The organism is Citrobacter sp. H12-3-2, assembly GCF_009649895.1.
GTDB classification, from domain to species: Bacteria; Pseudomonadota; Gammaproteobacteria; order Enterobacterales; family Enterobacteriaceae; genus Citrobacter; species Citrobacter portucalensis.
Genome location: NZ_CP045837.1, coordinates 3338649 through 3453991, shown reverse-complemented (window position 1 = coordinate 3453991; position 115343 = coordinate 3338649). Strand labels below are relative to the sequence as shown.

General features: G+C 51.7%; 108 protein-coding genes, 13 tRNA genes and 2 pseudogenes (2 of these 123 cut by a window edge). 54 read left to right on the top strand and 69 right to left on the bottom strand.

All coding sequences use genetic code 11. From position 1 onward, the window contains the following. Both pagP and cspE read left to right on the top strand, forming a co-directional pair. Window positions 1-111, top strand: partial view of a lipid IV(A) palmitoyltransferase PagP gene (gene pagP, locus GHC22_RS16670; RefSeq protein ID WP_003831280.1) — the 3' end only. It extends 453 nt beyond the left edge of the window; 111 of the gene's 564 nt are visible here — the last part of the coding sequence; the start codon falls outside the window, past its left edge; the stop codon is at window positions 109-111. Between the two features lie 189 nt (window positions 112-300). Then, entirely contained in the window at window positions 301-510 is a 210-nt protein-coding gene (cspE, locus tag GHC22_RS16665; RefSeq protein ID WP_000034825.1) for a transcription antiterminator/RNA stability regulator CspE, read from the top strand. 52 nt (window positions 511-562) lie between these two features. Here the strand turns inward: cspE and crcB are convergent, their stop codons facing one another. Then, window positions 563-946, bottom strand: a complete 384-nt coding sequence (crcB, locus tag GHC22_RS16660; RefSeq protein WP_003831281.1) for a fluoride efflux transporter CrcB — start codon at window positions 944-946, stop codon at window positions 563-565. 90 nt (window positions 947-1036) lie between these two features. On the opposite strand from crcB, the gene GHC22_RS16655 reads away from it, so the two are divergent. After that, window positions 1037-1825, top strand: a complete 789-nt coding sequence (locus GHC22_RS16655) for a deaminated glutathione amidase (protein ID WP_153753556.1) — start codon at window positions 1037-1039, stop codon at window positions 1823-1825. Window positions 1826-1953: 128 nt separating this feature from the next. Continuing rightward, the gene (tatE, locus tag GHC22_RS16650) at window positions 1954-2157 is read left to right on the top strand and encodes a twin-arginine translocase subunit TatE (protein WP_003022699.1); all 204 of its coding nucleotides are present in this window, start codon (window positions 1954-1956) and stop codon (window positions 2155-2157) included. A gap of 98 nt (window positions 2158-2255) precedes the next feature. Here the strand turns inward: tatE and lipA are convergent, their stop codons facing one another. From lipA to GHC22_RS16600, 10 genes are all read right to left on the bottom strand, one after another. Then, a complete protein-coding gene (lipA, locus tag GHC22_RS16645; RefSeq protein ID WP_153753554.1) occupies window positions 2256-3221 on the bottom strand; it encodes a lipoyl synthase in 966 nt (321 codons plus the stop codon). Window positions 3222-3427: 206 nt separating this feature from the next. After that, window positions 3428-4069, bottom strand: a complete 642-nt coding sequence (lipB, locus tag GHC22_RS16640; RefSeq protein WP_153753552.1) for a lipoyl(octanoyl) transferase LipB — start codon at window positions 4067-4069, stop codon at window positions 3428-3430. Between the two features lie 114 nt (window positions 4070-4183). After that, window positions 4184-4447, bottom strand: a complete 264-nt coding sequence (ybeD, locus tag GHC22_RS16635) for a DUF493 family protein YbeD (RefSeq protein WP_003022706.1) — start codon at window positions 4445-4447, stop codon at window positions 4184-4186. A gap of 106 nt (window positions 4448-4553) precedes the next feature. Beyond that, the gene (dacA, locus tag GHC22_RS16630) at window positions 4554-5765 is read right to left on the bottom strand and encodes a D-alanyl-D-alanine carboxypeptidase DacA (protein ID WP_003022711.1); all 1212 of its coding nucleotides are present in this window, start codon (window positions 5763-5765) and stop codon (window positions 4554-4556) included. Between the two features lie 142 nt (window positions 5766-5907). Continuing rightward, a complete protein-coding gene (gene rlpA / locus GHC22_RS16625; RefSeq protein WP_153753551.1) occupies window positions 5908-7017 on the bottom strand; it encodes an endolytic peptidoglycan transglycosylase RlpA in 1110 nt (369 codons plus the stop codon). A 10-nt stretch (window positions 7018-7027) separates the two neighbouring features. Next, window positions 7028-8140: a peptidoglycan glycosyltransferase MrdB gene (mrdB, locus tag GHC22_RS16620; RefSeq protein WP_003022718.1), complete on the bottom strand. Its 1113-nt coding sequence runs from the start codon at window positions 8138-8140 to the stop codon at window positions 7028-7030. Between the two features lie 2 nt (window positions 8141-8142). Beyond that, window positions 8143-10044: a peptidoglycan DD-transpeptidase MrdA gene (gene mrdA / locus GHC22_RS16615; protein WP_003831292.1), complete on the bottom strand. Its 1902-nt coding sequence runs from the start codon at window positions 10042-10044 to the stop codon at window positions 8143-8145. 30 nt (window positions 10045-10074) lie between these two features. Next, window positions 10075-10542, bottom strand: a complete 468-nt coding sequence (rlmH, locus tag GHC22_RS16610) for a 23S rRNA (pseudouridine(1915)-N(3))-methyltransferase RlmH (protein ID WP_003022725.1) — start codon at window positions 10540-10542, stop codon at window positions 10075-10077. Window positions 10543-10545: 3 nt separating this feature from the next. After that, the gene (gene rsfS / locus GHC22_RS16605) at window positions 10546-10863 is read right to left on the bottom strand and encodes a ribosome silencing factor (RefSeq protein WP_003022728.1); all 318 of its coding nucleotides are present in this window, start codon (window positions 10861-10863) and stop codon (window positions 10546-10548) included. 254 nt (window positions 10864-11117) lie between these two features. Continuing rightward, window positions 11118-11729, bottom strand: a complete 612-nt coding sequence (locus GHC22_RS16600) for an adenosylcobalamin/alpha-ribazole phosphatase (protein WP_008784086.1) — start codon at window positions 11727-11729, stop codon at window positions 11118-11120. 96 nt (window positions 11730-11825) lie between these two features. Here GHC22_RS16600 and cobD point away from each other — a divergent pair, with 96 nt between their 5' ends. Next, window positions 11826-12920, top strand: a complete 1095-nt coding sequence (cobD, locus tag GHC22_RS16595; protein ID WP_153753548.1) for a threonine-phosphate decarboxylase CobD — start codon at window positions 11826-11828, stop codon at window positions 12918-12920. Here cobD and nadD read toward each other — a convergent pair. The 4 genes from nadD to leuS are packed head-to-tail and all read right to left on the bottom strand — an operon-like array spanning window position 12895 to window position 17765. After that, on the bottom strand, window positions 12895-13536 hold the full coding sequence (gene nadD, locus GHC22_RS16590; protein ID WP_122973951.1) for a nicotinate-nucleotide adenylyltransferase: 642 nt from the start codon (window positions 13534-13536) through the stop codon (window positions 12895-12897). The two genes, cobD and nadD, sit on opposite strands and share 26 nt — an antisense overlap. A gap of 1 nt (window position 13537) precedes the next feature. Beyond that, window positions 13538-14569, bottom strand: coding sequence for a DNA polymerase III subunit delta (holA, locus tag GHC22_RS16585; RefSeq protein WP_032942687.1), 1032 nt, complete (start codon window positions 14567-14569; stop codon window positions 13538-13540). Further along, window positions 14569-15168, bottom strand: coding sequence for an LPS assembly lipoprotein LptE (gene lptE / locus GHC22_RS16580; RefSeq protein ID WP_103284875.1), 600 nt, complete (start codon window positions 15166-15168; stop codon window positions 14569-14571). The genes holA and lptE overlap by 1 nt, the downstream gene beginning before the upstream one ends. Window positions 15169-15182: 14 nt before the next feature. Next, on the bottom strand, window positions 15183-17765 hold the full coding sequence (gene leuS, locus GHC22_RS16575) for a leucine--tRNA ligase (RefSeq protein WP_095533124.1): 2583 nt from the start codon (window positions 17763-17765) through the stop codon (window positions 15183-15185). Between the two features lie 235 nt (window positions 17766-18000). Here leuS and GHC22_RS16570 point away from each other — a divergent pair, with 235 nt between their 5' ends. Further along, complete coding sequence (locus GHC22_RS16570) at window positions 18001-18483, top strand: zinc ribbon-containing protein (RefSeq protein ID WP_003022748.1); 483 nt, start codon at window positions 18001-18003, stop codon at window positions 18481-18483. 106 nt (window positions 18484-18589) lie between these two features. Here the strand turns inward: GHC22_RS16570 and rihA are convergent, their stop codons facing one another. From rihA to miaB, 10 genes are all read right to left on the bottom strand, one after another. Beyond that, a complete protein-coding gene (gene rihA / locus GHC22_RS16565) occupies window positions 18590-19525 on the bottom strand; it encodes a pyrimidine-specific ribonucleoside hydrolase RihA (protein ID WP_153753546.1) in 936 nt (311 codons plus the stop codon). 116 nt (window positions 19526-19641) lie between these two features. Continuing rightward, window positions 19642-20367 carry a glutamate/aspartate ABC transporter ATP-binding protein GltL gene (gltL, locus tag GHC22_RS16560; RefSeq protein WP_003022754.1) on the bottom strand — a complete coding sequence of 242 codons (726 nt, stop codon included), beginning with the start codon at window positions 20365-20367 and terminating at the stop codon, window positions 19642-19644. Then, window positions 20367-21041 carry a glutamate/aspartate ABC transporter permease GltK gene (gene gltK / locus GHC22_RS16555; protein WP_003831315.1) on the bottom strand — a complete coding sequence of 225 codons (675 nt, stop codon included), beginning with the start codon at window positions 21039-21041 and terminating at the stop codon, window positions 20367-20369. Before gltK ends, gltL begins: the two co-directional genes overlap by 1 nt. Then, the gene (gene gltJ, locus GHC22_RS16550) at window positions 21041-21781 is read right to left on the bottom strand and encodes a glutamate/aspartate ABC transporter permease GltJ (protein ID WP_003831316.1); all 741 of its coding nucleotides are present in this window, start codon (window positions 21779-21781) and stop codon (window positions 21041-21043) included. Before gltJ ends, gltK begins: the two co-directional genes overlap by 1 nt. A 159-nt stretch (window positions 21782-21940) precedes the next feature. Next, complete coding sequence (gltI, locus tag GHC22_RS16545) at window positions 21941-22849, bottom strand: glutamate/aspartate ABC transporter substrate-binding protein GltI (protein ID WP_003022762.1); 909 nt, start codon at window positions 22847-22849, stop codon at window positions 21941-21943. 412 nt (window positions 22850-23261) lie between these two features. Continuing rightward, complete coding sequence (gene lnt, locus GHC22_RS16540; protein ID WP_071445754.1) at window positions 23262-24800, bottom strand: apolipoprotein N-acyltransferase; 1539 nt, start codon at window positions 24798-24800, stop codon at window positions 23262-23264. Window positions 24801-24824: 24 nt separating this feature from the next. After that, entirely contained in the window at window positions 24825-25703 is an 879-nt protein-coding gene (corC, locus tag GHC22_RS16535) for a CNNM family magnesium/cobalt transport protein CorC (protein ID WP_003022770.1), read from the bottom strand. 129 nt (window positions 25704-25832) lie between these two features. Beyond that, entirely contained in the window at window positions 25833-26300 is a 468-nt protein-coding gene (ybeY, locus tag GHC22_RS16530; protein ID WP_003831323.1) for an rRNA maturation RNase YbeY, read from the bottom strand. Then, the gene (locus tag GHC22_RS16525) at window positions 26297-27343 is read right to left on the bottom strand and encodes a PhoH family protein (protein ID WP_003022776.1); all 1047 of its coding nucleotides are present in this window, start codon (window positions 27341-27343) and stop codon (window positions 26297-26299) included. Before GHC22_RS16525 ends, ybeY begins: the two co-directional genes overlap by 4 nt. A gap of 206 nt (window positions 27344-27549) precedes the next feature. Further along, the gene (gene miaB / locus GHC22_RS16520) at window positions 27550-28980 is read right to left on the bottom strand and encodes a tRNA (N6-isopentenyl adenosine(37)-C2)-methylthiotransferase MiaB (RefSeq protein WP_126955852.1); all 1431 of its coding nucleotides are present in this window, start codon (window positions 28978-28980) and stop codon (window positions 27550-27552) included. A 145-nt stretch (window positions 28981-29125) separates the two neighbouring features. On the opposite strand from miaB, the gene ubiF reads away from it, so the two are divergent. Continuing rightward, the gene (gene ubiF / locus GHC22_RS16515) at window positions 29126-30301 is read left to right on the top strand and encodes a 3-demethoxyubiquinol 3-hydroxylase (protein ID WP_153753544.1); all 1176 of its coding nucleotides are present in this window, start codon (window positions 29126-29128) and stop codon (window positions 30299-30301) included. Between the two features lie 120 nt (window positions 30302-30421). Here ubiF and GHC22_RS16510 read toward each other — a convergent pair. The 12 genes from GHC22_RS16510 to nagB all read right to left on the bottom strand — a co-directional run bounded on the left by GHC22_RS16510 (window position 30422) and on the right by nagB (window position 37426). Next, window positions 30422-30496: transfer RNA gene (locus GHC22_RS16510), tRNA-Gln, on the bottom strand. 36 nt (window positions 30497-30532) lie between these two features. Next, window positions 30533-30607, bottom strand: a tRNA-Gln gene (locus tag GHC22_RS16505). 43 nt (window positions 30608-30650) lie between these two features. Next, window positions 30651-30727 (bottom strand) — tRNA-Met (locus GHC22_RS16500). A 21-nt stretch (window positions 30728-30748) separates the two neighbouring features. Continuing rightward, window positions 30749-30823: transfer RNA gene (locus GHC22_RS16495), tRNA-Gln, on the bottom strand. 37 nt (window positions 30824-30860) lie between these two features. After that, a tRNA-Gln gene (locus GHC22_RS16490) sits at window positions 30861-30935 on the bottom strand. Between the two features lie 23 nt (window positions 30936-30958). Next, a tRNA-Leu gene (locus tag GHC22_RS16485) sits at window positions 30959-31043 on the bottom strand. Between the two features lie 8 nt (window positions 31044-31051). Further along, window positions 31052-31128: transfer RNA gene (locus tag GHC22_RS16480), tRNA-Met, on the bottom strand. A 223-nt stretch (window positions 31129-31351) separates the two neighbouring features. Next, entirely contained in the window at window positions 31352-33016 is a 1665-nt protein-coding gene (asnB, locus tag GHC22_RS16475) for an asparagine synthase B (RefSeq protein ID WP_008784099.1), read from the bottom strand. Window positions 33017-33267: 251 nt separating this feature from the next. Then, window positions 33268-34020: a ribonucleotide monophosphatase NagD gene (gene nagD / locus GHC22_RS16470; RefSeq protein WP_003022792.1), complete on the bottom strand. Its 753-nt coding sequence runs from the start codon at window positions 34018-34020 to the stop codon at window positions 33268-33270. A 166-nt stretch (window positions 34021-34186) separates the two neighbouring features. Next, window positions 34187-35407, bottom strand: coding sequence for an N-acetylglucosamine repressor (locus GHC22_RS16465; RefSeq protein ID WP_153753542.1), 1221 nt, complete (start codon window positions 35405-35407; stop codon window positions 34187-34189). 8 nt (window positions 35408-35415) lie between these two features. After that, window positions 35416-36564 carry an N-acetylglucosamine-6-phosphate deacetylase gene (gene nagA, locus GHC22_RS16460; protein ID WP_003831339.1) on the bottom strand — a complete coding sequence of 383 codons (1149 nt, stop codon included), beginning with the start codon at window positions 36562-36564 and terminating at the stop codon, window positions 35416-35418. 61 nt (window positions 36565-36625) lie between these two features. Next, a complete protein-coding gene (nagB, locus tag GHC22_RS16455; protein WP_003022803.1) occupies window positions 36626-37426 on the bottom strand; it encodes a glucosamine-6-phosphate deaminase in 801 nt (266 codons plus the stop codon). Window positions 37427-37768: 342 nt separating this feature from the next. Between nagB and nagE the strand changes: the two genes are divergently transcribed. The 4 genes from nagE (at window position 37769) to chiQ (ending at window position 43798) form a co-directional block, all read left to right on the top strand. Beyond that, window positions 37769-39718 (top strand): PTS N-acetyl glucosamine transporter subunit IIABC, encoded by a 1950-nt coding sequence (gene nagE, locus GHC22_RS16450; RefSeq protein ID WP_048235881.1) that lies wholly within the window; start codon window positions 37769-37771, stop codon window positions 39716-39718. 187 nt (window positions 39719-39905) lie between these two features. Beyond that, on the top strand, window positions 39906-41573 hold the full coding sequence (glnS, locus tag GHC22_RS16445; RefSeq protein WP_048226099.1) for a glutamine--tRNA ligase: 1668 nt from the start codon (window positions 39906-39908) through the stop codon (window positions 41571-41573). 436 nt (window positions 41574-42009) lie between these two features. Continuing rightward, window positions 42010-43416: a chitoporin gene (gene chiP / locus GHC22_RS16440; RefSeq protein ID WP_008784105.1), complete on the top strand. Its 1407-nt coding sequence runs from the start codon at window positions 42010-42012 to the stop codon at window positions 43414-43416. A gap of 49 nt (window positions 43417-43465) precedes the next feature. Next, entirely contained in the window at window positions 43466-43798 is a 333-nt protein-coding gene (gene chiQ / locus GHC22_RS16435) for a ChiQ/YbfN family lipoprotein (protein ID WP_153753540.1), read from the top strand. A gap of 61 nt (window positions 43799-43859) precedes the next feature. Here chiQ and GHC22_RS16430 read toward each other — a convergent pair whose 3' ends face one another. From GHC22_RS16430 to ybfF, 11 genes are all read right to left on the bottom strand, one after another. Then, a complete protein-coding gene (locus GHC22_RS16430) occupies window positions 43860-44678 on the bottom strand; it encodes a PTS system mannose/fructose/sorbose family transporter subunit IID (RefSeq protein WP_048235879.1) in 819 nt (272 codons plus the stop codon). Further along, on the bottom strand, window positions 44662-45423 hold the full coding sequence (locus GHC22_RS16425) for a PTS sugar transporter subunit IIC (RefSeq protein ID WP_048235878.1): 762 nt from the start codon (window positions 45421-45423) through the stop codon (window positions 44662-44664). The genes GHC22_RS16430 and GHC22_RS16425 overlap by 17 nt, the downstream gene beginning before the upstream one ends. A gap of 10 nt (window positions 45424-45433) precedes the next feature. Then, window positions 45434-45907, bottom strand: coding sequence for a PTS sugar transporter subunit IIB (locus GHC22_RS16420; protein WP_048235877.1), 474 nt, complete (start codon window positions 45905-45907; stop codon window positions 45434-45436). Continuing rightward, window positions 45904-46632, bottom strand: a complete 729-nt coding sequence (locus GHC22_RS16415; RefSeq protein WP_153753538.1) for a BtpA/SgcQ family protein — start codon at window positions 46630-46632, stop codon at window positions 45904-45906. Before GHC22_RS16415 ends, GHC22_RS16420 begins: the two co-directional genes overlap by 4 nt. A gap of 14 nt (window positions 46633-46646) precedes the next feature. Continuing rightward, window positions 46647-47069, bottom strand: coding sequence for a PTS sugar transporter subunit IIA (locus GHC22_RS16410; protein ID WP_048235875.1), 423 nt, complete (start codon window positions 47067-47069; stop codon window positions 46647-46649). Window positions 47070-47219: 150 nt separating this feature from the next. Continuing rightward, window positions 47220-50030, bottom strand: a complete 2811-nt coding sequence (locus GHC22_RS16405) for a sigma 54-interacting transcriptional regulator (protein WP_153753536.1) — start codon at window positions 50028-50030, stop codon at window positions 47220-47222. A gap of 189 nt (window positions 50031-50219) precedes the next feature. Beyond that, window positions 50220-50672, bottom strand: coding sequence for a ferric iron uptake transcriptional regulator (gene fur / locus GHC22_RS16400; protein WP_153753534.1), 453 nt, complete (start codon window positions 50670-50672; stop codon window positions 50220-50222). Beyond that, on the bottom strand, window positions 50665-50751 hold the full coding sequence (locus GHC22_RS16395; RefSeq protein ID WP_100247215.1) for a ryhB-regulated fur leader peptide: 87 nt from the start codon (window positions 50749-50751) through the stop codon (window positions 50665-50667). Before GHC22_RS16395 ends, fur begins: the two co-directional genes overlap by 8 nt. 210 nt (window positions 50752-50961) lie before the next feature. Then, window positions 50962-51492, bottom strand: a complete 531-nt coding sequence (gene fldA, locus GHC22_RS16390) for a flavodoxin FldA (RefSeq protein WP_003022839.1) — start codon at window positions 51490-51492, stop codon at window positions 50962-50964. A 155-nt stretch (window positions 51493-51647) separates the two neighbouring features. Beyond that, the gene (gene ybfE / locus GHC22_RS16385) at window positions 51648-51935 is read right to left on the bottom strand and encodes a LexA regulated protein (RefSeq protein ID WP_003831362.1); all 288 of its coding nucleotides are present in this window, start codon (window positions 51933-51935) and stop codon (window positions 51648-51650) included. Window positions 51936-52063: 128 nt separating this feature from the next. After that, window positions 52064-52837, bottom strand: a complete 774-nt coding sequence (gene ybfF, locus GHC22_RS16380; protein ID WP_048216341.1) for an esterase — start codon at window positions 52835-52837, stop codon at window positions 52064-52066. Between the two features lie 194 nt (window positions 52838-53031). On the opposite strand from ybfF, the gene seqA reads away from it, so the two are divergent. Together seqA and pgm are read left to right on the top strand one after the other, a co-directional pair. Next, window positions 53032-53574: a replication initiation negative regulator SeqA gene (gene seqA, locus GHC22_RS16375; RefSeq protein WP_003022848.1), complete on the top strand. Its 543-nt coding sequence runs from the start codon at window positions 53032-53034 to the stop codon at window positions 53572-53574. A 24-nt stretch (window positions 53575-53598) separates the two neighbouring features. Beyond that, window positions 53599-55239 carry a phosphoglucomutase (alpha-D-glucose-1,6-bisphosphate-dependent) gene (gene pgm, locus GHC22_RS16370; RefSeq protein ID WP_008784117.1) on the top strand — a complete coding sequence of 547 codons (1641 nt, stop codon included), beginning with the start codon at window positions 53599-53601 and terminating at the stop codon, window positions 55237-55239. Window positions 55240-55334: 95 nt separating this feature from the next. On the opposite strand, the gene kdpE is transcribed toward pgm, so the two are convergent. The 6 genes from kdpE to kdpF are packed head-to-tail and all read right to left on the bottom strand — an operon-like array spanning window position 55335 to window position 63116. Next, window positions 55335-56012 carry a two-component system response regulator KdpE gene (gene kdpE / locus GHC22_RS16365; protein WP_153753532.1) on the bottom strand — a complete coding sequence of 226 codons (678 nt, stop codon included), beginning with the start codon at window positions 56010-56012 and terminating at the stop codon, window positions 55335-55337. Beyond that, complete coding sequence (kdpD, locus tag GHC22_RS16360; protein WP_032942706.1) at window positions 56009-58693, bottom strand: two-component system sensor histidine kinase KdpD; 2685 nt, start codon at window positions 58691-58693, stop codon at window positions 56009-56011. The genes kdpE and kdpD overlap by 4 nt, the downstream gene beginning before the upstream one ends. Before the next feature lie 10 nt (window positions 58694-58703). After that, window positions 58704-59270, bottom strand: a complete 567-nt coding sequence (kdpC, locus tag GHC22_RS16355; RefSeq protein WP_153753530.1) for a potassium-transporting ATPase subunit KdpC — start codon at window positions 59268-59270, stop codon at window positions 58704-58706. Window positions 59271-59278: 8 nt separating this feature from the next. Beyond that, entirely contained in the window at window positions 59279-61327 is a 2049-nt protein-coding gene (kdpB, locus tag GHC22_RS16350; protein WP_153753528.1) for a potassium-transporting ATPase subunit KdpB, read from the bottom strand. Between the two features lie 20 nt (window positions 61328-61347). Beyond that, window positions 61348-63027, bottom strand: coding sequence for a potassium-transporting ATPase subunit KdpA (kdpA, locus tag GHC22_RS16345; RefSeq protein ID WP_032942710.1), 1680 nt, complete (start codon window positions 63025-63027; stop codon window positions 61348-61350). Further along, window positions 63027-63116 carry a K(+)-transporting ATPase subunit F gene (kdpF, locus tag GHC22_RS16340; RefSeq protein ID WP_001670793.1) on the bottom strand — a complete coding sequence of 30 codons (90 nt, stop codon included), beginning with the start codon at window positions 63114-63116 and terminating at the stop codon, window positions 63027-63029. The genes kdpA and kdpF overlap by 1 nt, the downstream gene beginning before the upstream one ends. 308 nt (window positions 63117-63424) lie before the next feature. On the opposite strand from kdpF, the gene GHC22_RS16335 reads away from it, so the two are divergent. The 4 genes from GHC22_RS16335 to GHC22_RS16320 all read left to right on the top strand — a co-directional run bounded on the left by GHC22_RS16335 (window position 63425) and on the right by GHC22_RS16320 (window position 66797). Continuing rightward, window positions 63425-63631 carry a YbfA family protein gene (locus GHC22_RS16335; RefSeq protein WP_003022870.1) on the top strand — a complete coding sequence of 69 codons (207 nt, stop codon included), beginning with the start codon at window positions 63425-63427 and terminating at the stop codon, window positions 63629-63631. A gap of 97 nt (window positions 63632-63728) precedes the next feature. Beyond that, a complete protein-coding gene (locus tag GHC22_RS16330) occupies window positions 63729-64283 on the top strand; it encodes a DUF1722 domain-containing protein (RefSeq protein ID WP_003831377.1) in 555 nt (184 codons plus the stop codon). A gap of 18 nt (window positions 64284-64301) precedes the next feature. After that, entirely contained in the window at window positions 64302-65720 is a 1419-nt protein-coding gene (gene phrB / locus GHC22_RS16325) for a deoxyribodipyrimidine photo-lyase (RefSeq protein WP_153753526.1), read from the top strand. Between the two features lie 162 nt (window positions 65721-65882). Further along, complete coding sequence (locus tag GHC22_RS16320) at window positions 65883-66797, top strand: Rpn family recombination-promoting nuclease/putative transposase (protein ID WP_032942713.1); 915 nt, start codon at window positions 65883-65885, stop codon at window positions 66795-66797. A 46-nt stretch (window positions 66798-66843) separates the two neighbouring features. On the opposite strand, the gene dtpD is transcribed toward GHC22_RS16320, so the two are convergent. Then, window positions 66844-68325, bottom strand: a complete 1482-nt coding sequence (dtpD, locus tag GHC22_RS16315; protein WP_153753524.1) for a dipeptide permease DtpD — start codon at window positions 68323-68325, stop codon at window positions 66844-66846. A 289-nt stretch (window positions 68326-68614) separates the two neighbouring features. Here dtpD and ybgI point away from each other — a divergent pair, with 289 nt between their 5' ends. The 8 genes from ybgI to nei are packed head-to-tail and all read left to right on the top strand — an operon-like array spanning window position 68615 to window position 74910. Continuing rightward, window positions 68615-69358, top strand: coding sequence for a radiation resistance protein YbgI (gene ybgI / locus GHC22_RS16310; RefSeq protein WP_003831390.1), 744 nt, complete (start codon window positions 68615-68617; stop codon window positions 69356-69358). A 15-nt stretch (window positions 69359-69373) separates the two neighbouring features. Next, on the top strand, window positions 69374-70030 hold the full coding sequence (pxpB, locus tag GHC22_RS16305) for a 5-oxoprolinase subunit PxpB (protein ID WP_079934677.1): 657 nt from the start codon (window positions 69374-69376) through the stop codon (window positions 70028-70030). Then, a complete protein-coding gene (pxpC, locus tag GHC22_RS16300) occupies window positions 70024-70956 on the top strand; it encodes a 5-oxoprolinase subunit PxpC (protein ID WP_048214672.1) in 933 nt (310 codons plus the stop codon). The genes pxpB and pxpC overlap by 7 nt, the downstream gene beginning before the upstream one ends. After that, entirely contained in the window at window positions 70946-71680 is a 735-nt protein-coding gene (gene pxpA / locus GHC22_RS16295) for a 5-oxoprolinase subunit PxpA (protein ID WP_125362512.1), read from the top strand. The genes pxpC and pxpA overlap by 11 nt, the downstream gene beginning before the upstream one ends. Before the next feature lie 55 nt (window positions 71681-71735). Further along, window positions 71736-72458: a DUF969 domain-containing protein gene (locus tag GHC22_RS16290; protein ID WP_003831395.1), complete on the top strand. Its 723-nt coding sequence runs from the start codon at window positions 71736-71738 to the stop codon at window positions 72456-72458. Then, the gene (locus GHC22_RS16285) at window positions 72455-73450 is read left to right on the top strand and encodes a DUF979 domain-containing protein (RefSeq protein WP_032942722.1); all 996 of its coding nucleotides are present in this window, start codon (window positions 72455-72457) and stop codon (window positions 73448-73450) included. The genes GHC22_RS16290 and GHC22_RS16285 overlap by 4 nt, the downstream gene beginning before the upstream one ends. 9 nt (window positions 73451-73459) lie before the next feature. Continuing rightward, a complete protein-coding gene (gene pcp, locus GHC22_RS16280) occupies window positions 73460-74104 on the top strand; it encodes a pyroglutamyl-peptidase I (RefSeq protein ID WP_003831398.1) in 645 nt (214 codons plus the stop codon). Window positions 74105-74118: 14 nt separating this feature from the next. Then, complete coding sequence (gene nei, locus GHC22_RS16275) at window positions 74119-74910, top strand: endonuclease VIII (protein ID WP_153753522.1); 792 nt, start codon at window positions 74119-74121, stop codon at window positions 74908-74910. Here nei and GHC22_RS16270 read toward each other — a convergent pair. The 3 genes and pseudogenes from GHC22_RS16270 to GHC22_RS24590 all read right to left on the bottom strand — a co-directional run bounded on the left by GHC22_RS16270 (window position 74907) and on the right by GHC22_RS24590 (window position 77726). After that, window positions 74907-75953, bottom strand: a complete 1047-nt coding sequence (locus GHC22_RS16270; RefSeq protein WP_008784134.1) for an AbrB family transcriptional regulator — start codon at window positions 75951-75953, stop codon at window positions 74907-74909. The two genes, nei and GHC22_RS16270, sit on opposite strands and share 4 nt — an antisense overlap. A 175-nt stretch (window positions 75954-76128) precedes the next feature. After that, window positions 76129-77412 carry a citrate synthase gene (locus tag GHC22_RS16265; RefSeq protein WP_003831404.1) on the bottom strand — a complete coding sequence of 428 codons (1284 nt, stop codon included), beginning with the start codon at window positions 77410-77412 and terminating at the stop codon, window positions 76129-76131. A gap of 203 nt (window positions 77413-77615) precedes the next feature. Beyond that, window positions 77616-77726: pseudogene (locus tag GHC22_RS24590) on the bottom strand (hypothetical protein). A gap of 383 nt (window positions 77727-78109) precedes the next feature. On the opposite strand from GHC22_RS24590, the gene sdhC reads away from it, so the two are divergent. The 9 genes from sdhC to GHC22_RS16220 all read left to right on the top strand — a co-directional run bounded on the left by sdhC (window position 78110) and on the right by GHC22_RS16220 (window position 89073). Continuing rightward, a complete protein-coding gene (sdhC, locus tag GHC22_RS16260) occupies window positions 78110-78514 on the top strand; it encodes a succinate dehydrogenase cytochrome b556 subunit (RefSeq protein WP_194841947.1) in 405 nt (134 codons plus the stop codon). Continuing rightward, window positions 78508-78855 (top strand): succinate dehydrogenase membrane anchor subunit, encoded by a 348-nt coding sequence (gene sdhD / locus GHC22_RS16255; protein WP_153753519.1) that lies wholly within the window; start codon window positions 78508-78510, stop codon window positions 78853-78855. Before sdhC ends, sdhD begins: the two co-directional genes overlap by 7 nt. Further along, window positions 78855-80621 carry a succinate dehydrogenase flavoprotein subunit gene (gene sdhA / locus GHC22_RS16250; protein ID WP_003831409.1) on the top strand — a complete coding sequence of 589 codons (1767 nt, stop codon included), beginning with the start codon at window positions 78855-78857 and terminating at the stop codon, window positions 80619-80621. Before sdhD ends, sdhA begins: the two co-directional genes overlap by 1 nt. Before the next feature lie 15 nt (window positions 80622-80636). Beyond that, window positions 80637-81353, top strand: coding sequence for a succinate dehydrogenase iron-sulfur subunit SdhB (gene sdhB, locus GHC22_RS16245; protein WP_003022921.1), 717 nt, complete (start codon window positions 80637-80639; stop codon window positions 81351-81353). A 349-nt stretch (window positions 81354-81702) separates the two neighbouring features. Beyond that, entirely contained in the window at window positions 81703-84504 is a 2802-nt protein-coding gene (sucA, locus tag GHC22_RS16240) for a 2-oxoglutarate dehydrogenase E1 component (protein ID WP_003831411.1), read from the top strand. Between the two features lie 14 nt (window positions 84505-84518). Further along, window positions 84519-85742, top strand: a complete 1224-nt coding sequence (odhB, locus tag GHC22_RS16235) for a 2-oxoglutarate dehydrogenase complex dihydrolipoyllysine-residue succinyltransferase (RefSeq protein ID WP_003022925.1) — start codon at window positions 84519-84521, stop codon at window positions 85740-85742. A gap of 90 nt (window positions 85743-85832) precedes the next feature. Beyond that, the gene (sucC, locus tag GHC22_RS16230; RefSeq protein WP_003022927.1) at window positions 85833-86999 is read left to right on the top strand and encodes an ADP-forming succinate--CoA ligase subunit beta; all 1167 of its coding nucleotides are present in this window, start codon (window positions 85833-85835) and stop codon (window positions 86997-86999) included. After that, a complete protein-coding gene (sucD, locus tag GHC22_RS16225) occupies window positions 86999-87868 on the top strand; it encodes a succinate--CoA ligase subunit alpha (RefSeq protein ID WP_003022929.1) in 870 nt (289 codons plus the stop codon). Before sucC ends, sucD begins: the two co-directional genes overlap by 1 nt. Window positions 87869-88179: 311 nt before the next feature. After that, complete coding sequence (locus tag GHC22_RS16220; RefSeq protein WP_153753517.1) at window positions 88180-89073, top strand: PocR ligand-binding domain-containing protein; 894 nt, start codon at window positions 88180-88182, stop codon at window positions 89071-89073. Here the strand turns inward: GHC22_RS16220 and cobA are convergent. Further along, window positions 89052-89840 (bottom strand): uroporphyrinogen-III C-methyltransferase, encoded by a 789-nt coding sequence (cobA, locus tag GHC22_RS16215; protein WP_003831416.1) that lies wholly within the window; start codon window positions 89838-89840, stop codon window positions 89052-89054. The two genes, GHC22_RS16220 and cobA, sit on opposite strands and share 22 nt — an antisense overlap. 405 nt (window positions 89841-90245) lie before the next feature. On the opposite strand from cobA, the gene GHC22_RS16210 reads away from it, so the two are divergent. Next, the gene (locus GHC22_RS16210) at window positions 90246-91148 is read left to right on the top strand and encodes a LysR substrate-binding domain-containing protein (RefSeq protein WP_003022936.1); all 903 of its coding nucleotides are present in this window, start codon (window positions 90246-90248) and stop codon (window positions 91146-91148) included. A gap of 82 nt (window positions 91149-91230) precedes the next feature. On the opposite strand, the gene cobO is transcribed toward GHC22_RS16210, so the two are convergent. From cobO to glmS, 10 genes and pseudogenes are all read right to left on the bottom strand, one after another. Beyond that, window positions 91231-91833, bottom strand: a complete 603-nt coding sequence (gene cobO, locus GHC22_RS16205) for a cob(I)yrinic acid a,c-diamide adenosyltransferase (protein ID WP_153753515.1) — start codon at window positions 91831-91833, stop codon at window positions 91231-91233. Window positions 91834-91842: 9 nt separating this feature from the next. Continuing rightward, the gene (locus GHC22_RS16200; protein WP_153753513.1) at window positions 91843-93495 is read right to left on the bottom strand and encodes a class I fumarate hydratase; all 1653 of its coding nucleotides are present in this window, start codon (window positions 93493-93495) and stop codon (window positions 91843-91845) included. Between the two features lie 109 nt (window positions 93496-93604). Then, window positions 93605-94606, bottom strand: a complete 1002-nt coding sequence (gene glsA, locus GHC22_RS16195; RefSeq protein WP_008784152.1) for a glutaminase A — start codon at window positions 94604-94606, stop codon at window positions 93605-93607. A gap of 151 nt (window positions 94607-94757) precedes the next feature. Beyond that, window positions 94758-96039 (bottom strand): annotated as a pseudogene (locus GHC22_RS16190) (dicarboxylate/amino acid:cation symporter); the annotation flags it as partial. 169 nt (window positions 96040-96208) lie between these two features. Then, the gene (locus GHC22_RS16185; protein ID WP_003831425.1) at window positions 96209-96526 is read right to left on the bottom strand and encodes a DUF4387 domain-containing protein; all 318 of its coding nucleotides are present in this window, start codon (window positions 96524-96526) and stop codon (window positions 96209-96211) included. Then, complete coding sequence (locus tag GHC22_RS16180; RefSeq protein ID WP_003022951.1) at window positions 96523-97893, bottom strand: acyclic terpene utilization AtuA family protein; 1371 nt, start codon at window positions 97891-97893, stop codon at window positions 96523-96525. Before GHC22_RS16180 ends, GHC22_RS16185 begins: the two co-directional genes overlap by 4 nt. A gap of 3 nt (window positions 97894-97896) precedes the next feature. Beyond that, window positions 97897-99138: a methylaspartate ammonia-lyase gene (locus GHC22_RS16175; RefSeq protein ID WP_008784155.1), complete on the bottom strand. Its 1242-nt coding sequence runs from the start codon at window positions 99136-99138 to the stop codon at window positions 97897-97899. Further along, window positions 99138-100583 carry a methylaspartate mutase subunit E gene (locus GHC22_RS16170; protein WP_003831428.1) on the bottom strand — a complete coding sequence of 482 codons (1446 nt, stop codon included), beginning with the start codon at window positions 100581-100583 and terminating at the stop codon, window positions 99138-99140. Before GHC22_RS16170 ends, GHC22_RS16175 begins: the two co-directional genes overlap by 1 nt. 18 nt (window positions 100584-100601) lie before the next feature. Beyond that, window positions 100602-101990 (bottom strand): methylaspartate mutase accessory protein GlmL, encoded by a 1389-nt coding sequence (gene glmL / locus GHC22_RS16165; RefSeq protein ID WP_032942739.1) that lies wholly within the window; start codon window positions 101988-101990, stop codon window positions 100602-100604. Further along, window positions 101990-102439: a methylaspartate mutase subunit S gene (gene glmS / locus GHC22_RS16160; protein WP_003022963.1), complete on the bottom strand. Its 450-nt coding sequence runs from the start codon at window positions 102437-102439 to the stop codon at window positions 101990-101992. Before glmS ends, glmL begins: the two co-directional genes overlap by 1 nt. 1217 nt (window positions 102440-103656) lie before the next feature. Between glmS and cydA the strand changes: the two genes are divergently transcribed. The 19 genes from cydA to pnuC form a co-directional block, all read left to right on the top strand. Then, window positions 103657-105225 carry a cytochrome ubiquinol oxidase subunit I gene (cydA, locus tag GHC22_RS16155; RefSeq protein ID WP_008784156.1) on the top strand — a complete coding sequence of 523 codons (1569 nt, stop codon included), beginning with the start codon at window positions 103657-103659 and terminating at the stop codon, window positions 105223-105225. Between the two features lie 15 nt (window positions 105226-105240). Continuing rightward, a complete protein-coding gene (gene cydB, locus GHC22_RS16150; protein ID WP_003831431.1) occupies window positions 105241-106380 on the top strand; it encodes a cytochrome d ubiquinol oxidase subunit II in 1140 nt (379 codons plus the stop codon). Between the two features lie 14 nt (window positions 106381-106394). Continuing rightward, window positions 106395-106508 carry a cytochrome bd-I oxidase subunit CydX gene (cydX, locus tag GHC22_RS16145; RefSeq protein WP_003022970.1) on the top strand — a complete coding sequence of 38 codons (114 nt, stop codon included), beginning with the start codon at window positions 106395-106397 and terminating at the stop codon, window positions 106506-106508. Continuing rightward, entirely contained in the window at window positions 106508-106801 is a 294-nt protein-coding gene (gene ybgE / locus GHC22_RS16140; RefSeq protein ID WP_003831434.1) for a cyd operon protein YbgE, read from the top strand. The genes cydX and ybgE overlap by 1 nt, the downstream gene beginning before the upstream one ends. 275 nt (window positions 106802-107076) lie before the next feature. After that, window positions 107077-107481, top strand: a complete 405-nt coding sequence (ybgC, locus tag GHC22_RS16135) for a tol-pal system-associated acyl-CoA thioesterase (RefSeq protein WP_003831439.1) — start codon at window positions 107077-107079, stop codon at window positions 107479-107481. After that, window positions 107478-108170, top strand: a complete 693-nt coding sequence (gene tolQ / locus GHC22_RS16130) for a Tol-Pal system protein TolQ (protein ID WP_003022976.1) — start codon at window positions 107478-107480, stop codon at window positions 108168-108170. Before ybgC ends, tolQ begins: the two co-directional genes overlap by 4 nt. Window positions 108171-108173: 3 nt before the next feature. Further along, window positions 108174-108602: a colicin uptake protein TolR gene (tolR, locus tag GHC22_RS16125; RefSeq protein ID WP_003022978.1), complete on the top strand. Its 429-nt coding sequence runs from the start codon at window positions 108174-108176 to the stop codon at window positions 108600-108602. Between the two features lie 64 nt (window positions 108603-108666). Then, window positions 108667-109923 (top strand): cell envelope integrity protein TolA, encoded by a 1257-nt coding sequence (gene tolA, locus GHC22_RS16120; RefSeq protein WP_008784157.1) that lies wholly within the window; start codon window positions 108667-108669, stop codon window positions 109921-109923. A 128-nt stretch (window positions 109924-110051) separates the two neighbouring features. Continuing rightward, window positions 110052-111344 (top strand): Tol-Pal system beta propeller repeat protein TolB, encoded by a 1293-nt coding sequence (gene tolB / locus GHC22_RS16115; protein ID WP_003022981.1) that lies wholly within the window; start codon window positions 110052-110054, stop codon window positions 111342-111344. A gap of 34 nt (window positions 111345-111378) precedes the next feature. After that, the gene (gene pal / locus GHC22_RS16110) at window positions 111379-111897 is read left to right on the top strand and encodes a peptidoglycan-associated lipoprotein Pal (RefSeq protein ID WP_003022983.1); all 519 of its coding nucleotides are present in this window, start codon (window positions 111379-111381) and stop codon (window positions 111895-111897) included. Between the two features lie 9 nt (window positions 111898-111906). Then, window positions 111907-112698: a cell division protein CpoB gene (gene cpoB / locus GHC22_RS16105; protein WP_153753511.1), complete on the top strand. Its 792-nt coding sequence runs from the start codon at window positions 111907-111909 to the stop codon at window positions 112696-112698. Window positions 112699-112863: 165 nt separating this feature from the next. Next, window positions 112864-112939: transfer RNA gene (locus GHC22_RS16100), tRNA-Lys, on the top strand. A 36-nt stretch (window positions 112940-112975) separates the two neighbouring features. Next, window positions 112976-113051: transfer RNA gene (locus GHC22_RS16095), tRNA-Val, on the top strand. A 3-nt stretch (window positions 113052-113054) separates the two neighbouring features. Next, a tRNA-Lys gene (locus tag GHC22_RS16090) sits at window positions 113055-113130 on the top strand. A 45-nt stretch (window positions 113131-113175) separates the two neighbouring features. After that, window positions 113176-113251, top strand: a tRNA-Lys gene (locus GHC22_RS16085). A gap of 45 nt (window positions 113252-113296) precedes the next feature. After that, window positions 113297-113372: transfer RNA gene (locus tag GHC22_RS16080), tRNA-Lys, on the top strand. A 32-nt stretch (window positions 113373-113404) separates the two neighbouring features. Next, a tRNA-Lys gene (locus tag GHC22_RS16075) sits at window positions 113405-113480 on the top strand. Between the two features lie 281 nt (window positions 113481-113761). Continuing rightward, on the top strand, window positions 113762-114805 hold the full coding sequence (gene nadA, locus GHC22_RS16070; RefSeq protein ID WP_048214654.1) for a quinolinate synthase NadA: 1044 nt from the start codon (window positions 113762-113764) through the stop codon (window positions 114803-114805). 26 nt (window positions 114806-114831) lie between these two features. Further along, on the top strand, window positions 114832-115343 hold the 5' portion of the coding sequence (gene pnuC / locus GHC22_RS16065) for a nicotinamide riboside transporter PnuC (protein ID WP_003831446.1). Its footprint extends 208 nt past the window's final position; only the first 512 of its 720 coding nucleotides appear in the window; it begins with the start codon at window positions 114832-114834; its stop codon lies off the right edge, out of view.

Below are 115343 nucleotides of genomic sequence, written 5' to 3'. Positions count from 1 at the left end.
TTACCGCTGGCATCAATAGGGTATGGTCCGGCAACGTTCCAGATGACCTACATTCCGGGAACGTACAACAACGGTAACGTCTACTTTGCATGGATGCGTTTCCAGTTTTGATGGACTACCTGTATTGTCAGGTGGATTATTAAAAAGTCTTTTAAAAACAGTGCCATATTAACTTTAACTGAAAAATAACGCGACATTTATCACTTTTTGATAAAATTCGACTGGACAAAGTCCACCACAATTGTTGTACTGATACCCGACACAGCATTTGTGTCTATTTTTCATGTAAAGGTAATTTTGATGTCTAAGATTAAAGGTAACGTTAAGTGGTTTAATGAGTCCAAAGGATTCGGTTTCATTACTCCGGAAGATGGCAGCAAAGACGTGTTCGTACACTTCTCTGCAATCCAGACCAATGGTTTTAAAACTCTGGCTGAAGGTCAGCGTGTAGAGTTCGAAATCACTAACGGTGCCAAAGGCCCTTCTGCTGCAAACGTAATCGCTCTGTAAGCATACGACAGCAAGCATTCAAAACCCGCTTAATTGCGGGTTTTTTTTCGCTTCAGTGCGCGGGAGAGGCCGAAACCAGCCAGAATGCCAGGGCGGTCATCGCAAATGATCCCAACAGATTAACCAGTACATTCACCATAGCCCAACCAAAGCGTCCTTCCTGTAGCAAAAACACCACCTCAGCTGAGAAAGTGGAAAACGTTGTTAGTCCCCCGCAAAAGCCAGTGGTAATCAGTACCTTCCACATTGGATCAATGTTAGTCATGCGATTAAACCACGCCAGACCCATACCAATGATAAATGCGCCAAGTAAGTTTGCAGCCAGCGTACCGAATGGGATGGCCTGATGTAGCGGGTTAAACCTCATGCTCAACATCCATCTTGCTACACTACCTGTACCACCACCGATAAAAACCGCTAAAAGGAGTTGTAACACTGCATAATCCTGCTATTTGATTGTATATAGGATGAGTGTAACGCTGAATAATCGTGGTTGGCGAGCCTAACAACGTTTTCTGGAGGGAATATGTTTGTTGCAGCAGGGCAATTTGCCGTGGGACCTTCATGGGAAAAAAATGCAGAAACCTGCGTCTTTTTGATGTCTCAGGCTGCAGGAGAGGGGGCGTCGCTGCTGGTATTACCGGAGGCGCTTCTGGCCCGTGACGATCTGGACCCAGACCTGTCAGTGAAATCAGCTCAACTGCTGGAGGGCGGATTTTTGACGCGCTTGCTGCGAGAAAGCGCGCAAAACGAGATGACGACAATCCTGACGATTCATGTTCCTTCTGTGCCAGGCCGGGCGTTTAACATGCTGGTGGCGCTACGGGCAGGTCAGGTCGTGGCCCATTACGCTAAATTACATCTCTATGATGCCTTTTCGATTCAGGAGTCACGAAATGTGGATGCAGGGGACGCCATAGCGCCGCTGCTGGACGTAGACGGGTTAAAAGTAGGGTTAATGACCTGTTATGATCTGCGCTTTCCTGAGCTGGCGCTGGTGCACGCATTGCAGGGAGCGGAAATTCTTGTCTTACCCGCAGCCTGGGTTCGGGGATCGCTTAAAGAGCATCACTGGGCTACGCTTTTGGCGGCAAGAGCGTTAGATGCGACGTGTTACTTGATTGCGGCGGGAGAGTGCGGTAACAAGAATATCGGCCAAAGCAGGGTCATCGACCCCTTTGGTGTGACCATTGCTGCTGCGGCAGAAACGCCCGCGCTAATTATGGCCGAGGTTTCCGCCGAGCGGGTGAGGCAGGTTAGGGCACAACTCCCGGTGTTAAGTAACCGACGCTTTGCGCCACCGCAATTATTATGACGTTTTTTTAAACAAGGCTTGATTCACCTTGTTACAGATTGCTATTGTGTGCGCGCGTCGAAAGGCCGTTAATATTCTCAGGTTAATATGGCGCTTTATGCAGCCTGGTTTAAGTCAAGAAGGTATCTATGGGTGAGATTAGTATTACCAAACTGCTGGTGGTTGCCGCACTGGTTGTTCTGCTGTTTGGTACCAAGAAGTTACGTACACTGGGTGGAGACCTGGGAACGGCAATCAAGGGCTTCAAGAAAGCAATGAACGACGATAATGCCGATGCTAAGAAAGATGCTGATGGTAGCGTTCAGGCTGAGAAGCTTTCTCATAAAGAGTAATGTCAGGAGCATGATGCTCATACTGCATACTCTGCATGAAAAAAAACCGGCAATTTGCCGGTTTTTTTATTGCTGATATGTAAGTGAGTATTACACGATTACTTCACTTCCAGCCCTTTGGCCTGCATGTCAGCATGGTAAGAAGAGCGAACGAATGGACCGCAGGCTGCATGGGTAAAGCCCATTGCCATAGCTTCGGCTTTCATCTCATCGAACTCATCCGGGCTCACATAGCGTTGAACCGGCAGGTGATGGCGGCTTGGCTGTAAATACTGCCCCAGCGTCAACATGGTTACACCATGACTGCGCAGGTCACGCATGACCTCAATGATTTCCGCATTGGTTTCGCCCAGACCGACCATCAGACCTGATTTAGTCGGAATCTCCGGGTGCGCTTCCTTGAAACGTTCCAGAAGCTTCAGTGACCAGTTGTAGTCAGCACCTGGACGAACATTGCGATAAATACGTGGTACGTTTTCGAGGTTGTGGTTAAACACATTCGGCGGGGTGGCCGTGAGGATATCCAGCGCACGATCCATACGACCACGGAAGTCAGGCACCAGCGTTTCGATTTTAATCGACGGGCTTTTCTCACGAATAGCGGTGATGCAGTCAGCAAAGTGCTGAGCGCCGCCGTCACGCAGATCGTCGCGGTCAACGGAGGTAATGACGACATAGCGCAGCGCCATGTCAGCAATCGTCTGAGCAAGTTTTAACGGCTCGTTAGCATCAGGAGCAACCGGACGGCCATGGGCAACGTCACAGAATGGGCAACGGCGGGTACAGATTGCGCCGAGGATCATAAAGGTTGCAGTTCCGTGATTGAAACATTCAGCCAGGTTAGGGCAGGAAGCTTCTTCGCAGACAGAGTGCAGGCCATTTTTGCGCATTGCCGCTTTGATGCCCTGGATGCGAGTGGAGTCCGCTGGCAGTTTTATTTTCATCCATTCCGGTTTACGCAGCAGGGCTTCACGCTCTGTTGCCACATTTTTTACCGGGATAAGAGCCATCTTATCGGCATCGCGGTATTTAACACCGCGTTCCATCACAATGGGTTTACTCATAGCTTGCGTGTTCCAGTTGCGAATTACGAAGGAAAGCGTTTCAATTCAAGGGAATGTTGCATTTATCAACTATTTTTGAATTAGTGATACGCAGTATATCATTGAAACGGGCCAGAAAGCAGCCTGACAGGCTGGCAAAATGTAAAATAGTTGTTGTTTTGTGCCATTTGCCACAACATATGCCGTGGCAAAGTATGCGCGTATTTTCAGTCCGCAATGTACTCGTGCGGTGGGTTACCCAACAGCGCCAGAATGTTGGCCAGCAGCCGGGGGCGAACGCTCTCGGTCGTGGCGGTGCTATCCCACTGCGATACCTTCGCCATTTCCATTCCGGCATAACCACAAGGATTGATACGCAGGAAAGGCGACAAGTCCATATCCACATTGAGCGCTAAGCCGTGAAATGAACAACCTTTACGAATACGTAACCCCAAAGAGCAGATTTTCTTCTCTCCAACGTATACGCCAGGCGCATCGGCTCGCGGGTGGGCGTCAATACCGATTTCCGCAAGGGTATTCACAACGGTTTGCTCCAGCAGCGTAACCAGTTCGCGAACGCCAAGTTTACGACGCTTCAGGTTCAACAGCACATACATGACCTGCTGGCCCGTCCCGTGATAAGTCACCTGACCGCCACGATCGCTCTGGATCACCGGAATATCTCCTGGCATCAGTACGTGCTCTGCTTTACCTGCCTGACCCTGGGTAAAAACAGGATAATGCTCTACCAGCCAGATTTCGTCATAACTGTTTTCATCGCGGGTATCGGTGAATTCGTGCATGGCCAGAGAAACTGGCTCGTAAGGTTGAAGACCGAGCTGGCGGACAAGAATTTTATCCTGATACAAAACGGCATCTCCGTAGATACTCACATAGAGTAGAGAATATAAAAGAGGGGGAAAAGTATATCACAGGAGGGAGGGGTTACCCGAGCGGGGATGCAGCGGGTAACCAACAGGTTTTTACAGTACCATGCGTACGATATCGATATTGCCTAATTCTTCGTACAGCGTTTCAACCTGCTCAATGTGTGTAGCAGTAATAGTGATTGAGACCGAGTGGTAGTTGCCTTTGCTGCTCGGTTTTACCGTCGGAGAGTAATCACCTGGCGCATGGCGCTGTACCACTTCAACCACCTGATCAACCAGCTCAGGCAACGCCTGCCCCATTACTTTGTAAGTAAATGGAGTAGGGAATTCAAGCAGTTCGTTAAGTTTGGTTTTCATGTCAGCTCCGGCGTTACATCAATAAATAATAACTCCCACAGCGCGTGGGAGTTATCTGGATACCTAGTATATGGGGACGTAAATCACACTTTCAAGTGTTCAATTTTTAGCCAAACCAGTGATGGAACATTAATTTAATGTAATCAATGATTTTCCCAAAGAAGTTGCCTTCAGGGATTTCCTGCAGGACTACCAGCGGGCGCTGCTCAATGGTTTTGCCATCCAACTGGAAGTTGATGGTGCCGACAACCTGGTTTTTCTGCAGCGGTGCGTGCAGTTCTGTGGTGTTCAGCACATAGCTTGCTTTCAGATCTTTCATGCGGCCGCGCGGAATAGTCAGGTAGACATCTTTATCTACGCCTAACGATGCACGATCGGTATTACCAAACCAGGCGGGCTCTGAAGCAAACTCTTTACCGACTTTCAGTGGGTTCACGGTTTCAAAGAAACGGAAGCCCCAGGTCAGCAATTTTTTACTTTCGGTTTCACGACCTTTATAGGTGCGGCCACCCATGACGGCGGAGATCAGACGCATCTGACCTTCGGTTGCGGATGCAACGAGGTTATAGCCAGCCTTGTCGGTATGACCGGTTTTGATACCGTCGACATTCAGGCTGTTATCCCACAGCAGGCCGTTACGGTTTAACTGACGGATGCCGTTAAAGGTGAACTCTTTTTCTTTATAGATAGAGTATTCGTTAGGCACGTCGCGAATCAGCGCCTGACCAATCATCGCCATGTCGCGAGCCGAGCTGTATTGACCGTCAGCATCGAGACCATGAACGGTCTGGAAGTGGGTGTTTTTCAGGCCCAGCGCGTTCACATAGCTGTTCATCAGACCGACGAAAGCATCCTGGCTACCGGCGGCGAAGTCCGCCATTGCCACGCACGCGTCATTCCCGGATTGCAGGTTGATACCACGGATAAGCTGAGAAACAGGAACCTGCATTCCTGGCTTCAGGAACATCAACGATGAACCTTTAAAGACCGGGTTACCTGTAGCCCAGGCGTCATTGCCGACGGTGACCAGATCGGTTTCTTTGAATTTCCCGGCTTTCATCGCCTGGCCGATGACGTAGCTGGTCATCATTTTGGTCAGACTGGCGGGGTCGCGGCGAGTGTCAGCGTTCTGTTCTGCCAGAACTTTGCCTGAATTGTAATCAATCAGGATATATGACTCCGCATCGATCTGCGGAACACCCGGGATCATGGTTTTAATATTCAGGTCATCGGCATGGGCAGCAGAGAGAGAAGCTGCGCAGAGAGCCGCGGTGAGCGCCATACGCTGCACGAAACGAGCGGAAAAAGTGGTCTTCATGGTCTGAACTACGACGTCCGTGATGAAATTAAAAAAAGTGCCCTACTATAGCAAATGCAAAACGGGCAGGCATCTGACTTTCCGCGTGACTTTGTTAATGTCATTTACAGAAACTGACAGTTCAGATACCTGATTTACGTTATTACACGCCGGTGATGAAGGACTGTAATTGCGCCTCGGCTTGAAGACGCTGCTGCAATGTGGAGGCTTCAGCTTTGCTGGCGAACGGCCCCATCTGGATACGCCAGACTGCGCCGTTTTGTACCACCCGACCTGGGACGCCAAATTGCTGGCTTAAACGTTTTTGATACTGCTGCGCACGCGACTGCTCGCTGACTGCGCCAACCTGAACCACGTAGCGTCCGTTGGCTACTGCCGCTGGCGCAGGTGCAGCGACGGCGGCTGGTGTTGCTGCTGGTGCGGTTGGCGTTACCGGTGCGGTGGTGGTCGGTTGCGGAGCCGGAGTCGGCTCGCTACCTTCCAGCACGCCTGCTGCGAGCGTGGTCGGCGCACCGAGGAATCCACTGCTGTTCACTGGCGCACCGGTTGTATCATCGCTTTTCAACGTGGAATTGCTGATCGGACGAATATCGCCTTGCGGCTGACCTGCATCCGATGGCGCAGGCATGCTGCCCATACTGCCACCGCCGCTTAAATCAGGACGCGCGGGCAGGGCATAGGTTTGTTTCGCTACCGTGGTACAAGCCATTCCCGGCCCGGACAAGGAACCATCCTGGGCGACGATGATCGGGTCGATACGTACTTTGGTATTGTTGGAGGTATTCAGACGGTCGGCTGCTGCACGTGAAAGTGAAATCACGCGATCGTTGCCATAAGGGCCGCGATCGTTAATGCGCACGACAATCATCCTGCCGTTTGCCAGGTTAGTTATTCTGGCATAGCTTGGGACTGGCAGCGTCGGATGCGCTGCGGTTAACTGCATCGGGTCGAACGCTTCACCAGACGCGGTTAAGTTGCTTCCGGGTTCCGCATCATAAATAGCGGCAAGCCCTGCCTGGCTAAAGCGGGAAGGGTCCTGGACGATTTTGTAGCTCTTACCATCACGCTGATAGTCCTGATTCGCCGTTGGGTTCAGGGGTTCAAAGCGCGGATCGGCCCCGCTGATTTCAACAATCGGACCATTACACACCGCAGGCTGCGGCGCGACAGCACCCTGTTGCTGACCATCATCACTCGAACACGCCGCGAGCATTCCTGCTGCGATGCAGATACCAAGCCACTGCTTACGCATTGCGTACCCCTTACACGCTTTTCGACAACATTTTTCTATGGGTATGGATCGACATAACAATCCCGAACCCAGCCATCAGCACGATAAGTGCCGAGCCTCCGTAACTAACCAGTGGGAGAGGAACGCCAACCACGGGCAGAATACCGCTCACCATACCAATATTTACGAAGACATAAACGAATAATATCAACATTAAACCACCCGCCATGACGCGACCAAAGGTGGTTTGCGCGTGGGCAGCGATCCATAACCCGCGCATAATCAGCAAAATGTACAGCGCCAGCAGAATTAAGATCCCTACCAGACCCAGTTCTTCCGCTAATACCGCGAAGATAAAATCTGTATGACGTTCGGGTAAAAACTCAAGCTGTGACTGCGTACCGTGTAGCCAGCCCTTACCACGTAGACCGCCGGAGCCAATAGCAATTTTAGACTGAATGATGTGATAACCCGCACCCAGCGGATCGGTTTCCGGATCGAGTAACATCATGACGCGCTGACGTTGATAATCATGCATCAGGAAGAACCACAGTATCGGGATAAACGCCGCAACCAGGACTACCGCAACACCGATTAAACGCCAGCTCAAACCAGAAAGGAACAGAACAAACAGACCGGAAAGAGCGACCAGTATTGAAGTTCCGAGGTCTGGCTGGGCGGCCACCAGCAGGGTGGGCATAAATATCAGCACCAACGCAATGGCGGTATTTTTTAGCGATGGCGGGCAAACATCACGGTTGATGAAGCGCGCGACCATCAGCGGCACGGCAATCTTGGCGATTTCGGATGGCTGAAAACGCACAATCCCCAAATCCAGCCAGCGCTGCGCACCTTTGGAGATAGCGCCGAAGGCATCTACTGCCACCAACAAAATGATGCAAAAGATGTAGAGATAGGGAGCCCAGCCTTCATAAACTCGGGGCGGGATTTGCGCCATCACCACCATGATGACCAGGCCCATTGCGATCTGACCGACCTTGCGCTCCATCATGCCAATATCCTGGCCGCTGGCGCTCCAGATGACCAGCGAGCTGTAAACCAGCAGCGCCAGCAAAATAAGCAACATCGTGGGATCGATGTGGATTTTGTCCCAGAATGTTTTTTTGTTCGGATTATCCGTCACGATTATTGGTCCTCCGCTGCTGCAACCGCGGGGTTTTCTGCAGGCAGATTGGTGTTATTGTCGCCCAACATAATGTGGTCAAGGATCTGGCGCATAATGGTACCCACAGCCGGGCCCGCGCCACCGTTCTCAAGAATTATGGCGACAGCAACCTGGGGCTTATCATAGGGTGCGAAGGCCGTCATCAGCTTGTGGTCACGTAAGCGCTCGGCGATCTTATGTGCGTTATAGGTTTCATTGGCTTTCAGGCCAAAGACCTGTGCAGTACCGGATTTCGCCGCAATTTTGTAAGGTGCGCCAGCGAAATATTTGTGTGCAGTACCGTTAGGACGGTTGGCTACACCGTACATGCCGTCTTTTGCGATTTCCCAATAACCGGAATGAATGTCACCAACGGGTGGTTCGTGCGGCTGAATCCACGGCACTTGCTTGCCGTTTTCTGCCGTACTCATCAGCAGATGCGGAACTTTTACCAAACCGTCGTTGATAAGGATCATCAGCGCTTTACTCATCTGGATAGGGGTTGCTGTCCAGTAACCCTGACCGATGCCGACCGGAATGGTATCACCCTGGTACCATGGCTTTTTGAACCGTTTTTGCTTCCACTCGCGGGTTGGCATGTTTCCGGCGCGCTCTTCGGCAAGATCGATACCCGTATATTGACCGTAGCCAAACTTGCTCATCCACTCTGAAAGGCGGTCTATCCCCATATCATAGGCGATTTGATAGAAAAACGTATCCGCCGACTCTTCCAGAGAACGGGTGATGTTCAGATGGCCGTGCCCCCATTTTTTCCAGTCGCGGTAACGTTTTTCAGAGCCCGGTAATTGCCACCAACCCGGATCGAACAGACCAGTATTGCGGGTGATGACGCCTGCACTTAATGCAGAAACCGCGACGTAAGGTTTAACCGTCGAAGCAGGAGGGTAGACACCCTGAGTTGCGCGGTTAACCAATGGGGTATTCGGGTCATTGAGCAACCCGGAGTAATCTTTACTCGAGATACCATCGACAAACAGGTTCGGGTCGTAGCTCGGCATGGACACCAGTGCGAGAACGCCACCGGTACGCGGGTCGGTGACTACCACCGCGGCACGACTGCCAGCCAGCAGCGTTTCGATGTACTGCTGGAGTTTCAGGTCAAGGGTGAGATAGATATCGTGCCCGGCCTGCGGCGCCACTTCTTTCAGTTGGCGAATGACGCGGCCACGGTTGTTCACTTCAACTTCTTCATAACCCGTCTGGCCGTGAAGTACGTCTTCATAGTAGCGTTCAATACCCAATTTACCGATGTCGTGCGTCGCCGCGTAGTTGGCCAGCTTGCCGTCTTTGTCCAGGCGGTCCACGTCTTTATCGTTGATCTTCGATACGTAGCCAATGACGTGGGTCAGCGCAGAGCCGTAGGGGTAATAGCGGCGTTTATAGCCTTTAACTTCGACGCCGGGAAAGCGATATTGATTAACGGCGAACCGTGCCACCTGCACTTCACTGAGGTTAGTTTTTACCGGAATGGAGGTGAAGCGGTGTGAACGGGCGCGCTCTTTTTTAAAGGCGGCAATGTCGTCGTCCGTCAGGTCTACGACGTTACGCAGCGCGTCGAGGGTATCCTGAACGTTGTCGACCTTTTCCGGCATCATTTCTATCTGATAAATGGTGCGGTTAAGGGCGAGTGGAATTCCGTTACGGTCATAAATGATGCCGCGACTGGGGGCGATAGGCACCAGTTTGATGCGGTTTTCGTTCGAGCGAGTCTGATAATCAGTAAAGCGAACGATTTGCAGATTATAAAGGTTCGCGATCAGCACGCCGGTGAGCAGCAAAATCCCCAAAAAAGCGACCAGCGCCCGGCGCACAAACAGCGCGGACTCAGCCGAATAGTCGCGAAAAGAATTCTGTAGTTTCATCCGCTGCTTAATCTACTCAAGAATCAATGATCACTCACGGTGATAAGGATGGTTGGTGGTGATGCTCCACGCCCTGTACAGACTCTCCGCGACCAGAACCCGAACAAGAGGGTGAGGAAGGGTTAACGCAGAGAGTGACCAGCTTTGTTCCGCTGCCGCTTTACAGGCAGGGGAGAGACCTTCCGGCCCGCCAATCAACAGACTGACGTCACGACCGTCCAGTTTCCAGCGTTCCAGTTCAGTCGCCAGCTGCGGCGTGTCCCAGGGTTTACCAGGGATATCAAGGGTGACGATGCGGTTTTTGCCTGCGGCAGCCAGCATCTGCTCACCCTCTTTGTCGAGAATGCGTTTAATATCCGCGTTCTTGCCGCGTTTTCCTGCCGGGATTTCGATCAGCTCAAAGGGCATATCTTTCGGAAACCGACGGAGATACTCCGTAAACCCGGTTTGCACCCAGTCAGGCATTTTCGTACCCACAGCGACAAGTTGCAGCTTCACGCATTAACTCCAGAGTTTTTCCAGTTCATACAGGCGACGGCTTTCTTCCTGCATCACGTGGACAATCACATCACCGAGGTCAACGACGATCCAGTCTGCAACGTTCTCGCCTTCTACGCCGAGCGGCAGCAGACCAGCAGTGCGGGACTCCTGAACAACGTGGTCTGCGATAGACATTACATGACGGCTGGACGTGCCGGTGCAGATAATCATGCAATCAGTGATGCTGGATTTGCCCTGAACGTCTAAGGCGATGATGTCTTGACCTTTCAGGTCATCAATTTTGTCGATTACAAAATCCTGAAGTGCTTTACCCTGCAAGTGTTCCCCCTGGGTGAAAAGAGTTAAAAACGTCTGTTAGTATACCTGAACCAGAGGCGATATCGGGACAAATGTCTCCGAAAGCGCTTTTGAAGTGCGCTATCATCCCACCCCACGCCGCAGAATGCATCGCCATTTTTGTAAAACAATTTCTGCAAAGCTCTGAAGGGCGGGAAAAGTCAGGTTGCGGAGAATAACAGCCTGTCATGGGGTGTCAATGGGAGAGAAGCCCTTCGGCAGAAAAAACAGGGCTTTCACTCCCCGTCGTGCCATACAGCCCGGCTGTTGAGCACTTTCAGAACCGCAAAATCGTCGCAAAAATCAATTGCGCTCCAGCAACCTTGTTCGACGCGAAAATGCCACATTGCTGCAGCCGGCATGGACAGCAGACGGGCGATCAACACGCTCAGAACACCCTGATGGCTCACCACCAGCAGGTTTTGACACGTTTTGTAATCAGCGAGCTGAGCAATAAAGCGTTCCACACGCTGGGAAAATGCCTGAAAACCTTCACCATTGGTTGGCGTCGCATTCTGCCAGTCGTTACACCACACGGCGTAGTTTTCGGCGTCTTCTCGCGCCAGATCGCGATGATGGCGCATTTCCCAGTCACCAAAAAACATCTCATTGAGCTCAGGCATGTTGCGCACAGGGACTTCACGATCGCCTAAGATCAACTGCGTTGTATGGCGGGCACGTTCCAACTCGCTGCACAGAACGTTGTCGACAGGCACATTGCGTAACAGCGTACCCAGTGTTTGCGCCTGAGCGATACCCCGTTCCGTTAGCGGAGTGGGGGCGTGGCCGCTGTATAAACCAGCGACATTGGCTTCAGTTTCTCCATGACGTACTAACCAGAGTCTCATTTTTTCCTCTTGAGGTTATTCGCACAAAACATGATGTTTGCCCTGATTGCGCAGAGTTTTTTCACTAAAATACCTTTTTTTGCGTGGAGCGGCACGATGTCTTTATTGAAGAGCGCGCATGGTGGCAATACCCGAGAAGCCGCCGAACTGTTGGGCATCTCGCCTGAACAATTGTTGGATTTTAGCGCGAATATTAATCCGCTGGGTATGCCGGCAAGTTTAAAACGCGCGATCGTCGACAACCTGGACTGCGCGGAGCGTTACCCGGATGTTGATTACGCTAAACTGCATGCGGCGCTGGCGGAGCATCATCAGATTCCTGCCTCATGGATACTTGCCGGAAACGGCGAGACTGAGTCGATTTTCACTTTGGTGCAAGGACTTAAACCACGCCATGCGATGATCGTGACGCCCGGGTTTGCTGAATATCGTCGGGCGCTGCACTGGGGAGACTGCACGATCCATGAGTTTGCGCTACGCGAAGACGATGGCTGGCAGCTTACCGATGCAATCCTCGATACGTTAACCTCAGAGCTGGACTGCCTGTTTCTCTGTACGCCCAACAATCCCACTGGCTTGCTGCCCGATAACCGCCTGCTGCGCGAAATAGCCGCGCGTTGTGAGTTGCTTGGGATCAATCTGATCCTTGATGAAGCGTTTATCGATTTTATTGCCGGGGAGCAGGGGTTTATTCCGCTGCTTCGGGATAACCCGCATATTTGGGTGCTGCGCTCGCTAACCAAGTTCTATGCGATACCGGGGCTGCGGTTGGGGTATCTGGTCAACAGTAATGAACAGGCTGTTGCACAGATGCGCCGTCGACAAATGCCGTGGTCAATTAACGCATTTGCTGCACTGGCAGGCGAGATTATTTTACACGACAGCGCATATCAGCAGGCAACGTGGAAGTGGCTGGAGCAAGAGGGCGCGAGGTTTGATCGGCAGTTGAAAGAACTGCCCGGCCTGACGGTGTATCCTGGCAGGGCAAATTATCGCTTATTGCGCTGCGAGCGGGCGGATTTTGATCTGCAACGCGCAATGCTGGAACAACATGTCTTGATTCGCAGTTGTGCTAATTATCCGGGGCTGGATGCGCGCTATTATCGGGTAGCCGTTCGCAGCCAGGAAGAGAATAACCGCCTGTTGGCGGCTCTACGCAAGGTGCTTAGCGGTACAACCCCTGCTGATTGATATAGTCAAGCACTGCAGCTGGCATCAGATCGTCGCACGGCTCGCCTTTTTCCAGACGCTCACGGATGAGCGTGGCGGAGATGTTAAACCACGGCGTTTCAGCCAGATAAATTTTCCCGCAAGGCAAGTTGTGCAGGTCATCTGGCGAATGGGTCAGATGATCCTCCAGCCACTGCTGGTGCTTTTCCTGCGCCATTTCGAGCGGATAGCCCGGACGTCGGCAGACAATGAGGTGGGTGTTACCCAGAATCGTGTCGTAGTCATGCCAGGACGGAAAGGTAAGCAGTGAGTCCTGGCCAATAATAAACGCTAACGGTACTTCCGGGCCTTGCTCCTCGCGCCACTCTTTGAGCGTTTGCGCGGTGTAGGAGGCGGTATCGCGTTTCAGTTCGCGTTCATCGAGGGAGAACAACGGCTTATCGGCAATGGCCAGTTCAACCATGCGCTGACGTTGTTCGCCGGACGCTTCGGGTTGCGCACGATGCGGCGGCACATTATTGGGCATGATAATAACCCGGGAAAGGCCAATCAGATTCGCCAGAATTTCAACCGGTTTAAGATGACCATAATGCACCGGATCAAAGGTGCCACCGAACAGAGCCTGCAATGATTTCATATCAACCATCAATAAAAACATCGGCCAGCGATTTATGGCAGAGCAACAGGGAAAGCCCCTCAAGTTCCGCCCACACTGACTGACCATAGTCTTGTTTAAGCGTAATTTCAGTACGCGTTAACAGTGTTACCGCCTGACGCAACTGCGCAGGGTTCAGCCGGTTTAGCGCGTCACCCATCATACCCCGGCGATTTTGCCACACCCGGTGTTTATCAAACAACGTGCGCAAAGGCGTATGGGCTGACTGCCGTTTTAAGTTGACCAACAGCAGTAATTCACGCTGTATCGTGCGCAGCAAAATAACCGGCTCACTGCCTTCCAGGCGTAACTGTTGCAGAATGTGCAGCGCGCGTTTGCTTTTGCCCATCAGCAGCGCATCCACCCAATGGAACGGGGTAAAGTGCGCGGCATCGTTAACGGCTTTCTCCACGCGAGGCAGCGTTAGTTTGCCATCAGGCCAAAGCAATGCTAGCCGTTCCAGCGCTTGCGCCAGCGCTAACAGATTACCTTCATAGCAATAGCACAACAGCTGATTGGCTGCGTCATCCAGTTGTAGATTGTTAAGCTTCGCTCTGGCGGCGACCCAACGAGGAAGCTGTGCTTGCTCCGGCGTCTGGCAGCTTACCTGCACCGCATTATTGGCAAGTCCGGTATACCATGCGGCGTTTTCCTGCGCTTTAGTCAGTTTGTTGCCGCGAACGATCAGCAGCAGGTCGTCATGTAGCAGTGTGACGAGTGAAGCGAGCTGTTCGTTAATGGCGGCATTGGGGCCATTTTCAGGCAACTGCAAAAGTAGGGTTTGACGGCTGGCAAACAGGCTCATCGCCTGGCAGAGTGAAAAAATCTCTCCCCAGTCGGTGCTATTGTCCAGGGTGAAAGCGTGGTGTTCTTCGAACCCTTGTGTGGCGGCAGCCTGACGGATAGCGTCCTGGCTTTCCTGCAACAAGAGAGGATCGTTACCTAAGAGCAAATACGCCGCGCGCAGCCCCTCATTGAGCTGTGCGCGGAGTTGTTCAGGGTACAACTTGAGCATCAGTTACCCAGCGTGGTGGAAACACGCGCCGGAGATGACGCAGGCTCTGCGGCTTTTGTCGCCGCTGGCTTAGCATCATCATCAGCATTGGATGACAGAGTATCGGCCAGATGTACGCTTGGCAGCTTACGAATTAACTGTTCAGCCGCTTTGTCATACATCTCTTTAACGATCATCTCTTGCTCGTTATCCTTCGCCAGTGCAGCCTGTGGGTTGTCAAAGAACGAACGATAAACTTTGGCGCTGATTGGATAAATATCATGACCTGGAATCAGCACAGTAGCACTTACGGACATCACCATCTGGTATTCAGCCGTTTGACCGTTCTGGAATACCGACGCCGTATCCTGCGAAATGCTGACCGCGCCAAGACGTAAGGACGTCACATCTTTACGCATTGAGCCGTCTTCAAGCAGCGTAACGCCGTTCAGACGCAGCTGATTACGAACCGCGCGGCTTAATGGGCCGTTTGGATCCCCAGAGTCCAGAATCATGGTTTTCATTGAGGGTGGTACCTGCGTAGTATTACGCAGATGCCATCCACATCCGGCGGTGACAAGCACCGCCAGAGATAACAACAATGTTGTCAGAAGTCGCACGCTTCCTCCCGCGCTTAGCCAACGACCAGATTGAGGAGTTTACCTGGTACATAAATCACTTTACGTACGGTAACGCCATCAAGATATTTTGCCACCAGATGCTCCTGGCCAGCACGTTCACGAACCTGTTCTTCTGTCGCATTTACCGGAACGGTAATTTTGCCACGGACCTTACCGTTCACCTGAACTACAACCAGCGTCGAGTCTTCAACCATTGCGGCTTCGTCCGCCACCGGCCACGGTGCGTTGTCGATATCGCCTTCGCCTTTCAGTGCTTCCCACATCGTGAAACAAACATGTGGGGTGAACGGGTTCAGCATGCGAACGACGGCCAGTAACGCTTCCTGCATCAGGGCTCTGTCTTGTTCGTCTTCCTGCGGTGCTTTCGCCAGCTTGTTCATCAGCTCCATAATCGCCGCAATTGCGGTGTTAAAGGTCTGACGACGACCGATATCATCGGTAACTTTAGCAATGGTTTTATGTACGTCGCGACGCAGCGCTTTTTGGTCTTCGCTCAACGCATCAACATTCAGGGCAGCTACATCGCCTTTGGAAGTATGTTCGTAAACCAGCTTCCATACACGTTTCAGGAAGCGGTTCGCCCCTTCAACGCCGGATTCCTGCCATTCCAGCGTCATATCAGCCGGAGATGCGAACATCATGAACAGACGTACCGTGTCAGCGCCGTAACGCTCAACCATCACCTGCGGGTCGATACCGTTATTTTTCGACTTGGACATTTTGCTCATGCCGGTATAGACCAGTTCATGGCCTTCTGCGTCCTGAGCTTTGACGATACGACCTTTTTCGTCGCGCTCAACGATGGCATCAACCGGAGAAACCCAGTTACGCTCGCCGTTTGCACCAACGTAATAGAACGCATCAGCCAGCACCATACCCTGGCACAGCAGCTGTTTGGCCGGTTCGTCAGAGTTGACCATGCCCGCATCGCGCATCAGCTTGTGGAAGAAGCGGAAGTAGAGCAGGTGCATGATGGCGTGTTCAATACCACCAATGTAGATATCAACTGGCAGCCAGTAGTTTGCGGCTTCTGGATCCAGCATCCCTTCGTTGTACTGCGGGCAGGTGTAGCGCGCGTAGTACCAGGAGGATTCCATAAAGGTATCGAAGGTGTCGGTTTCGCGCAGCGCAGGCATGCCGTTAACGGTGGTTTTTGCCCACTCCGGATCGGCTTTGATTGGGCTGGTGATGCCGTCCATAACCACGTCTTCCGGCAGAATAACCGGCAACTGATCTTCTGGCGTCGGCAGTACGGTACCGTCTTCCAACGTCACCATCGGAATTGGCGCACCCCAGTAACGCTGACGGGAAACACCCCAGTCACGCAGACGGTAGTTCACTTTACGCTCACCCACGCCTTTCGCTACCAGCTTGTCAGCAATGGCGTTGAAGGCAGCTTCGAAGTCGAGACCGTCAAACTCGCCGGAGTTAAACAGCACGCCTTTTTCGGTCAGAGCTTGTTCGGACAGATCCGGCTCTGCGCCTTCAGCGGTCAGAATTACTGGCTTGATGGTCAGGCCATATTTTGTCGCAAACTCGTAATCGCGCTGATCGTGGCCCGGAACGGCCATGACTGCGCCCGTACCGTATTCCATCAGGACGAAGTTTGCTGCCCAAACGGGGATTTCTTCGCCAGTCAGCGGGTGAACAGCTTTAAAGCCCGTGTCGACGCCTTTCTTCTCCATGGTTGCCATTTCGGCTTCAGCAACCTTGGTGTTGCGGCATTCGTCAATGAAGGCGGCCAGTTCTGGGTTATTTGCAGCAGCTTTCTGCGCCAGCGGGTGACCTGCGGCAACGGCCAGATAGGTCGCACCCATAAAGGTGTCCGGGCGGGTGGTGTAAACGGTTAGCGTGTTGTCGTAACCGTTCACATCGAAGGTGATTTCCACGCCTTCAGAACGGCCAATCCAGTTGCGCTGCATCGTTTTCACGGTGTCAGGCCAGTGATCCAGGTTATCCAGGTCACGCAGCAGTTCGTCAGCGTAAGCGGTAATTTTGATGAACCACTGTGGGATCTCTTTACGCTCGACTTTGGTATCGCAACGCCAGCAGCAGCCGTCGATAACCTGTTCGTTCGCCAGTACGGTCTGGTCGTTCGGGCACCAGTTGACCGCAGACGTTTTCTTGTACACCAGGCCTTTTTTGTACAGCTCGGTGAAGAATTTCTGTTCCCAACGGTAGTATTCCGGGGTGCAGGTCGCCAGCTCACGGCTCCAGTCGTAACCGAAACCCAGCATTTTGAGCTGGTTTTTCATGTATGCGATGTTGTCGTACGTCCACGGTGCTGGCGCGGTATTGTTTTTAACCGCAGCGCCTTCTGCAGGCAGACCGAACGCATCCCAGCCAATTGGCTGCAGTACGTTTTTGCCCAGCATGCGCTGGTAGCGGGCGATCACGTCACCGATGGTGTAGTTACGTACGTGGCCCATGTGTAGTCGACCAGAAGGATAGGGAAGCATAGACAGGCAGTAATACTTCTCTTTGCTCTCGTCTTCGGTAACTTCAAATGTGCGCTTCTCATCCCAGTGAAGCTGTACTTTGGATTCTATCTCTTCCGGGCGGTATTGCTCTTGCATGGCAGCCAGTGGTCCTGTTTTCAATACAGCTACAAACGTAGCTTTAGATGTGGTGTTTCAGATCCGCATAGCATAGCCCAAACGCCCGCGCCAAAACAGCCTTTCGCGCATTCAGCGTTGAATTCCCGCAAGGATAATTCTTGCACGAATTTACACACTCTGTGGACAGTCTTGCAAAGCGTAGCGTAAATAACGTCTATTATTATAGACAGTTAACGACCCAGGAGGCGAAGCGATGAACAAGGTTGCTCAATATTACCGTGAACTGGTGGCTTCACTGAGCGAACGTCTGCGTAATGGCGAACGCGATATTGATGCGTTGGTGGAGCAGGCGCGTCAACGAGTTATGCAGACCGGGGAGTTAACGCGAACCGAGGTAGAAGAGCTCACCCGGGCCGTCAGACGTGACCTGGAAGAGTTTGCTCTGAGCTATGAAGAAAGTCTTGATGAGGAGACAGACAGCGTCTTTATGCGGGTTATCAAGGAGAGTATCTGGCAGGAACTGGCCGATATTACAGATAAAACGCAGCTCGAATGGCGCGAGGTGTTCCAGGATCTCAGTCATCACGGGGTTTATCACAGCGGTGAGGTGGTCGGATTAGGTAATCTGGTCTGTGAGAAGTGCCACTTCCATTTAGCGGTTTACACCCCGGATGTGCTGCCGCTGTGTCCGAAATGCGGACACGATCAGTTCCAGCGCCGACCGTTTGAGCCGTGATGATTAGGCGTGCCAGAAGTTATTTGTAGGCCTGATAAGATGCGCCAGCATCGCCATCAGGCAATATGCCGGATGGTGGCGCAAGCGCCTTATCCGGCCTACAGTTTTACGCGTAATATCTTAAACGTTCTGCCAGCAAATCGACAAACCCTTGACGATCCACGTCTACCATTACGGTGGCGTTTGGCTTATTGCCGCTCAGGAAGTAGTAATCCACCACGGTCATTCCCTGGGTATATTTACCCTGAGTTTCCACGCCGACCCAGCGTTCAACGGTGGTAAACAGTTCAGGTTTCAGCAGCCAGGCAATGGTGCATGGATCATGCAGTGGTGCGCCGATGAATCCCCATTTTTCATCTTTGTGATATTCAAAGAAGAAGTCGAGTAGTTCAGCTACGATCGTCGAAATGGGATTGCCGATAGCGCGGAACCGCTCGGTATCTTCGCGATGTATTTGCGCTTTATGCGTGACGTCCAGACCAGCCATCACCACTGGAATGCCAGACTGGAATACGATTTCAGCGGCTTCAGGATCCACGAAAATATTGAACTCGGCGGCGGGCGTCCAGTTTCCGAGGCCCATCGCACCACCCATAATTACGATACGGGCGATTTTGGCGTGCAGCTCAGGATGGCTATTCAGGAGCAATGCGACGTTAGTTTGCGGCCCGGTGGAGACAATCGTCACCGGTTCCGGGCTTTCACGCAGGGTTTTCGCCATCAGTTCCACGGCGGTACAGTCTTGTGGCGCAAAAGCGGGTTCCGGCAGCGCCGGGCCATCCAGCCCACTCTCGCCGTGAACGTTATCGGCGATAATCAGATCGCGCATCAGTGGTTTCACTGCGCCACCAGCTACTGGTATATCCGTACGGTTGAGCAACGTTAACATGCGCAACACGTTACGCAGCGTTTTGTCAGGTGTCTGGTTACCGGCTGATGAGGTTATCGCTTTCACATCCAGTTCTGGTGAGGCGAGGGCGAGCACAATTGCGATAGCGTCGTCATGACCCGGATCGCAATCAAACAGGATAGGAAGTGCCATTGTTGCTCCTTGTAAGTGGGACTTTGTGACAAGGTTAACGCTGGGCTGTATGTGTTTCGAGAGGCGAAGGGATGAAGCGTGAAGTGGCGCGCACATGGAGATGCGCGCCAGCAAGATTAGTGCAGTATTTTCGCGAGGAAGTCTTTGGCACGGTCCGATTTCGGATTAGCGAAGAACTCTTCTTTCGGTGAGTCTTCAACAATTTTCCCTTCATCCATGAAGATCACCCGGTTCGCCACTTTACGCGCAAAGCCCATTTCGTGGGTTACCACCATCATGGTCATCCCTTCATTGGCCAGTTCAACCATAACGTCCAGTACTTCGTTGATCATTTCAGGATCAAGCGCCGACGTTGGTTCGTCAAACAGCATGGCGATAGGATCCATGCACAGCGCCCGGGCGATAGCGACACGCTGTTGCTGGCCCCCTGAGAGCTGAGCTGGAAACTTCTCCGCATGTGCTGATAGACCAACGCGTTCCAGTAACTTTTGCGCTTTGTCGCGGGCCGGCTTTTTATCGCGCTTGAGCACTTTTACCTGCGCCAGAGTCAGGTTCTCAATGATCGACAGGTGAGGGAACAGTTCAAAGTGCTGGAACACCATACCAACGCGAGAGCGCAGTTTGGCCAGATCGGTTTTTTTATCATTCACCACGGTACCATCAACGGTGATGACGCCTTGTTGTACCGGCTCCAGCCCGTTCACCGTTTTGATAAGCGTTGATTTACCTGAACCTGACGGGCCGCAGACCACCACCACTTCCCCTTTTTTCACTTCCGTGGAGCAGTCGGTCAGCACCTGAAAGTGACCATACCATTTAGAAACATTTTTCAGGGTAATCATTAAACTGTCCTTTTCTTCAAATAGCTGACCAACAACGATGCGCTCAGACTGAATACAAAATAAACGGCGCCAGCAAACAGGATCATTTCAACCTGTGTGCCGTCACGCTCGCCAATGGTGGAGGCGGTACGGAAGAAGTCTGCCAGACTTAATACATAGACCAGCGAGGTATCCTGGAAGAGTACGATGCCCTGGGTTAGCAGCAGCGGTACCATCGCGCGGAATGCCTGCGGCAGAATAATGAGCTTCATCGACTGCCAGTGGGTCATCCCTAGCGCCAGCGCGGCGCTGGATTGCCCACGAGAAATACTCTGGATACCGGCACGGATAATCTCGGAATAGTACGCGGCTTCAAACATCGAAAACGCGACCATTGCTGAGATCAGGCGAATATCGGTTTTTGGCGACAGACCCAGTACGTTTTGCAGGAAGCCGGGCACAATCAGGTAGAACCACAGCAGCACCATGACCAGCGGAATAGAACGAAATACGTTGACGTAGCCTTTCGCAAACCAGGCAATCGGCGCGAAGCTGGACAGACGCATTACTGCAAGGATGGTTCCCCAGACAATACCAATGACTACCGCCGTAACGGTGATTTTCAGCGTGATGATTAACCCATCCAGCAGATACGGCAGGGAAGGGATGATAGAACTCCAGTCAAATTCGTACATTATTTGCCTCCCAAATTGCCAGGCAGGCGGATTTTACGTTCAACAAGATTCATCACCAGCATGATGACGGCGTTAATCAGGACGTAGGCCAGAGTGATAGCGGTAAACGATTCCCATGCGTGGGCGGAGTAATCCAGCAATTTGCCCGCCTGTGCCGCCATATCGACCAGGCCGATGGTGGAGGCGATCGCGGAGTTCTTCACCAGGTTCATCATCTCTGAGGTCATTGGCGGAACAATCACGCGGTAAGCGTTTGGCAGCAGCACATAGCGGTAGGCCTGCGGTAGCGTTAGCCCCATCGCCAGTGCGGCGTTTTTCTGCCCACGAGGCAGAGACTGAATTGCGGCGCGAACCTGTTCGCAGACGCGCGCGGCGGTAAACAGCCCCAGACAAAGCATTGATGAGAGGAAGAACTGGATGTTGGGATCCAACTCAGCCTTGAACCACATCCCAATGTTTTCCGGCAGCAGTTCAGGAATAACCAGATACCAGGTAAAAAACTGGACGATGAGCGGAACGTTACGAAACAGCTCAACGTACAGCGTGCCGATCCCAGAAAGGAAACGATTTGGAACGGTACGTAAGATGCCGAATAAAGAGCCTATGAGGAAAGCGATAATCCATGCGGTGATGGATAACGCGACAGTGACCTGGAAACCACTCCAGAGCCAGCCGAGATAGGTGGTGTTGCCGAACGGGGCTTGTTGTAAAAAAATACCCCAGTTCCAGTCTATAGACATAAATCTACTCCAGAAAAAAAAGGGTAGCAGCGCTACCCTCGAAGATTGTTATTCGGCGTTTTGCGGTTTTCAGGCCTGATGGGGAACGACCATCAGGCTTATAGTCTGTCCGTGCCGAGTAACAATCGAGAGGGAGGGGAAGCCTCCCATTTATTTTAGTTAGTTAAGCGCTTTATCATTTGGTTCTTTGAACAGAGCTTTCATCTCGTCTGACAGTTCGAAATTCATGTTCAGGTTCTTCGGCGGAATTGGGTTTTTAAACCACTTATCAAACCATTTCTCAGCTTCGCCTGAGGTTTGCGCCTTGGCGATAGTGTCGTCCATCAGCTTTTTGAACTCAGGATCATCTTTGCGCAACATACAGCCGTAGGCTTCCTGAGACTGTGGCTTGCCGACGATCTCCCAGTTGTCTGGTTTCTTCGCTTTCGCGCGCTCGCCAGCCAGCAGGGCGTCATCCATCATAAAGGCAACGGCACGACCGCTTTCCAGAGTACGGAAAGAGTCACCGTGGTCTTTCGCGCTGATGATGCGCATATCCATTTTTTGTTCTTCATTCAGCTTGTGCAGCAGAACTTCGGAGGTGGTACCTGAAGTCACGACTACGGCTTTACCTTTCAGATCGGCGAAATCTTTAACGTCGCCGCCTTTTTTCGCCAGCAGACGGGTGCCGACAACGAAAATGGTGTCAGAGAAAGCGGCTTGTTTTTGGCGCTCGACGTTGTTGGTGGTGGATCCACATTCAAAATCGAAGGTGCCGTTTTGCAGCAGCGGGATACGGTTTTGTGAAGTAATCGGGATCAGTTTCACCTGCAGATCTGGCTTGTTCAGCTTTTTCTTCACGGCTTCAACGATCGCGTTGGAGTAATCCTGTGAATAACCGACCACTTTTTGCTGATTATCGTAGTAAGAAAACGGTACTGATGATTCACGGTGGCCGACAACGATCACGCCATTTTTGGCGATCTTATCCAGCGTGCTGCCTGCCGCTGGTGCTGCGTCTTCTGCGTGCGCCAGACCGGCGGACATTCCCATGACCAGCATGGCAGTGGCGAGCTTACGTAATTGCATATCCAACTCCTTTATCGTCTGCGCCAGGGACGCATTGATACCCATTGTGATGTTGTTATTGTTTGCTACTAAAACGTGCAGTCTTGTATGTGTTTGTTAACATTTAGTTTGGATGAATGTAAAGAATTTGCTGTGTTATTGTTTATTTTTGCGAAGTGCGCCGCACCATTTGGGGGCAAAAATATCTTGTTGCACTTTTCAGGTGCTACCGGCGCTCAACTTTGGTGCGACCAGGTTGCACATTCAGCCAAAACAGCGTTTGCCTTGTAGAACAAAGCAATAGACGTGCCAGAATGGTCTTTTAGAGGGGGGAAGTAGGCCTGATAAGCGTAGCTCCATCAGGCACGATGCTGCACAACTGCCGGATGGCGGCGTACCGCCTTATCCGGCCTGCATTTGATGGGGCGCTGTTTTACTTACGACGTTGGCGCAGACTCATTACCACTGCGCCAAAGCCAAACAGCGCGGTTAGCAGCCAGAGCGGCCAGTTTCCGGTACGGGCATAAGGGGTTAAGCCCGTCGTTGGCGTCACGCTGGTGGTCAGCACCTGACGGGTAAACTGCGGGATCATCGCCTGAACTTCGCCCTGCGGACCAATCACCGCCGTAATACCGTTGTTGGTGCTACGCAGCAGAGGTCGCGCCAGCTCCAGGGAACGCATACGCGCCATCTGGAAGTGCTGCCACGGGCCAATAGATTTACCAAACCATGCATCGTTAGAGATAGTCAGCAGGTAGTCCGTATCCGGGCGGAAGTTATCCCGGACCTGTTCGCCAAGAATGATTTCGTAGCAGATGGCAGCGGTCAGCTTAAAGCCGTGTGCATGCAACTGTGGCTGTACATAAGGACCGCGGCTGAACGAAGACATTGGCAGGTCAAAGAATGGCGCTAGCGGGCGCAGAATAGATTCCAGCGGGACAAATTCGCCAAACGGTACCAGATGGTTTTTGTTGTAGCGGTTGCTGGAGTCGTAGCTGTATGGGCTGTCTTTACCCAGTGTGATGATGGTGTTGTAGGTGTCGTAACGATTCTGCTTGTTCAGACGCGCGTCTACAATACCGGTAATCAGCGTGCTATTTTTCGATTTCAGCAGGTCATCCATCATGCTCAGAAAACGCTGCTGGTTAATTTCCAGGTCCGGAATAGCGGATTCTGGCCAGATGATGAGCTGTGATTTGCCCATCTCAGGCTGGGTGGCGTCGAGATAAATCTTCAGGGTGTTGAGTAACTGGCCTTCATCCCATTTGAGCGACTGCGGGATGTCACCCTGCACCATCGAGACCTGGGTGGTTTTTTCTGGCTCCAGCGTGTACCACTGAATATAACGTAGCGGGAAGGGCAGAGCGAAAAGCACCACGGCGGCAGCCAGCGGCTTCCAGTTACGCGTTACCAGTGCAAGTGCCAGCAGGCCGCTAACCATCATCAGCAGGAAGTTTATCGCCTCAACGCCCATTACCGGCGCCAGTCCTTTTAACGGGCCATCGATCTGGCTGTAACCGAACTGCAGCCACGGGAAACCGGTCAGTACCCAGCCGCGCAGAAATTCAGTGATTTGCCAGACTACCGGCGCGGCAATCGCTACGCGTATCCAGGTGGTTTTCGGCCACAGACGCGCCAAAACGCCGGCAAACAGGCCAGTGTAGAGGGAAAGGTAAGCAGCAAGCAGAACCACGAGGAAGACGTTAACGGGGCCCGGCATACCGCCAAACTGTGCGATACTGACGTAAACCCAGTTGATGCCTGAGCCAAACAGTCCCAGTCCCCAGAAATAGCCGATAGCGGCAGACTGGAGAGGACGACGGTTGAAGGTGAGAGCCTGCAGGCCCATCAGCGAAACAATCGCAGCGGGCCAGATGTCATACGGTGAGAAAGCCAGTGTCCCGCAGGCACCGAATAATAACGCCAGAAGCAGGCGAATGCGCTGGCGTTCAATTAAAGGGGCAAATGCCATGTAGTCTTAGATCCAGTTTCGGGTTTATTCGTCCAGTTTGGGCTGGGGTGAGTCGTCCGGAATTCTGACATGAACCTGAATAATACGACGGCTGTCGGCCATTGCCACTTTGAACTGGTAACCATCAATGTCGATGGTCTCTCCACGCGCGGGCAGATGACCGAAGGCCTGCATGACCAACCCGCCAATGGTATCTACTTCTTCATCGCTGAAATGCGTGCCGAAAGCTTCATTGAAGTCTTCAATCGGCGCCAGCGCACGAATAGTCCAGGTGTGGCGACTGAGCTGACGGAAATCAATATCGTCTTCTTCGTCGTACTCATCTTCAATTTCACCGACAATCAGTTCAAGGATGTCCTCAATGGTCACCAGACCTGAGACACCGCCAAACTCGTCGATGACGATAGCCATATGATAACGCTGGGAGCGGAACTCTTTCAGCATGCGGTCAACCCGCTTGCTTTCAGGGACGACAACCGCCTGGCGTAACACTTTCTCCATGCTGAAGGCTTCGGCATCGCTACGCATAAACGGCAGCAGATCTTTGGCCATCAGAATCCCTTCAATGTGATCCTTGTCTTCGCTAATTACCGGGAAACGCGAGTGGGCAGACTCGATAATGACATCGAGGCATTCGTCCAGAGTTTGGTTGCGTTTCAGGGTAATCATCTGGGAGCGAGGGATCATGATGTCGCGAACACGCTGGTCCGCAATATCCATTACCCCTTCGAGCATATCGCGCGTATCTTCATCAATAAGGTCGTTTTGCCCGGAATCACGGATCAGCTCCAACAGTTCGTCGCGGTTTTTCGGTTCACCGTGGAAAAGTTGGCTCAGTAACAGGGAAAAAAATCCCTTTTTGCTGTTTAAGGTGTCACTACTGTGTGAATTGTCGTCGCTCATGGCGTCGTATGGGTTCTCATGTTAGTTAATACAAAGCGCGTCATGCGTTTACTCAGCTGTTGACGGCATATCTCTTCATTGTACTTCAAACCTTGTAGGCCTTATCAGGCCTACAAGATGTCGAAATGCTTACTCTTTCTCGGCAATGTACGGATCCTCATAGCCCAGAGCAAGCATAATCTCTGTTTCGAGGGATTCCATTTCTTCCGCTTCATCGTCTTCAATATGGTCGTAGCCGAGTAAATGCAGGCTACCGTGCACCACCATGTGCGCCCAGTGGGCCTCAAGCGGTTTGCCTTGCTCCTGCGCTTCTTTCTCAACCACCTGACGGCAGATGATCAAATCGCCCAGCAGCGGCATCTCAATGCCCGGCGGAGCCTCAAACGGGAAAGAGAGCACGTTGGTGGATTTGTCTTTCCCGCGATAGGTCAGGTTCAGGTCGTGGCTTTCCGCGTCATCGACCAGACGAATCGTCACTTCAGACTCTTCCTGAAACTGCGGGATCACCGCATCCAGCCAGCCCTGAAACTGACTTTCTGTTGGTAGACCGGATTCGTCTTCACATGCCAGCTGTAAATCGAGGATAACCTGACTCATTTTTGTTCCTGCTCCTGAGCTTCGCGCTTGCGTTCTGCAGCCTGCTCGGCTTTGCGTTTCTGTTCTGCTTCTTCCCAGGCTTCATACGCCGTGACGATACGGGCAACCACTGGGTGGCGCACCACGTCTTCGCTATGGAAGAAATTAAAACTAATTTCGTCGACTTCAGCCAACACTTCAATGGCATGACGCAGACCGGATTTGGTGCTACGCGGCAGGTCAATCTGGGTGATATCGCCAGTGATGACCGCTTTGGAGTTAAAGCCGATACGGGTCAGGAACATTTTCATCTGTTCGATGGTGGTGTTCTGGCTTTCATCAAGAATGATGAAAGCATCGTTCAACGTACGACCGCGCATATAGGCCAGTGGCGCAACTTCAATGACGTTACGCTCAATCAGCTTTTCAACCTTTTCAAAGCCGAGCATTTCGAAAAGCGCGTCATACAGCGGTCGTAAATACGGATCGACTTTCTGGCTGAGATCTCCTGGCAGGAATCCCAGTTTTTCGCCCGCTTCCACTGCCGGACGGGTCAGCAGAATGCGACGGATCTCCTGACGCTCAAGCGCATCAACCGCAGCGGCAACCGCGAGATACGTTTTACCCGTACCCGCAGGGCCAACGCCAAATGTGATGTCGTGGTCGAGGATATTCGCAATGTACTGTGCCTGGTTCGGCGTGCGCGGCTTAATTACTCCACGCTTGGTTTTGATGTTCACCGCTTTGCCAAATTCAGGCACGCTGTCTGCGCTTTGCTCAAGTACTCGCGCTTCTTTGATCGCCAGATGAATTTGTTCAGGCTCGATGTCCTGCGTCTGACCGCGCATTGGGGCGGTATCGACGTACAGGCTACGTAAAATATCTGCCGCAGCGGTGACGCAAATTGGACGACCGGTCAGTTTAAAGTGGTTATCACGGCGGTTAATTTCGATGCCGAGGCGACGTTCCAGCTGTTTGATGTTGTCATCAAATGGGCCGCAAAGGCTCAACAGGCGGGCGTTGTCTGCGGGTTCAAGGGTGATTTCGCGAGTGTCTATGTTCAAACTGTTCCTCTTATGCATGTCTCGCCGGACGCTGAACATTTACCGGCATCTAAGGAAATTATTCACGCCATGGGGGAAAGGCGCAAGCATTGCAGCAAATATGGGGATGATAGGGCAGATTACAAGACCCGCCGGGACAGCGAGCCCTGGATTGTAGGCCCGATAAGTGTAGCGGTATCGGGCCTTTTTTACGTTTTTCAGCAGGATTAAGGCTGATAAATACTGACGCCCAGATCGTTTTCTTTGCGGGTACGCGCAATGACCGATTCAGGGGATTCTGCGATACGCAGACCCATTTCGTCCTCGGTACGCACCACTTTACCGCGCAGGGAGTTAGTCCAGACATCGGTAATTTCTACGTCTACGAACTTACCGACCATATCCGGGTTGCCTTCAAAGTTCACCACACGGTTATTTTCGGTACGGCCTGACAGTTCCATAATGCTCTTACGCGATGTGCCTTCAACCAGAATGCGCTGGGTCGTGCCGACCATACGGCGGCTCCAGGCCATAGCTTGCTGGTTGATACGCTCCTGTAGAATGTACAGACGCTGTTTCTTCTCTTCTTCCGGTACGTCGTCAACCATATCGGCGGCAGGGGTGCCAGGACGCGCAGAGAAAATAAAGCTGTAGCTCATGTCAAAATTGACGTCAGCAATCAGCTTCATGGTCTGCTCGAAATCCTGCGTGGTCTCACCCGGGAAGCCAACGATGAAGTCGGAGCTAATCTGGATATCCGGACGCGCAGCGCGCAGTTTGCGGATGATCGCTTTGTATTCCAGCGCGGTATGGGTACGCCCCATCAGGTTCAGTACGCGGTCTGAACCGCTCTGTACCGGCAGATGCAGGAAGCTCACCAACTCTGGCGTATCGCGATAAACTTCAACGATATCATCGGTGAATTCGATCGGATGGCTGGTGGTGAAGCGGATACGATCAATACCGTCGATCGCTGCGACCAGACGTAACAGATCGGCAAAAGATCCGATCGTGCCGTCGTAGTTCTCACCACGCCAGGCGTTCACGTTTTGCCCCAGCAGGTTCACTTCACGCACGCCTTGGGCTGCAAGCTGGGCGATTTCAAACAGAATATCATCCGCCGGACGGCTGACTTCCTCACCGCGGGTGTAGGGCACCACGCAGTAAGTACAATATTTATTACAACCTTCCATGATGGACACAAACGCGCTTGGACCTTCAGCACGCGGTTCCGGCAGGCGGTCGAACTTTTCGATCTCCGGGAAACTGATATCAACCACCGGGCTACGGGTCGTGCTTCCACGCACTTTGTTGATCATTTCCGGCAGGCGGTGCAGCGTTTGCGGCCCAAAAATAATATCGACGTAATGCGCGCGCTGGCGAATATGATCGCCTTCCTGAGACGCAACACAGCCACCGACCCCAATGATGAGCTTGGGGTTTTTCTCTTTTAACAGTTTCCAGCGGCCCAGTTGATGGAACACTTTTTCCTGAGCCTTCTCACGGATTGAGCAGGTATTCAGCAGCAGCACATCCGCTTCTTCCGCCACGTCAGTCAGTTGATACCCATGAGTGGCATCCAGCAGATCGGCCATCTTCGATGAATCGTATTCGTTCATCTGACAGCCCCAGGTTTTAATATGGAGTTTTTTGGTCATCGACTTGCTCTTGCGAAATTGTGGCTGAAATGCAGGGCGCATAGTGTACTGCTTTGGCGCGGTTGTGACCAGTATGACGGATGTCAGCCTCAAGGGGTAAAAAATCCTGTAAACTTACACAATACATGTAACTGGATAATTGACCATGACAAATCAACCAACGGAAATTGCCATTGTCGGCGGGGGGATGGTCGGCGGCGCGCTGGCGCTTGGACTGGCGCAGCATGGATTTACGGTAACGGTCATTGAGCATGCCGTTCCCGCGCCGTTTGTGGCTGACGGACAGCCTGATGTCAGAATTTCTGCCATTAGTTCCGCATCGGTGTCGTTGCTAAAAGGGCTGGGCGTCTGGGATTCGGTGCAGGGGATGCGCAGCCATCCTTATCGTCGACTGGAAACGTGGGAGTGGGAAAATGCCCATGTGATGTTTGATGCCGCCGAGCTAAAGCTGCCTCTGTTGGGCTATATGGTGGAAAACACGGTCCTGCAACAGGCGCTCTGGCAGGCGCTGCAAGCTAACCCTAAAGTCACGCTGCGCGTACCGGCGTCCCTGATTTCTTTGCATCAACATAACGATCGACATGAGCTTGAGCTGGCAGGCGGCGAAACCATCAGCGCGAAGCTGGTCATCGGCGCCGATGGTGCCAACTCTCAGGTGCGAAAAATGGCCGGGATTGGTATCCATGCCTGGCAGTACGCGCAGTCCTGTATGTTGATAACCGTGCAATGCGAAAATTCACCGGGAGATAGCACATGGCAGCAATTTACGCCTGACGGCCCGCGCGCGTTTTTACCGCTGTTTGATAACTGGGCCTCGTTGGTGTGGTACGACTCACCGGCTCGCATCCGCCAATTGCAAGCGCTGAATATGCCGCAATTGCAGACGGAGATTGCTAAACATTTTCCATCGCGACTCGGTAAGGTGATGCCAGTGGCTGCGGGGGCGTTCCCGCTTACGCGTCGTCATGCGCTGCAATATGTGCAACCGGGGCTGGCGCTGGTAGGTGATGCCGCGCATACCATTCATCCGCTGGCGGGGCAGGGCGTTAATCTGGGCTTTCGTGATGTCGATGCGTTGATTGATGTGCTGGTGAACGCGCGCAGCTACGGTGAATCCTGGGCCAGTCAGCCGGTGCTCAAGCGCTATCAGAATCGCCGTATGACTGACAATTTCATCATGCAAAGCGGTATGGATCTGTTCTATGCCGGATTCAGCAATAACCTGCAGCCGCTGCGCATCATGCGTAATCTCGGGCTCATGGCCGCAGAGCGCGCTGGCGTACTGAAACGTCAGGCACTGAAGTATGCGTTAGGGTTGTAGCTCGAGTGGTGCCTGATGGCGCTACGTTTATCAGGCCTACAAGTCATGTAGGCCGGGTAAGGCTTTCCGTCACCCAACGTTAGAAAAGCAAAAAGCTCGCCGAGGCGAGCTTTTTTAATATGGCTGGGGTACGAGGATTCGAACCTCGGAATGCTGGTATCAGAAACCAGAGCCTTACCGCTTGGCGATACCCCAACGGGTGCACCCACAGAGTGGACGACTTTTTGAAATTGGCTGGGGTACGAGGATTCGAACCTCGGAATGCTGGTATCAGAAACCAGAGCCTTACCGCTTGGCGATACCCCAACAATTTTTTGGATTTACCGAACGAGTCGATACGTCCTTAATATGGTGGCTACGACGGGATTCGAACCTGTGACCCCATCATTATGAGTGATGTGCTCTAACCAGCTGAGCTACGTAGCCAAATACTAACATTTTCTTCGATGGCTGGGGTACCTGGATTCGAACCAGGGAATGCCGGTATCAAAAACCGGTGCCTTACCGCTTGGCGATACCCCAATGACCGTTGCGGTGAACCGCTATATCGAAGAAAAAATGGCTGGGGTACCTGGATTCGAACCAGGGAATGCCGGTATCAAAAACCGGTGCCTTACCGCTTGGCGATACCCCATCCGTGCAACGCTTACGGGTGAATGGTGCGGGAGGCGAGACTTGAACTCGCACACCTTGCGGCGCCAGAACCTAAATCTGGTGCGTCTACCAATTTCGCCACTCCCGCAAAAAAGATGGTGGCTACGACGGGATTCGAACCTGTGACCCCATCATTATGAGTGATGTGCTCTAACCAGCTGAGCTACGTAGCCATCTTTTTTTCGCGTAACCTTATCGGCGTTGCGGGGCGCATTATGCGTATTGAGCCTTGAAGCGTCAACCCCTTTTTCATTGAAAATAGCTGGAATGTGACTGTTTGGTTAGGTTGCGAACAGCATGACGCAATATTCGGCAATTATTAGTTATTAATTGTTTTTTTGCACAGAAAACAAACATAAAAAAAGAGCCCCGCAGGGCTCTTATCTAAGGATTAACTTATTTATAAGCGGACTGGTGTACGCCAACGGCACGGCCAGATGGATCGTTCATGGTTTTAAACGCCTCATCCCATTCGATCGCCTTGGCAGAAGAACAGGCAACCGACGGCCCGCCAGGCACGCATTCGGCAGCGCTTGCTACCGGGAACAACTCTTCGAAAATCTCACGGTACAAATACGCTTCTTTTGACGATGGCGTGTTGTACGGGAAACGGAAGCTGGCGGTTTCCAGTTGTTGGTCTGAAACTTGTTCTGCAGCCACCTCTTTCAGCGTGTCAATCCAGCTGTAACCGACACCGTCAGAGAACTGCTCTTTCTGACGCCATGCGACGCTTGCCGGCAGGTAGGACTCAAAACATTCGCGCAGAACGTGTTTTTCCATTTTGCCGTTGCCGCACATTTTGTCCTGCGGGTTGATGCGCATCGCCACATCAAGGAATTTCTTATCCAGGAAGGGCACGCGAGCTTCTACACCCCAGGCCGACATGGCTTTGTTGGCACGGGCACAGTCGAACATATGCAGCGCTTGCAGCTTGCGCACGGTTTCTTCGTGCAGTTCTTTTGCATCTGGCGCTTTGTGGAAATAGAGATAGCCGCCAAACACCTCGTCCGAACCTTCACCCGACAACACCATTTTAATACCCATCGCTTTAATTTTACGCGACATTAAGTACATTGGCGTCGAGGCGCGAATCGTCGTGACATCGTAAGTTTCGATGTGGTAAATCACGTCGCGGATCGCATCCAGACCTTCCTGCACGGTGAAGTGGATCTCATGGTGCACGGTCCCCAGATGGTTCGCCACCTCTTGCGCAGCTTTCAGATCCGGAGCGCCTTCCAGGCCGACGGCGAAGGAGTGCAGCTGTGGCCACCAGGCTTCGCTACGTTCCTGATCTTCAACACGGCGTGCCGCGTATTTTTTAGTTATCGCGGAAATTACGGATGAATCCAGACCGCCGGACAGCAGTACTCCATAAGGAACATCTGACATCAGGTGGCTTTTCACCGCATCTTCCAGCGCCTGGCGAAGCTCGTTTTTATCGGTAACGTTGTCTTTGACGGCATCGTATTCAAACCAGTCGCGCTGGTAGTACTGACGAATTTCACCGTCTTTACTCCACAAATAGCTACCGGCCGGGAATTCTTTGATTGTGCGGCAGACAGGAACCAGCGCTTTCATCTCAGACGCAACGTAGAAGTTACCGTGCTCGTCGTAACCCATATAGAGCGGGATGATCCCGATATGATCGCGACCGATCAGGTAGGCGTCCTGCTCGCTGTCGTACAGGGCAAAAGCGAACATCCCTTGCAGGTCATCGAGGAACGCGGGTCCTTTTTCCTGATACAGGGCGAGGATAACTTCGCAGTCGGAACCGGTCTGGAACTGGTAGCGATCGCCGTATTCAGCACGCAGTGTCTGGTGGTTATAAATTTCACCGTTAACCGCCAGGATATGTGTCTTCTTCACGTTGTACAGCGGCTGAGCACCGGCATTGACGTCGACGATGGACAGACGTTCGTGCGCCAGAATGGCGTTATCACAGGCGTAAATACCTGACCAGTCCGGGCCGCGGTGGCGCATCAGACGAGACAGTTCCAGGGCTTTTTTACGCAGTTCAACTGCGTCAGTTTTAATATCGAATACGCCAAAAATAGAACACATAACCTTCTCCGTTAACCTGTTGCGTGATGCTTTTTATGTTTGCTTGATAAAGAAAATGCCGCAAAGCTGGAGAGGGCGCAAGCGAATTACGGGTCAGAAAATAAAAAACGCAATGGTCATTGTGGATTGATGAAAAAAGATTATGTAATGAACGCTATTATTGATGAATCAACAGTGAAGTGGTGATTTTATTGAATGGATGTATTTTTCAGGCCGGATAACTTGCAGATGTTGTTATCCGGCTAAAGAGATTAAATGACGTCTATTTCAGCAACGGACGGGTAAATCCAGCTTGGTCTGAACGGCATGTTGTCAATATCATCAAGCTTGGATACGCCAGACAGTACCAGGATAGTTTCCAGACCCGCCTGAAAACCTGCCAGAATATCGGTACGCAGGTTGTCACCAACGATAACGGTTTCTTCCGAGTGCGCCTGCATTTTGTTGAGCGCCGCGCGAATAATCCACGGGCTGGGTTTGCCGACATAAAACGGTTTACGGCCTGAGATCTTCTCAATACCGGCACAGAGTGCTCCACAGGCGGGATAAAAGCCGCGACCGTGGGTATCCGGGTTAGTGGCGATAAAACGCGCGCCGTTGGCGACAAAATAGGCTGCTTTATGCATCATGTCCCAGTTATAGGAACGTGTCTCGCCAACAATCACAAAATCGGGGTTCACGTCGGTAATGGTAAATCCAGCTTTATACAGTTCGTGTATTAACGCGCCTTCACCCACCACGTAGGCCTTTTTTCCTTCCTGGCGACGAAGAAAATCAGCGGTAGCCATCGCGGAAGTATAAAAGACGCTATCAGGGACATTCACACCCGCGGTGGCGAAGCGGTTTGCCAGATCTTGCCCGGTCTGCGAAGGGTAGTTAGTCAGCAGGACTAACGGCAGGCCTTTTTCCAGGATCCCAGTCAGAAATTCTGCCGCACCCGGTACAGCAACATTGTCGTGCATCAGCACGCCGTCGATATCACAAATTACATTCTTAATGGCCATGGACAATCCGACATTAAAAAAAGAAGGCATTACTATACACAAAATACACTACATCATTCGAGTTGCATCAAGGCGGCAAGTCTGCGAACCCCTGGAGCTTACTGAAGTAAGTGACCGGGGTGAGCAGATGCAGCTAACGCAGAGGCAGCTCGAAGGATGACGTGTATTAGTTTTCCAGCAAACGTTGCAGCAGTGTACCGTTGAGCATTGCGCGCTTCACCAGCGCAAAGGCGCCAATGGCGGAGCGGTGATCCAGCGTGGACCGAACCACCGGTAAATTATGGCGAAACGCCTTTAACGCCTGCGTGTTGATACAGCTTTCTATTGCAGGCAGCAGCACCTTATCCGCCTCGGTAATTTCGCCCGCAATGACGATTTTTTGCGGGTTAAACAGGTTGATGGCAATGGCGATAGTTTTACCCAGGTGGCGACCAACGTGCTCAATAACTTCTGCTGCCAGATTATCGCCTTTATTTGCTGCCTTACAGATGGCTTTGATGCTGCAATCATCCAGCGTGAGTCGACTTGGATAACCCTGCTTCAGTAAGTTTTGCACGCGATGTTCAATAGAAGCATTGGCGGCAATGGTTTCCAGGCAGCCGAAATTACCGCAGTGACAGCGCTCACCCAGCGGCTCTACCTGAATATGACCAATCTCGCCGACGTTGCCATTGCGACCGATGAAAATTCGGCCGTTGGAGATGATACCCGCGCCGGTTCCGCGGTGCACTCGCACCAAAATGGAGTCTTCGCAATCCTGGCTTGCCCCGAAATAGTGCTCAGCCAGCGCAAGGCTGCGAATATCATGACCAACAAAGCAGGTGACTTTGAAGCGTTTTTCGAGCGCTTCGACCAGTCCCCAGTTTTCGACCTGAATGTGTGGCATATAGCGGATGACGCCGCTTTCAGGATCGACAAGGCCTGGCAGGATGACAGAAATTGCGATCAGCTCACGGATTTTCCGCTGGCAGCTCTCAATAAAGATGGCAATGGTGTTGAGCAGCGCATATTCCAGCGTTTCCTGGGTGCGCTCCGGGAGGGGGTAATGCTCTTCGGCGACAACTTTACTGCTCATATCATAGAGCGTGAGCGTTGTGTCGTGGCGACCCAGTCGTACGCCAATGGCGTGTAAATTGCGGGTTTCTGTGACGATAGAGATAGCGCGGCGGCCCCCGGTGGAGGCCTGCTGATCGACTTCTTTGATCAGCCCGCGTTCGATCAACTGACGCGTAATTTTGGTTACGCTGGCGGGGGCAAGCTGGCTTTGCTCGGCAATTTGAATTCGCGAGATTGGCCCATGCTGGTCAATCAGGCGATAAACCGCCGCGCTGTTAAGCTGTTTTACGAGATCAACATTACCTATTTGAGCTTGTCCGCCTGGTGTCATTCTTTCTCTTACTCAGTAACGACCTCGTTGCCATTAACGATGGTCTTGATAATTTTAAAGTCGTGCGTGAACGCAGTCAGGTTGGCTACTTTGCCTGGCGCGATGCTGCCGAGTTGTTTGTCGACGCCGATGGCGCGAGCAGGGTAGAGCGTTGCCATGCGTAAGACTTCGTCGAGGGCGATATTTGCATGCTCGACCAGATTGCGTACGCCTTCAATCATGGTTAATGATGAACCGCTCAACGTGCCGTTCTCATCAACACACAGTCCATTGCGGTAGTATATTGTTTTACCAGCGAAAATGAACTGTTCAATGTTTGCACCTGCTGGCGCGGTCGCGTCAGTAACCAGGCACAGCTTGTCGCCTTTCAGGCGCTTAGCATTACGAATGTTAACGTAGTCAACGTGCAGGCCATCGGCGATGATACCGCAGTAGATATCGGCTTCATCCAAAATAGCGCCCGCCAGACCGGGTTCGCGGCCGGTAATGTACGGCATCGCGTTGAACAGGTGCGTTGCAAAGGTAATACCTGCACGGAATCCGATTTTTGCTTCTTTTACCGTTGCATTGGAATGGCCCGCAGAAACCACGATACCCGCATTCACCAGTTTGGTGATGACCTCTACCGGGACCATTTCTGGTGCCAGTGTGACTTTGGTGATCACATCCGCATTATCGCACAGGAAATCAACCAGTGCAGCGTCCGGCTGACGGACAAATCCCGGATTATGGGTACCTTTTTTCACTAGGTTCAGCCACGGGCCTTCAAGATGAAGTCCTAATGCCTGATTCGGGTGTTTCGCCAGGTATTCACGCATCACGCGAACACCTTGTTTCATCAGGTCATCGCTGGTGGTGATAAGCGTTGGCAAATAGTTGGTGCAGCCAGATTTTTCATTGGCTTTCTGCATGATTTCCAGCGTTTCAACGGTTACGGCTTCTGCCGTATCGTTAAACTGCACACCGCCGCAGCCGTTCAGCTGTACATCAATAAAACCGGGGGAAACAATGGCCCCATTCAGTGAGCGCTGTTCAATCCCTGACGGTAATTCAGCCAGTGGGCAAACGCTGTCGATCAGGCCATTGGCGACAACAATCGCATGGTCATCAAGAATTTCGTGACCGGTAAAGATCCGGCCCTGGGTTAAAGCATACATTCCGACCCCCGATTTCAAAAAAATGCCGCCCTGCAACTTATCGACAGGGCGGAGACATCAATTACAGACCTTTAATATTTTCCGCTTCTAACTCGTTGAAGTATTTCAGCGTCTTCACTTTCAGTTCCATGGTGGAAGGCTCATCGCAGACCACAACGGCTTTTGGATGCAACTGCAGGCAGCTGATGGTCCACATGTGGTTAACGTTGCCTTCAACGGCGGCTTGCAGCGCCTGTGCTTTCTGGTGGCCCAGAACCAGGATCATCACTTCTTCAGCATCCAGCAGGGTGCCCACGCCAACGGTCAGCGCATATTTAGGCACCTGGCTTACGTCGCCGTCAAAGAAGCGTGAGTTAGCAACACGTGTGTCGTGAGTCAGCGTTTTGATGCGGGTACGGGAAGCCAAAGAGGAAGCTGGCTCGTTGAACGCGATGTGACCATCGTTGCCTACACCGCCCATAAACAGGTGGATTTTACCGTAAGAACGGATTTTTTCTTCATACTGACGGCATTCTGCATCAATATCCGGCGCGTTACCATTGAGGAGGTTGATGTTTTCTGCTGGAATATCAACGTGATCAAAGAAATTGCGGTGCATAAAGCTGTGGTAGCTTTCCGGATGCTCTTTCGGCAGGCCAACATATTCGTCCATGTTGAACGTAACAACATGCTTGAAGCTCACCTGGCCCGCTTTGTGCATTTCAACCAATGCTTTATAAGCTGTCAGCGGAGTACCGCCAGTCGGCAGGCCCAGAACGAACGGACGATCTGCCGTTGGTTTGAACGCGTTAATACGGTTAACGATATGGCGAGCAGCCCATTTGCCGACTTGTTCAGCGGTATTCAGGGGGATCAGTCTCATTCTTCACCTCAAAAGTAAAAGTAAGCAGTTGGCGGATTGAGTCTCTGTGCAGTAATAAGCGTAACCTGGTTTTGCATCGGTAAGGATCAATCCGTTTCGATTTTTTGAATGATAAAATAAGTTTTCGTAGTTAGCCAGTGAAAGGGAGGGTTAATAACGATATTTGGTGACTGGAATCACAAAAAACACGCGTTTAATTTGCGATACGAATTAATTTTTCACACACTCTGAATGTAGATGAATGGTTAATATCGTTGTTCCAGAATCTTGCTGTCAGGAATGGTCGCACAATAAAAATATGGCTTCAAAGAAGCCTAATCGGGGTCTCGTAGGGGGAATAAAATGAATATTTTAGGTTTTTTCCAGCGGCTGGGTAGGGCGTTACAGCTCCCCATCGCTGTGCTGCCAGTCGCGGCACTGCTGCTGCGATTCGGCCAACCAGATTTACTTAACGTACCCTTCATCGCGCAAGCGGGTGGGGCCATCTTTGATAACCTCGCGTTAATTTTTGCGATCGGTGTTGCTTCCAGCTGGTCAAAAGACAGCGCAGGTGCAGCAGCGCTGGCAGGTGCGGTCGGTTATTTCATATTGACCAAAGCAATGGTTACCATTAACCCTGCAATCAATATGGGCGTGCTGGCTGGTATCATCACCGGTCTGGTCGGCGGTGCCGTGTATAACCGCTGGTCTGGTATCAAACTGCCTGACTTCCTGAGCTTCTTTGGCGGCAAACGCTTTGTGCCGATCGCCACTGGCTTCTTCTGTCTGGTGCTGGCTGCTATCTTCGGCTACGTGTGGCCGCCGGTGCAGAACGCCATCCATGCGGGTGGTGAGTGGATCGTGGGCGCTGGCGCGCTGGGTTCCGGTATCTTTGGTTTCATCAACCGTCTGCTGATCCCAACCGGTCTGCATCAGGTGCTGAACACCATCGCCTGGTTCCAGATTGGCGAATTTACTAACGCTGCAGGTACCGTATTCCACGGTGACATCAACCGCTTCTACGCGGGTGACGGCACTGCGGGTATGTTCATGTCTGGCTTCTTCCCAATCATGATGTTTGGTCTGCCGGGTGCGGCGCTGGCGATGTACTTCGCGGCTCCGAAAGCACGTCGTCCGATGGTTGGCGGTATGCTGCTGTCCGTTGCGATCACCGCGTTCCTGACCGGTGTTACCGAGCCGCTGGAATTCCTGTTCATGTTCCTGGCTCCACTGCTGTACCTCCTGCACGCACTGTTAACGGGTATCAGCCTGTTCGTTGCAACACTGCTGGGGATCCACGCAGGCTTCTCCTTCTCCGCAGGTGCTATCGACTACGTGTTGATGTACAACCTGCCAGCAGCAAGTAAGAACGTCTGGATGCTGGTGGTGATGGGTCTGGTGTTCTTCGTTATCTACTTTGTGCTGTTCAGCGCGGTTATTCGTATGTTTAACCTGAAAACGCCGGGCCGCGAAGATAAAGAAGACGATATCGTTACTGAAGAAGCCAACAGCAACACTGAAGAAGGTTTGGCTCAACTGGCAACCAACTACATTGCAGCGGTTGGCGGTACTGATAACCTGAAAGCGATTGATGCCTGTATCACTCGTCTGCGTCTGACCGTTGCCGACTCCGGTCGCGTAAACGATGCGATGTGTAAGCGTTTAGGTGCATCTGGAGTAGTTAAGCTGAACAAGCAAACTATCCAGGTCATCGTGGGTGCGAAAGCCGAATCCATCGGCGACGAAATGAAGAAAGTTGTCGCGCGTGGTCCGGTGGCAGCAGCATCTGGTGAAAGTGCGCCAGCAGCAGCGGCCCCAGTAGCAAAACCGCAGGCTGTAGCGAATGCAGTCACCGTTGAAGCGCTGGTTTCTCCGATTACTGGTGACGTAGTTGCGCTGGAACAGGTTCCTGATGAAGCCTTCGCCAGCAAAGCAGTAGGCGACGGCGTGGCAGTGAAACCAACGGATAAAATCGTGGTTGCTCCGGCTGCGGGCACTATCGTGAAAATCTTCAACACTAACCATGCGTTCTGCCTGGAAACTGTTAAAGGCGCGGAAATCGTGGTCCATATGGGCATCGATACCGTAGCGCTGGAAGGCAAAGGCTTTAAGCGTCTGGTTGAAGAAGGTGCGGAAGTTACTGCAGGCCAACCGATTCTGGAAATGGATCTGGAGTTCCTGAACGCTAACGCACGTTCGATGATAAGCCCGGTTGTGTGCAGCAACAGCGATGATTTCGGCGCTCTGGTTATTAAAGCCGAAGGTCATGTGGTTGCCGGTCAAACACCACTGTATGAGATTAAAGGTAAATAACTGCTCCTGAGTAAAGTGAGTTAAGTGCCTTAAGCGGCGGGGGATATTCCTCCGCCGCTTTTTTTTGCAGCAAATGCCCTCATATATCCTGTTGAAACACCTTTTTTGTGCAACTAATAGTTGTCTCCTGACGTCGCTTATAAGATCATACTCCGTTATACGTTGTTTACGCTTTGAGGAATCCACGATGAGTGAGGCTGAAGCCCGCCCGAGTAACTTTATTCGTCAGATCATCGATGAAGATCTGGCCAGTGGTAAGCACACCACTATCCATACCCGTTTTCCGCCGGAGCCAAATGGCTATCTGCATATTGGCCACGCGAAATCCATTTGTCTGAACTTTGGCATTGCGCAAGATTACCAGGGCCAGTGCAACCTGCGTTTTGATGATACGAACCCGGTTAAAGAAGATATCGAGTACGTTGAGTCGATTAAAAACGACGTTGAATGGTTAGGTTTCCACTGGACTGGCGACATTCGCTACTCTTCGGATTACTTCGATCAGCTTCACGCCTATGCAGTAGAGCTTATTAATAAAGGCCTGGCGTACGTTGACGAACTGTCAGCGGACGAAATCCGCGAATACCGCGGCACGCTGACTCAGCCTGGCAAAAATAGCCCGTACCGCGATCGTAGCGTCGAAGAGAACCTGGCGCTGTTCGAAAAAATGCGTGCCGGTGGTTTTGAAGAAGGCAAAGCGTGCCTGCGTGCGAAAATCGACATGGCGTCGCCGTTTATCGTGATGCGCGATCCGGTGCTGTACCGCATTAAGTTCGCCGAACACCACCAGACCGGCAACAAGTGGTGCATCTACCCGATGTACGACTTTACCCACTGCATCAGCGATGCGCTGGAAGGCATTACGCATTCCCTGTGTACGCTGGAGTTCCAGGATAACCGTCGTCTGTACGACTGGGTGCTGGACAACATCACCATTCCGGTTCATCCGCGTCAGTACGAATTCTCGCGCCTGAATCTGGAATATACCGTGATGTCCAAGCGCAAGCTGAACCTGCTGGTGACCGACAAGCACGTTGAAGGCTGGGACGATCCGCGTATGCCGACGATTTCTGGCCTGCGTCGTCGTGGTTACACCGCTGCCGCGATCCGTGAGTTCTGCAAACGCATTGGCGTGACCAAACAAGACAACACCATTGAGATCGCTTCTCTGGAATCCTGTATCCGCGAAGATCTGAACGAAAACGCCCCGCGCGCGATGGCGGTTATCGATCCGGTTAAACTGGTTATCGAAAACTATCCGCAGGGCGAAAGCGAATTGGTCACCATGCCTAACCATCCGAACAAACCGGAAATGGGCAGCCGCGAAGTGCCATTTAGCGGTGAAATTTGGATCGATCGCGCAGACTTCCGTGAAGAAGCGAACAAGCAGTACAAGCGTCTGGTGATGGGCAAAGAAGTACGTCTGCGTAATGCTTATGTGATCAAAGCCGAACGTGTTGAGAAAGATGCGGAAGGGAATATCACCACCATTTTCTGCACCTACGATGCCGACACCCTGAGCAAAGACCCGGCCGATGGTCGTAAAGTCAAAGGCGTTATTCACTGGGTGAGCGCATCCCATGCGCTGCCGATTGAAATCCGCTTGTACGATCGTCTGTTTAGCGTGCCAAATCCAGGCGCGGCGGAAGACTTCCTGTCCGTTATTAACCCGGAATCGCTGGTCATTAAGCAGGGTTACGGTGAGCCGTCGCTGAAGGCAGCGGTTGCAGGTAAAGCGTTCCAGTTTGAGCGTGAAGGTTACTTCTGCCTGGACAGTCGTTATGCAACGGCTGACAAGCTGGTGTTTAACCGTACCGTTGGTCTACGTGACACGTGGGCTAAAGCGGGCGAATAAGCCGCAACACATCCTCTCTAAACGCCGCTTCATGCGGCGTTTTTTTTCGCAAAAAAACCGTGTTCCAGGCTCCGTTTGCGGAGCGAATTAATTACATGTCCGTAATAATGGACTGGGCGAATGTTTTTACGTTTAAATAACTTACCTCAATATGAAATGGGCTGAAACCGATTTCATCCCCATGGAAAACAAGCGATTTTTTCATTTTTTCAACGCTTTTTTATCTTCCGATGAAAATGTAACAGAAAGCAATCAAATATGTGCGGTTGCTCATACTATTACATACTCGTTACAGAAAGAGATTGATAATTCGCGTCGCGAAAAATAGTCTATTCATTGTAGTCACTGAGGTTTTCTTAGCGCTACTTTTTTATTTTTTGTTTTTTCGCTGTCCGCTTTTGTCGGCAGCATTTTATACGTCAAAGAGGATTAACATATGCGTACGTTTAGTGGCAAACGTAGTACGCTGGCGCTGGCTATCGCCGGTATCACAGCAATGTCGGGTTTTGTTGTCGCTCCGCAGGTACACGCCGAAGGATTTATTGATGACTCAACCTTAACCGGTGGCATCTATTACTGGCAGCGTGAGCGTGACCGTAAAGATGTGACCGATCATGACAAATATAAAACCAACCTTTCTCACTCCACCTGGAACGCTAACCTCGACTTCCAGTCCGGTTACGCGGCCGATATGTTTGGTATTGATATCGCGGCATTTACCGCTATTGAAATGAACGAAAGTAGCGAAAGCGGCCATCCAAACGAAATCGCATTCTCTTCCAAAAATAAAGGCTATGACGAGGATTACTCCGGCGATAAGAGCGGGATTAGCCTTTATAAAGCAGCAGCTAAATTTAAATACGGCCCAACCTGGGCGCGCGCCGGTTACATTCAACCAACCGGGCAGACTCTGCTGGCACCGCATTGGAGCTTTATGCCAGGTACCTATCAGGGAGCTGAAGCCGGTGCCAACTTCGATTACGGTGATGCTGGCGCACTGAGCTTCTCCTATATGTGGGCTAACGAATATAAAGCACCGTGGCACACCGAAGTCGATAAATTCTATCAGGCTGATAAAAAGACCAGTGTTGATTACCTGCACTCAATTGGCGCGAAATATGACTTCAAAAATAACCTGTTGCTGGAAGCGGCATTTGGTCAGTCTGAAGGTTATGTCGATCAGTACTTCGCAAAAGCCAGCTACAAATTCGATTTAGGCGGTAACCCATTTACCACCAGCTACCAGTTCTACGGTGCACGCGACAAGGTTGATGATCGTACCGTGAACGATATTTATGATGGCACTGCCTGGTTGCAGGCGTTGACCTTTGGCTACAAAGTGGCAGAAGTCGTTGACCTTCGTCTGGAAGGGACCTGGGTTAAAGCGGACGGCCAGCAGGGTTACTTCCTGCAGCGTATGACCCCAACCTACGCCTCTTCAAACGGTCGTCTGGATGTCTGGTGGGATAACCGTTCTGACTTCAACGCCAACGGTGAAAAGGCAGTCTTCTTCGGCGCAATGTATGACCTGAAGAACTGGAATCTGCCGGGCTGGGCGGTAGGCGCGTCCTACGTTTACGCATGGGATGCTAAGCCATCAACCTGGCAGCTCAACCCGGATGCGTACTACGACAAAAACCGGACTATCGAAGAATCTTCTTACAGCCTGGATGCGGTCTACACCCTGCAGGAAGGTCGTGCGAAGGGCACCATGTTTAAGCTGCACTTCACTCAGTACGACAACCATTCAGACATTCCGAGCTGGGGCGGTGGCTACGGCAACATGTTCCAGGATGAGCGCGACGTGAAGTTCATCGTTATTGCTCCGTTCACCATCTTCTAATGCCAACAGCGGCAGGCCGGGTGCCTGCCGCATCGTTGAGGAAAGTGCTATGAAAAAACTGATACTCATCGCCGTTATGGCATCAGGGCTGGTGGCGTGTGCGCAATCTCCTGCGCCGAAAGAGGACAGCCGTCTGAAAGAAGCCTACAGCGCGTGTATTAATACCGCGCAGGGATCGCCGGAGAAAATTGAAGCCTGCCAAAGCGTGTTGAATGTGCTGAAGAAAGAAAAACAGCACCAACAGTTTGCCAATGAAGAAAGCGTACGCGTGCTGGATTATCAGCAGTGTATCCAGGCCACGCGCACGGGTAACGGCCAGTTCGTCAATGCTGATTGTGACAAGGTCTGGCAGGAAATACGCAGTAAGAATACTGCGCAGTAAATCGAAAAATGAAAATACACCGGGCGGAGAATTCTCCGCCCGATTTGATTGTGCTGTGCAATTAGCCAAGAATGTTTAAGTATGCCCCCAGTATTGAAACCACAATGATGCCAATGAGGATGCGGGAAATTTGGATATTCTTACCTAACAGATAGTACATGACGCCAAATGCCCCCATGGGTAACAGACATGGCATAATATCGTTCAAGATTTTCTGCAACGGTACGGCATAATCGCCTTCGCCAATCACAAAAGGGACGTTCAACGAGACCATGGTGGCCGTCATCCCTCCTATCACCATTAGCCCCAAAATAGCGGCCCCATAGGTGATTTTTTGCATCATTCCTGATTCTTCCATTTTTTTAAAGAAATCAGCGCCCAATCGGTATCCACCCATTAAGCAGAAGTAGCGGATGAAGTAGTGCGGAACGTTAAATACTAACAGGAACAATAATGGGCCCAGGATATTACCGCTGGAGGCGAGTGAAATACCCAGACCTGCGGCGATAATACGCAAAGTACCCCAGAAGAAAGAGTCGCCAATGCCAGCTAAAGGGCCCATCAGTGAGGCTTTCACGGCATTTATTGAACTGGCATCAAAGTCATCGTCAAGCATACGACGTTCTTCCATAGCGGAAGTAATCCCTAACGGTAATGTCGACAGATGGGGGGTGGTATTAAAAAACTCTAAATGTCTGACCAACGCATCAGAGATCTCCTGGTCTGTTTTGCACGTTTTTCGGATGATGGGAACCATGGAAAAGGTGTAGCCCATATGCATCATACGTTCATAGTTCCAAGAGGACTCCATGGTCAATGAGCGAAAATAGACGCTCCATAGGTCTCGCCGGGTAATTTTGGCATCAGAATTCGTTGTCATCAATGACCTCTTGTTTTTTGGCTTCGTTATTGACGAGTACGATGGCGAGGAACAGGCCAAACAGGGCGATCCCGACCAGAGGCAGCTTTAAATAGGCCGCCAGTAAAAAACCAAAGAAGAAATAGGGGAACACTTTTTTGTTGATGATCATTCTCGCCAACATGGCGAAGCCCAGTGCTGGTAGGATTCCCGTCGCTATTGTCATTCCCGTCATAATATCTTTAGGGATTGCTTCAAGGATGGCATTGACTACCGGGGTGCCAACATAAAATGCAAATCCTACCAGAATGGCGAACGGTACCGAGCAGGCGAGGGTCGAGTAAATATGCATCCGTACCACGCCATTAATATTGGCATTTAATGCATGTTTGTCTGCCCGGCGACAAAATATCGGTAAGACAAAAATATAAACGGCGTTCTGTAACACCAATACCAGCGTGGCGATAGGCACCGCTAGGGCGACGGCGGTTGCTACATTCTGCCCGGAGGCAATTGCAAATGCTGTGCCTAAAATCCCTCCGGATGTCACGTCAGGCGGATTGGATGCACCTATTTGAAACGCACCAAGCAGGACGAGTTCGATTGCCGAACCAATAATGATGCCATTGGTAAGATCGCCCATAATCAGCCCTACCAACGGCCCCATAACGATAGGTCGCCGGAGCATGGCGGTGCCAAAGATGGAGTCCAGGTAACCTACACAGGACAAGCCACCTAATAAAAAAGATTGCATTAATAAACTCATATCCATTACCTCATCCAAGTAAGGCGATAGCTTTTAAGCGGGTATCATTTGGAACTTGTCTAATCTCAAGTTCTACACCTTTTTTATCCAGCGCTTTTAATTGTGCTACATCCTGCTCGGTAATAAATATTGCTTTAGAGATTTGACGGGTTCCTGGAGCAGATTTAATCCCCCCGAGGTTTATGCTGGTTATTTTATCGTATTCTATAGCCAGTGCATGGGCATCATTAATTGAGGCGACAACAATAAAGAGGTTGTATTTTTCTGTTGCACCGCTTTGTAATGCTTTAATGGAATCGTGGATATTTTTTATGACCAGCTTAACGTTATTGGGCCTGGCTAGACGCATGGCGGTCATTTTTAGTTCATCATTAATGATGTCATCATTTGCAATGAGAATGCAGTCGGCCTGTAGCGCTGCAGTCCAGGCAAATGCCACCTGTCCATGTAGTAAGCGATGGTCAACACGTAATAATTTAATCATTTTTGTTTTACCTTTTTCATTAACTGCGAAACATGCTCGGCGCAAACATTACCGGTGTCTATATAGGTATCTTTAAAATAACTGCCAACAACTGCACCTGCGCCAAGTGCCAACTGATCCTGACAATTATCAAGGGTAATTCCTGCGCCGATAATTAAAGGAAAATCACCAATAATTGCCTTGAATTCACGAATTTTATTTTCATCTGTTTCCTGCCCGGTAGCATCACCGGTGACCACAATCGCATCGCAGCGTTGCATGCCCAGCATCAAATCCTCCTCCAGGCTACGCCCAGAGCGATAGGGTTGGTATTTGAAACGTACGCCACCGAAAATGGCAACCGAGGACTCCTGACGGTGTTCTTCAAGGAACTGGGCAAATATGAGATCTTCTTCGGGAGGTAAGTGTCCGGCGACAGAATCTAATTGGATGAAACTGGCATTATATTTTTTTGCCAGCTCAAATCCTTTGCGATCATCATCCAGCAAATTCACACCGTAGATAATGTCTATACGATTACTATCAAGATAATGTAGAACACTTTCTACTTGTTCTGGTGTGCCAAAATAGTTTTCAACAATAACTGCATCAACATCATTTTCCTGATAAATTCGAATTTCCTTCTTAGCATTTTCAAGAACATCATGATCGCCTTCACCTTTCAGATGCAGCATGGCAAGGATGAATTTATTATTGCCGAATAACGTTTCAACTTTATTTTTCATGGGCGCTCCTGATATTAAAAATCTTCTGTTTTATGGTTTCTGGTTAATAGGATATCGTTGCAGTACTGAATGGTTTCTTTTGATTCAAGAACGGCAGTTCTAATCAACTCTTTGGTATCAACGGTATCCGGACTCTCCAGTATCAACGCAATCAGTAACGGTAAGTTAAGTCCGGTGATTAAATGCAAGCGCGGGTCTTCAAGATAAGTAATAAATTCGTTGGTGACACTTCCCTTTGAGATATCAGTAATCACAATCGCATCATCCTGACTGTCTAAAGACGCCAGAAATTTTTGTACGCTGACTTTTATATCAGGAACGTCCTCGGTATAGGCGCAAAGTGTAGAGATATCTTCATTTTTACCAACGACCATTTCCAGTGAATCTCTGATTCCATCAGCGAATCTGCCATGACTGGCGAACAAAAACTTACGCATACAGCTCCATTCTCCGCATTAAGTGACGATACCTACGCTTGTCGTAATAAATGATAAGCCTGAGTATCAAGTAGCAGGAATCATGCCAGCTAATGTCAAAGCTGAGAGGGAATGGAGAAGTTTCTTATGTTAATTGATTGATTTTTATGGCTAATTTGATTTTATGATGTCGTAAATATAGCCTATTTCGCTAAAGGGAATTGTGACACTATAAGTGTCTTCTATGACACTAAAGGCATCCTGGATCATGCATAGTGTTTCTTTATCGTTCTGGCTAAAGGTATCTTGCGAGGAGTAAGTTTCGATTGGGATCTGACGAATTAATCGCTCCAACATGCAACTCACATGCACATAGAGATTGATCTTCGTTTCATTGGCTAAGCGTTTTTTCAGTAATCTTTCCAGTGTGCAGAGACAAATATCCAGATGTTCGAGAATTTTTCCTGTGTCCAGAATCGTTAACTGAGCAATTACGCGTTTCAACGAAAAATTATGCACCAAGCGGTCGTTGATAGTCTGGATCATTTCAGCATCAGCGATTCCCTGGAATACTGTATCCAAACGGACATCACCCCGCCCACTGATCAGGTCATCTAATGAGATATAAGGAATAAAGGGTATTTCCGGATTGACTGTGCCGACTACGACAATGATGTTATAGAACTGAAAAAGCGACTGACGAGAGGACTCTGAAAGCAGTAGCTGATGATCGTAGGCAATCACATCAACACCGGCTTCTTTAGGGATACTGTCTTCCAACAATGACTGTACGCGCTGCGCTGTACCCATCCCGGTATAGCAGCAGGTAATGATGACAGGGCGTTTGGCTTGCTCTGAATAGATTATTTTACTGTCATTCTTTTGATACGAGGTAACATTTTCAACAATGTTTTCCAGTGAGGCATTGTCCAGCAATAACTCACCAACATGCAGAGCCATTGCGGTGGATACGTTGTTAATAATGGCGACCGGGAAATGGATACTTTTATTAAATTCGGAGTAAATATCCGTCAATGACCCCATATCCACCAGGATAACCAGTCCGTTGGACATGTCATTATCGTTTATGTACTGCAGAATATTACTGGCAATGTCTTTGATCGCCGTATCAATAGGCATATCGAAAGAGGCAAAAATAGTGTCACCTAGCATCCGGTTGACCACATTGGCGATACTGCTGGCTGTTGCGTAGCCATGCGCTAGAATGACGGCTTTCGTTCTTGGGGAAACCGTCACCATTTTCATGCTTTTCAAATACAGTGTAAAAAATACCTCATCCTCTAACGCAATGGTGAGATCAAACTGTTGTTCAAACTGCGCGGATAACTTACCTGCAATAAATTGCTCCTCAGCCAGATGCTGACTCAAATAATGTTGCAGATTTTTGAGCATTTTTTTCTGTGCTGGGGTAGGTTCGTTGCCTTGTCTGTTTTTAGTGAAAAAATACCATGCCAGACCGTACAGGCGGTTGCCATTGAACTGTACGGCATGTTTATCTTCTATCTGTTGAACAATATCCTGAATGGCACTGAGGTTCGAATAAATGGCTGAGTGAACGTTTTTAGTTTTCGGGTCAAATATGATTTTATCAAACAGCGTATCGATTTCACGAGACACGGTGGATAGCAGTGTACCCTCACTCTGTTGTTGAAACAGCTCAAAAATGTTATCCCAAAAGTCGCTGATAAATTGGCTCAGGGGTGTTGCTGGGAGGGATAATTGTTGCAGGGTGGTTGTCGGCGTAAAAACAACCGGGTCACCCGACACCGCATGTTTAGTCTTCGCCGCGTGTAAAGCGATGCTCTCGGGTAAATCGTCTAAATGCAAAGAAAGTGTCTGTCCCGGCTGAGATTTTGCGAATCTTCCGGCGCTCATACAGGTGATCGTATTTTTTAGCTCGCCAACATTTCCAGGGTAAACGTGGTGTTTTAAAACACTATTTACTTGAGATGACAGTTTTATATTCCGGCCAAGTAGTTTGGCTTCCTCAAGGAAGAAAGCATAAATGAACTGGATTTTTTCAGCTTCACCTCTTTCTTCCAATGAAGGAATTGCAATATTCAATGGGATCCGGCGGATAAAGGTATCTAGGAAATACTCTTGAGGTGACACAGTGGTGGCAAAAATAAGCCTGACCTGAGCGCTGTTTTCCTTTTCACTTTCACCCATCCGCCGAAAACGCCCGGTATCCATAAAGGTGAACAACTTTTCCTGGCTTTCTGCATTTAGGCGATGGATTTCATCAAGAAACAGTACCCCGCCATTGGCTTTTTGTAATAAACCTTCGGTGGTTTTATCCGCACCGGTGAACGCACCTTTGACATAGCCAAACAAGTGGCTCGATAACAGCTCCGGGTTGTTGGCATACTGTGCACAGTTAAAGGCAATAAATGGCGCTGCTGGCGGCAGAATTTGCTTCTCAACTGCGCGTTTCCAGGACAATTGCGCCAACATGCTCTTACCGCTGCCTGTCGGACCGTACAGCATTACCGACAGGCCATGCGGCGGATAACAGATAGCTGTATTCAGTTTTTCGATCACAGGGACCAGACTACCATTAGCACCGATTAACTCTGCGAATGTATTTTCTTGTTTATATTGATGTTTTTTCAACTCGATAAGACTGGGAAATACGGACTGATGGACAGGGAAAAAGTGTTCTTCAAAGACAGCTCTATGCAAAAAATAGACAGGGCGAGTATTGAGTTTGATGACTACATTATCATCAATTAACTGATTGAGGTAATGGCTGATGGTATTACGTTTTACATTGAAGCGTTCCGCCATGGTCTGGGCTGTGTGAAAGTCGTCCAGCGAGTCAAAAGAAAAATAACGGGTCTCTTCTGCCAAAAACGCAAAGATTTTATCTTTTAACACCGCGAGCCTCTTGCCTGTTCCGCCCTGGAGCTGATGCCCAGTACACATGAAGAAGTAACAAAAAATAATATTGCGGGACATCATGCCTCATTTAACAGGTAAAGAGTCATCATGCTACAACGATTATTATTTGATTTAGCCGCGGGGGAGGTTAACACATTTTGCGGATTTTCGGCGGACGACTGGCGGTAATTGTGACTATTTCGTACTTATATTTTGCTGGTACGTTAATCCCCGGCTCATGCAGAGCCGGGGATTAACGTGAGACATAAATTACTTGGCGACACCGTCGTGCGCATGCTCATCTTCGCGGCAATCGCCTTCAGCGCAGTGGCCGTAGAGATAGAGACTATGGTTGGTTAAACGAATACCATGTTTAGCCGCAATCTCACGCTGGCGCGCTTCGATGGAATCATCGCTGAACTCGACCACTTTGCCGCAGTCGAGGCAAATGAGGTGATCGTGGTGATGCTGTTGAGTCAGTTCGAAGACGGATTTACCACCTTCAAAATTATGGCGGGTCACGATACCGGCATCATCAAACTGGTTCAGCACACGATACACGGTCGCCAGACCAATCTCTTCACCCATATCGATCAGGCGTTTGTATAAATCTTCCGCACTGACGTGATGGTTATCCGGTTCCTGAAGAACTTCCAGAATTTTTAAACGAGGAAGCGTTACTTTCAGGCCAGCCTTCTTTAATGCGGTATTGTTGTCAGTCATGCGGAATCTGTCCTGTAGCTAAACGATTCACTTCATTAACAGAAGTGACAGAAATTGCACTTGAGATAATGCGTATCATTATAGAACTGCCATGGCTAAATGAAAACTGCAAGTCTCTGGCATATATTGTTAATCAAAACGTGGTATCGCCGACAAACACACTGTGCAACACCCGATTGGCATCCAGCCATTGTACAGGGTCAGACGAAAAAGTTACAAATTTGTAGCAATTATTTTGATTGGTTTTATCTATTGATGCGGCGCAGATGGAAATCTGCGCCGCACGAAATCAGGCATTAATGATTTCGTCGAGGTGCAGCTCTTCAGAGATCTGCTTAACCCATTTTTCTACGCGTTCTGCTGTCAGTTCTGGCTGGCGATCTTCATCGATAGCCAGACCGACAAAGTGGTCGTCGTCAGCCAGGCCTTTAGACGCTTCAAAGTGATAACCCGCAGTCGGCCAGTGACCAACGATAGTTGCGCCGCGCGGTTCGATGATGTCGCGAATGGTCCCTAACGCATCGCAGAAATATTCTGCGTAATCTTCCTGGTCGCCGCAGCCGAACAATGCAACCAGTTTGCCATTAAAATCAATGTCTTCGAGGGTAGGGAAGAAGTCGTCCCAGTCACACTGCGCTTCACCGTAGTACCAGGTTGGGATGCCGAGCAGCAGAATGTCATAACCTTCGAGGTCTTCTTTGCTGCTTTTTGCAATGTCATGAACATCGGCAACGTCTTTACCAAGCTGTTTTTGAATCATTTTTGCGATGTTTTCGGTATTACCGGTGTCGCTGCCGAAAAAGATGCCAGTGATTGCCATGAGTAAAATAACCTCTTGAAACTTATTGAAATGGTGGTGGCGCATTGCCCACGGATAAGGGCAATCATAGCAGAACAGTCAGGCATGCGGAAACAGCAAACACGCAGGACTGCACTCTGTGCTACACGATTTATGATTTAGAGCAGAAATTCAGACTATGCCTGACCGCGCAATGTGCTGAGTTGGGTCATCAGCATCTCTTCGATGAGTTCACTACGACTCATGTTGCGCGCCTCAGCCAGCTCGTTCAGAGCGTCAACGGCATCAGCGTTCAGTTTCAGTTCGACACGCTTAAGCCCGCGAACTTTGTCACGCTTAAGCTGATTACGTTTATTAATACGTAACTGTTCATCACGCGAGAGCGGATTAGTTTTGGGTCGTCCCGGGCGACGCTCCTGCGCGAACAGATCTAATGTCGTACGGTCCGTTTGTTCTTTGGCCATGATCTTGGTGACTTCGGGGAAACAATCAGCCAGGCGTCTGCCCGGATGGATAGCGCGCCATAATACATCAGCAGGGGTGACACGCCAACGCCCACGCGCGTAATCGCGCGCAGACGCTGAGTTTTTAATCAGTTAGCCTGTTCGTTCAGATAACGACGGATGGCGCGCAGCACTGCCTCCGGTTTTTCCGCATGCACCCAATGACCGGCTCCAGCAATAACATGCGCCCGAGCCTGTGGGAATTGCGCCAGCAGTTGTTCGCGATACGCTTCGGTAACATACGGTGAGTTGCCGCCAGGGATAAACAGCGCCGGGTGCTCCCACGCAGGAATGGTTTCCCAACCGACGATATGAGGATACTGATCCCACAGCACGGGAACGTTAAAACGCCATTCGCCGTCTACGAAAGATTTCAGCAGAAACTGGATTACGCCTTCCTCATGCAGATGCTGACGCATGACGTTGGCCGCCTGCTGACGCGAAGTGGCCTGGGCATCGGTTACGGCATTAATAGCGGTAAAGATCGCATCGTGACGGCGAACATGATAGTCGACCGGAGCAATATCAATGGCCACCAGTCGATCGATACGATCAGGAGCCAGCGCGGTTAACGCCATGACGGCTTTCCCCCCCATCGAGTGACCAATAAAGGTCGCCTTTTCTATTTGCTGAGCGTCCAGCGTATCCAGCAAATCTTGCGCCATGGCCGGATAATTCATCTCAGGGGAACGAGGGGAGAGGCCATGATTTCGCATATCGACCTGGATGATATCGTGATCGACCACCAGATCGCGTGCCAGGATCCCCAGGTTATCCAGACTGCCAAACAGGCCGTGAACCAGGACGATGGGAGAATTATTGTGCAGGTTTTGCGCAGATTGCGCTCGGATATTCAATTTCATGGCAAAGTTCTTTTTTTCACACTCACGGGTTAGGGTATCATGTTGACCATTCTGCCACATGGCTGCAACAACTACGGTTACTCTGAGTTTTGCTGGCCACCAGGCTTGACGCTATCCGCTGTTGGGATTTGCCTTTACACTACGTGTGTTTACCCCGACAACTTGTATTCAGCTAAACACTGCACTGGATTAAGATGAAAACGATTGAAGTTGATGATGAACTCTATAGCTATATTGCCAGCCACACCAAGCATATTGGCGAGAGCGCATCCGACATTTTACGGCGTATGTTGAAATTTTCCGCCGCATCACAGCCTGTCACTCCGATAGTCAAAGAAGTCCGCGCTGTGCAACCTGTCGTGGAAGCTAAGCCGGTTAACCCCGTAAAAGATAAAGTGCGCGCGATGCGTGAACTGCTGCTGTCCGACGAATACGCGGAACAGAAGAAAGCAGTAAATCGCTTTATGCTGGTGCTGTCTACACTCTATTCACTGGATCAAAACGCGTTCGCCGAAGCAACGGAATCGTTGCATGGCCGTACGCGCGTTTATTTTGCAGCGGATGAACAGACGCTGCTGAAAAATGGTAATCAAACCAAACCGAAACACGTGCCAGGCACGCCGTACTGGGTGATCACCAACACCAATACCGGCCGTAAATGCAGCATGGTTGAACACATCATGCAGTCAATGCAATTCCCTGCGGAATTGATTGAAAAGGTTTGCGGAACAATTTAATCCTTGCATTAGAAGGACCAGGCAATGGCAATCCACAACCGTGCAGGTCAACCTGCGCAACAGAGTGATTTGATTAACGTCGCCCAACTGACGGCACAGTACTATGTACTGAAACCAACAGCAGGGAACGCTGAGCACGCCGTTAAGTTCGGTACGTCCGGACATCGCGGCAGTGCAGGTCGTCATAGTTTTAACGAGCCGCATATTCTGGCTATCGCTCAGGCGATTGCTGAAGAACGTGCGAAAAACGGGATTACTGGCCCGTGCTATGTGGGCAAGGATACCCACGCGCTGTCTGAACCGGCTTTTATCTCTGTACTGGAAGTGCTGGCGGCGAACGGCGTTGACGTCATCGTGCAGGAAAATAACGGCTTTACGCCAACCCCTGCTGTGTCGAATGCTATCCTGGTCCACAACAAAAAAGGCGGCCCGCTGGCTGACGGCATTGTGATCACGCCGTCCCACAACCCGCCGGAAGATGGCGGCATTAAATACAACCCGCCAAACGGTGGTCCGGCAGATACCAACGTCACCAAAGTGGTGGAAGACAGAGCCAACGCGCTGCTGGCTGACGGTCTGCAAGGCGTGAAGCGCATGTCGCTGGACGCTGCGTTGGCATCTGGTCATGTAACAGAGCAGGATCTGGTTCAGCCGTTTGTTGAAGGACTGGCTGACATCGTCGACATGGCGGCGATCCAAAAAGCGGGTCTGACGCTGGGTGTCGATCCGCTGGGCGGTTCCGGTATCGAATACTGGAAGCGTATTGCTAAGCACTACAACCTGAACCTGACTATCGTTAACGATCACGTTGATCAGACTTTCCGCTTTATGCATCTCGACAAAGATGGCGCAATCCGCATGGACTGCTCCTCCGAGTGCGCGATGGCGGGCCTGCTGGCGCTGCGCGACAAGTTCGATCTGGCCTTTGCCAACGACCCAGACTACGACCGTCACGGTATCGTCACCCCGGCAGGGCTGATGAATCCGAACCACTATCTGGCGGTGGCGATCAACTACCTGTTCCAGCATCGTCCGCAGTGGGGCAAAGACGTTGCCGTTGGTAAGACGCTGGTGTCCTCGGCGATGATTGACCGCGTGGTGAATGATTTAGGGCGTAAACTGGTCGAAGTGCCGGTTGGCTTTAAATGGTTTGTTGACGGTCTGTTCGACGGCAGCTTTGGCTTTGGTGGTGAAGAGAGCGCGGGGGCATCTTTCCTGCGTTTCGACGGTACACCGTGGTCGACCGACAAAGACGGCATCATCATGTGCCTGTTGGCGGCAGAAATTACCGCAGTGACCGGTAAGAATCCGCAGGAGCACTACAACGAACTGGCTGCCCGCTTTGGTGCGCCGAGCTACAACCGCCTGCAGGCAAGTGCGACCTCTGCACAGAAAGCGGCGCTGTCTAAGCTGTCTCCGGAAATGGTGAGTGCCAGCACGCTGGCGGGCGACCCGATCACCGCACGTCTGACGGCGGCACCGGGCAACGGTGCTTCTATCGGCGGTCTGAAAGTGATGACTGACAACGGCTGGTTTGCCGCTCGTCCGTCCGGCACCGAAGACGCTTATAAAATCTACTGCGAGAGCTTCCTCGGTGAAGAACATCGCAAGCAGATTGAAAAAGAAGCGGTTGAGATCGTCAGCGAAGTGCTGAAAAACGCGTAAACCGTAGGCCGGATAAGACGCTAGCGTCGCTATCCGGTATGAATAAAAAAGCCGGATAGCTTTATGCTGATCCGGCTTTTTTATTCGGCTTAGATTCACGGCATAAACCGATAACCAATCCCGGTTTCGGTCAGAAAATGATGCGGACGCGCCGGGTCCTGTTCCAGCTTCTGGCGCAGGTGTCCCATGTAAATTCGCAGATAGTGACTGTGTTCGACGGCGTTCGGTCCCCAAACCTGATTTAGCAACTGGCGTTGCGTTAGTACCTTTCCGGCATTATTCAGCAGTACCGCTAACAGGCGAAACTCAATCGGCGTCAGATGAATCTCTTCATCACCACGATGTACGAGGCGGGCGGCGATATCTACTTTTACGTTGGAAAAATGCACCACCGGCTCGGGAGACGCGCCGCTGGCGTGGCGGCGCAATGCCACGCGTAATCGCGCCTGTAGCTCGCCAATACCAAAGGGTTTACTGAGATAGTCATCGGCACCGGCATCCAGAGCGGCGATTTTATCGCTTTCTTCGCTGCGGGCTGAGAGCACAATTACCGGTATCGCGCTCCATTGTCGCAGGTCACGAATAAAATCAATGCCGTCACCGTCCGGCAGACCGAGATCGAGAATGATGAGATCGGGTTTTCGCGTGGCGGCTTCCAGCAGACCACGTTGCAGCGTTTCCGCTTCATATACACGCAGACCATCGGCTTCCAGCGCGGTGCGCAGAAAGCGACGGATAGCCTGTTCATCTTCAACAATCAGTACGTTCGTCACATATCCTCATGAAAATCTTCAAGTTCAGGGGGGATTTCCTGGGGCAGTGTAACACGGAAACATGCTCCTCCCTGTGCGCGATTGTGGACGGAAATCGTACCTCCGTGCACGTCCACAATGGCCTGACAGATTGCCAGCCCCAGCCCAACGCCCGGTACCGATGACTCTTTGTTTCCCCGGGAAAACTTGTCAAAAACTCGCTGCTCCATACCCGATGGAATGCCGGGACCATTATCCCAGACGTCCAGTTGCAGGTGCTCGCCATCGACGCTGGCATCAATACCGATTTGCGCCGCTGGACCTGCGTATTTAACGGCGTTTTCCAGCAGATTAATCAGCACCCGTTCAAAGAGTGGGCCATCGACGTGGATCAGCGTCAACGGTGCTGGTAGCGACAAATTAATAGGAGCAGAGAGTCCTGGCTCCAGCATCTGCAGGGCGCTGCCGACCACCTCTTCCAGTGTTAACCACTCCTTCTTAAGATTAAAGCCGCCAGACTGAATTCGCGCCATATCCAGCAGGTTATTAACCAGTCGGGTCGTATTAAGGACGTGCTGGCGAATCTCACTGGCCTGGCGCGCGTGCGGCGATCCTTCGCTTGCCAGATCCAACGTTAAGATCTCTGCCTGACCAAACAGCACCGTTAGCGGCGTACGTAAATCGTGGGAAAGGGCGGCGAGCAGCGCGTTGCGAATGCTTTCACGCTCGCTGGCAAACCGGGCTTGCTCTTCGCTGGCAGTCAGCGTCAGACGCTCCAGCGCACTGGCGACCAGTAAAGTAAAAGTTTCCAGCAGGCGTTGCTGTTCGGGGATCATCAACTGGCGTAAATTTCCTGGTTCCACAACCAGCAGCCCATGCGTTTTGTCAGCACTTTTTAACGGTAAAATTTGATACGGCACACCTGGCAACGTGTCAGTACCTGCGCCAGCCGGTTGCCCTTTATCAAAGCTCCATTGGGCAATGGCATCATCCCACGGCGTCATGCCCTGTTGATGAGTGAGAGGGGCCAGCTTACCGTTCTCACCGGGTAGTAAAACCTGGCTGCGGGCCTGGAACGTTGAGGCAATAAACTGTTCGCTGGTGGCGGCAATATCTTGCTGACTACGCCCAACGGCCAGCGCTTTCGACATCTCATACAAATGGCGCGTACGTTGTTCACGATAACGGGCCACCCGCGCCTGATAACGCACTCCGGCGGTCAGATTACCAATAACCAGCCCTACCGTTAGCATCACGGCGAAGGTGAGCAGGTACTGGACATCGGAAACGGCCAGCGTGCCACGCGGAGCAATAAAGAAGAGATCGAAGCTGGCGACGTTAATAAAAGTTGCCAGCACCGACGGCCAGCGTCCGTAAAAGAGGGCGATAACCACCACGCCCAATAAATAGATCATCACCAGGTTGGCGGCGTCAAAGGCCATCAACCACTGCATGGCAATCAACGTAATGATGGCGCACAGCGCGACGGCAACCACACAACCCTGAATTTGTACCCGCCATTTATCCTTAAAGGTGCGGTTATCTGCAGTTTGTAGCACAGGGCGCGAAGGTGGCTCATCGAGCGCAACAATCATCAGGTCGAGATCCGGTGCGCGATGGGCCAGTTTGTCAGCAAAGGAATCACTGCGCCACCAGCGTCGTGTAGTCGGACGTCCGAGGACAATTTTTCCCAGATTATGCTCACGGGCATAGCGGATTACCGCCTTGTCTTCAGCGGGATCGGAAAGGGTGGCGGTTTCTGCACCCAGCTCCTGGGCTAACCGCAGAGCGCTTAGGATTGCCCGGCGCTGTTTTTCGGGCAGTCGGTGTAGCGCTGGCGTTTCGACATACACTGCATGCCAGACGCTGCCGAGGCGCGCTGCCAGACGCGCGGCAGCACGCACCAGTTTTTCGCTGCCGGTATTGTGTCCAATGCACAGTAAAATGGCGTCACGGGTATGCCAGACTTTTTCTTCCCCCGGACGCCCTCGCCAGGCACGCATCTGATCGTCAACCCGATCGGCCGTGCGGCGCAGGGCCAGCTCACGTAGCGCGATCAAGTTCCCTTTGCGAAAGAAATGCTCGATGGCTCTTTCCGCCTGACCGGCGATATAGACCTTGCCTTCGTTCAGGCGTTGGCGCAAATCGTCGGGGGGAAGATCGACCAGCACCACATCGTCGGCGGCATCGAAAAAAGGATCGGGGACGGTTTCGCGAACCTGAATGCCGGTGACGCCGCTGACCACATCATTGAGGCTTTCCAGATGCTGCACGTTGACGGTAGTAAAAACGTCAATGCCGGCTTCGAGCAGTTCTTCAATATCTTGCCAACGCTTAGGATGGCGTGAGCCAGGCGCATTACTGTGCGCCAGTTCATCCATCAAAATGAGCGCCGGACGGCGGGCCAGCGCCGCGTCGAGATCGAACTCGCTGATATGACGACCATGGCGCGCCTGTCTCTTTAGCGGCAGGATGCTGAGACCGTCCAGCAACGCGGCGGTCTCTTTGCGTCCGTGGGTTTCCACCACGCCAATCAGCACATCTAACCCCTGCGCCCGCAGCCGCTGGGCCTCTGCCAGCATGGCCCAGGTTTTACCGACGCCTGCACACGCGCCGAAGAAAATTTTCAGTTTTCCGCGGTGCGGGGCAGCGGTCTGCTCCAGCAGGCGATCGGGGTCGGGGCGTAAGGGTTCGTTATGCATGTCCTTTTTCTCAGTGCTTATCCAGCGCTAAATTAAGTTCTACCAGGTTCACCACCGGGTGGCCGATAAAACTGACCAACGGCTTTTGCGTGTATTGTGCAACCAGGCGCGTGACCTCTTCAATGCTGAGGTTGCGAGCCTGCGCCACGCGGGGGATTTGCCAGGCCACCGCGGCGGGTGTCAGATTGTTGTCCAGCCCGCTGGCAGAAGCCGTTACCAGCTCTACCGGAACGACAGGATTTGCCTGCGGGTTAGCTGCACGCAGCGCGGCTATCCGGCTTTGCAGCTGTTTATCCAGTTCCGGGTTGCTGGCTGCCAGATTGCTGCCGCCTGAAGCCATTGGATTATAGGGCATTTCTGCTGTAGCAGACGGGCGTCCCTGAAAATAACCGGCCGCGGTAAAATGTTGCCCAATGAGCGCAGAGCCGCGAACGACCTGACCTTCGCGTAGAAGCGAGCCGTTAGCCTGGTGGGGAAACCACCACTGCCCCAACGCGGTGGTCAACAACGGGTAAGCCCCGCCGGTGATAAGCATCAGGAAAATCAATGTTGATAATGCAGGACGTAATCCACTCATCTGAAACCTCACACCAGACCCAGCAGGGTCAGCATTAAATCAATTGCTTTGATACCGATAAACGGTACAACCAGACCACCCAGACCATAGATCCACAAATTACGGCGCAGCATTGCGGATGCGGATAACGGTTTGTAGCTCACGCCTTTAAGCGCCAGCGGGATCAGAAAGACGATAACCAGCGCATTAAAGATAACCGCGCTGAGGATCGCCGAATCCGGCGAATGCAGCCCCATCACGTTAAGCGCATTGAGCTGCGGGTAGGTGGCGGCGAACGCGGCCGGGATAATGGCGAAATACTTCGCCACGTCGTTGGCGATACTGAAGGTGGTCAGCGAACCACGCGTCATCAGCATCTGTTTACCAATGTGCACCACTTCAATCAGCTTGGTGGGGTTAGAGTCGAGATCCACCATATTGCCTGCTTCCTTCGCGGCCTGGGTCCCGGAGTTCATGGCGACCGCCACGTCGGCTTGCGCCAGCGCCGGGGCGTCATTGGTTCCGTCGCCGGTCATCGCCACCAGACGACCTTCCGCCTGATACTGACGAATCAGCGCCAGCTTGGCTTCCGGCGTGGCTTCAGCCAAGAAGTCATCTACCCCGGCTTCTGCCGCAATCGCGGCAGCGGTCAGGCGGTTATCGCCGGTGATCATCACCGTTTTGATGCCCATTTTACGCAGTTGGGCAAAACGTTCTTTGATTCCGCCTTTTACAATATCTTTCAGGGCAATCACGCCCAGCACGCGGGAGCCTTCGGCAACCACCAGCGGCGTAGCGCCAAGGCGTGCGACGTTTTCGACCTTCTGCTCCACGTCGGCAGGGAAGTGGCCGCCGTTGGCTTCGACGTGACGACGAATAGCATCGACCGACCCTTTGCGGATCATGCGGTTGTCGATGTTGATCCCGCTCATTCGGCTTTGGGCGGTAAACGGTACAAAGGTGGCGTGCAGCGATTGCACGTCGCGAATACGCAGATTAAAGCGCTGTTTAGCCAGAATCACGATGCTGCGGCCTTCTGGAGTTTCATCGGCCAGTGATGAAAGCTGCGCGGCGTCGGCCAGCGTTTTTTCGTCCACGCCCTGGGCGGGCAGAAAATCTGAAGCCTGGCGGTTACCCAGCGTAATGGTGCCGGTTTTGTCCAGCAGCAATACGTCCACGTCACCCGCAGCTTCTACTGCACGTCCGCTGGTGGCGATGACGTTCGCGCCCAGCATGCGGCTCATCCCGGCGACGCCAATTGCGGAGAGTAGCCCGCCGATGGTGGTGGGGATCAGACACACCAGCAGGGCAACCAGTACCGTGACGCTGACCGCGCTACCACCCCAGGCGGAAAACGGCCACAGCGTGGCGGTCGCCAGCAGAAAAACGATGGTCAGGGCTATTAACAGGATCGTCAGGGCGATTTCATTCGGCGTTTTACGCCGCTGCGCGCCTTCAACCATGGCGATCATTCGGTCGAGGAACGTTTCACCAGGGTTTACGCTACATTCAATCACCAGCCAGTCGGAGAGGATGCGGGTCCCGCCGGTGACGGAGGCGAAATCACCACCGGATTCACGAATGACCGGCGCGGATTCACCGGTAATGGCGCTTTCATCCACCGATGCGCCACCTTCGATGACCTCGCCGTCACACGGGATAATATCGCCCGCTTCTACTAACACGATATCTCCTTTGCGCAAATCCTCCGCCGGAACGTGATCCATGGCGGCACCGTATTTCGGCTCGCGGAGTTTGCGAGCAAAAGCAGTTTTTTTCACTCCTTTCAGACTGTTAGCCTGAGCCTTACTGCGTCCTTCCGCCAGCGCTTCGGCAAAGTTGGCGAACAGTACGGTGACCCACAGCCACAGACTTATCGCGCCGGTAAACCACGGATTGCCTTGCATATGGCCTGTTGCCATTGCCACCGTTAACAGGGTTGTCAGCAGACTGCCCAGCCAGACGATAAACATCACCGGATTGCGCCACTGGGTATGTGGGCTTAATTTTTTCACGGCATCCATCAGCGCCTGTGCGACCAGAGAGGGTTCGAACAGCGCCAGTTGCTTGCGACTCATAGTAATGTGCTCCGCATCACTCAGTGTAACGACAGGTATTCTGCGACCGGGCCAAGCGCCAGGGCAGGAACAAAGGTGAGGGCGCCAACCAGTAACACCGTACCGATTAACAACCCGACAAACAGTGCACCGTGGGTAGGCAGCGTGCCTGGACTTGCTGGCTGGATCTTTTTACTGACCAGCGATCCGGCAATTGCCATCACGGGGATGATCACGCCGAAACGGCCGAAGAACATGCACAGGGCCAGCAGACAGTTCCAGAACGGGCTGTTGGCGCTTAATCCGGCGAAGGCGCTGCCGTTGTTGTTCGCGGCAGACGATACGGCGTACAACACCTCACTAAAGCCATGTGGGCCAGGATTGAGCATGGCGCTGCGTCCGGCGTCGCTCATCATCGCTATCGCCGTACCGAGCAGCACCAGCGCAGGGGTGACCAGAATCGCCAGCGCGGTCATTTTCATTTCACGCACGTCTATTTTCTTACCCAGATATTCCGGCGTGCGACCAATCATCAGGCCCGCGATAAACACCGCCAATAACACGAACAGCAACATGCCGTACAGGCCCGAACCGACACCACCGAAGACCACTTCGCCAATCTGCATTAGCCACATCGGCACCATCCCGCCCAGCGCGGTGAAGGAGTCATGCATCGCATCGACAGCGCCGCAAGATGCCGCTGTCGTCACGACGGAAAAAAGACTCGTAGCCAGCACGCCAAAGCGGCTTTCTTTGCCTTCCATGTTGATATTACTGTCTGCACCGAATGCCATCAGGTGCGGGTTGCCTTGAACTTCGGCCCACATCACCACGGCTACGCAGACTACAAATATCAGCGACATGGCCCACAGCAGGGTCCGCCCCTGGCGACGATCGCCAACCACATCACCAAAGGCAAAACACAGCGCGGTAGGAATTAAGAAAATGGCCAGCATCTGTACCAGATTGGTCAACGCGGTAGGGTTTTCAAACGGATGTGATGAGTTAGCGTTAAAGAACCCGCCCCCGTTAGTGCCAAGCATCTTAATCGCTTCCTGTGAGGCGACGGGCCCCATTGGCAGCAGCTGTTTCACCCCTTCAAGGGTAGTAATGGGCTGATAGGGCAACACGTTTTGCAGCACACCTTGCTGAATGAAGAACAACGCAATGAGCAATGCAATGGGGAGCAGGATCCACAGCGTAATGCGAACCAGATCGACCCAGGCGTTGCCCAGCGTGTTCATACTCTGGCGAGTAAAGGCGCGGGCCAGGGCAAAAATCACCGCAATCCCGGTTGCCGCTGACAGGAAGTTCTGCACGGTCAGCCCGACCATCTGGCTGAAGTAGCTTAAGGTGGTTTCGCCAGCATAGGATTGCCAGTTGGTGTTGGTGACAAAACTTACCGCCGTGTTGAGCGCCAAATCCCACGAAAGCCCAGGTAGCTGTTGCGGATTTAGCGGCAGCAGGTTTTGCGCCATCAGCATTGAAAACAGGACCAGCAACCCCAGCACATTGAGCGCGAGGATCGCCAACAGATACTGCCGCCAGTTCATCTCCTGCTGCGAGATGCCCAGACCGCGCCAGAGCAGATGTTCCACGCCAGCCAGGCCCGGCAGGGACGTATTATTGATCAGCCGAGCCAAGCCAAAACCCAGCGGTCTGGCGATGATAAACAGTACCAGCAAGAAACTGGCAATGAGTAAAAATCCTTGGGCCGCCATCAGAACGCCTCCGCATTAATCAGGGCATACACCAGATAACCTAATAATAAAAAGACCAGCACAATGCCGGTTATCACGCCTGCACTCACGGTGCACCTCCAGTGGCATAAATGTGATAACCAGAGCGTAGATTTTTGCTTGCAAAGATTTCGCAAAAATCAGTGGGAGGGGTGTAAAAAAAGTATAAAAATGGCAAAGACCATTATTTAACTAATGATTAGTATTAATTTAACTTTTATGTAACTTAATTACGGTTTTTAGCTAAACGGAGCATCAATAGATAAAAATAAGTGGTCGGATGAGTAGCAAAATTACACACAAGGCGGTATTATTTTCATCAGTTAACCAAGTTTATTTTTCCGGTGCGATTCACCGAACAGATATATGGGAGAGGATTATGGACTTTTATAAAGAATATCCAGCACACATTGTTTTCTTGCGCCGTACCTTTGCCGTTGTGGCGGGCGTGCTGGCGCTGCCGGTCATGTTGTTCTGGAAAGACCGCGCCCGTTTTTACAGCTATCTGCACCGCGTCTGGTCCAAAACCAGTGATAAACCGGTGTGGATGGAGCAGGCTGAAAAAGCCACCTGCGACTTCTATTAAGTTGTCGTTATTGTTCAAGAAAACCGCCAACAGCAATGTGGCGGTTTTTTTATACGCCGACGTCTACACTTATCTGAGTAACGGATAAGGAGTGGCGATGAGCACGAGAATTCCTGTTGGTATCCGCACCTGTCTGACCACAGAAGCGAGTGAGGCACCTCAGTTCGACGAAAATACATTAATACGTGTTTACGCTTTGCATGAATTGCACCGCCTGCGTCAGCGAAAATTAACGCGGGGCGCATTAATTGACTATCATACCCGCTACAAACTGGTACTACTGGCGCATTCCCAGCCAGAGTATCGGGAGCTTGGCCCCTTCGTTGCCGCAATCCATGAATGGCAAGATCTCGATGCTTTTTTTACCGAGTATCGCCTACGATTGACCCATCTGTTATTAAATCCTGCTACCCGGCGTAACCATACCAATGTATTGATGCACGTACAGGGCTATTTCCGTAATCAGCTCGATCTGCGTCAACGTCAGGAATTGACCTCGATAATCGATAACTATCGACGCGAGGCGCAGCCGCTACTTGCACCCTTAATGCTCCTCAAACACTATATGGCTGAGCACCCGAACACCTGGTTGTCCGGGCAACGTTATTTTGAACTCTGGCCTGCGATTTGGCGTTTACAGGGCAATGATTAATTTTTATCAGGGAGTGTTATGACCACGCATCTGGTCTGGTTTCGGCGTGATTTACGTCTGCATGACAATCTCGCGCTGGCGGCGGCTTGTCGGGATCGTTCTGCACATGTACTCGCGCTCTATATCTCCACGCCTGAACAGTGGAAGGCGCATGATATGGCCCCACGTCAGGCGGCATTGGTTAACGTGCAGTTGAACGCGTTGCAAACGGCGCTGGCAGAAAAGGGCATCCCGCTTCTGTTTCATGAAGTCGGTGATTTTGCGACCAGTGTGGAAACCGTCAAAAACGTCTGCGTACAGCATGGCGTCAGTCGAATATTTTATAACTATCAATATGAAATAAACGAACGCCAGCGTGATGCTGCCGTTGAAAAGTCAATACCTCAGGTGGTGTGCGAAGGGTTTGACGACAGCGTGATCCTGCCTCCGGGGGCGGTCATGACCGGTAATCACGAGATGTATAAAGTCTTTACGCCGTTTAAAAATGCCTGGCTGAAGCGGATAAAAGACGGGATCCCAGAATGTGTCAGTGCGCCGAAGGTGAGAGAAAGCGGTGCTCTTGACTCTCCATTAACATCCATCACGCTGAGCTACCCGCAGCAGGATTTTGATTCGCAGCAATTTCCGGCAGAAGAAAAATTGGCCATCGCGCAGTTACGCCATTTTTGCCAGCAGGCCGCCGGAGAATATGAACAACTGCGTGACTTTCCGGCGATTGATGGAACCAGTCGATTATCCGCGAGCCTGGCGACAGGTGGACTATCACCGCGCCAGTGCCTGAATCGACTGCTCGTGGAGCAGCCGCAGGCACTTGAGGATGGGGCAGGCAGCGTTTGGTTGAATGAGCTTATCTGGCGCGAATTTTATCGTCATCTGATGACTTACCATCCGGCGCTGTGTCGGTATCAACCTTTTATTCGCTGGACCGATCGCGTGCAATGGCAGAATAATCCGACGCATTTGCATGCTTGGAAAACAGGGTATACGGGCTACCCCATTGTGGATGCGGCCATGCGTCAGCTCAACGCCACGGGCTGGATGCATAATCGTTTACGCATGATTACCGCCAGTTTTTTAGTGAAAGACCTGCTGATCGACTGGCGTAAAGGCGAACAATATTTCATGTCGCAATTGATCGATGGCGACCTGGCGGCCAATAACGGCGGCTGGCAGTGGGCTGCCTCAACCGGAACCGACGCTGCGCCGTATTTCCGTATCTTTAACCCCACGACGCAGGGCGAAAAATTCGACCGTGACGGTGATTTTATCCGCCAGTGGGTGCCGGAACTGCGCGACGTGCCGGGTAAAGCCATTCATGAACCGTGGTCGTGGGCTGAAAATGCGCAGGTAACACTGAGTTATCCTCGCCCGATTGTGGATCATAAACAGGTAAGGCTGGCGACACTGGCGGCATATGAGGCGGCGCGTAAGGGATAAGCGCGCAGCGGATTTCTGCGTAATACCTTCCAGCAGAGTGAATATGTTGCAGTGGGGGGGCATTTAGCGCTGAAGCGTGTACGCAAGGTTGCTAATGCCTTGATGAAGATGTTTTCCGCCAGCAGTAAAGTGCCGTCATCTTCATTCAGGTGACGGAATTTGATGACAACACCAACGACATCTACACCGCACGATGCGGTATTTAAAACGTTTTTACATCATCCAGAAACAGCTCGGGACTTTCTCGAAATTCATCTACCCGCAGATCTGCAAACGCTTTGCGATTTAAATACGCTGAAGCTGGAGTCAGAAAGCTTTATTGAAGCAGATTTACGTACCCGCTACTCCGACGTGCTCTGGTCTGTGCATACGCACGATGGTGAAGGTTATGTATACGTGGTTATAGAACACCAGAGTTCAGCCGATCCGCATATGGCTTTTCGTCTGCTGCGTTACGCAATAGCGGCGATGCAGCGTCATTTGGATGCCGGGCACAAAGAACTGCCGATTGTGATACCCATGCTGTTTTATCATGGCTGTCGAAGTCCGTATCCGTACTCACTGTGCTGGCTTGATGCGTTTACCGATCCTGTAACGGCACGGCAACTTTATGCCAGCGCATTTCCATTGGTGGATATCACAGTGGTGCCCGATGACGAAATCATGGCTCACAGGCGAATGGCACTGCTGGAACTAATGCAAAAACATATCCGTCAGCGGGATTTGATGGGGCTGGTAGATCAACTGGCCACGCTGTTACTTACAGGGTGCGCTAATGACACGCAACTACAGGCGATGTTTAATTACATCCTGCAATCCGGCGATGAATCTCGCTTTAATGAATTTATACAAGAGATGGCGCAACGGATCCCCCAACATAAGGAGAAGCTGATGACGATTGCCGAGCGGTTACGCTTAGATGGATTACAGGAAGGGTTGCAGCGAGGGTTGCAGCAAGGCAAACGAGAAGCCGCATTACGTATAGCGCAAACTATGTTGGAGCAGGGAATAGATCGCAACATGGTGCTTCTGGTTACAGGTCTTTCTGAAGAGGAGTTGACTGCCAGTCATGCGTAATTCCTGAAAAAAGCCCGAATCAGATTACATCATCGGGCCCCTACACTCAGGATTCTACCGCCAGTGAACGGTTTCTGAACTTAAGCGACTGGTACAGCCAAATCATCAGCACCAGCACCACACAGGCCAGCGCGCCCCAGGTAATTTCACTAAAGACATCAATATAGGCATTGATGGAGTAGTTGATAGCGCCCGCAGCATCAAACGAGCCTTGTGAGGTCTGATCAGCGATAACACCAGCCAGGTAGTTGGCGATGGCACCGGAAAGCAGCATATAAATGCCGGTTAATACGCCGGTAACACCAGGGATCTCAATACGCGTAATTTGTGACATTGCCACCGGATCGATAAACAGTTCGGCAAAGCCCATGACCGCCAACCCAAGTACCATCAGCGGCATGGAAGAGTGGCCGTAAGCAGCGGACCAGCGAGCGCTCAAGGTTAGAATACAGAACCCAGCGCTCATTAAGCCGAGGCCAAGGGCAAATTTACCCCAGATACGTACGGTACGATTGCCACTCACGCTTTCTTTGACTACCCACGCCAGTACGATACCGCACAGCATAACGGCAAAAGCGTTAACCGACTGGAACATCGCGGTAGGGACGGAATACCCCAGAATATCGCGGTTAACGAAGCGGTCGATATACAGGCTGATCGAACTGCCGCCCTGTTGAGCAAAGGCCCAAAACAACAGGCTGAAGAAGGTCAGCGTGACGATAAGCCCCAGCTCTTTGCGCTGTTTCTGCGTCTGTGCCTGGCGATAAATCTTCGCCAGAACTGCCAGACCAATAACAGTGGCAACAATCAGTGCATAAACGGACCACTCTTTCCAGAACAGCACGGTAATCAGCAGCGGTGTGGTAACTAGCAGAACTAACAGCCAGGCCCAGTTTGGCAGAATAAAGGTTTTAGCACACAGAACGGCCTTGTTGACGCCGGTGGTGTGGGCGAAATGGCGATTACCACATAAGAAAATCACCAGCCCAGCCAGCATGCCGATGGCAGCCAGCGCAAAGCCCATCGCCCAGCTGTACTCTTCCTGCACGTATCCGCAGGCAATTGGTGCGATGATCGAACCGATGTTACCGGCGGCGTAGAGCAGAGAGAATCCACCGTCGCGACGCGGGTCTTCAGGTTGATATAACTCGCCCAGCAGGCAACTGATATTTGATTTAAACAGACCGTAACCGCAGACAATTATCGCCAGCGACAAATAGAGGAACGCCGGGGCCATTTCACTGCCACCTAATACCAGATGTCCCACCGCCATTAAAAATGCGCCGATCATCACCGCCATTCGATTGCCGAGCACTTTATCGGCCAGGTATCCCCCGAGAATAGGGGTGACATAGACCAGCGAGCAGTAGGCGCTGAACAGTTCATATGCGTGATTATCGTCGTACTTAAGCTGGTTAGTGAGATACAGGATCAGCAGCGCACGCATGCCGTAAAAACTGAAGTATTCCCAGATTTGTAGCGCGACGACGTAGTAAATCGCCCGTGGTTGAGATGCTTGTTTATTCATTATTTTCTCGAAGTAAATGCCTCGCGACTGGCTGAACGTGCTGCGCGAGTGTGTTTCCTTAAAGTGGTAACTTTGATACAGATCTGATTATTTTTGCAATATGCTGTCTGATTGCATAAATATACATGAATTAGATCGCGTAGTGGTAAGCAAATCACGTTCAAAGCGGGTGTGATTGTTTCTTTATGTGTCAGTGAAATGGCTATCGACGAACGCAGGCGGGGACGCTATTTTAACCTAAGCTGTGTTGCTGATTGGGCAGGCAGAAATGATGACTACGAGGACGATGATGAAAAACACCGAACTGGAACAACTGATCAACGACAAACTAAACAGCGCCGCCATTAGCGATTATGCGCCGAATGGTTTGCAGGTTGAGGGCAAAGAGACGGTGCATAAAATCGTGACCGGTGTGACTGCAAGCCAGGCATTGCTGGACGAGGCGGTACGCCAGCAAGCGGATGCGGTTATTGTTCACCACGGCTATTTCTGGAAAGGCGAATCTCCGGTTATTCGCGGCATGAAGCGCAATCGTCTGAAAACGCTGTTAGAAAATGATATCAACTTGTATGGCTGGCACTTGCCGCTGGATGCACACCCGGAATTGGGGAATAACGCGCAGTTGGCCGCGCTGTTGGGAATCACCGTGATGGGGGAAATTGAACCGCTGGTGCCATGGGGAGAACTCTCCATGCCGGTACCGGGGCTGGAGCTGGCATCGTGGATTGAAGCGCGTTTAGGCCGTAAACCGTTATGGTGCGGTGATACCGGGCCGGAGAAAGTTCAGCGCGTTGCCTGGTGTACCGGGGGCGGTCAAAGTTTTATTGATAGCGCAGCCCGATTTGGTGTCGACGCCTTTATTACCGGTGAAGTCTCTGAGCAAACCATTCACTCAGCCCGCGAGCAGGGGCTGCATTTTTATGCTGCCGGTCACCATGCGACCGAACGCGGCGGCATTCGTGCATTAAGCGAATGGCTGAATGAAAATACCGATCTGGACGTAACCTTTATCGATATTCCTAATCCAGCGTAATAAAGAGGGATGAAAGTGCAGCGAGCGCGTTGTTATCTGTTAGGTGAAACGGCGGTGGTTCTCGAACTGGAACCCCCCATCACGCTGGCGACTCAGAAACGCATCTGGCGTCTGGCTCAGCGTTTAGTTGATGCCCCGAATGTGCTTGAAGCTATTCCGGGAATGAACAATATCACGGTTACCCTGCGCGACCCGCAAACACTGGCGCTGGATGCGATTGAACGCCTGCAGCGCTGGTGGGAAGAGAGCGAAGCACTGGAGCCGGATTCACGTTTTATTGAAATACCCGTGATCTATGGCGGTGAGTTTGGCCCCGATCTGGCAGAGGTCGCCCGACACAGCGGATTAAGCGACAAGCAGGTCGTCGAACTTCATGCGTCAGTTGACTATGTGGTGTGGTTTATCGGTTTTCAGCCGGGATTTCCCTATCTCGGGAGCTTACCTGAACAGCTGCATACCCCCAGACGTGCGGAACCGCGTTTGCTTGTTCCGGCAGGTTCTGTCGGTATCGGTGGATCTCAAACGGGGATCTACCCGCTTGCAACACCTGGTGGATGGCAATTGATTGGGCGTACCTCCGTTTCGTTATTTGATCCAAAACGGGAGGAGCCGATTCTGTTACGGGCTGGCGATACCGTGCGTTTTGTCCCGCAGAAGGAGGGGATATGTTAAACATCATCCGCGCTGGCATGTACACCTCAGTACAGGACGGGGGACGCCATAGTTTTCGTCAATCCGGAATTAGTCACTGTGGCGCGCTGGATAAACCGGCGTTGAACGTGGCCAACCTGCTGGTGGGTAATGATGCGAATGCCGCAGCGCTGGAAATCACGCTGGGGCAACTGGTGGTGGAGTTTGAAGCCGATGGCTGGTTTGCCCTGACCGGTGCCGGATGCGAAGCGCATCTGGATCGAACTCCCGTATGGAGCGGATGGCGGCTACCGGTAAAAGCCGGGCAGCGCCTGACGCTAAAACGCCCGCTTCATGGCATGCGCAGTTATCTGGCGGTAGCGGGCGGTATTGATGTTCCCGAAGTGATGGGCTCGCGTAGTACCGATCTGAAAGTGGGCATTGGTGGGTTTGAAGGGCGTCTGCTGCGTGATGGCGATCGACTGGCGATTGGCGTATCTACCCGGCAATTCAGCGGGCCACAAGGTGTAAAACAACTGATGTGGGGTAATCTCATTCGCGCACTGCCCGGCCCTGAATATCAGGAGTTTGATGAGGTATCGCAGGCCTCTTTCTGGCGCTCGCCGTGGCAGCTTAGCCCACAAAGTAACCGTATGGGGTATCGTCTTCAGGGGCAGCCGCTGACGCGCACGACCGATCGCGAGCTGCTGTCGCATGGTTTGCTCCCCGGCGTGGTGCAGGTTCCGCATAATGGCCAGCCAATCGTGCTGATGAACGATGCTCAGACGACGGGTGGCTATCCGCGCATCGCCTGTATTATCGAGGCAGATATGTATCATCTGGCGCAGATCCCGCTCGGTCAGCCGATTCATTTTGTGCAGTGTTCGCTGGAGGAAGCGCTGAAGGCGCGGTACGACCAGCAGCGTTATCTGGAACAGTTAGCATGGCGACTTAACAATGAAAATTGATCTCAATGCAGACCTCGGTGAGGGATGTGCGAACGATGCAGCGTTGCTGCAATTGGTGTCATCGGCCAACATCGCCTGTGGGTTTCACGCCGGCGATGCGCAAACTATGCTCTCAAGCGTGCGTGATGCGTTAAAAAATGGTGTGGCGGTAGGTGCGCACCCCAGCTTTCCGGATCGGGAAAATTTTGGTCGTAGCGCCATGGCACTGCCTGCACAAACGGTGTATGCACAGACGCTGTATCAAATTGGCGCGCTGGCTGCCATCACGCGGGCAGAAGGTGGCGTGATGCGCCATGTCAAACCGCATGGCATGCTCTATAACCAGGCGGCGAAAGATCCTCAATTGGCTGATGCAATTGCGAGAGCGGTTCATGCCTGCGATCCGTCGCTGGTTCTGGTCGGGCTGGCGGGAAGCGAACTGATTCGCGCTGGAGAACACTATGGCTTGATAACGCGTCAGGAGGTTTTTGCCGATCGGGGTTATCAGGCCGATGGCAGTCTGGTACCTCGCAGCCAGCCGGGCGCACTGATTGAGGATGAAGAGCAGGCGCTGGCGCAAACGTTAGAAATGGTGCAATCCGGCAGAGTAAAAAGCCAAAGTGGAACATGGGCAAGCGTGACCGCCCAGACGGTATGCATTCATGGGGATGGCGAGCACGCACTCGCTTTTGCCCGTCGCTTGCGTAGCGCCTTTAATGCATGCAATATTGAAATTGGTGCATAAGATTTACCATACAAAACAACAATATATTACACAACAACATATACGGGAATGAATTATGGGAGAGGTAATTTCTCTCTGGCCATTGACGGGGATTGCCGTCATCGTGGTCGGATTTCTTTTACGTTTTAATCCGGTATTGGTGGTTATTATTGCCGGGATCGTCACGGGACTGGCGGCGCATATGCCGATCGCCACCATCCTCGAGAAGCTGGGTGAAGGTTTTCTTAACACCCGCAACCTGCCGTTTATCCTGCTGATCCCACTGGCGGTTATTGGCCTGCTGGAACGTCACGGACTCAAAGAGCGCGCTCAGGCGTGGATTGCGAAAATCCGCAGTGCCACCAGTGGCCGTCTGCTTATTGTCTATCTGTTCATTCGTGAAGCGACCGCTGCGTTAGGGTTGACCAGTCTGGGGGGGCATCCGCAGATGGTGCGCCCGCTGCTGGCGCCAATGGCGGAAGGGGCCGCCGAGAAAAATCACGGAGAGATACCCGGCGCGGTTCGCTATCGCCTGCGCGCAATGTCAGCGGCGACCGATAACGTCGGGCTGTTTTTCGGTGAAGATATCTTTGTTGCCTTCGGCGCGATCATATTCATGCACAACTTTATGCTGGAGTCTGGAGGGATCCAGACCGAACCGCTGCATATCGCCTTGTGGGGGATCCCGACGGCAATTTGTGCTTTCCTGATCCACGGCACGCGTTTGTGGCGTCTGGATAGCTATTTGCAACGTGAGGTGGCGAAAGCAAATGCCGCAGCGAAAGGGGAAGCGAAATGAATTTTCAACAAAGCTATCTCTACTGGCTGGCAGGTGCGGTATTACTGATTGTGGCGCTGATGTCCTGGCAGGACAAAGCAAACCCGCGCCGTTTCACCACAGGCCTGTTTTGGGGCATATATGGCGTACTGTTTCTGCTTGGTGACTGGACATACTCGCTGTTTGGCGATAAACGCGCAGTGCATATTGCCGTCGGCGTTGCGGTGGTTGTGCTGGCCCTGATCGCGGGTTTTGGTGGTGTGAAGCTGGGAAGCTACCATCAACGGACGCAGCAACAGCGCGAAGAAAGCGCCAGCCGCCTGGGCAACCGCCTGTTTTTCCCGGCATTAGCGATCCCGGTGGTAACGGTCATTGGCGTACTGATGTTCAACCATATTCCGGGCTTACAGGATGCGCTGTTCGGGCCGGGTAATCACGCCACGTTGGTAACGCTCTTTTCAATGACAGCGGGCTCGTTGATTGGTCTGGCGATGGCGATAAAAATGACCCATGAGCGGGTGCATCAACCGATTCAGGAGGCACGCCGTCTGCTGGACTCCATTGGCTGGGCGTTCATTCTGCCGCAGATTCTGGCTACGCTTGGGCTGCTGTTTACAGCGGCGGGTGTCGGTAGCGGCATTTCATACCTGACGCAGGAATATCTGGCGGTGGATAGTCGCTTTATCGCGGTGGCGGTGTACACCATCGGCATGGCATTGCTGACCATGGTTATGGGTAATGCGTTTGCTGCTTTCCCGATCGTGACCGCTGGGATTGGTATTCCAATCCTCGTACTGCAACACGGCGGCAACCCAGCGGTAATGGCGGCGATTGGTATGTTCTCCGGCTATTGTGGGACGCTGATGACGCCGATGGCGGCGAACTTTAATATTGTTCCTGCAGCGTTGCTGGAACTACCGGACAAAAATGCGGTGATTAAAGCGCAGGTGCCAACCGGCATACTGCTGCTGCTGGTCAACGTGTTCCTGATGTATTTCCTGATGTTCCTGTAAGGAGGAAGGATGAAAACAGTACTCATCACGGGATTTGAACCCTTTGGCGGCGAGTCAGTTAACCCTTCCTGGGAAGTGGTCTCGAGCCTCGACAATGCTATTATCGGCGGATGCCGTGTTATTGCCCGCCAACTACCGTGTGTCTTTGGTGAGTCTCTCGCTGTACTCAATGCCGCGATTGACGCGTTGTCGCCATCACTGGTGCTGGCTGTGGGGCAGGCGGGTGGTCGCACGGATATCACCGTGGAACGCGTGGCGATTAACGTTGACGATGCGCGTATTGCGGATAACCAGGGGCAACAGCCGGTCGATGTGCCGATTGTGGTCGATGGCCCGGCGGCATGGTTTAGTACGTTGCCGATTAAAGCGATGGTTGTCGCCATGCGCAACGCGGGAATTCCGGCCTCGGTTTCCCAGACTGCGGGTACTTTCGTGTGTAACCACGTGATGTATGGCCTGCTGCATAAACTACGCGACGTACCGGCGGTGAAGGGCGGCTTTATTCATATCCCTTATTTGCCGCAACAGGCTGCACAGCATCCCGGGGCGCCAAGTATGGCGACAGAAACGGTGCGCCGTGCGCTGGAGATTGCGATTGCCACCGCCTTGCAGGTGGAAAGCGATATCGCAGTGACGGGCGGCGCAACACATTAACAAAGGAAAGTATTATGCCTGAAGGCCCGGAGATCCGCCGCGCGGCGGATAACCTGGAGGCGGCAGTCAAAGGCAAACCCCTGACGGATGTCTGGTTTGCCTTTGAGCAGTTAAAACCGTATCAATCTCAACTGATTGGGCAACGTGTTACCCAGCTTGAAACGCGGGGGAAAGCATTACTGACCCATTTTTCTAATGGCCTGACGCTGTACAGTCACAATCAGCTCTATGGCGTGTGGCGAGTGGTGGACACCGGCAAAATCCCGCAAACTTCGCGGGTACTGCGCGTCAGGCTGCAGACACACGACAAAACTATCCTGCTCTATAGTGCGTCTGATATTGAAATGCTGACGCCAGAACAGCTCACCACCCATCCGTTCCTGCAACGGGTAGGGCCGGATGTACTGGATTTACGTTTAACGCCTGATGAGGTTAAAGCGCGTCTGTTATCTCCGCGTTTTCGCAATCGCCAGTTTTCTGGTCTGCTATTGGACCAGGCATTTCTGGCGGGATTAGGTAACTACCTGCGGGTAGAGATCCTTTGGCAGGTTGGGTTGACCGGGCAGCATAAAGCGTTGCAGCTTAGTGATGAGCAACTGGATCAACTGGCACATGCGCTGCTTGATATTCCGCGGCTGTCTTATACTACCCGCGGCCTGGTCGATGAGAATAAACATCACGGTGCGTTGTTTCGCTTCAAGGTCTTTCATCGGGACGGCGAAACCTGTGAGCGTTGTGGTGGAATAATCGAGAAAACGATGCTCTCTTCGCGCCCCTTTTACTGGTGCCCGGGTTGTCAGCACTAAGCGGGTTGTTTTGGTGCGTGCACCGAAATAAAACGCGCGACTGCGGGGCCAGTTAACAAAATGCTGAACAGTCGCAGGGTTTGCATCGCCATGATGAGCGCCATATCAGCGTGGCTTCCTGCGGCGATCACCGCAACAGAATCCACTCCTCCAGGACTGGTTGCCAGATAGGCAGTGAGAAAATCGATCTGCATGTAATGCGCCAGTCCCCAGGCCATGGCTGCGCAGATCGCCATCAGTGAAAAAATGGACAACAGGATCTGTGGCAGTGGTCGTAACGCCATCAAAAAGATCTGCTTGTCAAAGCCAAGACCGATTTGCCAGCCAATTGACATATAGGCTATTGCCAGTAGCCATTCCGGCAGTTCAATCACCATCACTCCGCTTGCATTCAGCATGGCACCCACCAGCATTGGCAATAGCATAACGCCAGAGGGAATACGCAGTAGGCGCCCAGCCGTGCCGGCAACGGCGGCCAGCATCAGAGTGCTGAAAAGATTGCCGCTTAGCGGCGGAAACCAGATGATTTGTTCACTGACCGTTTGGGCCTGGTCGCCCATCACCAGCCGGGTGACCAGCGCTGCCGCGCCGACCACCAACAGTACGCGCAGATACTGCATAAACGCCACCAGCCGGATGTCGGCGCCATAATCCTGGGCCATTGCGACCATTGCTGCTGCACCGCCTGGTGACGAGCCCCACGCACCAGTATTCCCCGGTAGATTACTATAGCGAACCAGCAGCCAGCCGATTATCGCGCTGCTGATAAGGGTTGCCAGCAGTATAACAATCACCATCGGCCAGTGGGCTGCAAGGGTTGTGAAGATTGAACCGGTCAGATTTTGGGCAATCATGCAGCCGAGAATCGCCTGTGCGCCAAGAAATGTGCAGCGAGGAGGATGCAGCGAGATGCCGCGCATACTGAAGATGATGCCGACGATCATCGAACCGAGCAGCAAGGGGCCTGGAAGATGGATAAACAGAAAGAGCAGGGAAAGAAGGAGCGATAGCACAAACAACAGGCTCCACTGCAAAACAGGCATCCCATGCTCCTGAGTAAAATGTGAGAAATCTCAGTAAATCATAGAGAAAGCACGATAAGAATAAAATAATGTGGATCAAATAAAAACAGGCCGGACATAGGCATCACTGCTTTATCCGGCCTGGGAGCGTTTATAACTTTAAGCCGGACAAGCGCTAGCGCCATCCGGCAGACAATTAACGCTTAATATCAGACTTAAAATCGCGCTTGTCGTAGCCGGTGTACAGCTGACGAGGACGGGCGATTTTCATGCCGTCGGTGTGCATTTCGTTCCAGTGTGCAATCCAGCCAACGGTACGTGCCATGGCGAAGATAACGGTGAACATGGAGGACGGAATGCCCATCGCTTTCAGGATGATGCCGGAGTAGAAGTCTACGTTCGGGTAGAGTTTCTTCTCGATGAAGTACGGGTCGTTGAGCGCAATGTGCTCAAGTTCCATCGCCACTTCCAGCAGATCATCTTTGGTGCCCAGTTCTTTCAGTACTTCATGGCAGGTTTCACGCATGACGGTAGCGCGCGGGTCATAGTTTTTATAAACACGGTGACCAAAGCCCATCAGGCGGAAGGAATCATTCTTATCTTTCGCGCGGCGAACAAATTCCGGAATGTGTTTAACAGAGCTGATTTCTTCCAGCATTTTCAGCGCAGCTTCGTTTGCGCCGCCGTGTGCCGGTCCCCACAGGGAAGCGATACCAGCCGCGATGCAGGCAAACGGGTTAGCGCCAGAAGAGCCCGCGGTACGTACGGTAGAGGTTGAGGCGTTCTGTTCGTGGTCAGCGTGCAGGATTAAGATACGGTCCATTGCGCGTTCCAGAATCGGATTCACTTCGTATTTTTCGCACGGCGTAGAGAACATCATGTTCAGGAAGTTACCGGCGTAGGAGAGATCGTTACGTGGGTACACGAACGGCTGCCCGATGGAATATTTGTAGCACATCGCTGCCATGGTTGGCATTTTGGACAGCAGGCGGAAGGCGGCGATTTCACGGTGACGTGCGTTGTTTACATCCAGCGAGTCATGATAGAACGCTGCCAGCGCTCCGGTAACACCGCACATAACGGCCATCGGGTGAGAGTCGCGGCGGAAACCGTGGAACAGACGGGTGATCTGCTCGTGGATCATGGTATGGCGAGTGACTGTGGTTTTGAACTCGTCGTACTCTTCCTGCGTCGGTTTTTCGCCGTACAGCAGGATATAACACACTTCCAGATAGTTGGACTCGGTCGCCAGTTGGTCAATCGGGAAGCCGCGATGCAGCAAAACACCTTCGTCACCGTCGATGAAAGTAATTTTGGATTCGCAGGATGCGGTAGAGGTGAAACCTGGGTCAAAAGTAAACATCCCTTTTGAGCCAAGGCTACGAATATCAATAACATCTTGACCGAGCGTACCTTTCAGCACATCCAGTTCAATAGCAGCGTCACCATTTAGAGTGAGTTTTGCTTTAGTATCAGCCATTTACGGTCTCCTTAGCGCCTTATTGCTTAAGACTGCCGGAACTTAAATTTGCCTTCGTGCATCAATAAACCGTTACCAGTTTGTTATTTGGCTCGCCGCTCTGCGAAAGAGGGGATGACCTGGGTACAGAGCTATGGGCGCTTGCAGGTAAAACGGTCTTTTCATGGCGAATAAACTGCAAATCAAGAACTTAGCAATCCGAATTATTTAACCTGTCTATCACTAATAACTGTCCTGAAGGTATTGGTCAATACTTCCACACTGTTACATAACTAAATCTCCGGTGAAAGAGTGACCCCATAACTTTTACGCATTATATGCTTTTTCTGGTGTCGTTTGTAACAACTTTGTTTAATGATTGTCAAATCAGATGATTAAAAATTAAAATAATGTTGTTATCGTGACCTATGTCACTGTTCGGGATAAAACCCGACAAACTATATGTAGGTTAATTGTAATGATTTTGTGAACGTCCTATACTGCCGCCAGGTCTCCGGAATACCCTGCAATCCCGAGCCAACCAGCGTTGTAACGTGTCGTTTTAGCATCTGGAAGCAGTGTTTTATATGACGCGTAGTTATAGTAAGGACGCTGTCTGACCCGCACGCAGACCGGAGGAAGGAAATCCCGTCGTCTTTCAGGCTACAGGTGTCTTCATCTTCTGTACCCGAAGTCTAAAGGGAATAATAAGAACAGCATGTGGGCGTTATTCATGATAAGAAATGTGAAAAAACAAAGACCTGTCAATCTGGATCTGCAAACGATCCGGTTCCCAATCACGGCGATAGCGTCCATTCTCCATCGCGTATCCGGAGTGATCACCTTCGTGGCGGTCGGGATTCTGTTGTGGTTATTGGGTACCAGCCTTTCCTCCCCTGAAGGTTTCCTCACCGCGTCATCCATTATGAATAACTTCTTTGTGGAGTTAATTCTGTGGGGGATCCTGTTTGCGCTGGCATATCACGCCGTAATGGGCATTCGCCATCTGTTGATGGATTTTGGCTATATCGAAGAAACCCTCGAAGCAGGGACACGCTCCGCCAAAATTTGTTTCGTTATCATTGTCGTGCTTTCACTTCTCGCAGGAGTCCTCGTATGGTAAGCAACGCCTCCGCATTAGGACGCAACGGCGTACATGACTTCATCCTGGTCCGTGCTACCGCTATCGTTCTGACGTTATACATCATCTATATGGTCGGTTTCTTCGCCACCAGCGGCGAGCTGACGTATGAAATCTGGACCGGTTTCTTCTCATCGGCATTCACCAAAGTCTTCACCCTGCTGGCACTTTTCTCCATCTTGATTCATGCCTGGATCGGCATGTGGCAGGTGTTGACCGACTACGTTAAACCTCTGGCTGTGCGCCTGATTCTGCAACTGGCTATCGTTGTTGCGCTGGTGGTTTACGTCATTTATGGATTTGTTGTGGTGTGGGGTGTGTAATGAAACTGCCAGTCAGAGAATTTGATGCTGTTGTGATTGGTGCCGGCGGCGCAGGTATGCGCGCGGCGCTGCAAATTTCCCAGAGCGGTCAGACCTGTGCGCTGCTCTCCAAAGTGTTCCCAACCCGTTCCCATACCGTATCCGCGCAGGGTGGCATCACCGTTGCGCTCGGTAATACCCATGAAGATAACTGGGAATGGCACATGTACGACACCGTTAAAGGGTCGGACTACATTGGTGACCAGGACGCTATTGAATATATGTGTAAAACCGGTCCGGAAGCGATTCTGGAGCTGGACCACATGGGGCTGCCGTTCTCTCGCCTCGACAATGGCACAATTTATCAACGTCCGTTTGGCGGCCAGTCGAAGAACTTCGGCGGCGAGCAGGCGGCACGTACTGCGGCAGCGGCCGACCGTACCGGTCATGCACTGTTGCACACGCTGTATCAGCAGAACCTGAAAAACCATACCACCATCTTCTCCGAGTGGTATGCGCTGGACCTGGTGAAAAACGCCGATGGCGCCGTTGTCGGTTGTACCGCGTTGTGTATCGAAACCGGTGAAGTGGTTTACTTCAAAGCCCGCGCGACCGTGCTGGCGACCGGCGGTGCTGGCCGTATTTATCAGTCCACTACTAATGCCCACATCAATACCGGTGACGGTGTTGGTATGGCTATCCGCGCTGGCGTGCCGGTGCAGGATATGGAGATGTGGCAGTTCCACCCAACCGGTATCGCCGGTGCAGGCGTTCTGGTAACAGAAGGCTGCCGTGGTGAAGGTGGCTACCTGCTGAACAAACATGGCGAGCGCTTCATGGAGCGTTATGCCCCGAATGCGAAAGACCTGGCGGGTCGTGACGTGGTGGCGCGTTCCATCATGATCGAAATTCGCGAAGGTCGCGGCTGCGACGGCCCGTGGGGTCCGCACGCCAAACTGAAACTCGACCACCTGGGTAAAGAAGTACTGGAATCCCGTCTGCCGGGTATTCTCGAACTGTCCCGTACCTTTGCTCACGTTGACCCGGTCAAAGAGCCGATTCCGGTTATCCCAACCTGCCACTATATGATGGGCGGTATTCCGACCAAAGTAACCGGTCAGGCGCTGACCGTGAATGAGCAGGGCGAAGATGTGGTGATCCCTGGGCTGTTTGCCGTCGGCGAAATCGCCTGCGTGTCGGTTCACGGCGCCAACCGTCTGGGCGGCAACTCGCTGCTGGACCTGGTAGTATTTGGTCGTGCGGTTGGTCTGCATCTGCAGGAGTCCATCGCTGAGCAGGGTGACCTGCTGGATGCGACCGAAGATGAAATCGACGCTTCTCTGGCGCGTCTGAACCGCTGGAACGGTAACCGCAACGGTGAAGACCCGGTGGCCATTCGCAAAGCGCTGCAAGAATGTATGCAGCACAACTTCTCGGTATTCCGCGAAGGCGATGCGATGGCGAAAGGTCTGGAAGAGCTGAAAGCGATCCGCGAACGCCTGAAAAATGCCCGTCTGGACGATACCTCCAGCGAGTTCAACACCCAGCGCGTTGAGTGTCTGGAGTTGGATAACCTGATGGAGACCGCGTACGCCACTGCAGTATCTGCAAACTTCCGTACCGAAAGCCGTGGTGCGCATAGCCGCTTCGACTTCCCGGAACGTGATGATGAAAACTGGCTGTGCCATTCCCTGTACCTGCCAGAGTCGGAATCCATGACGCGACGTCAAGTCAATATGGAACCGAAGCTGCGCCCGGCATTCCCGCCGAAGATTCGTACTTATTAATGCGGAGACAGGACAATGAAACTCGAGTTTTCAGTTTATCGCTATAACCCGGATGTTGACGACGCTCCGCGCATGCAGGATTACACCCTGGAGGCGGAAGAAGGGCGCGACATGATGCTGCTGGATGCCTTGATGCAGCTGAAAGAAAAAGATCCGTCGCTGTCGTTTCGTCGCTCCTGCCGTGAAGGGGTTTGTGGCTCCGACGGTCTGAACATGAACGGCAAAAATGGACTGGCCTGTATCACTCCTATTTCTGCGCTGAATCAGCCGGGCAAAAAAATTGTCATTCGCCCGCTACCGGGTTTACCGGTTGTGCGCGATTTGGTGGTAGACATGGGGCAATTCTACGCACAGTATGAGAAGATTAAGCCTTACTTGTTGAATAATGGGAAAAATCCGCCAGCTCGTGAGCATTTACAAATGCCAGAGCAGCGTGAGAAGCTCGATGGGCTGTATGAATGTATTTTGTGTGCATGCTGCTCAACGTCCTGCCCATCATTCTGGTGGAACCCGGACAAGTTTATTGGCCCGGCAGGCCTGCTGGCAGCGTATCGCTTCTTAATTGATAGCCGCGATACCGAGACCGACAGCCGCCTGGAAGGTTTAAGTGACGCTTTCAGCGTATTCCGCTGCCATAGCATCATGAACTGCGTCAGCGTATGTCCGAAAGGACTGAACCCGACGCGCGCCATTGGCCATATTAAGTCGATGCTGCTCAAACGTAGTGCGTAAGTAGTTGTAGTGGTTGCCGGATGGCGACGTAGCGTCTTATCCGGCCTACGGGTTATGTACCTTGTAGGTCTGATAGGCGAAGCGCCATCAGGCAATGGTTGCCGGATGCGACGTAGCGTCTTATCCGGCCTACGGGTTACGTACCTTGTAGGCCTGATTAGCGAAGCGCCATCAGGCAATTTAAGTGCAGGAAACCTCTAAAAACTGCCACATTATTAGACAGTTTTTAAAGGTTCCTTAGCGGACGCAGATGACACGACAGTCCGCAACAAGTGAACCCCGGCACGCACATCGGTGTGCGTGGTAGTATCCACGGCGAAGTAAGCATACAAATGCTTAAGGGATCACGATGCAGAACAGCGCTTTGAAAGCCTGGTTGGACTCTTCTTACCTCTCTGGTTCTAACCAGAGCTGGATAGAACAGCTCTATGAAGACTTCTTAACCGACCCTGACTCGGTAGATGCTAACTGGCGTTCGACGTTCCAGCAGTTACCTGGTACCGGAGTCAAACCGGATCAACTTCACTCAAAAACACGTGATTATTTCCGTCGACAGGCGTTGATTACCCCACGTTACTCTTCTTCTATTTCCGACCCTGATGCCAATGTGAAGCAGGTTAAAGTCCTGCAGCTCATTAACGCCTATCGTTTCCGCGGTCATCAGCATGCGAATCTTGATCCGCTGGGACTGTGGCAGCAAGAAAATGTGGCCGATCTGGACCCGTCTTTCCACGATCTGACCGATGCGGATTTCCAGGAAAGCTTTAACGTAGGTTCTTTTGCCGGCGGCAAAGACACGATGAAGCTGAGCGACCTGGTTGTTGCGCTGAAACAAACCTACTGCGGCCCAATTGGCGCCGAGTATATGCACATCACCAGCACCGAAGAAAAACGTTGGCTTCAGCAGCGTATCGAGTCTGGCCGTGCCGCATTCAGTAGCGAAGAGAAGAAACGTTTCCTCAGTGAACTGACCGCAGCAGAAGGTCTGGAACGCTACCTGGGCGCTAAGTTCCCGGGCGCGAAACGCTTCTCGCTGGAAGGCGGCGATGCGTTAATCCCAATGCTCAAAGAGATGATCCGCCACGCCGGTAACAGCGGTACCCGTGAAGTGGTGCTGGGCATGGCGCACCGTGGTCGTCTGAACGTTCTGGTTAACGTACTGGGCAAACGCCCGCAGGAACTGTTCGACGAATTTGCGGGCAAACATAAAGAACACCTCGGCACCGGTGACGTGAAGTACCACATGGGCTTCTCGTCAGATATCGAAACCGAAGGCGGTCTGGTGCACCTGGCGCTGGCGTTTAACCCGTCGCACCTGGAAATCGTTAGCCCGGTGGTTATCGGTTCTGTACGTGCACGTCTGGATCGTCTGGACGAGCCGAGCAGCAATAAAGTCCTGCCAATCACCATTCACGGTGATGCGGCAGTTACCGGGCAGGGCGTGGTTCAGGAAACCCTGAACATGTCGAAAGCGCGTGGTTACGAAGTGGGCGGTACCGTTCGCATCGTTATCAACAACCAGGTGGGCTTCACTACGTCTAACCCGCTGGATGCGCGTTCTACACCGTACTGTACCGACATCGGTAAGATGGTTCAGGCGCCGATTTTCCACGTGAACGCGGATGACCCGGAAGCGGTCGCTTTCGTGACGCGTCTGGCGCTGGATTTCCGTAATACCTTTAAACGCGATGTCTTTATCGATCTGGTGTGCTACCGCCGTCACGGCCACAACGAAGCCGACGAGCCGAGCGCAACCCAGCCGCTGATGTATCAGAAAATCAAAAAGCATCCGACCCCGCGCAAAATCTACGCTGATAAGCTGGAAGCGGACAAGGTCGCCACGCTGGAAGATGCGACAGAGATGGTCAATCTGTACCGTGACGCGCTGGATGCTGGCGAATGCGTAGTGAAAGAGTGGCGTCCAATGAACATGCACTCCTTCACCTGGTCGCCGTACCTCAACCACGAATGGGATGAAAACTACCCGAACAAAGTTGAGATGAAGCGTCTGCAGGAGCTGGCAAAACGCATCAGCACCGTACCTGAAGCGGTTGAAATGCAGTCGCGTGTTGCCAAGATTTACGGCGACCGCCAGGCCATGGCCGCAGGCGAGAAGCTGTTTGACTGGGGTGGTGCAGAGAATCTGGCTTACGCCACGCTGGTTGACGAAGGCATTCCGGTCCGTCTGTCGGGTGAAGACTCCGGTCGCGGAACCTTCTTCCACCGTCACGCGGTGATTCATAACCAGGCGAACGGTTCAACCTACACTCCGCTGCAGCATGTGCATAACGGACAAGGCACCTTCCGCGTATGGGACTCCGTGCTGTCTGAAGAAGCCGTGCTGGCGTTCGAGTACGGTTATGCCACAGCAGAACCGCGCACGCTAACCATCTGGGAAGCACAGTTCGGCGACTTCGCTAACGGTGCACAGGTCGTTATCGACCAGTTCATCTCTTCCGGCGAGCAGAAATGGGGCCGTATGTGCGGTCTGGTTATGCTGCTGCCGCACGGCTATGAAGGTCAGGGTCCGGAACACTCCTCCGCGCGTCTGGAACGTTATCTGCAACTTTGCGCTGAGCAAAACATGCAGGTTTGCGTCCCGTCTACCCCGGCGCAGGTTTATCACATGCTGCGTCGTCAGGCGCTGCGCGGTATGCGTCGTCCGCTGGTGGTGATGTCACCGAAGTCGCTGCTGCGTCATCCGCTGGCGGTGTCTACGCTGGACGAACTGGCAAATGGTACTTTCCTGCCAGCCATTGGCGAAGTAGATGAACTTGATCCTAAAGGCGTGAAGCGCGTCGTGATGTGTTCTGGTAAGGTTTATTACGACCTGCTGGAGCAACGCCGCAAGAACGACCAAAAAGATGTCGCCATTGTGCGCATCGAACAGCTCTATCCGTTCCCGCATAAAGCGGTGCAGGAAGCGCTGAAACCATTTGCTCACGTACATGATTTTGTCTGGTGCCAGGAAGAGCCGCTCAACCAGGGCGCATGGTACTGCAGCCAGCATCATTTTCGTGAAGTAATTCCATTTGGGTCAGCTCTGCGTTATGCAGGTCGCCCGGCCTCTGCCTCTCCGGCAGTAGGGTATATGTCCGTTCACCAGAAGCAGCAACAAGATCTGGTAAATGACGCGCTGAACGTCGATTAAATAAAGGATAAATAATGAGTAGCGTAGATATTCTTGTTCCCGACCTGCCTGAATCCGTAGCGGATGCAACGGTTGCAACCTGGCACAAAAAACCGGGCGATGCAGTACGTCGTGATGAAGTACTGGTAGAAATCGAAACTGACAAAGTGGTACTGGAAGTACCGGCATCAGCGGACGGTATTCTTGATGCGGTTCTGGAAGATGAAGGGACAACCGTCACTTCTCGCCAGATCCTCGGTCGCCTGCGTGAAGGCAACAGCACCGGTAAAGAGACCAGTGCTAAGTCTGAAGAGAAAGATTCTACTCCGGCACAGCGCCAGCAGGCGTCTCTTGCTGAGCAGAACAACGATGCCCTGAGCCCGGCGATCCGTCGCCTGCTGGGTGAGCATAACCTCGAAGCCAGCGCTATCAACGGCACCGGTGTCGGCGGTCGTATCACCCGTGAAGATGTTGAAAAACATCTGGCGAAAGCTCCGGCTGCGAAAGCCGAAGCAAAAGCGCCGGCTGCAGCACCTGCACCGCAGGCTCAACTGGGCGCGCGTGGCGAAAAACGTGTTCCGATGACCCGTCTGCGCAAACGCGTAGCCGAGCGTCTGCTGGAAGCGAAAAATTCTACCGCCATGCTGACCACGTTCAACGAAGTCAACATGAAGCCAATCATGGACCTGCGTAAGCAATACGGTGATGCGTTCGAGAAACGCCACGGTATCCGTCTGGGCTTTATGTCTTTCTACGTGAAAGCGGTTGTTGAAGCGCTGAAACGCTATCCGGAAGTGAACGCGTCCATCGACGGCGATGACGTGGTTTACCACAACTACTTTGATGTCAGCATGGCGGTCTCCACGCCGCGTGGCCTGGTCACGCCGGTCCTGCGTGATGTGGATCTGCTGGGTATGGCTGACATTGAGAAGAATATTAAAGAACTGGCAGTTAAAGGTCGCGACGGCAAGTTGACGGTCGAAGATCTGACGGGTGGTAACTTCACCATCACTAACGGTGGTGTGTTCGGTTCCCTGATGTCCACGCCGATCATCAACCCACCGCAGAGCGCCATCCTGGGTATGCATGCCATCAAAGATCGTCCGATGGCGGTAGACGGCAAGGTTGAAATCCTGCCGATGATGTATCTGGCGCTGTCTTATGACCACCGTCTGATCGATGGTCGTGAGTCAGTAGGCTTCCTGGTAACCATTAAAGAGTTGCTGGAAGATCCAACGCGTCTGCTGCTGGACGTGTAGTTAATAAGAGTATCACCTGCCCCGTAGGTCTGGACGCTTATCAGACCTACGGGTAAAAGATAACGATTACCTGAAGGATGGACAGAACACATGAACTTACATGAATATCAGGCAAAACAACTTTTTGCCCGCTATGGCTTACCGGCACCGGTGGGTTATGCCTGTACTACTCCGCGTGAAGCCGAAGAAGCTGCATCTAAAATCGGCGCTGGCCCGTGGGTAGTGAAATGTCAGGTTCACGCTGGTGGCCGTGGTAAAGCGGGCGGTGTGAAGGTGGTAAACAGCAAAGAAGACATTCGCGCTTTTGCTGAACACTGGCTGGGTAAACGTCTGGTCACTTACCAGACAGATGCTCATGGCCAACCGGTAAATCAGATTCTGGTTGAAGCCGCGACCGACATTGGTAAAGAACTTTACCTCGGCGCAGTTGTTGACCGTAGCTCCCGTCGCGTGGTCTTCATGGCCTCTACCGAAGGCGGCGTGGAAATCGAAAAAGTAGCGGAAGAAACCCCGCACCTGATCCACAAAGTGGCGCTCGATCCGCTGGCAGGCCCGATGCCTTACCAGGGTCGTGAGCTGGCGTTCAAACTGGGTCTGGAAGGTAAACAGGTTCAGCAGTTCACCAAGATCTTCATGGGTCTGGCGACTATCTTCCTGGAGCGCGATCTGGCGCTGATCGAAATCAACCCGCTGGTTGTGACCAAACAGGGTGATCTGATCTGCCTCGACGGCAAACTGGGCGCTGACGGCAACGCACTGTTCCGCCAGGCTGACCTGCGCGAAATGCGCGACCAGTCTCAGGAAGATCCGCGTGAAGCGCAGGCTGCACAGTGGGAACTGAACTACGTCGCACTGGACGGTAACATCGGTTGTATGGTTAACGGTGCGGGCCTGGCAATGGGCACCATGGACATCGTTAAGCTGCACGGCGGCGAACCGGCTAACTTCCTCGACGTTGGCGGCGGTGCGACCAAAGAGCGTGTAACCGAAGCGTTCAAAATTATCCTCTCTGATGACAATGTTAAAGCCGTACTGGTTAACATCTTCGGCGGTATCGTACGTTGCGACCTGATCGCTGACGGTATCATCGGCGCGGTAGCAGAAGTAGGTGTAAACGTTCCGGTTGTGGTACGTCTGGAAGGTAACAACGCTGAACTCGGCGCGAAAAAACTGGCTGATAGCGGCCTGAATATTATTGCAGCGAAAAGTCTGACGGATGCAGCTCAGCAGGTTGTTGCCGCAGTGGAGGGGAAATAATGTCAGTTTTAATTAATAAAGATACCAAGGTTATCTGCCAGGGCTTCACCGGTAGCCAGGGGACATTCCACTCCGAACAAGCGATCGCTTACGGTACGCAAATGGTCGGTGGCGTTACGCCGGGCAAAGGCGGCACCACGCATCTGGGTCTGCCAGTGTTCAACACCGTACGTGAAGCGGTAGAAGCGACCGGCGCAACCGCCACCGTTATCTATGTTCCGGCCCCGTTCTGCAAAGATTCCATTCTGGAAGCAATCGATGCAGGCATCAAGCTTATCATCACTATCACCGAAGGTATCCCAACGCTGGATATGCTGACCGTGAAAGTGAAGCTGGATGAAGCTGGCGTACGCATGATCGGCCCGAACTGCCCAGGCGTTATCACTCCGGGTGAATGTAAAATCGGTATCATGCCGGGCCACATTCACAAGCCGGGTAAAGTGGGTATCGTTTCCCGTTCAGGTACCCTGACCTATGAAGCGGTTAAGCAGACCACCGACTATGGTTTCGGCCAGTCTACCTGTGTGGGCATCGGTGGCGACCCGATCCCTGGCTCTAACTTCATCGACATCCTGAAGCTGTTCCAGGAAGATCCGCAGACTGAAGCGATCGTCATGATCGGTGAGATCGGCGGTAGCGCGGAAGAAGAAGCGGCTGCTTACATCAAAGATCATGTAACCAAGCCGGTTGTAGGTTACATCGCGGGTGTGACTGCGCCGAAAGGTAAGCGTATGGGTCACGCGGGGGCGATCATCGCGGGTGGGAAAGGTACAGCGGATGAGAAATTCGCTGCGCTGGAAGCTGCAGGTGTGAAAACTGTTCGTAGCCTGGCCGATATCGGCGAAGCGCTGAAAACCGTTATTAAGTAAGAAATAAAAAAACAGCCCTGACTCTCTGCATAGTCAAGGGCTGGTCCCGTTTCGACATGGTTGGCCATCTGATGATGGCCTTTTTTATGTCTGCAATTCAACTTTTGTCTGTGTGTTATTTTTATAACCTGCTTAAAGCTATACGGTTTTTCTTCTGTAGGTAATAACCATCATGGCATTCAATATTTATCTTGCAATTTGATCATAATCATCTGCATAAATGAGATTATTTTCTGCGGTGAGCATCATTCTTTCTCTTGATTAATTTCTGCATATTACCGGCTTTAATTTCATTAATGCCGGAGGATACCGTGTCGTTGAAAATCCAGGATGATTATCTACAACGTTTTTTCTCGATAGCAAAAGTATTCTCCAGTGCGACTGGATTAGCCACGGTTGTGGTTGATGTTAACGGAAAAACTCTCTCGGATTGCCATAACTTTAATTCGTTCTGCACATTAATGCGGGCGGATGAACGATATTGTACGAGGTGCCAAAAGTGTGAAAAATATTGTGCTTTTGAAGGATTAAAACACCTTAAACCCAGAATACTCAGCTGCCACGCTGGGCTAAGTCTGTTTTCTATGCCATTAATTCGCGAGGGGCATCTGTACGGTTTTATGCTCTGTGGGCAGGTGCGGGCAAAATATCAGGAATATAAAACTATCGTTATTGATAATGAATGCTCATGGATGGATGAACCAAAAATAAAAGCTGAATGGAGTCAGGTGGCGGTAGTCGATAATAATACACTGGTGGCATCAGCTAATTTATTAAATTTTATTGTTGATAATTTTGAGACAGAACAGCAACAACCTGATGAGTTTGTTATCCCGTCGACCAGTTACATGCGTCATTATTTTACAGAGCCTTCCCGACACGAGAAAAAGCTTCTGGCAGCGTTGCGTTATATTGATGAGAATTTATATAGTGAATTATCCCTGGAATCCGTAGCAGCTCACGTTTGCTTAAGCGCAAACTATTTCAGCCGTTTTTTTAAGAAACGACAGGGCGTTAACTTTAAAACCTGGGTGAATCAGAAAAAAATGCAAAAAGCGGGGGAGTTATTGCACGATCCCGTTCATTCAATAGACAGCATTGCCCGGAAACTCCAATACGCACAAACCAGTTACTTTTGCCGTGTTTTCCGGGCGGCGCATCAAACGTCGCCCCAGTCTTTTCGTCATGCCAGACTGTCACAGTAAAGGTTTTCTGGCAGCGTGATGGCTTCAGGGATAAAAGAGAGCCGATCGCTCAGGGTTACCACATCACCAATCACTATCAGCGCAGGGGGGAGGATGTTAGCTTCCTGCGCCTTGCTCAGTAGTGAACCGAGCGTACAGGTAAGTCGGCGTTGGTTATCCCGGGTGGCGGACATAATTAGCGCTGCAGGCGTATCTGCTGATTTTCCACCCATCAATAATTCCTCACAGATAAACGCCAGATTGGCGATACCCATGACAATAACCAGCGTACCATTCAGTTTCGCCAGCTGACGCCAGTCCTGCTGTTGGTTGCCCTCCCGCGTATGGCCGGTTACCACGTGAAATCCCGAGGCGAAATCGCGGTGTGTTACCGGAATCCCGGCATAGGTCAGGCCACCAATGGTTGAGCTAATACCCGGCACCACTTCAAACGGGATGCCCGTCTCGACGAGATCTTCAACTTCTTCAGCCCCACGTCCAAAAACATACGGATCGCCGCCTTTCAGACGCACAATATTATTGTGCGTTTGGGCATACTGGACAAGCAGTGCATTGATTTCATCCTGCGGTACACAATGGAAACCTGGGTTTTTACCGACATTGATAAGAAGACAATCAGGTAATGCCCATTCCAAAATTTTAGGATTGACCAGCCGATCGTAAATAATGACATCAGCCTGTTTAATGCACATCATTGCTTTGAGGGTAAGTAATGAAATATCACCGGGACCTGCCCCAACGAGCCAGACCTTTCCGAAAGTTTTCACATTGTGTCCTTTATCACATCGATCAAAAAAAGGCAGAAACCACATCAAGGAATGATAAAAAGCAGTCGTTTGCCCGTAAGTTATAACGTGAAATTATCCAAAATTATCGCACTGATAATATTGATTAATCTCGCAAAGTTTTTTCTGCAATAAACAAGATGACTTGAAAAATTATTAAGAACTTATTGGCACCATTTGCTTAGGTTTAACCTTATTTAAATTGTGTTTATTGCTGCTCTTGAGTATTATTGGTTAATATTTATCCGCCATCAGTGTGAGTAAATCATGGATTGGATCAATGACATTAATGGATGAAATAAAATATAACTCTCGGTGCTTATCTGGGTAGCTTGAATTATTTTTTATAAATTAAACTATTTTTGTACGCTGCATATGGAAGAGGTTATGAGAGGAAAAATACCCAAGACGGAGTTGCTGGTAACTTTTGAAGTTGTTGCGCGTCACGAAAGTTATACCCGGGCAGCTGAAGAGCTGGCTTTGACACAAAGTGCTGTTTTCCGCCAGGTAAATGCACTGGAGGATTTTCTCAATACCGCGCTATTTAATCATGCCAAAAAACGCATTTTCTTAAATGCGGCCGGCAAACACTATTTAAGTATCGTTAAAGAAACGTTAAATAAACTTGAACGAGATACGACGACGATAATGACCTGGCAGCCGACGGTACAGGTTATTGAGCTGGCGGTGAATCCGACGTTCAGCACGCACTGGCTGATCCCAAACCTGCGTGAATTTAACAAACTTAATCCTGATATTATCGTGAACATTCATTCCCTGGCGAATATTGGTGATTTTCTCAATCGAGAGTATGACGCGGCAATTATGCGTGAAGACTTTTATTCGCCATGGTCAGGGGTTGAGTACCTGTTTGAAGAGGAAATTCTGCCGGTTTGCAGTCGCTGTTTGCTGGCCGAACCGGAACGAAAACTGGCGGTGAACGAATTACTAAACGAATTTCCGCTCTTACACCAAAGCACGCGCATCAAAGGGTGGCAGGAGTGGTTTGCGCTGTCAGATGTCAGCAGTCCGCTAGTGAATAAAGGTCCGAGATTTGATTTGTTATCGATGCTGATCGCGGCGGTCCGCTCTAATCTGGGCGTTGCGCTGCTCCCACGTTTTGCCATTCAGCACGATCTGGACAGCGGTGATATGGTCATTCCTTGCGATGTTCCAATGCGTACCGGGAATCGATTTATTATGACGTGGCGTGAAGAGAAATCGGAATCCGAGCATTTACAGATTTTCCGTAACTGGTTGCTCAGTAAGTCCGTGGTATCGGCTGCCTGAAGGTGGCTTGCGCCTTATCAGGCCTACAACGATGGGTAGGCCGGATAAGACGCGTTAGCATCGTTATCCGGCAAAAGAACGGCTACCAGTCGATCCCAACCTGTGCCTGAACACCGCGGTCAAACGCGTGTTTGACCGGGCGAATTTCACTGACTGTATCGGCCAGTTCCAGTAACAGCGTATGGCATCCGCGTCCTGTGATGATAACGCTCTGACCGGCAGGACGATTTTCGATGGCGCTGATAACCTCTTGCATATCCAGATAGTGGTAAGCAAGCATGTAGGTGAGTTCATCCAGCACCACTAGATCGTAATGCGCATCAGCCAGCATGCGCTTACTTTCCTGCCAGACAACCGTTGCCGCCTCGATATCTGCTTGCCGATTTTGGGTTTCCCAGGTAAATCCGGTACCCATAATATGGAACTCGACGCCGAGGGGATGCAGGGTGTTGTACTCGCCATTGTCCCACTGACCTTTAATAAACTGCGCGATGCCAACGGTTTTTCCGTGACCCACTGCGCGCGTTGCCGTGCCAAAGGCTGCGGTGGATTTTCCTTTTCCGTTGCCGGTGAAGACAATGAGGATCCCTTTCTTCTCCGTTGCCGCCGCTACGCGGGTATCAACCTGCTCTTTCAGCTTCTGCTGACGCTGACGGTGTCTGTCGTTATTGGCGCGCGCTTCCATGGAAACTCCTTAATGCCCTGCCGGACAAGTTGCGCAGCGATGCTGCTGCTCGAACTGGCTAAAGAAGTTATTGCCTTTGTCATCCACTAATACGAAGGCCGGCATATTTTTAACTTCCATCATCCATACGGCTTCCATTCCCAGTTCGGGATATTCAAGGCACTGCAGGCTTTTCACGTACTGCTGCGCCAGCAGGGCTGCTGCACCGCCAATGCTGCCGAGGCTAAATCCACCGTGTTTCTGACAGGCATCAGTGACCTGCTGGCTGCGGTTACCCTTGGTGAGCATAATGAGGCTGCCGCCTTGTGCCTGGAAAGCATCGACATACCCATCCATGCGCCCGCCGGTGGTAGGCCCCATCGAGCCACAGGCCTGATTTTCCGGGGTTTTGGCGGGTCCTGCGTAGTAAACGATATGCTTTTTCATGTATTCCGGCATCGGTTCGCCGTTATCCAGTCGCGCTTTGATGTTCGCGTGGGCGATATCGCGAGCGACAACAATCGGGCCGCTTAACGACAGGCGTGTACCAATGGGCAGAGCGGAAAGGTCATGCAGGATGTCACGCAGCGGACGGTTCAGATCCAGTTGTACGGTCTGGGCACCGTTTTCTACTCGCTGTGAATCAGGAATGAATTTGCCCGGATTATGCTCGAGTTTCTCCAGCCAGATACCGTGTTTATTAATTTTGGCCTTAATGTTACGGTCGGCAGAGCAGGAGAGGGCCATCGCGATTGGGCAGGAGCCGCCGTGGCGCGGTAAGCGAATTACGCGGATATCGTGGGCAAAGTATTTGCCGCCAAACTGCGCCCCGATGCCAAACTCGCGGCTGGCATTGAGCAACTCGGCTTCCAGCGCCGTATCACGGAACGCCTGGCCCAGCTCGTTCCCGCTGGTGGGTAGATTATCGTAATATTTGGTTGAAGCCAGTTTGGCGACTTTCAGCGTCTGGTCGGCGGATAAGCCCCCAACCACAAAAGCGATGTGATACGGCGGACAAGCGGCTGTACCCAGTGATTTCATTTTTTCGATCAGGAACGCAGTGAGTTTTTCCGGCTGTAGAATGGATTTGGTTTCCTGGAACAGCGCCGCTTTGTTAGCTGAGCCGCCACCTTTATTGACGAACAGGAAACGGTATTCGTTACCTGGGGTGGCGCTAATGTCGATTTGTGCGGGCAGGTTGGTCTGGGTATTGACCTCGGTATACATATCCAGCGGGGCATTTTGCGAGTAACGCAGGTTGTTTTCGGTAAAGGTGGAATACACGCCTTTGCTTAATGCTTCTGCGTCATCGCCGCCGGTCCAGACATGTTGTCCTTTGCTGGCCACAATGGTTGCCGTCCCGGTATCCTGGCAGTTGGGCAGTACGCCTTTAGCTGAAACCTCTGCATTGCGCAGCAGCTGCAATGCGACGTACTTATCGTTACTGCTGGCCTGTGGGTCGTGCAAAATGCTGGCAATCTGTTTTAAATGTCCGGCGCGCAGGAAAAATGAAGCCTCATAAAACGCCTGCTGTGCTAACAAGGTTAACGCTTCCGGTGCAACCTTGATCACTTCCTCTCCGTCTAACTCCGTTACCGTAACGTGCTGGTTACTAAGTAATTCATACTCGGTACTATCCTTACTCTGAACAAAGAGTTCCTGCCAGACAAATGGTTTAGACATGTTTACTTCTCACCTCTTCGTGTTGTTTACCGAATGGCGCTTCGCTTATCCGGCCTACGATTAACGCATTGATGTAGGTCGGATAAGCGAAGCGCCATCCGGCGTAAAGTTATTTGGCTAAAAAGACATTGGCTTTTGTCGCTTCGGCGACATATTCGATAGTTTTCTGGGCACGAACGCTGTTTCCGGCTTCATCAAGCGGCGGAGAATAGACCGCAATCGCATATTCGCCTGGGACAACGGCAACCATGCCGCCGCCGACGCCGCTTTTCGCCGGGATGCCAACGGTGTACAGCCATTTACCGCTACCGTCGTAAAGCCCGGCGATTGCCATTTCTGCCAGCACCTGCGGAACATATTTCTCATTCAGCAACTGTTTACCGTTGAACGGAGATTTGCCTTTGTTCGCGAGTACGGCACCCATTTTGGCCAGTTGCTCAACGGTGATATCCACCGAGCACTGGCGGGTATAAATTTCAACGGCTTCGTCAGTGTTGCCATAGAAGCTGTTATAGGATTCCATCAGCTTGGCCAGCGCCTGATTGTGCTGGTTGGTTTCCATTTCAGATTTGAAAACCGGTTCGTTCACGGTGAGAGTGGCATCGGCCCAGACGTTCAGGTTGTCGAGGATTTTGTTCCAACGATCGGTTTTGTCTTTGGCTTCGATCAGGCTAACAGTGCTCATGGCCCCGGCGTTTACCAGAGGGTTTTCAGGCGCGCCTTTGGTCAGTTCAACGGCTAAACCTGAGTTGAATGGCATACCGGTGGCATTGGCGCCAAGTTTATCCAGCACTACCTGAGGACCGTGCTGCTCCATGGCAAGCGCCATGGTGAACACTTTACTCAGGGATTCCATTGGGAAAGGTTTGTTAACATCGCCAACCTGGTAGATCTTGCCGTCCACCGTCGCAATGGTGATGGCAAAATTATTCGGACTATAGGTCGCCAGAGCAGGGATGTAGTCGGCGACTTTTCCATCGTTGTTACTTTTGTACTTCTGATGAGCCTGTTCTATCAGCTTGGCGTAGTCGGGCGTGGTTTGCGCGAATGTGGTTGCGCTAAACAAGACGCTGAAAGAAAAGAGACTCACGCCGAGAATTGTTTTATTCATTATGCATTCCTGTTGGTGTGCTCATCGTGGTGCCGGATGGCGGCGTACCGCCTTATCCGGCCTACGGATGGTTAAACGTTATGTAGGCCGGATAAGCGCGAGCGCCATCCGGCAATGGCGTTGTGTCAGGACATGGCAACTTCTGACGGTTCGGTAACCGGACGTTCCTGCTCCGGGGACTTCACTGGTGCAGAGCCACGGCAACCCTGGCCGAAGTGTTCACCTTCCCAACGGCTGACAATGGCTGCTCCCATTGCGTTACTCATAACGTTCGTGGCGGAACGACCCATATCGAGGAACGGATCGACACCCATCAGCAGAATCAGACCTGCTTCTGGAATGTTGAACTGGTTCAGGGTTGCAGCGATAACCACCATTGATGCGCGCGGTACGCCTGCCATTCCTTTCGAGGTGAGCATCAGGATCAACAGCATGGTGATTTGCTCGCCCATGCTCAGTTCGATGTTGCACGCCTGGGCAATAAAGACGGTGGCAAATGAGCAATAAGCCATGGAACCGACCAGGTTAAAGGAATAACCGATAGGCAGAACGAAGCTGGCAATTTTTGACGAAACACCGAATTTTTCCAGCTTGTCCAGCGTACCCGGGAAGGCGGCTTCAGAGCTTGAAGTGGTAAAGGCCAGCAGAGCGGGTTCGAGGATTGATTTAGTTAACCGTGCGATGCAAGGCCCGACGATCATCGTAGACAGGCCAATCAGGATCGCCCACAGCATACCCAGCGTCAGGTAGAACTCACCCATGAAGATCCCGGCGCTAACCATCACACCCAGACCACGTTCGGCAATCAGACCTGAAATAGCGGCAAAAACGGTCAATGGTGCAAACAGCATGACGTAACCCGTCAGCTTCAGCATGACGTGCACCAGTGAATCCAGCACTTTCACGATAGGATCGGCTTTTTCACCAATCGCAGCGAGGCTGCAACCGAGGAAGATTGAGAACACGACGATCTGCAGAATTTCGTTACGCGCCATCGCATCGACAATACTGGTCGGTACCGCGTGTGAGATGAATACTTTCAGCGTGAATGGCTCTGACTTAACGGCGGCAACGGCTCCGACGTCATGTGGCACAAAGTTGATACCTGCGCCTGGCTGGAAGATATTAACGATAACCAGACCCAGTGCAATTGACACCAGAGAGGCGCAAATAAACAGGAAGAAGGTTTTCGAAAATATACGTCCCAGCGTTTTGGCATCGCCCATTTTGGCAATACCTACAACCAGAGTTGAAATAACCAATGGAGCGATAATCATTTTCACCATACGTAAGAATATGGTGGTGAAAATGGAAATATCTGCTGCATAAGATTTTGCTGTTTCAGCCGCGGCCATATTATTTATGGCCACCCCGGCAATCATGCCGAGTATCAGGCCTAATATGATCATCTTCGTTAAACTAATTTTCTTCATGTGTACTCCATCGGATAAAGGCTGGTAATTGGAATTGTGTAGGGTGGCGTGCGCCTGAACCTGGACAGCAGCTCAGACGCACGCCTGTTGTGACCAACCGCATGAATAATTCGAAGCACTGTGATACAGCTGAATTCTGTGCTCCAATGGTTGTTATTGTGTTTTTTTGTTACAAGTCGAACTCAATACTTAATAATGGAGCGTGTTGCTGCGCACCATAAACATCATTGTCACCGACGTTGCCGGAAATAATATCTCGTGGCATGACGATTTTTACGGCATTCGCTGGATCGAACCAGACGATATTGTGAATAAATTCAGGCTCAACATTATATAAACCGGCAATAAGCTGCGGTGTTAATTGCTCGCAGGCTTTTACCCGCTGATAGTCTTCCCTTGTTTTAAATAAAATATCTAAAACCAGTTCGTACGGTCCGGCGTTTTTGGAACGAATTACTTGCGCCAGTGAACAAATTGAGTGTTTCATGCCTGAACTCCTTCTGGCGTCACCTGTTCAATGTGGAAATCAAAACGCAGCGCATCGCTCGCTTCAATCAGGTGATAGATCGAGAACTCATACACCGGTCCACTCTGAATATCAGATGGCGAGAACGGGAAGGCGAGGTTGCCCGCAGTCGCAATACGATTTTCATAGCCGTAGTGCAGCAGGGTAGAGCGCACCAGCGAGCAAACGCTGTTGGCGATATCCTGCGTTGGCGCAACGACATCCAGTAGAATTCCCAGTTCATGGCCCGCAGTTTTCATCGGCTCATGGTTGCCCATCACACCGTTCTTACCGTAAAGGTGGAACGTCATGCGGATACTGTCGTCATTCAGTGAGAGGTTACGTGCAACGCTTGCCTGTACCTCTTCAAGAATCGTGTCAATCCCGGCAATCATAATAGGGTCACGTGTTCCGGCGATGGTCAGGCAACGGAAGCCAACCTGGCGTGCACCTTCCAGTTTCAACGCATACGGTGTTTCTTCATGCCGTGAACCGCTGACATACACTTCACCCTCGTTAACCTGGGTGAAAGTGCATGCCTTCAGGTTCAGCACACCGCCTGGCCCTGGCAGGAAGTACGGATCTGACTTCTCGTACAGGGTGTGCGCTGCTGCGGAAGTCTCGGTGAACTTACGCTTGGGATTGAACGCCTTCAGCGTAAAGCCGTTATCGTCAATGATTCCCATCGCACAATCTGAGCCGGAGCCAGGGGTGGCGGCAATGGCTGCACACTCAAGGATCTTACCGCAATGAAGCGCCAGACCTTCATCAAAGCCCTGCATAATCGGCAGCGCGGCGAAGCAGGCCGGATCGTAGGCACGTCCGCCCAGGACCACCTGCGCACCGGCTTTCAGCGCACGCTGGAAAGGCTCGACGCCCATCTGCGCGACAATGTAGGTGCTCTCTTCAATGGCCTCGTGAGTCAGTTCAGGCACAAAATCGAGCGCGGTGATTTTGCCGTTATCCAGCGCCTGATGAACGATTTCTTTGTCGACATCAGACGGAATCAGCGCCATTGAGAAAGACAGTTTTTCTTCCTGCGCGATCTCATGGATTATCTGGCGACACCACTCCAGATGCGGAGCTGCACCAGAACCACCGGCTGTGCCGATCACGACAGGGATGTTGTTCTTAACGCCTGCCACAATCATATAGCGCAGATCGCGTTTCACACCGGCCCTGTCAGTAAAGGGTTTACCTGCCCCCAGGTAGTGGGGGCCAGGATCGGAGGAACCTGCGTCAACAGCAATAAGATCCGGTGACTCTTCCATGGCTTTACGAAAACTTTCTTCCGGGAAGCCATAACCCAGGATAGCCGTAGGCGATAAGATCTTAAATGTGCGTGCCATCTCTTAATCCTTAGTTTGCAACAGCGCGATGGTGCGGTTCATTTCGTTAAACACGATGTTGAGACCTTCATCGAAACCCATACCCGGTTTGATCAGCATGCGCATTGGACGCGCGGCCAGCGCGACGTGTACGCAGGTACGAGCACTGATTTCCGTTTCGTTACAGGTACCGCCCTGATAGGCTTCCATTCCGTGTTTGTTGCAATACAGCACTGCATCAACGATGTTGTGAATACCGCCCAGGTCCGGGGTTTTAATCTGCACCATGTGGCAGCTGCCCGCGTCGGTGAAGTCCACGATGTCCTGATAGGTGTTACACCATTCATCCGCAACGATTTTCACGCCGGAACCCAGACGAGTCAGCTCCTGAGTGATCTCGGTTAACATGCGGATCTGATCCGGCTTGTTACCGGCATCAACCGGACCTTCAATGTACAGCGGTAGGCCTTGCGCTTCGGCTTCCAGGCTGGCGATGTATTCGGCGCAACGCACTGGATCCATATCGAAGATCAGACCGATGGTGCCGTAGACATCAATGTGCAGCGTCGGGTGATAGCTTTCGTTGGTGCGCAGGCTCAGGATGCGGTTAGACAACCAGCGGACGTACTCACGCAGTTTTTCACCTTTAAAGCCCAGCTTCTCTTCAACGTTATTGATCAGCGCATGCGGCAGGACATCCACACCTTTGAGGATCATCTTGTCGACGGCGATATAACGGTCGTCGCCGCTCTGACCAAATAACGGAATGGCTTCCGGGACACATGGCAGTTGCCATTCATCACAAACCACTTCGGCTTTCAGACGACCGGTAGCCAGTGCCGCCGCGTCCAGCAGCGCCTGAGACAGACCATAACGTACGGCGGTATGCAGCAGATGGCCGTCAATACGCAGTTCGTCAAAGAAACGGGCGTTGGTCAGGAACGAATCAACGTCACGACCTTCCAGTAACGGCTTGATGTGGTCGTTGAGGAACGGAATGAAGTTTTCAGCTAGGAACAGTGGGTCACGACCGCCTGCACCTGAATATTGCACCGCTGCGCAATCGCCCACAGCTACCGCGCCGTTTTCCAGAATCAGCTGTACGGAAACACATTCACCCGCCTGACGAACAGACGTAAATCCTGGCGTTACCGGATCGCCGGTATAGATAAACCCGTCATGACCGGCGCCGTTTTTGATGGCCTGCTGATCGTCAAAATAAAATGAGGAGTAGCCAGCTGTGAAAAGGGCCTGTTTAATTTTCATTATGGTCTTCCTATTAATTTACTGTGGGATACGGCGTTGATGTCATCAATGACCATCTGGAAAGAAGGCTTGCGACCTTCGAAATGTGCGCGCTCTGCAACGTAGTCGTGGTGCAGGGCGAGAATATCTTTCGGCAGCGGCACGGCACCGGCTTCAAGAATACGGATTGCGCCTGTGTTATCGCGAACAGGCAGGATCTTACCGGCGTTACAGGCGGCAGGAGCGAAAGGCACATCCAGCACGCCAGCTTCAAAGGCCAGCACCGTACCGCGCGCAATGTCACCATTGCCCAGTTCGAAGACTTTCTTCAATACCGCGCGGACTTCGCTCTTAATCAGGTCAACTTCCTGCTCCACGGCAGCGCACTGCGGGAATTTCTGATCGCTGACCATGTTGAGCATCTGGCGTGACGCTTTCAGACCCTGGGCGTTAGCTGCCGCGGTTGGGATACCGAATGCTTCGTGCGGACTTTTGGTAATGACTTTTGTGGCACCAGACATACCGGCAACCGCTGCGCCCCAGGCGATAACGGAGAAGGCTTTTGCTTCATCTTCCGGGAATCCGCCCATCCACTGGTGGAAAACGGTGCTCAGCTCGTAATCGTCGAAGCCATGGTTATGGAAGTATTCGTGGGACAGTTCACGCAGTGCCTGAATAGCAGCGATATCCTGTGTCAGGCTACCGACCTGGCCGTAACCGACGGTAATAGACTTCACGCCCTGCTCCAGCGCCAGCAGACCTTCGATAATCGCGACTGAGTGGGACATGAACGGCGGGATCAGCGTGCCGGTCAGCGGACCAAACGGCTCACGGTTGATGCGAATGCCGTTCTCTTCGTACAGACCCATCAGACGGTCGCAGTACTGCCAGTCACGGATAGATTTTTCCAGGGTGACGCGTTTGGCGTAAGGGATGTTGTAGGAGATACCGCCGCCTTCGTAGCTGGTAAAGCCACTGGCCATGGCGATTTCTGCCAGCAGACGCGCATCCGGTGTACCGTGGCGAACCTGGATCGGTTTATCCAGCGATTCAGTCATACGACGGCAGGCAGCAACCCCGTGATTGACGACCGGTAAACCATTCAACTTGGAAGTACCTGCTTCGATGGATTTTTGGATCCCGACAGCGGCTTCTTCATAGCGGTTCAGACGGGTATAGGCATCGATAGTACTTGGCAGGAGGTCGCACTCTTCCTGCAATGTTTTGAGCAGCGCAATATGCTCATCCATTAATGCCACACCTGCGCGCGGCTGGCTCAGAGTTTTACCTTCCTGATCGGCCTTCAACAGGGCGAGGGAGAAACGCTTTTTCTCTGGAATTGATTGCTGGTACTTCACGCCATCTTCGAAGTTCTCAACGTCTTTGCCGGTTTCCCAGGTTTGTAACACCTGATGCCTTTCGGTCATAAATTCGTCGTGGGTCAATTTTTTATTTCGAAGTTCCATTCGTAGCTGCCTTAAGTTTTATAGGGTTAAACACTGAATGCTGGTGCGAGCAGCGGCTTGCGGGTACAGCCTGGCGACGTTTGCCAGTAGAGGGAGCAGGCCATTTGAATCGCGGTAATACTCAAACTGATTCGGTAACAGAATTCTTTTACCCTGGTCGTCCAGCTCCCTGTATTTGAGCCAGTTATGGATATCGAACTGGCTGGCGCGAGAGAGCCATCCCCCTGAACCGACGATTTTGCGTACGGTGGTGAGATCGCGACCCATCTGTAAATCCACATTACCCACGCAGGTGCAAACCTGCTTTTTAGTGCCCGCGTGGCGCTCAGCGGCATAGCCCACGCATAAACCTGCCAGCAGGGTGTCGAAATATTTCTCTTCCTCGCTGAGTGGCAGGTAATCCGGTTGCCCAACCAGGTGGCGTAGATAGCGGTAAAACGCTTCCTCGCGCTGTGGCTGCTGGGCGAAGATGACTTTCACCATATCCTGCGTGCTTTCTCCCACCACAACGGCGGAAACGCGCATTCCAAGGTCGCCTTCAACGGTACGTTTGACGAACGGTTCAGGAACACCATGCAGGACGGTATCGGGGGAGAGGGTATTCGCGCTGGCCGAATAGACATCCGTGGTGGCTCCGCCCATATCAATCAGCATGAATTCCTTCCATGCGCTGTCGTAATCGCTAATGGCTTTGACTAACTCATATACCGTCCATGGCGTCGGCATAGGCTCTTCGCCTGTTTCGCCGACGATAACGTCCAGACCTTTGCCTTTGACGATGCGTGACAAGAACACATCGCAAATCGCCTGGCGCGCGGCAAACGGATTCGGGTGATCGAGGTCCGGCAGAATGTTGTCTACCGTGGTCAGATCCTTATGTCCCAGAATCGTTTGTATTTCGTCCTGAATGTCCCGGTTTCCGGCGTAGATAATGGCGCAATCAAGCTTTGAGCCTGCCAGCGCGTGCGCATTCGCCAGGCCGTAACTTTCTTCGCCACCGTCTGTCCCGCCGGTAAACAACAGAATGTCTGGCGGTGATGATTCCAGCTCCTGGATGTCATGACGGTTCAGCTTGTACGAATAATATTGCGCGATTTTCGCTCCTGCCGAATGGGCGGTAACTTTTGCCGACTCCAGCGTAATGGAAGGCACCAGCCCCATTGCTGCAACGGCGAGCCCACCTTTCGCTGAGGAGGAGTATTTCAACTGCACTTCACCACTTTTCAGTAACGGGCGAGCATCGGCAACATTCAGCACCTGATTCAGGCTGGCAAAAAAACCGTCTGCCAGATGATGTGTGGTGGTTGGGGTCAGGACATGGTTTACCAGGGTTAATTCCTCGCCTTCATGTGCGAAGAGGGCTGCCTTGGTCCATGTCGAGCCGATATCGACAGAAACTGTTTGCATCAGATGGCCTCTTCCAGGCAACGCTGTTCGAGGCCATTGTGTTGGTGAATATCATTAGTGATAAGCGCGCAAACATCTTCCAGATCGTGGCTGGGGGCGAAAACCCGGTTAAAGCCCATCTCTTTAAACTTCACTTCCACGTCGGCGAAGTCATGTTTACCGACGACCAGGTTGCCGCCGACGTACAGCAGAATGTCGCCAAGGCCGCGTTCGATGCAGCGCTCACGTAATCCGAGGCAGTCAATGTCGCCATGACCGTAGATAGAGGACACCACGATGGCATCGGCGCCTGTTTCAATCGCAGCATCAATATATTCATCCTGGCTCACCATCACCCCGAGGTTGATTACGTGAAAATCATGAGCAGTAAAAACGCGATCCAGAACTTTATTACCTACTGCATGGCAGTCAGCACCGATGACGCCAATAACAAGTGTAGATTTCTTCATGGGTAATCCTCTGTAGGGCTGATGGTCAATAAGTGAAATTATTTTCTAATATTTAGAACATGGATTGTGACAACCTCTTAATAGGGTTGGAGTTTCTGTGGAAGCGAAAAAGGAAGCAATTGATCTATTTTCAAAATATCCTGAGAAAAATGATTATTATATTTGTCATCTATAAAATCCTTTCATAATCAATGTGATAGATTATCTTTTCTTAGCTGGTTTTAATTTATTAGAGAATTGGGTAATAAATGACTTGCCATGTTTGTGATCGAAATCTTATTTTGTTATGCGCGCCGTTTATGACGTGTTTTAAATAATTTCAAAAATCCCAATTACTAATTAACTTGTGAACGACATAACGGTTTTTTATTTTTTAATCTTATATGTCACAATTCATTTTTGTTAAATTTAGGATAAAAATGATAAGGAAATGTTTGTGGCATATTTAATCTTTGCCACATAAGAGAAAAGGGGGTGTTAATGATAACTTTCAGTGATGACTTAAGCGAAACGTCAGCGTTCTCTCGCAGAACGACAAACGCAATGCATCGGTCATTGTGGAACGTTTTCGCTTCCAGTTGAGATAGTTACATCTCGGTGTTAATTATAAGTAAAATTTAAATGAATAATTTGTATGAAATAACAAATCCATGACTTGCTAAACAAAAAACTGTGAGCTACCCAGCATTAGTGATTCTTTATCTGTTATCAATTTTGTCAGCTGGGCTGGTTAAAAGATCGTGTACATTTAAATAAATATCCTATCATTTGTAGTAACGGCAATTACTCATTGAAAAACATGTTGTTAACATCGCGTTTACTAGTAGCGTGAGTGTTAAACACTATTAACATTAAATTTGAAAATTGATTTAAATCAATGTTTAAAACTTGGAAAACAGCATCAAAAGAGGGTAAATTGCTTCAGATCAAATTGGTCTGAAAGTGGTAAATTAGCTATAAATTGATCACTATCGAAAAATGCAAATTTGTCTCGATAAAAACCTGTTTATTGTAAGGATTTTACGGCGTAATATAATTGCGGGATCAATTTGAGTGTTTTATTAACATGTTTGTAACCTTTCATCATTGTCCTTTCTTCAAATGAGAGGAAAGGGTAGCGGCGGAAGGAAGCAGATAAATTTGTATTGGGGCATGCGTGTGACCCTTTCTAACGGGGTTCACTCTCGGAGTCTTCATGCGATGAGCAAGGAGTCATGATGTTAGATATAGTCGAACTGTCGCGCTTACAGTTTGCCTTGACCGCGATGTACCACTTCCTGTTTGTGCCACTGACGCTCGGTATGGCGTTCTTGTTGGCCATCATGGAAACGGTCTACGTCCTTTCCGGCAAACAGATTTATAAAGATATGACCAAGTTCTGGGGCAAGTTGTTTGGTATCAACTTCGCTCTGGGTGTGGCTACCGGTCTGACCATGGAGTTCCAGTTCGGGACTAACTGGTCTTACTACTCCCACTATGTAGGGGATATTTTCGGTGCGCCGCTGGCGATCGAAGGTTTGATGGCCTTCTTCCTCGAATCCACCTTTGTAGGTCTGTTCTTCTTCGGCTGGGACCGTTTGGGTAAAGTCCAGCATATGTGTGTCACCTGGCTGGTGGCTCTGGGTTCTAACCTGTCCGCGTTGTGGATTCTGGTTGCGAACGGCTGGATGCAGAACCCAATCGCAGCGGATTTCAACTTCGAAACCATGCGTATGGAGATGCTGAGCTTCTCTGAACTGGTGCTCAACCCGGTAGCACAGGTGAAATTTGTTCACACTGTGGCATCTGGTTATGTATGTGGCGCGATGTTCGTTCTGGGTATCAGCTCCTACTATATGCTGCGCGGTCGTGACTTCGCGTTTGCTAAACGTTCTTTTGCTATCGCTGCCAGCTTTGGTATGGCTGCTATTCTGTCTGTTATCGTTCTGGGTGATGAATCTGGTTACGAAATGGGCGACGTGCAGAAAACCAAACTCGCTGCGATTGAAGCAGAATGGGAAACTCAGCCTGCACCGGCTTCCTTCACGCTGTTCGGTATTCCGGACCAGGATGCGCAGGAAAACCATTTTGCGATTCAAATTCCTTATGCGCTGGGCATCATTGCCACCCGCTCTGTTGATACACCGGTCATTGGTCTGAAAGATCTGATGGTGCAACACGAAGAGCGTATCCGTAACGGGATGAAAGCGTATCAGTTGCTGGAAGAACTGCGTGCTGGTACTACCGACCAGGCCGTTCGTGACCAGTTCAACAGCATGAAGAAAGACCTGGGTTATGGTCTGCTGTTGAAACGCTATACGGACAAAGTTACCGACGCGACCGAAGCGCAAATTCAGCAGGCAACGAAAGATTCTATTCCTCGCGTTGCGCCGCTGTACTTCGCTTTCCGTATCATGGTGGCATGCGGCATTCTGATGCTGGCAATTATCGCGGTGTCCTTCTGGACTGTGCTTCGTAACCGTATTGGTGAGAAAAAATGGCTGCTGCGCACCGCGCTGTATGCGATTCCTCTGCCGTGGATTGCTATTGAATCCGGTTGGTTTGTTGCAGAGTACGGTCGTCAACCGTGGGCGATTGGTGAAGTGTTACCAACAGCCGTAGCGAACTCTTCGCTGACTGCTGGCGACCTCATCTTCTCGATGCTGTTGATTTGCGGCCTGTATACCCTGTTCCTGGTGGCTGAACTGTATCTGATGTTCAAGTTCGCACGCCTTGGGCCGAGTAGCCTGAAAACCGGTCGTTATCACTACGAGCAGTCCACTGTGACTTCTCAGCCGGCACGCTAAGACAGGAGTCGTCAAATGATCGATTATGAAGTATTGCGTTTTATCTGGTGGCTGCTGGTTGGCATTCTGCTGATTGGTTTTGCGGTCACTGATGGCTTCGACATGGGGGTGGGCATGCTCACCCGTTTCCTCGGTCGTAATGATACCGAGCGTCGAATTATGATTAACTCCATTGCCCCGCACTGGGACGGTAACCAGGTTTGGCTCATCACCGCGGGTGGCGCACTGTTCGCTGCCTGGCCGATGGTCTATGCCGCTGCGTTCTCCGGTTTCTATGTGGCGATGATTCTGGTTCTGGCGTCCTTGTTCTTCCGTCCGGTCGGTTTTGACTACCGCTCTAAGATTGAAGATATGCGCTGGCGCAACATGTGGGACTGGGGCATCTTCATTGGTAGCTTCGTGCCACCGCTGGTGATTGGCGTGGCGTTCGGCAACCTGCTGCAAGGGGTTCCGTTCCACGTAGATGACTACATGCGTTTGTACTACACCGGTAACTTCTTCCAGTTGCTGAATCCGTTTGGTCTGCTGGCAGGTGTCGTGAGCGTTGGGATGATCATCACCCAGGGGGCGACCTATCTGCAGATGCGTACGGTAGGTGAACTGCATCTGCGTGCTCGTGCAACTTCACAGGTTGCGGCGCTGGTGACTCTGGTCTGCTTCGCGCTGGCCGGTGTGTGGGTGATTTACGGTATTGACGGTTATGTTGTGACCTCTGCACTGGATCATCATGCCGCCTCTAACCCGCTGACCAAAGAAGTGGCTCGTGTGGCTGGCGCATGGATGGTGAACTTTAACAATGCACCTATCCTGTGGTTGGTTCCTGCTCTGGGCGTGGTTCTGCCGCTGTTGACCATCCTGACTTCTCGCATGGAGAAAGGGGCATGGGCGTTCGTCTTCTCCTCACTGACGTTAGCCTGCATCATCCTGACTGCCGGTATCGCAATGTTCCCGTTTGTAATGCCATCCAGCACCATGATGAACGCAAGTTTGACCATGTGGGATGCCACCTCCAGCCAGCGTACATTGAATCTGATGACCTGGGTCGCGGCGGTGTTTGTACCGATCATTCTGCTGTACACCAGCTGGTGTTACTGGAAGATGTTCGGTCGCATCACTAAAGAAGATATTGAAAGCAACACCCACTCTCTGTACTAAGTAAGGAGCTTAAAATGTGGTATTTCGCATGGATTTTGGGAACGCTTCTTGCCTGTGCATTTGGGATAATCACAGCGCTGGCGCTTGAGCACGTTGAATCAGGCAAAGCCGGGCAAGAAGATAGCTAATGACCAACATTATCGCGATGGTATACAACGCGATGGACAAGCGCCCCTTGCGGGCGCTTTCATTTGTGCTGGCAATCGTGTTGGCTGGCTGCATATTCTGGGATCCGTCTCGTTTCGCGGCCAAAACCAGCGAGCTTGAAATCTGGCATGGTTTCCTGCTGATGTGGGCGGTCTGTGCAGGCATTATTCACGGCGTTGGCTTCCGTCCTCGCGCCGTACATTGGCAGGGCATCTTCTGCCCGCTGATCGCGGATATTGTCCTCGTTGTTGGTCTGATTTTCTTCTTCTTTTGAATAAGAAACATCCTTAAATATTTATGGGCTTGCATAAGCCCATAATTTTTTACTCTCCGTTTACTTTCCCCCATTCCAAAGCACCATTCCCGCGCGTATAGTAGCGAAGTTTGAAAGCACTAACCTTTTGTTGCATTACCGGGATGTACAGTGAAGACAGCGCGATATACAACGACATTCTTGATGCATCGCGGCGGCAAGAACGCGAATCACCAGACGCTTACGAAGGTAAGTAACTGGTGCGAGTGGGCGAAGCCAACAAAGAGGCAGTAGGAATGAATAAGTATATGTTTCGATGGCCGGTTCGTGTCTATTATGAAGATACCGATGCCGGTGGGGTGGTTTACCACGCCAGTTACGTCGCTTTTTATGAAAGAGCACGCACAGAAATGCTTCGTCATCATCACTTCAGTCAGCAGGTCCTGTTGGCCGAACGTGTCGCCTTTGTGGTGCGCAAGATGACCCTCGAGTATTTTGCGCCTGCCCGGCTCGACGATATGCTCGAAGTTCAAACCGAAATTACGTCAATGCGTGGCACCTCATTGGTTTTCACGCAACGCATTGTCAACGCAGAGAACACCGTGCTGAATGAAGCCGAAGTTCTGATTGTTTGCGTTGATCCACTCAAAATGAAGCCTCGTGCGCTTCCCAAGTCTATTGTCGCGGAGTTTAAGCAGTGACTGACATGAATATCCTTGATTTGTTCCTGAAGGCAAGCCTTCTGGTTAAACTTATCATGTTGATTTTGATTGGTTTCTCAATCGCATCCTGGGCCATCATCATCCAACGGACCCGTATTCTTAATGCTGCTTCACGTGAAGCCGAAGCATTTGAAGACAAGTTCTGGTCCGGCATTGAATTGTCGCGCCTGTACCAGGAAAGCCAGGGGCGTCGTGATAATTTGGCGGGCTCGGAGCAAATTTTCTACAGCGGATTCAAAGAATTTGCGCGTTTGCATCGGGCAAATAGCCACGCGCCGGAAGCGGTCGTTGAGGGGGCTTCCCGTGCGATGCGTATCTCGATGAACCGTGAGCTGGAAACGCTGGAAACGCATATTCCATTCCTCGGAACCGTTGGCTCCATCAGCCCGTATATCGGTCTGTTCGGTACCGTTTGGGGGATCATGCACGCATTTATCGCGCTTGGCGCGGTAAAACAGGCGACGTTGCAAATGGTCGCACCGGGTATCGCAGAAGCGTTGATTGCAACGGCTATCGGTCTGTTTGCGGCAATCCCGGCGGTTATGGCCTACAACCGTCTGAACCAGCGCGTGAACAAACTGGAACTGAATTACGACAACTTTATGGAAGAGTTCACCGCGATTCTGCACCGCCAGGCGTTTACCGTTAGCGAGAGCAACAAGGGGTAAGCCATGGCCAGAACGCGTGGACGAGGTCGTCGCGAACTCAAGTCCGAAATCAATATTGTACCGCTGCTCGACGTACTGCTGGTGCTGTTGCTGATCTTTATGGCAACCGCACCGATCATTACGCAGAGTGTGGAAGTCGACCTGCCGGATGCGACCGAGTCGCAAGCCGTCAGCAGTAACGACGAACCCCCGGTCATTATTGAAGTTTCCGGTATTGGGCAATACAGCGTGGTGGTTGAGAAAGATCGTATGGATCAACTGCCGCCGGAGCAGGTTATCGCGGAGGCGAAAAGCCGCCTGCAGACCAATCCGAAAACGGTCTTTTTAATCGGTGGTGCGAAAGACGTGCCTTATGATGAAATAATTAAAGCGCTGAACTTGTTACACAGTGCAGGCGTAAAATCGGTTGGCTTGATGACGCAGCCAATCTGATGACTGCGTTTTGCTGGCTTGAAAGATAGCACGTAACAGGCGAACAGTTTTTTGGGAACCGAGAGTGTCAAAGGCAACCGAACAAAACGACAAGCTCAAAAGGGCGATAATTATTTCAGCAGTGCTGCATGTCATTTTATTTGCAGCGCTGATCTGGAGTTCGTTCGATGAGCACATTGATGCTTCAGCCGGCGGCGGTGGCGGTTCGTCCATCGACGCCGTTATGGTCGATCCTGGCGCCGTTGTGCAACAGTACGACAGGCAGCAGCAACAGCAGGCAAGTGCGAAACGCGCTGAAGAGCAGCGTGAAAAGCAGGCGCAGCAGCAAGCTGAAGAACTTCGCGAGAAGCAGGCAGCTGAGCAAGAGCGACTGAAGCAGCTGGAAAAAGAACGTTTAGCCGCGCAGGAAAAAGTGCGCGAACAGGCGGAACAGCAGAAGCAAGCTGAAGCCGCCGCAGCGAAAGCGCAAGAGCAACAGAAACAGGCTGAAGAGGCTGCGGCGAAGGCTGCTGCAGACGCGAAGGCTAAAGCTGATGCCCAGGCTAAGCAAGCGGCAGATGCCGCGAAGAAAGCCGCTGCAGACGCACAGAAAAAAGCTGAGGCTGAAGCCGCTAAAGCCGCCGCTGATGCGAAGAAAGCTGCAGAAGCACAAGCTGCTAAGGCAGCTGCGGACGCTGCGAAGAAAGCACAGGCTGAGGCCGCTAAGCAAGCTGCAGCCGAGAAAGCTGCTGCTGAGAAAGCAGAAAAAGCCGCTGCCGCGAAAGCTGCCGCTGCTGAAAAAGCGGCGGCTGATAAGAAAGCCGCTGCAGAAAAAGCAGCAGCAGACAAAAAAGCTGCTGCTGAGAAAGCCGCTGCCGATAAGAAAGCTGCGGCAGATAAAGCAGCTGCTGCTAAAAAGGCTGCGGCCGAAAAAGCCGCTGCAGCCTCTGGCGTTGACGACTTGTTGGGCGACCTGAGCTCCGGTAAGAATGCACCGAAATCGGGCGGTGGAGCGAAAGGAAACGGCCAACCGGCGAAAGATAGTGGTACAAGTGGTGCCAATGGCGGTGCATCTGGCGCTGATATCAGTGCTTACGCATCTCAAATTCGCAATGCGATCCAGAGCCGTCTGTATGGTGCAGATTTGTATGCAGGTAAATCTTGCGTATTACATATCAAGTTAGCACCCGATGGTCTGTTACTGGATGTGACCGAAGAGGGCGGGGATCCGGCATTGTGTCAGGCTGCGCTGACGGCTGCGAAAACCGCCAGAATTCCTAAACCGCCTAGCCAGGCAGTTTATGAAAAAGTAAAAGATGCCAAACTGGACTTCAAACTGTAATAACGACCCCTGAGAAATCAGGGGAAACGGTCTAAGGTTGAGACAGAGTTCTGGTAGTTTTGTGTATTTGAGTTTGTTAACATTCTGCTAAATTATCGTGGGCTTTCCGTCCAGATAAGGGAGATATGATGAAGCAGGCATTACGAGTAGCATTTGGTTTTCTGATGCTGTGGGCAGCGGTGCTGCACGCAGAAGTACGTATCGAGATCACCCAGGGGGTGGACTCGGCGCGCCCGATTGGTGTTGTCCCCTTCCAGTGGGCAGGACCGGGTGCTGCACCTGAAGATATCGGTGGTATCGTAGGTGCTGACCTGCGTAACAGCGGTAAATTTAACCCGTTAGACCGTTCTCGTCTGCCTCAGCAGCCCGGTACCGCGCAGGAAGTTCAACCTGCCGCTTGGTCTGCGCTGGGCATTGATGCCGTAGTCGTCGGCCAGGTTACGCCGAACCCGGATGGTTCTTACAGCGTTGCCTATCAGCTGGTTGACACCGGTGGCGCACCGGGTACCGTACTGGCACAGAACACCTATAAAGTGAACAAGCAGTGGCTGCGTTACGCGGGCCATACTGCAAGTGACGAAGTGTTTGAAAAACTGACCGGCATTAAAGGTGCATTCCGTACCCGTATCGCTTATGTTGTTCAGACCAACGGTGGTCAGTTCCCGTACGAATTACGTGTGTCCGACTACGATGGTTACAACCAGTTCGTGGTACACCGTTCTCCGCAGCCGCTGATGTCTCCGGCGTGGTCCCCGGACGGTTCAAAACTGGCGTACGTTACCTTTGAAAGCGGTCGTTCTGCACTGGTTATTCAGACACTGTCTAACGGCGCGGTTCGTCAGGTAGCCTCGTTCCCACGTCACAACGGTGCGCCTGCGTTTTCTCCGGATGGCAGCAAACTGGCGTTTGCCCTGTCTAAAACCGGTAGCCTGAACCTGTATGTCATGGACATTGGTTCCGGTCAGATCCGTCAGGTGACGGATGGTCGTAGCAACAACACGGAACCTACCTGGTTCCCGGACAGCCAAAACCTGGCCTTTACGTCTGACCAGGCCGGTCGTCCGCAGGTATATAAAGTTAACGTCAACGGCGGTGCTCCGCAGCGCATTACCTGGGAAGGTTCGCAAAACCAGGATGCGGATGTGAGCAGCGACGGTAAATTTATGGTAATGGTAAGCTCGGCCAACGGTCAGCAACACATTGCCAAACAAGATCTGGTAGCGGGTGGCGTACAAGTTCTGTCGTCAACGTTCCTGGACGAAACGCCAAGTCTGGCACCTAACGGCACTATGGTAATCTACAGCTCTTCTCAGGGGATGGGATCCGTGCTGAATTTGGTTTCTACAGATGGGCGTTTCAAAGCGCGTCTTCCGGCAACTGATGGACAGGTTAAATTCCCTGCCTGGTCGCCGTATCTGTGATAATAAATAATTGATTAATAAAGGAATCATTGAAATGCAACTGAACAAAGTGCTGAAAGGGCTGATGATTGCTCTGCCTGTTATGGCTATTGCAGCGTGTTCTTCTAACAAGAACGCCAGCAATGACGGCAGCGAAGGCATGCTGGGTGCCGGCACTGGTATGGATGCAAACGGCAGCGGCAACATGTCTTCTGAAGAGCAAGCGCGTCTTCAGATGCAACAGCTGCAGCAGAACAACATCGTTTACTTCGATCTGGACAAGTACGATATCCGTTCTGACTTCGCTGCAATGCTGGATGCTCACGCTAACTTCCTGCGTAGCAACCCGTCTTACAAAGTCACCGTAGAAGGTCATGCGGACGAACGTGGTACTCCTGAGTACAACATCTCCCTGGGTGAGCGTCGTGCGAACGCCGTTAAGATGTACCTGCAGGGTAAAGGCGTTTCTGCTGACCAGATCTCCATCGTTTCTTACGGTAAAGAAAAACCTGCAGTACTGGGTCATGACGAAGCGGCTTACGCCAAAAACCGTCGCGCCGTACTGGTTTACTAAGAGAATTGCATGAGCAGTAACTTCAGACATCATCTGTTGAGTCTGTCGTTACTGGTTGGCATAGCGGCCCCCTGGGCCGCTTTTGCACAGGCGCCAATCAGTAGTGTCGGCTCTGGCTCGGTCGAAGACCGTGTCACTCAACTCGAGCGTATTTCTAACGCTCACAGTCAGCTTTTAACCCAACTCCAGCAACAACTCTCCGATAATCAGTCCGATATTGATTCCCTGCGCGGTCAAATTCAGGAAAATCAGTATCAACTGAATCAGGTTGTTGAACGCCAGAAGCAGATATTGCTGCAGATGAATAATCTTGGTAGCGGTAGTGCACCTGCGGCGCAATCTGCGGGCGGCGATCAGAGTGGGGCAGCAGCAACCCCTACACCTGATGCGGGTGCAGCGGCAGCGTCAGGTGCTCCGGTACAAACTGGCGATGCGAATACCGATTACAATGCGGCCATTGCTCTGGTGCAGGATAAATCCCGCCAGGATGACGCGATTGAAGCATTTCAGAACTTCATTAAAAAGTACCCAGACTCAACTTACCTGCCAAATGCGAATTACTGGCTGGGTCAGTTGAATTACAACAAGGGGAAAAAAGATGATGCAGCGTTCTATTTTGCTTCAGTAGTCAAAAACTTCCCGAAATCACCAAAGGCTGCAGACGCGATGTATAAAGTCGGCGTCATCATGCAGGACAAAGGTGATAAAGAGAAAGCGAAAGCCGTTTTTCAGCAGGTTATCACTAAATACCCTGGCACTGATGGCGCGAAACAAGCGCAAAAACGCCTTGGCGCGATGTAATGAACACCATGCGACCAGAAATCGTGTTAATTCTGGTCGCGTCGTGTGATTCCTAAGCAGTTGAGTTATTTACATCGAAATTTTTGTTGCGCTAAAATCTGAAATCAGTAATATATGCCGCCGTTGCCAAGGGATATCAAACAGCCCGAAAGCGGCAAAAAAAGTGGGTCGTTAGCTCAGTTGGTAGAGCAGTTGACTTTTAATCAATTGGTCGCAGGTTCGAATCCTGCACGACCCACCACTAACTTAGTTAGTAAGTAGTATCCAGCGCAGTATCGGGTGATTAGCTCAGCTGGGAGAGCACCTCCCTTACAAGGAGGGGGTCGGCGGTTCGATCCCGTCATCACCCACCACTCGGGGCGTTAGCTCAGTTGGTAGAGCAGTTGACTTTTAATCAATTGGTCGCAGGTTCGAATCCTGCACGCCCCACCAATTTATTGGTGGCACCGAGTAAAAATTTTCAGGTTATACCCGAGCGGGTCGTTAGCTCAGTTGGTAGAGCAGTTGACTTTTAATCAATTGGTCGCAGGTTCGAATCCTGCACGCCCCACCAATTTATTGGTGGCACCGAGTAAAAATTTTCAGGTTATACCCGAGCGGGTCGTTAGCTCAGTTGGTAGAGCAGTTGACTTTTAATCAATTGGTCGCAGGTTCGAATCCTGCACGACCCACCATCCTGAAAGTATAAAGAAGTAAACCCCATAAGGGGGCGTTAGCTCAGTTGGTAGAGCAGTTGACTTTTAATCAATTGGTCGCAGGTTCGAATCCTGCACGCCCCACCAGTGTAAAAAGGCGCCCTAAAGGCGCCTTTTTGCTATCTGCGATTTATAAGATTCGAATCTGCTTGCCTGATGCGCTTCGCTTATCAGTCCTACAGACGACACTATTCACGTAGGCCGGATAAGACGCCAGTCGCCTTCCGGCATTCATCACACGCAATTATTGTGACTTTCTTACGCCAATCCGCTATCTTGTTTAGCATATAAAACAAATCTAACCGAATACGGCGTGCGTCACGCTTTTAATCGGTTATTTCGTTAAGCCAGTAAAACGAGAAAGCAAGATGAGCGTGATGTTTGATCCAGAAGCAGCAATTTATCCGTTTCCGCCAAAGCCAGCCCCGCTGAGTGTGGATGAAAAGCAATTTTATCGTGAAAAAATCAAGCGCCTGCTGAAAGAGCGTGATGCCGTTATGGTCGCGCACTATTACACCGATCCCGAAATTCAGCAGTTGGCCGAAGAGACCGGTGGTTGTATTTCTGATTCTCTGGAGATGGCGCGTTTCGGCTCAAAACATTCTGCCTCTACGCTGTTGGTTGCAGGCGTGAGGTTTATGGGGGAAACCGCCAAAATCCTCAGCCCGGAAAAGACCATCCTGATGCCGACCCTACAGGCGGAATGCTCATTAGATCTGGGCTGTCCGATTGATGCGTTCAGCGCGTTTTGCGATGCGCACCCGGATCGTACCGTGGTGGTTTACGCCAATACCTCAGCCGCCGTTAAAGCACGTGCGGACTGGGTCGTCACATCCAGTATCGCGGTAGAACTTATTGAGCATCTTGATAGTTTAGGTGAAAAAATCATCTGGGCTCCGGACAGACATCTGGGCAACTACGTCCAAAAACAGACCGGTGCAGACGTTCTTTGTTGGCAGGGGGCCTGTATCGTCCACGACGAATTTAAGACTCAGGCTTTAACACGCATGAAAGGGCTTTACCCTGATGCCGCGGTGTTGGTGCACCCGGAGTCCCCTCAGTCTATCGTTGATATGGCCGATGCGGTTGGCTCAACCAGCCAGTTAATCAACGCCGCTAAATCGTTACCGCATCAACGGCTGATTGTGGCGACTGACCGGGGCATATTTTACAAAATGCAGCAGGCCGTTCCGGATAAAGAATTGCTTGAAGCGCCGACGGCTGGTGAGGGGGCAACCTGCCGCAGCTGTGCGCATTGTCCGTGGATGGCGATGAACGGCCTCAAGGCGATTGCTGAGGGCCTGGAACAAGGCGGAGCGGCTCATGAGATACATGTTGATGCTGCGCTGCGAGAAGGGGCGTTGTTGCCGTTAAACCGCATGTTGGAATTTGCGGCTACACTTCGAGCTTAATTAATTTTTTGGCTCTGGGGGAAAAGATGGACTTTTTTAGCACGCAGAACATTCTGGTACATATTCCGATTGGCGCTGGCGGTTACGATCTGTCGTGGATCGAAGCTGTGGGGACGATCGCTGGGTTGCTGTGTATTGGCCTGGCTAGCCTTGAGAAAATCAGCAATTACTTCTTCGGCCTGATAAACGTCACGCTGTTTGCGATTATCTTCTTTCAGATCCAGCTCTATGCAAGCCTGTTGCTGCAAGTTTTCTTCTTTGCCGCCAACATCTACGGCTGGTATGCCTGGTCCAGGCAAACCAACCAGCATGAAGCGGAACTGAAAATTCGCTGGCTGCCGTTACCAAAAGCGATCGGCTGGCTGGCGGCTTGCGTGGTGGCGATCGGCCTGATGTCGGTCTATATCGATCCGGTCTTTGCGTTCCTGACCCGCATTGCGGTGAACATTATGCAGGCATTAGGATTGCAGGTTGTTGTGCCTGAGTTGCAACCCGATGCATTCCCGTTCTGGGACTCCTGCATGATGGTGTTGTCGAT

Bases quoted from the DNA above. Each gene is read 5' to 3' on its own strand.
- cspE (WP_000034825.1), top strand. From the start codon at position 301: ATGTCTAAGATTAAAGGTAACGTTAAGTGGTTTAATGAGTCCAAAGGA.
- GHC22_RS16655 (WP_153753556.1), top strand. From the start codon at position 1,037: ATGTTTGTTGCAGCAGGGCAATTTGCCGTGGGACCTTCATGGGAAAAA.
- tatE (WP_003022699.1), top strand. From the start codon at position 1,954: ATGGGTGAGATTAGTATTACCAAACTGCTGGTGGTTGCCGCACTGGTT.
- lipA (WP_153753554.1), bottom strand. From the start codon at position 3,221: ATGAGTAAACCCATTGTGATGGAACGCGGTGTTAAATACCGCGATGCC.
- ybeD (WP_003022706.1), bottom strand. From the start codon at position 4,447: ATGAAAACCAAACTTAACGAACTGCTTGAATTCCCTACTCCATTTACT.
- dacA (WP_003022711.1), bottom strand. From the start codon at position 5,765: ATGAAGACCACTTTTTCCGCTCGTTTCGTGCAGCGTATGGCGCTCACC.
- rlpA (WP_153753551.1), bottom strand. From the start codon at position 7,017: ATGCGTAAGCAGTGGCTTGGTATCTGCATCGCAGCAGGAATGCTCGCG.
- mrdA (WP_003831292.1), bottom strand. From the start codon at position 10,044: ATGAAACTACAGAATTCTTTTCGCGACTATTCGGCTGAGTCCGCGCTG.
- GHC22_RS16600 (WP_008784086.1), bottom strand. From the start codon at position 11,729: ATGAGACTCTGGTTAGTACGTCATGGAGAAACTGAAGCCAATGTCGCT.
- cobD (WP_153753548.1), top strand. From the start codon at position 11,826: ATGTCTTTATTGAAGAGCGCGCATGGTGGCAATACCCGAGAAGCCGCC.
- nadD (WP_122973951.1), bottom strand. From the start codon at position 13,536: ATGAAATCATTGCAGGCTCTGTTCGGTGGCACCTTTGATCCGGTGCAT.
- holA (WP_032942687.1), bottom strand. From the start codon at position 14,569: ATGCTCAAGTTGTACCCTGAACAACTCCGCGCACAGCTCAATGAGGGG.
- leuS (WP_095533124.1), bottom strand. From the start codon at position 17,765: ATGCAAGAGCAATACCGCCCGGAAGAGATAGAATCCAAAGTACAGCTT.
- GHC22_RS16570 (WP_003022748.1), top strand. From the start codon at position 18,001: ATGAACAAGGTTGCTCAATATTACCGTGAACTGGTGGCTTCACTGAGC.
- rihA (WP_153753546.1), bottom strand. From the start codon at position 19,525: ATGGCACTTCCTATCCTGTTTGATTGCGATCCGGGTCATGACGACGCT.
- gltL (WP_003022754.1), bottom strand. From the start codon at position 20,367: ATGATTACCCTGAAAAATGTTTCTAAATGGTATGGTCACTTTCAGGTG.
- gltK (WP_003831315.1), bottom strand. From the start codon at position 21,041: ATGTACGAATTTGACTGGAGTTCTATCATCCCTTCCCTGCCGTATCTG.
- gltJ (WP_003831316.1), bottom strand. From the start codon at position 21,781: ATGTCTATAGACTGGAACTGGGGTATTTTTTTACAACAAGCCCCGTTC.
- gltI (WP_003022762.1), bottom strand. From the start codon at position 22,849: ATGCAATTACGTAAGCTCGCCACTGCCATGCTGGTCATGGGAATGTCC.
- lnt (WP_071445754.1), bottom strand. From the start codon at position 24,800: ATGGCATTTGCCCCTTTAATTGAACGCCAGCGCATTCGCCTGCTTCTG.
- corC (WP_003022770.1), bottom strand. From the start codon at position 25,703: ATGAGCGACGACAATTCACACAGTAGTGACACCTTAAACAGCAAAAAG.
- ybeY (WP_003831323.1), bottom strand. From the start codon at position 26,300: ATGAGTCAGGTTATCCTCGATTTACAGCTGGCATGTGAAGACGAATCC.
- miaB (WP_126955852.1), bottom strand. From the start codon at position 28,980: ATGACCAAAAAACTCCATATTAAAACCTGGGGCTGTCAGATGAACGAA.
- ubiF (WP_153753544.1), top strand. From the start codon at position 29,126: ATGACAAATCAACCAACGGAAATTGCCATTGTCGGCGGGGGGATGGTC.
- asnB (WP_008784099.1), bottom strand. From the start codon at position 33,016: ATGTGTTCTATTTTTGGCGTATTCGATATTAAAACTGACGCAGTTGAA.
- nagD (WP_003022792.1), bottom strand. From the start codon at position 34,020: ATGGCCATTAAGAATGTAATTTGTGATATCGACGGCGTGCTGATGCAC.
- GHC22_RS16465 (WP_153753542.1), bottom strand. From the start codon at position 35,407: ATGACACCAGGCGGACAAGCTCAAATAGGTAATGTTGATCTCGTAAAA.
- nagA (WP_003831339.1), bottom strand. From the start codon at position 36,564: ATGTATGCTTTAACCCAGGGCCGGATCTTTACCGGTCACGAAATTCTT.
- nagB (WP_003022803.1), bottom strand. From the start codon at position 37,426: ATGAGACTGATCCCCCTGAATACCGCTGAACAAGTCGGCAAATGGGCT.
- nagE (WP_048235881.1), top strand. From the start codon at position 37,769: ATGAATATTTTAGGTTTTTTCCAGCGGCTGGGTAGGGCGTTACAGCTC.
- glnS (WP_048226099.1), top strand. From the start codon at position 39,906: ATGAGTGAGGCTGAAGCCCGCCCGAGTAACTTTATTCGTCAGATCATC.
- chiP (WP_008784105.1), top strand. From the start codon at position 42,010: ATGCGTACGTTTAGTGGCAAACGTAGTACGCTGGCGCTGGCTATCGCC.
- chiQ (WP_153753540.1), top strand. From the start codon at position 43,466: ATGAAAAAACTGATACTCATCGCCGTTATGGCATCAGGGCTGGTGGCG.
- GHC22_RS16430 (WP_048235879.1), bottom strand. From the start codon at position 44,678: ATGACAACGAATTCTGATGCCAAAATTACCCGGCGAGACCTATGGAGC.
- GHC22_RS16425 (WP_048235878.1), bottom strand. From the start codon at position 45,423: ATGAGTTTATTAATGCAATCTTTTTTATTAGGTGGCTTGTCCTGTGTA.
- GHC22_RS16420 (WP_048235877.1), bottom strand. From the start codon at position 45,907: ATGATTAAATTATTACGTGTTGACCATCGCTTACTACATGGACAGGTG.
- GHC22_RS16415 (WP_153753538.1), bottom strand. From the start codon at position 46,632: ATGAAAAATAAAGTTGAAACGTTATTCGGCAATAATAAATTCATCCTT.
- GHC22_RS16410 (WP_048235875.1), bottom strand. From the start codon at position 47,069: ATGCGTAAGTTTTTGTTCGCCAGTCATGGCAGATTCGCTGATGGAATC.
- GHC22_RS16405 (WP_153753536.1), bottom strand. From the start codon at position 50,030: ATGATGTCCCGCAATATTATTTTTTGTTACTTCTTCATGTGTACTGGG.
- fur (WP_153753534.1), bottom strand. From the start codon at position 50,672: ATGACTGACAACAATACCGCATTAAAGAAGGCTGGCCTGAAAGTAACG.
- GHC22_RS16395 (WP_100247215.1), bottom strand. From the start codon at position 50,751: ATGATACGCATTATCTCAAGTGCAATTTCTGTCACTTCTGTTAATGAA.
- fldA (WP_003022839.1), bottom strand. From the start codon at position 51,492: ATGGCAATCACTGGCATCTTTTTCGGCAGCGACACCGGTAATACCGAA.
- ybfE (WP_003831362.1), bottom strand. From the start codon at position 51,935: ATGGCCAAAGAACAAACGGACCGTACGACATTAGATCTGTTCGCGCAG.
- ybfF (WP_048216341.1), bottom strand. From the start codon at position 52,837: ATGAAATTGAATATCCGAGCGCAATCTGCGCAAAACCTGCACAATAAT.
- seqA (WP_003022848.1), top strand. From the start codon at position 53,032: ATGAAAACGATTGAAGTTGATGATGAACTCTATAGCTATATTGCCAGC.
- pgm (WP_008784117.1), top strand. From the start codon at position 53,599: ATGGCAATCCACAACCGTGCAGGTCAACCTGCGCAACAGAGTGATTTG.
- kdpD (WP_032942706.1), bottom strand. From the start codon at position 58,693: ATGCATAACGAACCCTTACGCCCCGACCCCGATCGCCTGCTGGAGCAG.
- kdpC (WP_153753530.1), bottom strand. From the start codon at position 59,270: ATGAGTGGATTACGTCCTGCATTATCAACATTGATTTTCCTGATGCTT.
- kdpB (WP_153753528.1), bottom strand. From the start codon at position 61,327: ATGAGTCGCAAGCAACTGGCGCTGTTCGAACCCTCTCTGGTCGCACAG.
- kdpA (WP_032942710.1), bottom strand. From the start codon at position 63,027: ATGGCGGCCCAAGGATTTTTACTCATTGCCAGTTTCTTGCTGGTACTG.
- GHC22_RS16335 (WP_003022870.1), top strand. From the start codon at position 63,425: ATGGACTTTTATAAAGAATATCCAGCACACATTGTTTTCTTGCGCCGT.
- GHC22_RS16330 (WP_003831377.1), top strand. From the start codon at position 63,729: ATGAGCACGAGAATTCCTGTTGGTATCCGCACCTGTCTGACCACAGAA.
- phrB (WP_153753526.1), top strand. From the start codon at position 64,302: ATGACCACGCATCTGGTCTGGTTTCGGCGTGATTTACGTCTGCATGAC.
- GHC22_RS16320 (WP_032942713.1), top strand. From the start codon at position 65,883: ATGACAACACCAACGACATCTACACCGCACGATGCGGTATTTAAAACG.
- dtpD (WP_153753524.1), bottom strand. From the start codon at position 68,325: ATGAATAAACAAGCATCTCAACCACGGGCGATTTACTACGTCGTCGCG.
- ybgI (WP_003831390.1), top strand. From the start codon at position 68,615: ATGAAAAACACCGAACTGGAACAACTGATCAACGACAAACTAAACAGC.
- pxpC (WP_048214672.1), top strand. From the start codon at position 70,024: ATGTTAAACATCATCCGCGCTGGCATGTACACCTCAGTACAGGACGGG.
- pxpA (WP_125362512.1), top strand. From the start codon at position 70,946: ATGAAAATTGATCTCAATGCAGACCTCGGTGAGGGATGTGCGAACGAT.
- GHC22_RS16290 (WP_003831395.1), top strand. From the start codon at position 71,736: ATGGGAGAGGTAATTTCTCTCTGGCCATTGACGGGGATTGCCGTCATC.
- GHC22_RS16285 (WP_032942722.1), top strand. From the start codon at position 72,455: ATGAATTTTCAACAAAGCTATCTCTACTGGCTGGCAGGTGCGGTATTA.
- pcp (WP_003831398.1), top strand. From the start codon at position 73,460: ATGAAAACAGTACTCATCACGGGATTTGAACCCTTTGGCGGCGAGTCA.
- nei (WP_153753522.1), top strand. From the start codon at position 74,119: ATGCCTGAAGGCCCGGAGATCCGCCGCGCGGCGGATAACCTGGAGGCG.
- GHC22_RS16270 (WP_008784134.1), bottom strand. From the start codon at position 75,953: ATGCCTGTTTTGCAGTGGAGCCTGTTGTTTGTGCTATCGCTCCTTCTT.
- GHC22_RS16265 (WP_003831404.1), bottom strand. From the start codon at position 77,412: ATGGCTGATACTAAAGCAAAACTCACTCTAAATGGTGACGCTGCTATT.
- sdhC (WP_194841947.1), top strand. From the start codon at position 78,110: ATGTGGGCGTTATTCATGATAAGAAATGTGAAAAAACAAAGACCTGTC.
- sdhD (WP_153753519.1), top strand. From the start codon at position 78,508: ATGGTAAGCAACGCCTCCGCATTAGGACGCAACGGCGTACATGACTTC.
- sdhA (WP_003831409.1), top strand. From the start codon at position 78,855: ATGAAACTGCCAGTCAGAGAATTTGATGCTGTTGTGATTGGTGCCGGC.
- sdhB (WP_003022921.1), top strand. From the start codon at position 80,637: ATGAAACTCGAGTTTTCAGTTTATCGCTATAACCCGGATGTTGACGAC.
- sucA (WP_003831411.1), top strand. From the start codon at position 81,703: ATGCAGAACAGCGCTTTGAAAGCCTGGTTGGACTCTTCTTACCTCTCT.
- odhB (WP_003022925.1), top strand. From the start codon at position 84,519: ATGAGTAGCGTAGATATTCTTGTTCCCGACCTGCCTGAATCCGTAGCG.
- sucC (WP_003022927.1), top strand. From the start codon at position 85,833: ATGAACTTACATGAATATCAGGCAAAACAACTTTTTGCCCGCTATGGC.
- sucD (WP_003022929.1), top strand. From the start codon at position 86,999: ATGTCAGTTTTAATTAATAAAGATACCAAGGTTATCTGCCAGGGCTTC.
- GHC22_RS16210 (WP_003022936.1), top strand. From the start codon at position 90,246: ATGAGAGGAAAAATACCCAAGACGGAGTTGCTGGTAACTTTTGAAGTT.
- cobO (WP_153753515.1), bottom strand. From the start codon at position 91,833: ATGGAAGCGCGCGCCAATAACGACAGACACCGTCAGCGTCAGCAGAAG.
- GHC22_RS16200 (WP_153753513.1), bottom strand. From the start codon at position 93,495: ATGTCTAAACCATTTGTCTGGCAGGAACTCTTTGTTCAGAGTAAGGAT.
- glsA (WP_008784152.1), bottom strand. From the start codon at position 94,606: ATGAATAAAACAATTCTCGGCGTGAGTCTCTTTTCTTTCAGCGTCTTG.
- GHC22_RS16185 (WP_003831425.1), bottom strand. From the start codon at position 96,526: ATGAAACACTCAATTTGTTCACTGGCGCAAGTAATTCGTTCCAAAAAC.
- GHC22_RS16180 (WP_003022951.1), bottom strand. From the start codon at position 97,893: ATGGCACGCACATTTAAGATCTTATCGCCTACGGCTATCCTGGGTTAT.
- GHC22_RS16175 (WP_008784155.1), bottom strand. From the start codon at position 99,138: ATGAAAATTAAACAGGCCCTTTTCACAGCTGGCTACTCCTCATTTTAT.
- GHC22_RS16170 (WP_003831428.1), bottom strand. From the start codon at position 100,583: ATGGAACTTCGAAATAAAAAATTGACCCACGACGAATTTATGACCGAA.
- glmL (WP_032942739.1), bottom strand. From the start codon at position 101,990: ATGCAAACAGTTTCTGTCGATATCGGCTCGACATGGACCAAGGCAGCC.
- glmS (WP_003022963.1), bottom strand. From the start codon at position 102,439: ATGAAGAAATCTACACTTGTTATTGGCGTCATCGGTGCTGACTGCCAT.
- cydA (WP_008784156.1), top strand. From the start codon at position 103,657: ATGTTAGATATAGTCGAACTGTCGCGCTTACAGTTTGCCTTGACCGCG.
- cydB (WP_003831431.1), top strand. From the start codon at position 105,241: ATGATCGATTATGAAGTATTGCGTTTTATCTGGTGGCTGCTGGTTGGC.
- cydX (WP_003022970.1), top strand. From the start codon at position 106,395: ATGTGGTATTTCGCATGGATTTTGGGAACGCTTCTTGCCTGTGCATTT.
- ybgE (WP_003831434.1), top strand. From the start codon at position 106,508: ATGACCAACATTATCGCGATGGTATACAACGCGATGGACAAGCGCCCC.
- ybgC (WP_003831439.1), top strand. From the start codon at position 107,077: ATGAATAAGTATATGTTTCGATGGCCGGTTCGTGTCTATTATGAAGAT.
- tolR (WP_003022978.1), top strand. From the start codon at position 108,174: ATGGCCAGAACGCGTGGACGAGGTCGTCGCGAACTCAAGTCCGAAATC.
- tolB (WP_003022981.1), top strand. From the start codon at position 110,052: ATGAAGCAGGCATTACGAGTAGCATTTGGTTTTCTGATGCTGTGGGCA.
- pal (WP_003022983.1), top strand. From the start codon at position 111,379: ATGCAACTGAACAAAGTGCTGAAAGGGCTGATGATTGCTCTGCCTGTT.
- cpoB (WP_153753511.1), top strand. From the start codon at position 111,907: ATGAGCAGTAACTTCAGACATCATCTGTTGAGTCTGTCGTTACTGGTT.
- nadA (WP_048214654.1), top strand. From the start codon at position 113,762: ATGAGCGTGATGTTTGATCCAGAAGCAGCAATTTATCCGTTTCCGCCA.